Below are 114,347 nucleotides of genomic sequence, written 5' to 3'. Positions count from 1 at the left end.
GTGATCAGCGTGCCGGCCTCGTGCCACGCCTCGCGGCTGAGGCTGCGCACCGTGCCCCGCACCGCCCCCTCCGCGGGGATCGTGTTGGCGGCCGCGCCCGCATTGACCGCGCCCCAGATGAGCGAGACCGGCCGACGCGGATCCATCCGGTGGGCGAGCAGCCCCGGAAGACCCACGATGATCCGTCCCAGGAGGTCGACGACGTGCGTGGTGAGGTGCGGACGAGCGGTGTGCCCGCCGCCGCCGCGCACGCGGATATCGAGGGCGGCCGAGGCAGCGGTCAGCGGACCCGACCGGACCGCCACCGTGCCCACCGGGAACTGCGGCGCGCAGTGCAGCGCGAAGATCGAGGAGACGCCGTCAAGCGCGCCGGCGGCGATGACCTCGGGCGCGCCGGAGGGCACGGTCTCCTCCGCGGGCTGGAAGATCAGGCGGACCCGGCCCGGCAACGCGCCGCGCTCGGCGAGTTGGACGAGCACCGGAGCGAGGCCGAGCAGCACTGTGGTGTGCACGTCGTGGCCGCAGGCGTGGCAGACCCCGGGCACGGTGGACCGGTAGTCCACCGCCTTGCTGTCGGGCAGCGGAAGCGCGTCGAGGTCCGCCCGGAAGGCCACAAGCGGCCCGTCGGCCGCACCGACGATGTCGCAGAACAGGCCGTTCCCCTTCGGCAGCAGCCGTGGGACCAGACCGAGCCCGGTCAGGCGCTCGGCCACAAGCGCGGTGGTCTGGAACTCCTGGCCCGACAGCTCGGGGTGCGCGTGGAGGTGTCGACGGACGGCGACCAGGCCGGGCATGTTCCGGGTCAGCACCTCGTCCGCGCCATGCGGCAGCGGCGTCCTCCCGGGCCGCGCGTCCGGCCGGGACGCCGTCGGGAGGCCGTCCGAAGGCAGCGTCAGCGCACTCGTCACGTCGAATTCTCGATCACTGGAGAGGGTTGGATCATCGGGTAGAACAGCAGACAGCCTAGACCCCCGACGGTAACGCTGCGCAACCTCTTTCCCGTAGCGGTCGGACCGCACAGCGTCACGAATGCCCTGGTGGGAGCGTTCGAATATCTGCGGGACAGCAGGTAGATCGCGGTCAGACGCCGTCATCTGGCCCCCACCTCCTACAACGCGTAACCGACTCGTCGAACATCAAATAGCTGGCCGCCGTTCCGAATTGTCGCATTAGTCGCGGCAGTCAACCATCGCTCGGACAGGTCCCCGACAGCGGTCGGTCACCCACCGACGCCCGACGGTGACATGATCGCCGGCCAGCCGCCCACACAGGCTGTCCGTTCCGCTCACCCGATCGGGTTACCCGCGTTGACAAATCGCACACCCGGCCGCAGACGCGACGGCGGCCCACGCCGGGGCACCCGGAGGGCCGCCGGCGTGGGCCGATGTCGTACGTGTCAGAACCGGTCGCTCGGGCGATGCACGCCCCACACCTCGCGCAGCGTGCCGCACACCTCACCGACGGTGGCCCGGGCCCGCAACGCCTCCTTCATCGGATAGAGCACGTTGGCGTCGCCCTCGGCCGCGGCGCGCAGCTCGGCCAGCGCCCGCTCGACCGCGCCCGCGTCGCGATCGGCGCGCAGCTTGGCCAGCCGCTCCGCCTGGGCCGCCTCGATCGTCGGGTCCACCCGCAGCGGCTCGTACGGCTCCTCCTCGTCGATCCGGAACCGGTTCAGCCCGACCACCACCCGCTCGCCCACGTCGATCTCCTGGGCGATCCGGTACGCGGACTGCTCGATCTCGCGCTTCTGGAAACCGGCCTCGATCGCGTCCACCGCCGAGCCGTGATCGAAGACCCGGTCCATCAGCCCGGTGATCGCCGCCTCCAACTCGTCGGTCATCGCCTCCACCACGTACGAGCCGGCGAACGGGTCGACGGTGGCGGTGAGATCCGTCTCGTACGCAAGCACCTGCTGGGTACGCAACGCCAGCCGGGCCGCCTTCTCGGTGGGCAGCGCGATCGCCTCGTCGAAGCTGTTGGTGTGCAGCGACTGGGTGCCGCCGAGCACCGCGCCCAGCCCCTGCACCGCCACCCGGACCAGGTTGACCTCCGGCTGCTGCGCGGTGAGCTGCACGCCCGCGGTCTGGGTGTGGAACCGCAGCATCATCGACTTCGGGTTCTTCGCGCCGAACTCGTCGCGCATCAGGCGGGCCCAGATGCGGCGGGCGGCGCGGAACTTGGCGACCTCCTCCAGCAGCGTGGTGCGGGCCACGAAGAAGAACGACAACCGGGGCGCGAAGTCGTCCACGGCCAGCCCGGCCGCGAGCGCCGCGCGGACGTACTCCACGCCGTTGGCCAGGGTGAACGCGATCTCCTGCGCGGGCGTGGCACCGGCCTCGGCCATGTGGTAGCCGGAGATCGAGATGGTGTTCCACTTCGGCACCTCGGCCCGGCAGTAGGCGAAGGTGTCGGCGACCAGCCGCAGCGAGGGCTTCGGCGGGAAGATGTACGTCCCCCGGGCGATGTACTCCTTGAGGATGTCGTTCTGGATGGTCCCGTTGAGCGCCTCCCCCGGCACCCCGGTCTCCTCCGCCACGAGCTGGTAGAGCAGCAGCAGCACCGAGCCCGGCGCGTTGATGGTCATCGAGGTGGAGACCTTGTCCAGCGGAATGTCGCCGAACAGCGTGCGCATGTCCTCGATGGAGTCGATCGCGACGCCGACCTTGCCCACCTCGCCGTGCGCGATCGGGTCGTCCGAGTCGTACCCCATCTGGGTGGGCAGGTCGAAGGCGACGGACAGGCCCATGGTGCCGGCGCGGAGCAACTGGTGGTAGCGCGCGTTGCTCTCGGCGGCAGTGCCGAAGCCGGCGTACTGCCGCATGGTCCACGGGCGGGACGTGTACATCGTCGGATAGACCCCGCGGGTGTACGGATAGTCGCCCGGCTCGCCCAGCCGGGGCTCCAGATCCGCCGGAAGGTCGGCCGCCGTGTAGACGCCCCTGATCGGAAAACCCGACTCGCTTGACCGCGCATCGCTCATTACCGGATGGTAGGACGCGGTTGCCGCCGCAGGGGTGAGTGATACCGCACACCGGGAAGCGGCGACCCACCGGAGGTGAGTAGCTGCCCACATACCGTCGAGTAGATAAACGCCCGCCGCGTCGGGTTTCGCATCGGGCGTCGGAACCAGCAAGATAGAGGGGTTGTGTCCCAGCCCCCTCGATATCCCCCGGTGGCTTTTCTGTGACTCAGATTCCGACGTGGAGCGGTGGACCGGCCAGTCCCCCCACTGGACGCGCGGCGCCCGGCACCACCATCGGTGGTCGCTACTCGTTGCGCTCGCCTGTGGGCAACGGCGGCATGGGTACGGTATGGCGGGCCACAGACACCCTGCTGCGCCGTGACGTGGCGGTCAAGGAAGTCGTCCTCCCGCCCGGGCTCGCCCCCAGCGACCGGGACGCGCTCTACGAACGGACGCTCCGCGAGGCCCGCGCCGCCGCCGCCATCCAGCACCCGGCCGTGGTGCAGGTCTACGACGTGGTGACCGAGGGCGGCCGGCCGTGGATCGTGATGGAGCTGCTTGACGCCCGCAGCCTGGCCGACATGGTGATCGAGGACGGGCCGGTCGCGCCCCGCGCGGTCGCCAAGATCGGCATTGCCCTGCTCGGCGCGCTGGAGGTGGCCCACGCGCTCAGCGTGCTGCACCGCGACGTCAAGCCGGCCAACGTGCTGATCTGCGCCGACGGCCGCTGCGTGCTCACCGACTTCGGCGTCGCCCGGATGCCCACCGACGTGCAGCTCACCACGCCCGGGATGGTGCTCGGCTCGCCGCACTTCATCTCCCCCGAGCGGGCCATGGGCCAGGAGTTTGGGCCACCCAGCGACCTGTTCTCACTCGGCGTGACGCTCTACACGGCGGTCGAGGGCCGGCCGCCGTTCGACAAGGGCGACCCGATCGAGACCATGCACGCCGTGGTCGAGGACCCGCCCGCCACGCCGCAGCGCAGCGGCGCCCTCACCGGCGTCCTGATGGGCCTGCTGGAGAAGGACCCGGCCCGCCGCCTCGACGTGCACCGCGCCCGGGCCATGCTGCGTGAGCTGCTCGCCGGGCCGCTGACAAGCACCGCCACCGCGGTCAACTCGGTCACCGACCCGTACGCGGTGGTGCCGGTGCCGCGCCCGACCACCCCGCCGGCGATCGTGGCGGAGCCGAAGCCGGGCGGCCAGATCGGCGGCCGGGCGATGATCGAACCGGGCGAGTCGCTCACCGACCGGCTCGCCGCCCTGCGCCGCGGCGAGCGTCCCGCCGCGAAGCCGGCCACGGGCGCCGCGGCGCTCGACGAGACAAGCGCCGACGCGCTGGCCGGGCCGCTGCACACGCCCACCGGCGCGATGTCCGGGCCGGACGCGGCCGAGGCGACCCAACGCATCTCGCCGGATTCCACAGTCCGGTTCAACCAGGGCGGCGGCGCGGACGCCACGCAGCACGTCCCCACCACCAAACCGGCCACCTACGGCGGTGGCGTCGACGCCACCCAACCGGTGTACGGCGGCGGCAACCAGTGGTCGGTGCCGGGCACCGGCCAGCCGTGGACCACGCCGGCCACCGCGCCGGCCAACGGCGGGGGTGCCCGCGGCCTGCTCGGCAAGGTCAGGGCATTGCCCCGCAAGGTGCAGCTCGCCGCCGCCGGCGGCCTGGCCGTGGTGCTGCTGGTGAGCGTGATCGCACTGACGAGCGGCGGCGACGACGCTCCCCCACCGATCGTCGGCGCGCTGCCGTCGAACTCGGCCGCCGCCCCGCCGGTGGACATGCAGGAGCAGACCACCAAGGGCATCACGGTCCAGGTGCCGAAGGGGTGGGACCGCAAGACCGGTGGCGTCTTCGTCGACTTCGTCGACCCGCAGGACAGCGGCCGTAAGGTGCGCCTGCTCGCCGAGGACTGGGGCGGCACGTCGGTCAGCTGGGCCGAGTTCGCCTCGCGCAACCTGCGCGACAAGAGCAAGTCGTGCGCCAAGCCCTACCAGCAGCTCGCGATGACGGAGACGACGCTTGCCGGCAAGCCGGCGGCCGAGTTCGAATACACCTGCGGCGACGGTGACACCAAGCGGCACGGGGTGTGGCGCGGCGTGGTGCAGGGCGACAAGGTCTACTCGTTCTACCTCACCTCAAGCGAGGCGACCTTCGCCGAGAGCAAGCCGATCTTCGACGCGATGGCCGGTTCGTTCCAGCTCACGGCGGCCAACTGAGTCGAGGCCGACCGGCGGTGATCCGCCGCCGTGCTATCAAGAGGCCATGGCGGCGGACACCACTGACCTTGACGACCTTCGCGCGCGAGCCGAGCGCTGGCTCGCCGACGACCCCGACCCGGCCGACCGGGACGAGCTTCGCGCCGTCCTCGACGGGCTGCCCGGCACGGCCGCCGAGCTGGCCGACCGCTTCGCCGGCCCGCTGACCTTCGGCACCGCCGGGCTGCGCGGCCCGCTGCGCGCCGGGCCCAACGGGATGAACCTCGCCGTGGTCACCCAGGCCGCCGCCGGGCTGGTCGGCTGGCTCGCCGCCCAGGGCGGCGAGGGACCGCTGGTGATCGGGTACGACGCCCGGCGCGGCTCGCAGGCGTTCGCCGCGCGCACCGCGCAGGTGGCCACCGGCGCCGGCCGGCCCGCGCTGCTGCTGCCCCGCCCGCTGCCCACACCGGTGCTGGCGTTCGCGGTGCGGCAACTCGGCGGCGTCGCCGGGGTGATGGTCACCGCCAGCCACAACCCGCCGCAGGACAACGGCTACAAGGTCTACCTGGGCGCGCGGCTCGGCGGTGAGCTGGGCGCGGGCGCACAGATCGTGCCACCTGCCGACGCCGGCATCGAGGCGGCCATCCGGGCGGTCGGCCCGCTGGCGCAGGTGCCGCTCGGCCCGCCCGGCCAGGTGCTCGGCGACGACGTGGTAGCCGCGTACGTGGACCGGGCCGCCGCGGTGGTCGACCCGGCCGGACCGCGGGACCTGCGGGTGGCGTACACCCCGCTGCACGGGGTGGGCGCGGCGGTGCTGACCGCCGCGTTCGCCCGGGCCGGCTTCGGCGTGCCCGGCGTGGTGCCCGAGCAGGCCGAGCCGGACCCGGCGTTCCCGACCGTCGCCTTCCCCAACCCGGAGGAGCCGGGCGCGGTGGACCTGCTTGTCGCGTTGGCCGACCGCACCGGCGCGGACCTGGCGATCGCCAACGACCCGGACGCGGACCGCTGCGCCGTCGTCGTACGCGACGGCGGGTCCTGGCGGATGCTGCGCGGCGACGAGGTGGGCGCGCTGCTCGCCGACCACCTGATGCGGCGCGGGGTGACCGGCCTCTACGCCACCACCATCGTCTCCTCCTCGCTGCTGCGGGCCATGGCCACGGCACGAGGGTTGCCCTACGACGAGACGCTTACCGGGTTCAAGTGGATCGTCCGGGCCGGCGGTGGGCACGAGCCGCTTGTCTACGGCTACGAGGAGGCGCTCGGTTACTGCGTGGCGCCGGAGCACGTCCGGGACAAGGACGGCATCACCGCCGCGCTCACCGTCGCCGAGCTGGCCGCCGGGCTCAAGGCCGAGGGTCGTACGCTCACCGACCGCCTCGACGATCTGGACGCCGAGTTCGGCGTGCACCACACCGACCAGCTCTCGGTGCGGGTGGAGGACCTGCGGGTGATCACGGAAGCGATGGCGCGGATCCGGGCGGTCACGCCGACCACGCTGCTCGGGCATCAGGTCACCGAGGCGTCCGACAGGCTCCCCGACGCCGACGTGGTGACCCTGCGCACCGACGCCGCCCGGGTGGTCATCCGGCCCTCCGGCACCGAGCCGAAGCTCAAGGCGTATCTGGAGGTGGTGGAGCCGGTGACCGGCGGCGACGTCCACGCGGCCCGGCAGCGGGCCCGGGCCGCCGTCACCGAGCTGCGCACCGAGATCGCCGCCGCCCTGGCCCTCTGAGGTGTAAGGCGGGGGCCCTTCTTAACACTCGAGTGTTAAGAAGGGCCCCCGCCTCTACCGAATGCGTTAATAAGGGGCCCCTCCTTACACCTGGCGCTTGCCGAGGGCGGCGTCCACCGCCTGGGCCAGGGCGGCTATCACCAGGCTGACCGAGGGGCGTACCACGCTGTCGTCCAGGCTCACCGTGCCGGAGAAGCCGGCGCCCGTCGCGATCTCCGCCAGGCGCTTGCCGGCGTCGTCCGCGTCGGCCCCGGTGAGCCCGAGCGCCGGCTCCATCCGCAGCACCGCGACAAGCGTGGCGAGCGCGGCGGTCCGCTCGTCCGGGAGCTGCCCGCTCGTGAGCGCCTCGGCCAGCCGCCGCCGGATGTCCGCCTCGACCGAGGCGTCCGTCACCGGGTAGCGGTGCACGTGGATGAAGCCCAGCTCGGTCTCGTCCACGTCCCGGACCACGCCCCGTTCGCAGAGGTCGCCGAGGATCCGGTCGCGCAGGCCGTGCCGCAGCCGCTGCACCCACGACGACGGCGTGTGCGGGGTGTCCGCGGCGATCTTGGCGAGCACCGCGTCCGCGATCGGCTCGCCGGTCGGCGCCGGGTCGACCGCCGTCAGGTTCCCGTCGGCGTACGCGACCCGGCCGGCCAGGGCCAGCTCGACCAGCACCGCGGCGGCCATGCCCAGGTCCAGGCTGATCCGCGGCATGGCGGCCTTGCCGGTTTCGTCGTCATACGCGAGGAGCAGCAGCTCCTCGGCCAGCGCAACACCAGTCATGGCCCGGAACGCTAGCGCCTTCCCGCATCCCGCGCACCGACTTGCCGTGGTCAGAAGCGGGGCATGCCGCCGAACTGGCGGTCGCCGGCGTCGCCCAGGCCGGGGACGATGAACATCTTGTCGTTCAGGCCCTCGTCGATGGACGCGGTGACCAGGCGCAGCGGCAGCCCGCTGCGCTCCAGCCGGGCGATGCCGACCGGGGCGGCCAGCACGCAGAGCACGGTGATGTCGGTGCATCCGCGGTCGGCGAGCAGCCGGCAGCAGTGCTCAAGCGAGCCGCCGGTGGCAAGCATCGGGTCGAGCACCAGCACCGGCAGGCCGGTCAGGTCCCGGGGCAGCGACTCCATGTACGCCCGCGGCTCGTACGTCTCCTCGTCGCGGGCCAGGCCCACGAAGCCCATCGACGACTCGGGCACCAGGCCGAGCGCGGCGTCGGCCATGCCGAGCCCGGCCCGCAGCACCGGCACCAGCAGCGGCGGGTTGGCGAGCCGGGTGCCCTCGGAGGCGGTGACCGGGGTCTGGATCGGGTAGTTCTCGACCGGGAAGGAGCGCGCGGCCTCGTACACCAGCATGGTGGTGAGTTCGCGCAGTGCGGCCCGGAACGACGCGGAGTCGGTCCGGGCGTCCCGCATGGCGGTCAGCCGCGTCTGGGCGAGCGGATGGTCAATGACGTGTACGTCCACGATCGCTCAACCTACCGGTCCCCGGCCCGACGCACGGGGGGTGCGGCCCGGCCAGCGACGCCGCTCACCACAGGTCCGGCGTGACTAAGATCACTCGACTCGCGGGTGCGTACTATTCGGGGCATGACGGCGACAACGACGTCGGCCCGGTCGGACCTCTCCGAGCTGGGACGATCCGAGACCGCTCTGCGGACCTTCCTGCACGGCCTACCGGGCGTGGACCAGGTCGGCGCGGAGCAGCGGGCGGCCCAACTCGGCACCCGTTCCATCAAGACCACGGCCAAGGCCGAGGCGATCGACCTGGCGATCCGGATGGTCGACCTGACCACGCTCGAAGGGGCCGACACCCCGGGCAAGGTGCGGGCCCTCGCCGCGAAGGCACTGCGTCCCGACCCGGCCGACCCGAGCTGCCCGCACGTCGGCGCGGTCTGCGTCTATCCCGCCATGGTCCCGTACGTGGCCGAGGTGCTGGCCGGCTCGGGCGTGCACCTGGCGAGCGTGGCGACCGCCTTCCCGTCCGGCCAGGCGCCGCTGGAGGTCAAGCTCGCCGACACCCGGGCCGCCGTCGCCGCGGGCGCCGACGAGATCGACATGGTGATCAACCGGGGCGCGTTCCTGGCCGGGCGCTACTCGGAGGTGTACGACGAGATCGTGGCCACCAAGGAGGCGTGCGGGGACGCCCACCTCAAGGTCATCCTGGAAACCGGTGAGTTGGCCACCTACGACAACGTGCGGCGTGCCTCCTGGCTCGCCATGCTTGCCGGCGGCGACTTCATCAAGACCTCCACCGGCAAGGTCCCGGTCGCGGCCACGCTCCCGGTGACCCTGGTGATGCTGGAGGCGGTCCGCGACTTCCGCGCCGCCACCGGGCGGCAGGTCGGCGTGAAACCGGCCGGCGGCATCAAGAACACCAAGGACGCGATCAAGTACCTGGTCATGGTCAACGAGACAGTCGGCGCCGACTGGCTCGACCCGGACTGGTTCCGGTTCGGCGCGTCGAGCCTCCTCAACGACCTGCTGATGCAGCGCACCAAGCTGACGACCGGCGTCTACGCCGGCCCCGACTACTTCACCCTGGACTGAACGCGATGTTCGAATACGCACCCGCCCCCGAGTCGCGCTCGGTGGTCGACCTCAAGCCCTCGTACGGGCTCTTCGTCGACGGAGCGTTCGTCGACCCGTCCGACGGCGGCAGCTTCAAGTCGGTCAACCCGGCGTCCGAGGAGGTCCTGGCCGAGATCGCCGAGGCCGGAAGCGAGGACGTGGACCGCGCGGTCCGGGCCGCCCGGACGGCGTACGAGAAGGTCTGGGGTCCGATGCCGGGCCGGGACCGGGCCAAGTACCTGTTCCGGATCGCCCGGATCGTCCAGGAGCGCTCGCGCGAGCTGGCGGTGCTGGAGTCGCTCGACAACGGCAAGCCGATCCGGGAGTCCCGCGACGTCGACCTGCCGCTCGTGGCCGCACACTTCTTCTACTACGCCGGCTGGGCCGACAAGCTGGAGCACGCCGGGTTCGGTGCGAACCCGCGCCCGCTCGGCGTCGCGGCGCAGGTCATCCCGTGGAACTTCCCGCTGCTCATGCTGGCCTGGAAGATCGCCCCAGCGCTCGCCGCCGGCAACACCGTGGTGCTGAAGCCGGCCGAGACCACCCCGCTCACCGCGCTGCTCTTCGCCGAGATCTGCCAGCAGGCCGACCTGCCGCCCGGCGTGGTCAACATCGTCACCGGCGCCGGCGACACCGGCCGGGCGCTCGTCGAGCATCCGGGCGTGGACAAGGTCGCGTTCACCGGCTCCACCGAGGTCGGCAAGGCCATCGCGCGTGCCGTCGCCGGCACCCGCAAGAAGCTCACCCTGGAGTTGGGTGGCAAGGCCGCCAACATCGTCTTCGACGACGCCCCGGTCGACCAGGCGGTCGAGGGGATCGTCAACGGCATCTTCTTCAACCAGGGGCACGTCTGCTGCGCCGGCTCCCGCCTGCTGGTCCAGGAGTCGGTCGCGGACCAGGTGCTGGAGTCGCTCAAGCGGCGGATGGCCCGGCTGCGGCTCGGCGACCCGCTCGACAAGAACACCGACATCGGCGCGATCAACTCGGCCGAGCAACTGAGCCGGATCCGCGAGCTGTCCGAGGCCGGCGCCGCCGAGGGCGCGCAGCGCTGGTCGCCGCCGTGCGAGCTGCCCGACCGCGGTTTCTGGTTCGCGCCGACCATCTTCACCGGCGTCACCCAGGCGCACCGGATCGCCCGCGAGGAGATCTTCGGCCCGGTGCTGTCCGTGCTCACCTTCCGCACCCCGGCGGAGGCGGTGGAGAAGGCCAACAACACGCCGTACGGCCTGTCGGCCGGGATCTGGACCGACAAGGGCTCCCGGATCCTGTGGGTGGCCGACCGGCTGCGCGCCGGCGTGGTCTGGGCCAACACGTTCAACAAGTTCGACCCGACCTCGCCGTTCGGTGGCTACAAGGAGTCGGGCTACGGTCGCGAGGGCGGCCGGCACGGGCTGGAGGCGTACCTCAATGTCTGAGCGGGTCGCGGTACGCAAGACGTACAAGCTCTTCATCGGCGGGAAGTTCCCGCGCAGCGAGTCGGGACGGTCGTATCTGGTGCAATCCGCGAACGTGTCGTTGGCCTCCCGCAAGGACGCGCGGGACGCGGTGGTCGCCGCCCGGGCCGCGGTGAAGGGCTGGGCCGGGGCGACCGCCTACAACCGGGGCCAGATCCTCTACCGGATCGCCGAGATGCTTGAGGGCCGGCGCGAGCAGTTCGTGGCGCTCGGCGTACCGGCCGACGAGGTGGACGCGGCGATCGACCGCTGGGTCTGGTACGCCGGTTGGGCGGACAAGCTGCCGCAGGTCTACGGCGGGGCGAACCCGGTGGCCGGCCCGTACTTCAACCTGTCCGCGCCGGAGCCGACAGGCGTGGTGGCGGTGGTGGCCCCCGAGGCGCCGGCGCTGCTCGGCCTGGTGAGCGTGGTCGCCCCGGCGATCGTCACCGGCAACACCGTCGTGGTGGCCGCCTCCCCGGCGGCGCCGCTGGCGGCGGTGACCCTGGCCGAGGTGCTTGCCACCTCCGACCTGCCCGGCGGCGTGGTCAACATCCTCACCGGCCGGCTGTCCGAGACGGTGCCGACGCTTGCCGCGCACATGGACGTCAACGCGATCGACCTGACCGGCGTCGCCGACGCCGATCTGGCGGCGGAGCTGGAGGTCAAGGCCGCGGAGAACCTCAAGCGGGTCCTCCGGCCGGCCCCGACCGACCACGACTGGCACGCCGACCCGGGCGTCACCCGGATGACCACCCTCCTGGAGACGAAGACCGTATGGCACCCCAAGGGCACCTGACCCCTCTCTACTACGGGGGGTAGGATTGGGGGGTGACTCGGCTGGGGGACCTTGAGCGTGCGGTGATGGACGTGCTGTGGGATTCGGCGCCCGCCACGCCGGACGGCGTGACCGTGCGCGAGGTCGCCGACGCCCTCGACGGGCGGGAGTTGGCGTACACGACCGTGATGACAGTGCTCGACCGGCTCGCCGGCAAGGGCATGGTGCAGCGCGAGCGGGAGGGGCGGGCCTGGCGTTACCGGCCCGCCGCCACCCGGGAGGCGCACATCGCCCAACTCATGCTCGACGCCCTCGACCTGGGCGGCAGCCGGGACGCCGCGCTCGTGCGCTTCGCCCGCTCGGTGACCGGCACGGAGGCGGACGTGCTCCGCGCCGCGCTCGCCGCCGAGGCCGGGGGGACCGGACGGGTCGAGGGTCCGCGGCCCGCCGGGCCGGCGCTCGACGAGGCGACGGACCGGTAGGGCCGCCGCCGTGGCGTACGCCGTGCACTTCGCCGCGACCATCCTGGCCTGCTGGCTGACCGCGCAGGTCCTCGCCGCCGCGCGGTGGACGTGGCGCGCGCCGCGGGTGGCGATCGTCTGTTGGCAGGCGGTCGGGTTGGCGCTCGGGCTCTCCGCCATGGGGCTGCCGATGGCGGTCGGGCTCACCGCCTACGACCGGCCGACCGGGAGCGCGCTTGTGGCGCTCACCGGCGACCTGACCCATGGCACGCTGCCGGCCGGCGTGGGCGTGGCGCACCTCGGCCTGGTCGGGGTCGGCTTCGGCATCGGCGCGGTGCTGCTCACCACCACCGTGCGCGCGGTGCAGGGGGCGGTACGCGCCCAGCGCCGGCACCGGGAGCTGCTCAGTCTGGTGGCCCGGCGCGACCCGACGGTGCCCGGCGCGCTGGTGCTCGACCATCCGAGCGCGGCGGCCTACTGCCTGCCCGGGGTGCGGCCCCGGGTGGTGGTCAGCGCCGGCACTGTCGACCTGCTCGACCCGGCCGAGCTGGCGGCGGTGCTCACCCACGAGCGGGCGCACGCGCAGGAGCGGCACGACCTGGTGCTGCTGCCGTTCACCGCGTTGTGCCGGGCGCTGCCGTGGTTCCGCTGGGTGCGCGACGCGCACGCCCGGGTGGCGCTGCTCGTCGAGATGCGCGCCGACGACAAGGCCCGGGAGCTGCACGCGGAGGAGCCGCTTGCCGGCGCGCTGCGCCGGTTCGCCGCCGCCGGGCACCGGGTCACGCCGGCCGGCACGCTCGGCATCGGCGATCGCGACCTTGACGTACGGGTGCAGCGGCTGCTTGTCGCGGACCGCCCGCCCCGGGTGCTCGGCGCCGCCGCGTTGGCCGTGGCCGCCACCCTGGTCGCGCTGCCGATCTCCCTGTTCCTGAGCTAAGAGCCCGCCCGCCGCGGGTTCGCCCCGCCACCGGCCCGCATAGGTAGTTATTCTACGTGTAGGGTGGCTACGACAAGGGAGCCAACCTGTGGGAGGACGGCCATGGACCCCCTGCTCCTCGCCCGACTTCAGTTCGCCACCACCACCTCGATCCACTTCCTCTTCGTGGTGGTCACACTCGGGTTGGTCACCCTGCTGGTCGGGCTCCAGACCGCCGGCTATCTCACCGGCAAGCCGGTGTACGAGCGGCTGACCAGGTTCTGGGGCCAGCTCTACGTGATCAACTATGTGCTCGGCATCGCCAGCGGGATCGTGATGGAGTTCCAGTTCGGGCTGAACTGGAGCGGCCTGTCGCGCTACGTGGGCAACGTGTTCGGCGCGCCCCTGGCCATCGAGACGCTCGTCGCGTTCTTCCTGGAGTCCACGTTCCTCGGCATGTGGATCTTCGGGTGGCACCGGCTCCGGCGCGGCGTGCACCTGGCGCTGCTCTGGGGCGTCGCGCTCACCGCGTACGCCTCGGCGTTCTGGATCATGGTGGCGAACGCCTGGCTCCAGCACCCGGTCGGCTACGAGGTACGCGACGGCGTCGCCCACCTGACCGACTTCGGCGCGCTCGTCACCAACCCCACGTTCGGCTTCGCGTTCGGTCACGTGCTGTCGGCGAGCCTGGTCACCGGCGGGCTGCTGATGGCCGCCGTCAGCGCCTGGCACCTGCTCCGGCGTACCCCCGATTTCCTGCTCTTCCGCACCTCGCTGCGGCTCGGCCTGGTCACCGCGGCGGTCGCGGTGACCGCGTTGCAGGGCTTCGGCTTCGCCCAGTTCGGCCCGGTCGGGCAGCTCCAGCCGACCAAGTTCGGCGGCGGCCCGGACCGGGACGCGACGGTCGCCGACTGGACCACGCGGTTCGGCCCCGGCGACTGGACCCCGCCGGCGCTGTCCGGCGTCGGTCTCGGCCTCATGATCCTGATCGGCTTCACCCTGGGCTGCCTCTGGCTCCTGCTGCCGCTGCTGTGGCGCGACTGGATCATCCGGCTGAGGTTCCCGCTCCGGCTGGTCCTGGTCGGCCTGCCGCTGCCGTTCGCGGCGGTGCTGCTCGGCTGGATCGCCCGGGAGGTGGGCCGCCAGCCCTGGGCGGCGTACGGGCTGCTGCCCACCTCGCAGGCCGTGTCGCAGGTCTCGCCCGGGCTGATGCTCACCTCGCTCGTCGGGTTCGGCCTGCTGCTCGGCGCGCTCGCGGTCGCCAACTGGGTGCTGCTGGCCCGGCACGCCGCCCGGGGCGCGCTCGACCCCGCCCTGGGCCGCCCGCCCGCGCCCGACACCGACACCGACCGCCAGCCCGTGTTCGCCTGAGGGAGCCCGCCGTGGAACTCGCCTGGTACGCCCTGCTCGGCCTCTTCTTCGCCGCCTACCTGGTGCTCGGCGGCTACGACTACGGCGTCGCCCTGCTGCTGGCCCGACGCGCCACCACCACTCCCGGCGGCGCCACCGCCGCGGGCGGGACGACGGGCCGGCGTGCCGCGCTCACCGCCGTCGGCCCGTTCTTCCTCGGCAACGAGGTGTGGCTGGTGGCCTCGGTCGGCATCCTGTTCGGCGCCTTCCCCGCCCTGGAGGGCGAGCTGCTCTCCGGCTTCTACCCGGTGGTGCTCGGCGCGCTGGCGGGGGTGGTGCTGGTGACCGCCGGCGTGCAACTGCGCGGCCGGGCGGGCGGCGAGGCGCCCCGGGCCGGCTGGGACCGGATCGTCGTGGTCGGCGGCGTGCTTGCCGCGCTGGGTTGGGGCGCGCTGCTCGGCGGGCTGCTCCAGGGGGTGCCGCGCACCGCCGACGGGCACGTGGCAGGCGTCGGCCACGTGGTCACCCCGTTCTCGGCCGCCGCCGGGCTGACGCTGCTCGCGCTTGTCGCGGTGCACGGTGCGACGTTCCTCACGCTCCGGCTGCCGGCCGCCGACGCGCCCGCGTACGCCCGCCTGGCCCGCGGCCTGGTGCCCGCCGCGCTCACCGCGGTCGCCGCGGCCACCGTCCTCGGCCTGCTCTCCGACCGGGTACGCGCTGCCGTGGCGCGGCCGGCCATCGCCGTACTCCTGCCGTTGGCGCTTGTGGCGGCGCTGCTGGTGGCCCGCGCGGCGCTGCGCCGGGGTCGGGCCGGGGTGGCCTTCGTCGCCACCGCGGCGGCGCTGGCGCTGCCCGCGCCGCTTGTCGGCGCCGCGCTCTGGCCCCGGGTCCTGGTCTCCACCACCGACCCGGCGGCCTCACTCACCGTCGCCGGGGCGGCGGCGAGCCGCCCGACGCTGGCGCTGCTGGGCTGGCTCGTGCTGCCGCTCGTGCCGGCCCTACTAGGCTTTCAGGCGATGTGCTGGTGGGTGTTCCGGGGACGGATCGACGGCAGGGCACCGGTGTACTGGTGAACCGCCGTCCGTTCGACCCGCGTCTGCTGCGCCGGGTCCCCGCGGCCCGGCGCGACCTCGCCGTGCTCGCGCTGCTGGGCGGCGCGACCGCGCTGCTCGTGGTCGCCCAGGCCACCGCGCTTGCCACGCTGCTCGCCACCGCGATCGACGGGCGGCTGCACCGGCCGGCGCTCGCCGGTCTCCTGGCGGCGGTCGCGGCCCGGGCGCTCGTCGGCTGGGCGCAGGGCACGGTGGCGGCGCGGGCCGCCGCGACGGTCAAGGCGGCGCTGCGGGCGGATCTGCTCCGCGCGGTCGGCCGGCACGGTCCCACCTGGGTCGTCGGCCAGCGGGCCGGGCAGCTCGCCACGCTTGCCGGTCGCGGGCTGGACGCGCTCGACCCCTACTTCACCGGCTACCTGCCGCAGCTCGTGCTGAGCGTGACCGTGCCGGTGGCGGTGCTGGCCCGGATCGTGTTCGCCGACTGGAGCTCGGCGCTGACCATCGCGTTCACCATCCCGCTCATCCCGATCTTCGGGGCGCTGCTCGGCTGGCAGGCGCAGGCCGCCACGGAACGGCAGTGGCGGCGACTGTCGCTGCTCGGCGGGCACTTCCTCGACATGGTCGCCGGGTTGCCCACGCTGCGCGCGTTCGGCCGGGCCCGGGCCCAGGTCGACGTGGTGCGCCGGATGGCCGACGGGCACCGCGAGGCCACCATGCGGACGCTCCGGATCGCGTTCCTGTCCGCGCTGGTCCTGGAACTGGTCGCCACGCTCTCCGTGGCGCTTGTGGCGGTGCCGGTCGGGCTCCGCCTGCTGGGCGGCGGCATCACGCTCTCCACCGCGCTGTTGGTACTGCTGCTCACCCCGGAGGCGTACCTGCCGCTGCGGGCCGCCGGCAGCCGGTTCCACGCCAGCATGGAGGGGCTCGCCGCGCTTGACGAGGCGCTCACCCTGTCCGCGACCGACCCCGCCGCCGGGCCCCGCGGCGATCGCCGTCCGGCCCCGGACGGCCGCGGCGAGATCCGCTTCGAGGGCGTGACGGTCGCGTACGACCGGACGACCGCGCTGCGCGACGTCACGCTCACCATCCGGCCCGGCGACCGGGTGGCGATCATCGGGCCGAGCGGCGCGGGCAAGAGCACGCTGCTCAACCTGCTTCTCGGCTTCGTCACCCCGACCGCCGGCCGGATCACCGTGGACGGCGTCGACCTGACCGGGGTGGATCACGACGCCTGGCGTCGCGAGCTGGCCTGGGTGCCGCAGCGGGCGCACCTGTTCGCCGGGTCGCTCGCCGACAACATCCGCCTCGGCGCCCCGGACACGGCCGACGACGCGCTTGCCGCCGCCGTCGCCGACGCGGCGCTCGACGAGGTGGTCGCCGCGCTGCCCGACGGGCTCGACACCCGGCTCGGCGAGCGCGGTCACGGCCTGTCCAGCGGGCAGCGGCAGCGCGTCGCGCTGGCCCGGGCGTTTCTCCGGAACGCCCCGGTGGTGCTCCTGGACGAGCCGACCGCCCGCCTGGACAGCGCCAGCGAGGCGGTGGTCCTGGACGCCACCCGGCGGCTGGTCGCCGGGCGGACCGCGCTGCTTGTCGCGCACCGGCCCGCGCTGCTTGCCGACGCCGACCGGATCCTGCGCGTCTCCGACGGCCGGGTCACCGAGCTGCACCCGACGGCCACAGGTGCGGCGGTGACCCGATGACGCCCGAGCGGGCCGTGCTGCGCCTGGCCCGGCCGTACCTGGGCCGGCTGCTGGGCGCCGGCCTGCTCGCCGCGGCGACCGAGTTCGCCGGGCTGGCGCTGATGGCCACCGCCACCTGGCTGTTGATGAGCGCCGCCGGCCGGCCACCGCTGGACCGGCTGACCGTGGCGATCGTCGCGGTACGGGCGCTCGCGGTCGGCCGGGGCGTGTTCCGCTACACCGAACGGCTCGCCGGGCACGACGCCGTGCTCCGCATGATCACCGACGTCCGGGCCCGGGTCTTCGCCACGCTCGCCGCCCGGCGCGACGCCGCCGACCGGCGCACCGGGGACGCGCTGAGCCGGCTGGTCTCCGACGTGGAGGCGGCTCAGGACCTGCTGCTGCGGGTGCTCGTGCCCGGGGCCGCGGCGGCCCTGGTCAGCCTGCTCGCCGTCGGTGGCGCCGCGCTGATCTCGCCGCCGGCCGCCGGCGTGCTCGCGATCGGCCTGCTGGTGGCCGGGGTGGCGCTGCCGGCGTTTGCCACCCGGTTCACCCGCCGGGCCGCCGACGAGGTGGCGCCGTTGCGCGGCGCGCTCGCCGTGGACGCGGTCGACCTCACCCACGGCGCCGCCGACCTGGCCGCCTTCGGCGCGACAGGCGCCGCGCTTGCCGCCGTGCAGGGGCGGGCCGGCCGGCTGGCCCGGCTGGAGCGCCGGCTCGCCGCCACCGGCTTCGCGGTGGACGCGGCAGGCGTGCTTGTGGGCGGCCTCACCGCCGCCGCGGTGGTGGTCGTGGCGCTGCGCGCCGGGGTGGGCGGGGTGCTCGTGGGCGTGCTCGCGGTGGGCACGCTCGCCACCGTCGAGGTGGCCCTCGCCCTGGTCGCGGCGGCCCGGCAGCGCACCCAGCTCCGGGCCGGGCTGGCCCGGGTGGCCGACCTGCTCGCCGAACCCGCCGCACCGTCACCGGCCGCCGGTGCGGAACCGGTGCCGGCCGCCGACGCGGAACCGGGGCCGGGCGGCCACGACGTGCGGTTCGACGGCGTGACCGTCCGCTACCGGGCCGGTGCCGCGCCCGCCCTGGCCGGTGTCGACCTCGACCTGCCGGCCGGCCGCCGGGTCGCCGTGGTGGGGCCGAGCGGCGCGGGCAAGAGCACGCTTGCCGCGGCGCTCACCGGCGCGGTACGCCCGGACGCCGGCCGGGTCACCGTCGGCGGCCGGCCGGTGTCCGACCACCCGGCGGACCATCTGCCCCGGGTGGTCGGCGGCCTGCTCGCCGAAGCGTACGTCTTCCACGCCACGGTGCGGGAGAATCTGCTGCTCGGCCGCCCGGACGCCGGTGCGGCGGAACTGGCCGCCGCCACCCGGGCGGCGGGGCTGCTGGACTGGGTGCTCGACCAGCCCGACGGTTGGGAGACGGTGGTCGGCGAGCAGGGCGGGCAGTTGTCCGGCGGGCAACGGCAGCGGCTGGCGCTGGCCCGGGCGTTGCTTGCCGCACCGCCGGTGCTGGTGCTCGACGAGCCGACCGAAGGGCTCGACCCGGCGGCGGCCGACGCGGTGCTCGCCTCCGCCCTGGCCGCCGTCCCGGCCGGGCACTCGGTGCTGCTGATCAGCCACCGGCTCAGCGGCCTGGCCGGGCTGGACGAGATCGTGGTGCTGGAGGAGGGCCGGGTGGCGCAGCGCGGCCGGCATGACGAGCTGGTGGCGCGCACCGGCTGGTACCGGGAGCAGTGGCTGCGCCAGGAGACCGCCGAGCGCGGCTACCTCGCGCTGTCCCCCTGAGTCCTCCGGGGATTTCCCCGAAGCGGGCACTCGGCCGCGGTGGCAGGCTGGTGCCATGCGGGTGGATCAGGGGGCACGGGTCGAGGACCGGCTGCGGGAGCTGTCCGGGGGACTGCACGGGCCGTCCCGGCTCAAGGCCGATCTGCTGACCGAGGCGCGGCACGCGCTCGAGGACGCCGCCGAGGCGTACCGGGAGGGCGGTCTGCCGCGGGCGGAGGCCGAGCGGCGGGCGGTGGCCGAGTTCGGCAGCGTCGCCCAGCTCGCGCCGGGCTTCCAGGCCGAGCTGGCCGCCGGCGCGCTGCGCGGGTTGGCGCTGCGCACGCTCGCGGTGGCGGTGGTGCTGATGGCCGCCGGGGACCTGACCTGGCACGGGTCGAGCTGGAGCGCCGGGCCACGACCGCCGGCGGCCTACCTGCTGCTCTCCACGTCGATGCACGGCATCTGGGGGGTGATCGCCGGGCTGGCGCTGGCCGGGCTGCTGCTCGGCGCGCTCGCCGCCCGGCGGGATTCGCCCCGACTCGTCCGGTCGGCCCGGGCGGTCGGGTTCGGGTTGACAGGTGGGCTGCTTGTCGGCGCGCTCGCTGGCGGCGCCCTGTTCGGCTGGTCGGTCCGGCTGTGGGACGCTGCGCTGACCTGGCCACCGATGATCATCGGTGCGGTGGTGGCGTCGGCGGCCTGGTTCTCCCTGGCCCGCTCGGCCCGCTGGTGGTTGCTCAGCGCACGTCGGCCACGGGTGGCCGGATAGCTCGTGGCCCGCGAGCCGGTTGGATCAGGCCGGCGCGACAGGCGGTTCGTCCGCGCCGAGGAAGCGGCCGACCGTGGCGCTGAACTCCCGCCAGCCGGCCCGTTCCCCGGCGAGCGCCCGGCTGCCCGCGTCGGTGAGCTGATAGGTGCGGCGTTCCCGGCCGTTGACCGTGCTCCACGTGCTTGCGACCAGGCCGGCCCGTTCCAGCCGGCGCAGCGCCGGATAGATGGTGCCGGTCGGCAGGTCGAGCGTGCCGCCGCTGCGCGCCCGCAGCGCCTCGATGATCGCGTAGCCGTGCTGCGCGCCCTGCTCCAGCACGGCCAGCAGCAGCGCGTCGAGATGTCCGTGCAGCGCCTGCGCCTTCATGCGTAGAAAGCCTACTTGTCAGGGCTTCGGGACGCCACCAGGGTGGGGGTTCCCCTCCACGCCCGGTCGACCACTAGGGTATGTGCGCAGAGTCACTCGGCGGCGCGACGCCGCCGGGTGGGCACCCGAACGCACCCGGAGGTCAGCGTGGCCCGCCAGTCGCCCCAACGGCCCGACGCCGACGAGCCCGAGCTCGACGACACCGCGCCGGTCGCAGCAGACGAGGTCGAGGCCGACCGCCCGGCCGCGGATCGCGCCCTCTGGGACGAGGTGCGGATCGACCCGGTGGAGATCGCCCTGCCCGCCGGCACCGGCTTCACGCTGCGGGCCTACCGGTCGGCGCGCGAACTGACCCCGACCGACGTCGCCGAGCGCGACCTGGACGATCCCTTCCTGGCCCGTCGCCAGGTCGCCGAGACCGAGGACGACGAAGAGGTGGTGATCCTCGACGAGGAGTTCGCCGCCCTCTCCGCCGAGGAGGACGACGAGGACGGGAAGACGGACGGGGAGCGCCGCCGCGGAAAGGCCGCCGCCGCCGACACCGCCGCCTCCGACGCCGACGCCGACCCGGCCGAGGATGACGGCGACGAGAAGGACGAGGCGGACGAGGACGAGGACGCCGCGGGCGACGAGGAGGTGCCGGTCTTCCTCACCCACAAGGGCCGGCTGCTGCTGTTCAAGACCCCCGAGTCACTTGTGACTTTCATCCGTTCCGGTGCGCCCAACGACCTGTCCCAACTGGACAGCTGGAATGAACTGTCCGAACGGCTGGAACCGGCCGACGTCGCCCCGCTGGACGAGGACACCTACGAGCTCGACCTGGTCGTGGAGAACCTGCGCGGCGGCCACGACGCGTGGGATCCCGCGCTGCTGATCGAGGCCGGCGAGATCGCCCGTGACCTGGCGTACGCCCTGCGGTTACCAGCCGTGCTCGACATGCTCTCCGCCGGCTCCAGCCTGGACGATCTGGACGAGGCGCTGCGCGCTTCCGTCAACGGCGGAGTCGGTGGTTTCCTGGGCCGTAGGCGGCTGAAGAAAATCGGGGCACAAACCGCAAGTTTGGGTTGGCGCACCATTGTCGGCAAGATCTCTGCTGTTGTGGACTGGCGCGACTGACCCGGAGCGGGGAGCATCAGTCTCTGGCAGAACAAGACCTGTGTCCCGGGAGGAGGACGACGCCGTGGCGCTCGTGCGCGTGTACTGCGGTTTGGCCTCGGCAGATCCGGCCGACCGAACGGCTTCGGCCGAAACGACGCTGACGTCCGCTGTGGTCGACGACGCAGGCCGTCTGCTGCACGTCTGTGAGATCGGCGACGAGCCCGCCGGCTATGCCCGGCTGGTCGCGCTGCTGGTGGAGCGTTCCGGTGGGCCGAGCGGCGCGGCCATCGCCGCGGACAGCGACGACCACACCGTCACCTCGCTGCTCAGCGCCGCCGGCCGGCCCCTGGCGATCGCGGACGACGACTCGGTCGACGACTTCGCCGAGCGCTTCGCCGACGACGACTCGCTTGAGGAGATGCAGTCCTCGCCGGCCGAGCGCCGGGCGGTCGGGCTGGCCCGCGCCCTCCAGGCCGGCGCGCTGTCCGCGGTGACCCTCCCGGCGCCGCGCGACCTCGCCGGCTACAAGCAGGTCCTGTCCGCGCACGCGGCACTCGCCAGCGGGCGGCACTCGGCCGCGGTGACGCTGCGCGAGGTGCTCCGCGAGCTCTACCCGGCCGCGCTGCGCGCGTACCTCGATCCCGCCGAGCCGGTCGCCCTGGCCGTGCTCGACGCGCTGCCCGAGCCGAGCATGCTTACCGGCGCCGCCGGTCGCGGCCGTGACCTGGGCGCGGCCGTCGACGCGGTGGCCGCGCAACTCTCCGCCGAGGGCCTGGCGGACACCGACACCGTGACCGAGGCGGTGACCGCGCTGCGGGTCGCCGTCTCCGAGACGCCCCGACGGGCCACCGTCAACCGGGTGCTCACCGCCGCCGTCGCCGAGACCGTGCGGCAGGCCGTCGCCTCCGTCCGGGCCTGCGACGCCGGCTGCGACGCGCTTGTGGGTGCGCTTGCCGAACGCGCCACCCCGGCGCCGGCCGCCGGCCGTCGGGCCGCCGCCCGCCGTGGTGAGCAGGTCGACGAGCTGACTCCCACGGCGCCCGCCGGGCTGCGCCCGGTGCGGGCGTCCGAGCCCGCCCCGGCCGCCGAGCTGGCCGGCCGGCGCAGCCGCCCCGAGCCGGACCTCGACGCCACCGATCCGGGCCGCCGGCGCAGCCGCCCCCAACCGAACCTCGACGCCACCGATCCGGGCGGCCGACGCAGCCGCCCCGAGCCGGTCCCCGGTGGCCGACGCAGCCGCCCGGAGCCGGTCTCCGGCCCGGCCGCCTCGACCACCCCCCGTCCACTCGGCCCCCCGCCGGTCGCGCCCGCACCTGTCGCGCCACCGCCGGTCGCCCCGGCCCCGGTCACCCCCGTCGCCCCGGCGGCGGCGCTGGGCCGGCCCCCCGCCGCATCCCCGAGCCGACCCGAGCCGACCGGCGCGCCGCTGCCGTCGCGGGTGGACGGGCCGACCAACCGGCCGGTCTCCGCGCCTCCCCCGCCGCCGCCCGGGATCACCCCGATCCCACCGTCCCAGCGCGGCCTCGTGCCGCCGGCCGAGGCAGGCGAGCCGTTCCGTCCGACGCTCACCACCGCGGCGATCAACAAGGCCCGGGCCGAGCGGCAGCGCACGGTCATCCCGCCGCGCCCGAAGACCACGCCGGAGCCGCCGACCGGTGGGTTCAGCGCCACCGATCTGAGCATCCCGGTGCCGACCACGCGCCCCCCGGCGCCGGAATCCGCCCCGCCGGGATCCCGCGCCAACTGGCCGCTCGTCAACACCGGCGACGACCAGGCCGACCGGGAGCGCGAGGCACCCGCCTACCCCTACGGGCGGAGCGTGGACGCGCCGAGCGACCCGGGACGGGTCACCCCGCCGTGGCTCGCCGACGACCTGCCGCAGGAGCCGCCGATGCTGCGGCTTGTGGAACCGCCGCCGCTCGCCGACCGGGCCCTGCGCAGCGAGCTCGACCGGCCGACCGAGCCGGGCCTGGACACGCCGCCACTGCGGCTGGTCGACCGCGGCAACGCCGGCCGGCAGGTCGCCCGCGCCGAGCTGCCCCCGCCGCTGGAACGGCGTCCCGCGCCGAAGGAGCACCGGCCCCCGCCGGTTTCCGACGAGGGCGACGGCGACCTGTTGATCTTCGCGCAGGCCAGGTCCGCCTGGTTCGTCGGGCACGGCGACGAGGCCGACCTGGAGTGGAAGTCCACCGCGGACACCGGCTGGCAGGCCGCCGAGCAGGCAGCCCGCCCGGCGGTCGGCTCGGAGACCAAGGCCGGCCTGCCCAAGCGGGTTCCACAGGCCAACCTGGTGCCGGGCTCGCCGCTGCGCGAGGAGCGCCCACTGCGGATCGTCCGCAACGCGGCCAGCCTCGCCGAGAACACCACCGGTTACTTCCGGGGGTGGCGGCGCGGGCAGGAGATCGGCGGTTTCGCCGTCGGCGGTCGCCCGGGCCGGGAGGCAGCCGGCGGCTGGGACTTCAGCCGGGACACCGGCGACCGCGATGACGAGCGGGAATTCGAATACCGCTCCGCGGGCTACCGGTCCTGACCCGAGCCGCCTCTCGGGGTGTTCCTGCCCACACCCGGACAATTTGACGCCGAGTCCGGTCGGCCGGGAGCATACCCGGCGGACCAGCGGCGGCACGTGTTCGCCGTGGTGGAAAGGCGACTCCATTGGCGACACCGGCATTCGACTCCACCGTGCTCACCCGTCGGGGCGCCCTCGCGGCGGCGGTCGGCAGCCTGCTGCTCGCGGGTTGCGGCCCGCAGGGGCAGCGGCCGGACGAGGGCGCGACCAGCAGCGCACCCGGCGACCAGGACATGGTCGTCGGTGCCAGCCTTGAGCTGAGCGGTCGCGGCGCGGCGCTCGGTCTGGTGCAGCAGCGGGCCCTGGAGATCACCGCGGAGTCACTGAACCGGTCCGGGATCCCGGTCGGCAACCTGCGCCGGTCGATCCGGCTGGAGATCCGGGACAACGGCAGCGACCCTCGGGTGGCCGCCCGGCACGCCGCCGATCTGACCCACGCCGGGTCACACGCCCTGGTCGGTGGCGTCCTCGGGGAGACCGCCGCCGCCCTCGCGTCGGCCGCCCAGCGGCTCAAGACGCCGTTCCTGGCGCTTGGCTACTCCGACCGCATCGTGCTGCCCCTGGAAGACCGCACGTTCAGCTTCAAGCTCACCCCCGACGGCGGCGACGTGGCCCGCCGGATAGTGGACCTGCTCGAGTCACAGCGGGTCCGGCGGGTGGTCCTGGTGGCCGCGGACGGTCCGCACGGCGACTCGGGCGTACGGGCGGTGCGGGAGGCCCTCGGCACCAGCACCATCGGCCTGGTGCGCACGCTCCGCCTGCCGGAGACCGGTCGGAGCTTCCGTGCCGCCGCCGAGCGGGCGATCGCCGGCAACCCGGACGGCGTCATCGTCTGGAGCACCGCGCCCGACTCCGGCGAGGCGGCCCGGGAACTGCGGCGGGCCGGTCACCGTGGCCCGATCTTCTTCGACCCCGGCGCGGTCGTGGACGACACACTGAGCCGCGCCAACGCGAAGGCGGTCGAGGGGGCGTACGCCGTGCACCCGGCCTGCCTGGGTGGTTCCGCGCTGACCGCCACAAGCGGCGCGCAGGTGGCCCGTCGGGACTTCGACTACCGCTACACCCAGCGCCACGGCACCTCGGTCGGCTTCGCCCCGTACGCCGCGGACGCCCTCCACCTCCTCGCCGCGTCGGCGCGCAAGGCGACGAGCCTCGACCGGGGCCGGTTGCGGGCGTTCCTGCAGACACAGATGGTCGAGGGCATCGCCGGCGGGTACGCGTTCACCGCCGACCACCACGGGGGCATGGAGGCCGACTCGCTCGGTGTCTACCGGGTGTCCCAGGGCAGTTGGACCCGGTACGCCTGACGGACAGCCGGAAACGCCCGGTGGCCCAGGGCCATCGGGCGCTTTCCGCGCGTCGGTCAGGCGGGCGCGACGGCCCGCGAGCGCCGCATGGTGAGCACGTACTCGACAAGCGAGATCAGCACGTGCTTCGTCGACTCCCGGTTACGGGCGTCGCAGGGCACCACCGGCACGTCACGGGAGATCGCCAGCGCGTCCCGGACGTCCTGCGGGTCGTGGTACTGCATGCCGTCGAAGCAGTTGATGGCCACCAGGTACGGCAGCCGCCGGTGCTCGAAGAAGTCGATGGCGGCGAAGCAGTCGGCGAGCCGGCGGGTGTCGACCATCACCACCGCGCCGATGGCTCCCCGGACCAGTTCGTCCCACATGAACCAGAACCGCGTCTGACCCGGCGTACCGAAGAGGTACAGGATCAGGTCACGGTCGATCGAGATACGACCGAAGTCCATCGCCACCGTGGTCGTCGTCTTGCCCGGCACCTGCCGGGTGTCGTCGACGCCGACGCCCGCGGAGGTCATGATCGCCTCCGTGGTCAGCGGCGTGATCTCGGACACCGAGCCGACCAGCGTCGTCTTGCCGACGCCGAACCCACCGGCGATAACAATCTTCGCTGACGTCACGCGCCCGCTCGGCACCGGCGGCCGGTGCGACATGTCAGAGCCTGCGAAGTCCACTCAGCACCCTCTCCAGCAATTCAGTGCCCACCGCGTCGTCGGAGTCGTCCAAAATGGTCGGCTCGTGCACCGCGACCAGGCCATCCGTCGCCATGTCGGCGATGAGCACCCGGGCCACGCCGAGCGGAAGCTGCATCCGCGCCGCGATCTCGGCGAGCGACTGCACACGTCCGTCACACAACGCGGCGATGTACTGGTGTTCACGACCTTGACCCCCGTTGCCGGTGGCCACTGCTCGGCCGCGCACCGTCGTCTCGACGAGCGCCTCCAGGGCGATATCGAGCCGGGGACGGGTACGACCACGGGTCACGGCGTATGGCCGGACCAACGCTCCCGTTGGTTCGTCACGATCCGCCATGTAGCCGCTCACCTCCCTCGTACCCGGCACCGGCTCGCCCCGGTGGCATCCGTCGCTGTCCTCGTTGTTCCCGCTCCTGACCCACCGGCCAGCGCGTCATTCAGCCCATCATCCCCACAGCCGCGCGCGGCTGTGGCGTCAGGGCGTCACCCACCCGGTCGACGAGCAGGGCCATCTCGTACCCGACCTGACCCACGTCGCAGCTCCGCGCCGCGAGCACCGCGAACGACGAGCCGTCGGAGATGGACATCAGGAACAGGAAACCGTTGTCCATCTCGACGACTGTCTGCAGCACCGCCCCGCCCTCGAAGCACCGCGCCGCGCCCTGGGTCAGGCTGACCAGACCCGAGGAGATGGCCGCGAGCTGGTCGGCACGGTCCCGCGGAAGGTCACGGGACGAGGCCAGAAGCAGGCCGTCGGCCGAGACCGCGACCGCGTGCGCCACCCCGGGCACCCGGTCGGCGAAGTTGGCGAGCAGCCATCCGAGATCCTGAGTAGTAGTCATCCTTGTTGCTCCTTCTGCCCGCTCCCGGCCACCGGGCCTGAGTCAGACTGCGAGGACTGCTGCCCGCCCGGAGTGCCCTCCGGGCCGGTCGTGTTGCTGTCGGTGGGGTGGTTGCGGCCCCGCTGGACACCTCGATGGTAGGCCGAGAGCAGACCCCGTACGGCCTCCGGCGTCCGCCGCTGCGCCGCCGGTGCCGGCTTGTCGATGCTGCCCGGCACGAGCTGCGCCATCGGCGTCCGCTTCGGCAGGCCCTTCTGGGTGGTCTCCGCGACCGGGACCTCGGTGGCCGCCGAGGCCGCCCGCCAGCCGTCGTCGGCCGCGGTCTGCCATGGCGAGGACTGCTGCGGTGAGGGCTGCTGCGGCGACGTCGGCTGCCGGGTGGGCAGCCCTCCGGCGTACGCGGGACGGCCGGTCCCGTTCGCCGCCCGGTTGTCACGCGGCGCTCCGCCGGCTGTCGGAGTCTGCGCCATCGGTGTGTTACCTGTCGTCGCGGATGCCTGTGGCACGGGCCGGCCGGCGGTGTCCACCTTGGCGAACTGCTGGGTGGGGGCGCCGTTCGACGGCGTGGCAGGGGCCGGCGCCGCCGCTTCCTCGCTCGGCCCCGGTCGGCGGGTGCGGAACCAGGCGGACTCGAGCTCCCGGAAGATCGGCAGCTCCATCGTCTCGTCCGCGTACCGCTGACGGTTGCCGGCCGGCTGCGGCGCGGCGGGCCGCGCCGCGGGGGCCGGCGTCGACGGCGCGGCGGCCGGCTGGGCGGTCGGCTGCGGGGCCGCCGGCTGGGTCTCGGTGCGCGGGACCCGGGGCAGCTCGGTGGTCATGTCCAGGCTGGCGGACTGCCGTTCCGGCGCCGCGGGAGCCGGGGCCGGCTCGGCCGGGGCGACCGGCGGCCATACCGGCGGGGCGCCCACGTGCGGCGCGGGAGCCGGACGCGACGGCAACTGGCCGGCGGGCGGCGCGGACACCGGGTAGCCACCGGCGGACTGGCCGGAGGTCGGCGCGGCCGACACCGGTCGGGTCGGAAGCGGGTTGCCCGAGACCGGCGCGGCCGAGACGGGGCGGCCCGAGTACGGGTCGCCGGAGACCGGGCGGCCCGAGTAGGGGTCGCCGGAGACCGGGTGGCCGGAGACCGGCGCGGCGGAGACCGGACGGCCGGAGAAGCCCGGGAACGGAGTGCCGGAGACCGGCGGCAGCGGCGGGGCCGACACCGGCGGGACCGGCGGCGCGGACACCGGCGGCGGATTGTACGGCCGGGCCTCGGGGCTACTTGGTAGCTGCCGTGGGATCACCGGCTGCTGGCCACTGGTGCCCGGATCGCCGTCGGCCGGGTGACGCCGCTGGGGCAGCGGGTCGATCGGCTGGCCGTTCGCCGACCGCGGCGGGTAGCCGTCACCGGCGCTCGCGGTAGCGCCGGTCAGGTCGGACCAGGCTGGCATGGCGCGACCGGCGTTGGCCGGGGTGCCGGCGCCGTTGCGGTGGCCCGGGTCGAAGGACCGGCCGCCGAGCGTGACCTGGTTGCCGGAGCCGCCGGGGTGCGACGGCGGCGGGGTGTGCGGCCCGTTGCCGAGCGCGGCCAGGGCACCGAAGGCAGGTGCCGGTCCGGCGCCGAAGGCAGGCGCCGGGCCACCCTGCTGCGGGCCGGCGGCCGGGAGGGCCGGCGCCGGCATCCCGCGACCGGCCAGGGCACGGGGCACCAGGACCGTGGTGGGCAGCGTGACGTCGGCGACGGTGCCCCGGTCGGCGGCCGGCCGCAGCTCGACCTTGACGGCGTGCCGGGCCGCCAGCCGGGCGACCACGACGAGGCCCATCATCCGGGAGACCGCCACGTCCACCTGCGGCGGCGTGGCCAGTCGCTCGTTCAGGTCGTGCAGTTGGTCGGCGCTGATGCCGATGCCCCGGTCCTCGACGTAGAGCGAGGCGCGGTCGCCGACCCGGCGGGCCTCGACCATGACGTGCGAGTCCGGCGGCGAGAAGGCGGTGGCGTTGTCGAACAGCTCGGCGACCAGGTGCACCAGGTCGTTGACCGCGTGCGCGGCGACCTCGATGTCGCGGTCGATCACGCCGAACTCGATCCGGGTGTAGTGCTCGACCTCGGACTGGGCGGCCCGGAGCACGTCGATAAGTGCGGCCGGCTCACGCTGCACGCGGGTGGAGTCCGCGCCGGCGAGGACCAGCAGGTTCTCGTCGTTGCGGCGCATCCGGGTGGCCAGGTGGTCGAGTTGGAACAGCTCGGCCAGCCGGTCCGGGTCCTCCTCGCCGCGCTCCAGCCGGTCGAGGTGGCCGATCAGCCGGTCGACCAGGATCTGCGAGCGGCGGGCCAGGTTGACGAACATGGTCGCGACGGACGCACGCAGGGCGGCCTGCTCGGCCGCGGTCCGGACCGCCTCCAGGTGGACGGCGTTGAACGCCTCGGTCACCTGGCCGAACTCGTCCTTGCTGCGCACCGGCAGCGGCTCGGCGATCTGGTTCGCGAGCTGCACCGGGGAGAGCTGACCGGTCACCTGCGGGTCACGCAGCCGGGCCACCGCCTGCGGCAGGCCGTACTGGGCCACCGAGAGGGCGCCCTGGCGCAGGTCGCGCAGCGAGCGGGCCATCGAGCGGGCGACCAGGTAGGCGAAGAGGATGGCGAGCAGCAGCATGGTGAGCAGCAGGCCGGTCTCGAGGAACACCTGGCGCTGCGTGTCCGAGCGGAGCGTGTCGGCCTGCCGGACCACGTTGCTGTCGAGTCGGGACTCGACCGCGCGGATCAGCTTGGCGTTGCCGACCATGGCCTGGTCCCACTGGTCCGGCCCGAACGGCGCGTTCGCCATCGAACCGCTGTTGTTCGCCGACATGAACCCGGTGAGGTTGTCCGCCTTGCGCAGGTCGGGGCCCTCGACGGTCTGGTCGAAGAACTCGGAGTCGGCCGGGGTGGCGACGGACCGGAAGGTCGCGAGCGCCTGGGCCTGGGCGGTGCCGCTGGCGATGAACTGCTCGCGCAGCGCCGGACTGTACTGGTTCTGGGTGAGCGCCTGGTGCACGACCACCCGGCGCTGGGCCAGGTATTCCTTCTGCCGGGCCACCGCGGCGGCGGCGCGCATCCGGTCGCTGAGGTCGTTGTCGCCGGCGAGCTGGGTGGCCGAGTCACGGATCGACAGCAGGTCGTTGATCAGGCGCTCGTACGCCTTCTCCGCCTCGTCGATCTTGAGCTTGCCGTTCAGCACCTGGCTGCGGGTCGCCGGCAGGTCCTTGAGCTGGTCGTCGATCTCGTCCAGCCGGACCGCGAAGTTGCGCGGCAGGTCGCTGAGCTCGCCACGCTGCCGCGAGTAGGGGCCCTTCGCCTGGTCCACCCGCTGGTTGGCCCGGTTGTAGGCCTCCTGGTACTGCGCCCGGGTCTGGTTCTCCCTCGCACCGAGGAAGAGCACCGAGCCGACCCGCTCGTCCTGCATCGTGTCGGCCAGGTCGCCCGAGTATCCGATCAGGCTGGCCAGGTCACCGGCACGGTTGGCGCTGTTGAGCGTCTCCAGGTGGTCGACCAGACCGCTTGTGCCCACCACGACCGTGGCGATGGTCGGCACGATCATGATCAGACCGAGCTTGGACCAGATCGGCATGTCGCGCAGCCGGCTCGCCGGCCGGTTCAGCCGCGACAGGAAAGAGCCCGCCGTCGTTGGCCGTTTGCTCACGTCACCGCCCTCGCAAAACCGCGTCCGACGTCACCTGAGGGCAACGCCGAGCGTCCGACCCGGCGGGTCGGACCTCCGAGATTCCATCACGCCGCCCGGTAAAGAGAAAGCCCAGGTTGTCCCTCGCCGGAGGTGTGATGAGATGTTGATGCAATTTGATAGCAATCTGTCCGGCCGGAGTCACTGAAGGTTATGGATCATCCGCACCGCGTCGTTCTCCTCGCCGGGCCGTCCGGCTCCGGAAAGTCGTACATAGCGCACCGAACCGGACTTCCGGTCCTGTGCCTGGACGACTTCTACAAGGACGGCGACGACCCTACGTGCCCGCGCCGAAACGGACAGGTCGACTGGGAGTCTCCCTTGTCCTGGGACGCGGACACGGCGGTGGAAACCATTGCCCGATTGGCCCGGGAGGGCAAGGCCGAAGTGCCGGTTTATGCGATCGGCGCGGACCGGAGGGTAGCCACCCGGCCATTCGACGTCGACGGATCGCCAATCTTCGTCGCCGAAGGGATCTTCGCGGCCGAGATCGTCGCCGAGTGCCGGCGGCGGGGACTGCTCGCCGGGGCGTACGCGCTGCGCCGCCCACGCGGCGCGACGTTCCTGCGCCGGCTCGCCCGGGACCTCGCCGAGCAGCGCAAGGCGCCCCGGGTGCTGGTCCGGCGCGGGATCACCCTGCTGCGGGCCGAACCGGCCGTGCTGCGCCGACAGACCGGGCTCGGCGCGGAGGCGGCCCGGTCCCGGGAGGTGCTGCGCGGAGTGGCCGCCCTGCTCGCCGGCCACCCGCACCGGTCGTGATCAGCCGATCAGCTCGGCGTACGCCGGTTTGATCACCTCATCGATGATCCGCAGGCGCTCGTCGAACGGGATGAAGGCGCTCTTCATCGCGTTGATGGTGAACCACTGGAGTTCCTTCCAGCCATAGCCGAAGGCGTCCACGAGTAGCGCCATCTCGCGGGACATCGAGGTGCCGCTCATCAGCCGGTTGTCGGTGTTCACCGTCGCCCGGAAGCGCAGATCGCGCAGCAGCCCGATCGGGTGGTCGGCGATCGACGCCGCCGCGCCGGTCTGCACGTTCGACGACGGGCACAGCTCCAGCGGGATGCGCTTGTCCCGCACGTACGCGGCCAGCCGGCCCAGCGCGGGCGGGTTGCCCGGGGTGATGTCGTCGACGATGCGGACGCCGTGGCCGAGCCGGTCCGCGCCGCACCACTGGATCGCCTGCCAGATCGAGGGCAGCCCGAACGCCTCGCCGGCGTGGATGGTGAAGTGGAAGTTCTCCCGCTGGAGGTATTCGAACGCGTCCAGGTGCCGGGTGGGCGGGAAGCCGGCCTCGGCGCCGGCGATGTCGAAGCCGACCACACCGGTGTCCCGGTGCCGCACGGACAGCTCGGCGATCTCCTGCGAGCGGGCCGCGTGCCGCATCGCGGTGAGCAGGGTGCCGATCCGGATGGGCGTGCCCGCCTCGCCGGCCAACGCGCTGCCCTCCCGGAACCCGGTGACCACCGCCTCGACCACCTCGTCCAGGTTCAGGTTCCGCTCCAGGTGCTGCTCGGGCGCGAACCGGACCTCGGCGTAGACGACACCGTCGGCGGCCAGGTCCAGCGCGCACTCCCGGGCCACCCGGCGCAACGCGGGCGCGGTCTGCATCACGGCCACGGTGTGCGCGAACGTCTCCAGGTAGCGCTCCAGCGAGCCGGAGTTCGCCGCCTCGGCGAACCAGCGACCGAGGGCTTCCGCGTCGGTCGTGGGCAGTTCGTGGTCGGCCTCGGCGGCCAGCTCGACGATCGTCGCGGGCCGCAGGCCGCCGTCGAGATGATCGTGCAGCAGCGCCTTCGGGACCTTGACGATGTCCTCGTACGAGATTGCGACCATGCCCAGACCCTAGTCACCGGCGGTCGCCGGACGGATCAGGGTCGCCAGCCGTACACCCGCTCGACCGCCAAACGCAGCACCAGTCGGCCGTCGGCGACCATGACGGCCCGGTAGTCCGCCCAGTCCGGATGCTCGCCGCGGATCCGGCGGTAGACCTCGACCAGCTCCTCGACCGTCGCGTCGTCGGTCGCGGCGGCGGGCGGGGTGAGCGTCACCGTGCCCTCGGCTACCGCGTACGCCCCGCCGTCTGCGGTGGTCACGTGGAAGCTGGCCCGGGGGTCGCGGCGCAGGTTGCGTACCTTCGCCCGGTCGGCGGTGGTCGAGCAGCGGATGAGCCCCGGCTCGGCCAGGTAGTCGACGTTGGAGAGCTGGGGACGGCCGTCGCGGCGCAGGGTGACAAGCACCCCCCGCCCGTGCTCCCCGAACAGCTCCCACAGGCGCTCACTTGTTGACATGCCATCAATCTAGATCCGTCGTCGGGCCGCAGGAATAGGATCCCCCGGTGGTTGATCCCGCTCCCGCCGCGCTCGCCCCGGTGCTGGCCCGACTGCGCTGCCCGGTCTGCGGCGAGCCACTGGCCGGGACCACCGCCGGCACCACCCGCGCGCTGCGCTGCCCACGCCGGCACAGCTTCGACACCGCCCGGCAGGGGTACGTCAACCTGCTCGCCGGCCGCGCCCCGCACAGCGGGGACAGCGCGGAGATGGTCGCCGCGCGGGCCGACTTCCTCGCCGCCGGCCACTACGACACCGTGGCCGCCGCGCTGGCCGCCACCGCGACGGCGGTCGCGCCCGACGACCCGTATCCCCTGGTGGTGGAGCCCGGCGCCGGGACCGGGCACTACCTCGCCGCGGTGCTTGCGGCGCTGCCGGACGCCGCCGGCCTGGCCCTGGACGTCTCCAAGCCGGCGCTGCGTCGCGCGGCCCGGGCGCACCCGCGAGCCGCCGCCGCGCTCGCCGACACCTGGCAGCGGCTGCCCCTGGCCGACCGGTCCACCGCCGTGCTGCTGAACGTCTTCGCGCCGCGCAACGGCCCGGAGTTCCACCGGGTGCTCGACCCGGACGGCGCGCTGCTTGTGGTCACCCCGACCCCCGACCATCTCGGCGAACTGGTCGAGGCGCTCGACCTGCTGCGGGTGGACCCGGCCAAGGCCGACCGGGTCGCCGGCAGTCTGGGCGGGCACTTCGTCGAGGAGTCCGCCACCGAGCACCGGGCCCGGCTGGCGCTGACCCGCACCGAGGTCACCACGCTTGTCGGAATGGGTCCCAGCGCCTGGCACGCCGACCCGGAACGGCTCGCCGCGCGGATCGCCGCGCTGCCCGAGCCGACGCCTGTCACGCTCGCCGTCCGGCTCGGCACGCACCGCCCCGTCAGCTAGGTGGAGAGGTCGACCTCTTCCCAGCCCGGCGGCTCGTCGTGGTACGGCCCACGCAGCACCACCGCCCACTCCAGCGCCCACCGGCGCTGCCCGATCGCGTTCGCGTCCACGAGCCCGGGCAGCGCCTGGCCGGCCCGCTCGGTCTCCAGGTAGGCCCAGTCCAGGCAGTAGTGCAGGTCGAGCAGGGCGGCGGCGTCGGCGGGATGCTGCGGAGCGGCCAGGATGCGGGCCCGCCACTGCGGGAACGTCTCGCCCGTGACCAGGTTCGGCATCCGCTCGACCAGGCGCTCGTCCACCGGCACGGTCGGGTCCAGTTGCTTCGCCAGGCCGAGCACCCAGGCAAGCGAGAAGAGCGCGTCGTGGTGCAGCACGAACGAGCGGTGATCGCCCCGGCCGCCCATCACGAACTGCCACTCCGGCGGCGTCACCATCTCCACCAGGTGCGACTCCAGCAGCCAGCCCATCGCCGCCCGCGCGGGCATCCCGAAGCAGCGGGCCAGGATCACGTGCAGCACCGCGATCCGGGCCTCGATATCCGGCGTCGGGCGTAGCTCGATCTCGTCGCCCGGCTCCCAGACCAGCGGGAACTGCGGCGGCGGCAGCGGAAGACCCAGCCGGGACAGCTCGTCGAGGCTCGCCTCACGGACGGCCCGGGGGTCGGGAGCGGATACGCGCAAGGTCAGTCCTTGTCTGCTCGCCTCGGCTCGTTGCCGGTCGGTCCCCCTGGCCTGCGAGGATAGCGGCTCCGACCGGGCCGGCACCATGGCCGGCCGGTCACCCGATCCGTTCGATGACAAGCGGCGTGCCGGCCGGGGCCGTCGGCGCCACCCGGACCGCCAGGCGTGCCTCGTCGAGCGCGGCCGGAATCCGCTCGGCGTGCTCGGCGCGCAGCTCGAACAGCGGGTCACCCACGCGCACCTGGTCGCCGGGGCGTTTGTGCAGCACCACGCCGGCCGGGATGCTCACCGGGTCCTCCTTGCGGGCGCGCCCGGCGCCGAGCCGCCAGGCGGCCACCCCGATCGCGTACGCGTCGACCTCGGTCACCCAGCCGTCCTCCGCCGCGGTGACCAGCTCGATCTCGTTCGCGGTCGGCATCGGGGCGTCCGGGTCGCCGCCCTGCGCCCGGATCATCGCGCGCCACGCGTCCATGGCTCGGCCGTCGCGCAGCGCGGCGGCCGGATCGGCGTCCGGCAGGCCGGCGGCGTCGAGCATCTCCCGAGCCAGGGCCAGCGTCAGCTCCACCACGTCGGCCGGGCCGCCACCGGCAAGCACCTCCACCGACTCGGTCACCTCGACCGCGTTGCCGACGGCCCGGCCCAGCGGGGTGGACATCTCGGTGAGCAGGGCGACCGTGCGCACCCCGTGCGCGCCGCCCAGCTCGACCATGGTGCGGGCCAGTTCGCGGGCGTCGTCGGCGTTCTTCATGAAGGCGCCGGAGCCGACCTTCACGTCCAGCACCAGCGCGCCGGTCCCCTCGGCGATCTTCTTGCTCATGATCGAGCTGGCGATCAGCGGGATCGCCTCGACGGTGCCTGTGACGTCGCGCAGCGCGTACAGCTTGCGGTCGGCCGGGGCGAGCCCGTCACCTGCCGCGCAGATCACCGCGCCGACGTCGCCGAGCTGGGCGATGAACTCGTCGTTGCTCAGCGCCGCCCGCCAGCCCGGGATCGACTCCAGCTTGTCGAGCGTGCCGCCGGTGTGGCCCAGTCCCCGGCCGGAGAGCTGCGGTACCGCCGCGCCGCACGCCGCGACGAGCGGGGTCAGCGGCAGGGTGATCTTGTCGCCGACGCCACCTGTGGAGTGCTTGTCCACGGTCGGCCGGGCCACCGACGACAGGTCCAGCCGCTCGCCGCTGGCGATCATGGCGGCGGTCCACCTGGCGATCTCCGGAACAGTCATGCCGCGCAGCAGGATCGCCATCGCCAGCGCCGACATCTGCTCGTCGGCCACCAGCCCCCGGGTGTACGCGTCCACCACCCAGTCGATCTGCCCGTCGCTCAGCTCACCCCCGTCCCGCTTCGTCCGAATGACATCAACCGCCGTAAAAGCACTCACCACAAGATCCAATCAGTAACTCGCGCGTGGTCGCACCGACCCCGCGAACGGCGACCAACGTCAGGCCTGGGCCCCCACCTCAGCCACCCCACCGCACCGGAATCTCCGACGGCGGCTCACCCTCACCCGCCCAGAAGATCGCGCCCGAGGCGTCCACCACGACCACGCGCGGCGTCCGCGCCAGCCCCCACTCGATCGCCCCGGTCGGATCGTCCCAGGTCGGGGCCTCCTCCAGCACGCCGGTCTCGGCGTCCTCCGAGTCCCCCGCCGACCGCTCCCAGTACGCCGTCCAGACCTGCTGGCCGTCCGACAGGTCGGGGTGCACGAACACGGTGCCCCGACCCCGCCAGGCGGCCAACCGGTCCGGCACCACGGGCACCGGGTGCTCGCCTGTCACCGCCTCGATGTCTGTCACGTCGAAGGCGTGCGGCAGCAGCTCGGCCATCCGCAGCGGGCCGCCCTTCGCCTCGACCAGGCACTCCGGGCCGCCCTGCTCCCAGAGCAACTGCCGGCACCTGCCGCACGGCATCAGCGGCTCGCCTGTCGCATCCACGCAGGACAACGCCACGATCCGGCCGCCGCCGGTGGCGTGCAGCGAGGAGACCACGCCGCACTCGGCGCAGAGCACCACGCCGTACGCGGCGTTCTCCACGTTGCAGCCGACCACCACCCGGCCGTCGTCGACCAGGGCGGCGGCCCCGACCGGGAACTTCGAGTACGGCACGTACGCGTGCCGCATCACCTCGGTGGCGGCGGCCCGCAGCCGCTCCCAGTCGATCTCCATCACGACTCCCATTCTGCCCAATTCACGCCGATCGGTCGCGAGCCCGGCCGGAGACGACGGTGCCCGGCGGGTCTCCCCCGCCGGGCACTGTGCGTCGCGGGCGGTCAGCCCTTGACGTACGGCTTGCCGTCGGCGGCCGGCGCCCGGACCTTGCCGACCAACCCGGCCACCGCCAGGATCGTCGCCAGGTAGGGCAGCATCGCCAGGAACTGGCTCGGGATGCTGCTGCCGATCGCGCCCAGGTAGGTCGCGAGCTGGTCGGCGAAGCCGAAGAAGAGCGCCGCGAGGAGCGCGCCGGTCGGGCTCCACCGACCGAAGATCAGCGCGGCCAGGGCGATGAAGCCCTTACCGCCGATCATGTTCTTGGTGAACGAGTAGAGCGCAAGCGTGTAAGACGCCCCACCGATGCCGGCCACCAGACCGGCCATGATGACGTTGCGGTAGCGCAGCCCCAGCACCTTCACGCCGAGCGTGTCGGCGGCGGTGGGGTGCTCGCCGACCGAGCGGGTCCGCAGGCCCCACCGGGTCCGGAACAGCGCCAGGTGGATGACCAGCACCAGCAGCAGGCCGAGGTAGAGGAAGATGTTGCCCCGGAACAGCGCCGGGCCGAGCAGCGGGATGTCCTTCAGCAGCGGGATCTCCCAGTTGCCGAACCGGGGCGCGCTGTTGTATTTCGCCGTGTCGGTCTGCATCAGCCGCTCGTAGAGGAAGCCGGTGACGCCGACCGCCAGCAGGTTGAGCACGATGCCCATGACCACCTGGTCGACCAGGTAACGGATGGCGAACACGGCAAGCAGCAGCGAGATGAACGCGCCGCCGATCGCGGCGGCCACCAAGCCCACCCAGACGCTGCCGGAGATGCTGCCGAACAGCGCGCCGGAGAACGCGCCCATCAGCAGTTGGCCCTCGATCGCCACGTTGACCACGCCGGAGCGCTCACAGAGCACCCCGGCAAGCGCGCCGAAGATCAACGGCAGCGCGAGGATGAACGTCCCCCGCACCACGTTGACAAGCGGCATGAAGTTGCGCCCCTCGGGCGCGGCGGAGACCTGCCAGCACAGGAAGCTCAGCACGAAGGCGACCAGCCCGGCGCCGAGCAGCAGCGTGAACCAGCGCTTGGGCACGCCCGCGAGCAGGGCGGCCCCGGCCGCAGTGGCGATGACCCCGAACAGGATCGCGCCGACCGTGCCGTTGATCTCCAGGGCGGCGCCGCCCTCGGTCTCGCTGAGCGTGAAGCGGGCCTGCTGGTCGGTGGCGAGCGCGCCGAACAGCACCGCCGCGAGCACACCCAGCGCCAGCAGGACGGCGCCGGCCTTGCGGGCGCGCGTCCAGAAACCCTCGTCGACCGCGGTGACCGCGACGTCGGGGACAGCGGTGGTGGACATGCTCACCAGCCCTTCGCGAGGCTCGTCTGCAGCCGGGCGGCGCGGGCCGCCCGGAGCTGGAAGATCGCCTTCACCAGGGCGGGCGCGGCGATGAAGATGACGATGACGGCCTGGAGCACGGTGACCAGCTCCAGCGAGATCCCGGAGTACGACTGCATCCGGTTGCCGCCGGCCTGGAGCGCGCCGAACAGCAACGCCGCCAGCAGCACGCCCCACGGCTTCACCCGGCCCAGCAACGCGACCAGGATGCCGTCGAAGCCGATCTGCGCGATCACCAGCGGGGTCAGCGCGGTGGCGGTGGAGCCGAGCACCATGTTCGAGCCGCCGAGGCCGGCCAGCAGACCGGCGACGACCATCACCAGCACGTACGTCTTCGTCACGCTGATGCCCGCGGTCCGGGCCGCGTCCGGGTTCGCGCCCACCGCGCGCAGCTCGAAGCCGAGCGTGGAGCGGTTGAGCAGCCAGGCGATGAACCAGGTGGCAAGCACCGCGAGCAGGATGCCGGCGTGCACCCGCAGGTTGTCGCCGAGCAGCCGGGGAAGCTGCGCGGAGGACTCGACCGGCTTGCTGATCGCGTCCGACCGGTTCGGGTTCTGCACCCCGTTCTGGACGATGATCCAGGACAGGAAGTAGACCGCCACGTAGTTGAGCATGATCGTGTTGATCACCTCGTGGGCGCCGGTGCGCGCCTTGAGGATGCCCGGGATGAAGCCCCAGAGCGCGCCGCCGAGCGCGCCGGCGATCAGCGCCACGAGCAGGTGCACGCCGGGCGGCAGCGGCAGCGCGAAGCCGGCCACGGCGGCCAGGATGACGCCGATGGTCGCCTGGCCCTGGGCGCCGATGTTGAACAGGCCGCCGCGGAACGCGAGCGCCACCGACAGGCCGGTGAAGACCAGCGGCGCGGTGTAGGTGAGCGTCTCCGAGATCGGACCCATCGCGGCGGTGAAGCCGACCGCGTCCGGGTCGAAGATCGCGCCCTTGAACAGGTTCGCGTACGCCTCGCTGACCACGGTCCAGCTCGCGTTCAGCGCGTCCGCCGGACGCGCGGTGATGTAGCCGTAGGTGGCAAGCACGTCCGGGTCGGAGACGACGATCAGCACGGCGCCGACAAGCATGGCGAGCACCACCGCGAGCACGGTCACGGTGACCGTGTTGGCGGCCCAGAGGTTGTCCAGGAAGAGCCGGCCCAGGGTGGGGCGGGGCTCGCCGGCCGGGGCCGGCTTCGTCGCGGTGGTGGTGGTCGCCGCTCGCGCGGTGTCGCCGGACGGCGCGGTTGGCGTCGCCCGGGCCTCGGCGCGCGCCTCCTGCGCCTCGGCCGCCGGCTCCTTGTCCGGGGAGCCCGGCACGTCCGGGGAGTCCGGCGCCGGGTTTGGTTCAGTCATGACTCGTCCTCGTCGACGGTGCCGTCAGCGGTCGTGGCCGCGGTGTCGGTGTCCGGGGTGATGCCGGCCATCAGCAGGCCGATCTCCTCGCGCGGGGTGTCCGGGCCGACGATGCCGATGACCCGGCCGCGGTACATCACCGCGATCCGGTCGGCCAGGCCGATCACCTCGTCCAGTTCGCTGGAGACCACCATGACCGCGGTGCCGACGTCCCGTTCCCGGATCACCTGGCTGTGGATGAACTCGATCGAGCCGACGTCCACGCCCCGGGTGGGTTGGGCGGCGATGAGGAGCTTCAGCGGCCGGGACAGCTCCCGGGCCACGATCACCTTCTGCTGGTTGCCGCCGGAGAGCGTGCCTACCGACGCCTCCGCCGACGAGGTACGGACGTCGAACTGCTCGATCCGCTCCTTCGCCGACTTCGCGATCGCGTCCGGCTTCAGCGACAGGCCCCGGCCGAACGGCGGCCGATCATAGATGTCGAGCACCAGGTTCTCCGCGACGGAGAACTCCTTGACCAGACCGTCGACGCTGCGGTCCTCGGGAACGTAGCCGACGCCGGCACGGAGCACCTTCTTGGTGGACCAGCCCTTCGTCGACTCGCCGTCGAGACGGACCGTGCCGCCGAGCGCCGGGCGCAGGCCCATGATCGCTTCGATCAGCTCGGTCTGTCCGTTGCCCTGCACGCCCGCGACGCCGAGCACCTCACCGGCGTGCACGGTCAGGTCGACGCCGTCGACGGCGCGTACCTGCCGGTCGTCGTCGACGACCAGGCCGGCCACCTCCAGGACCGGCTCGCCCGGCTGGGCGGGCTGCTTGTCCACGGTCAGCCGGACGTTGCGGCCGACCATCAGCGCGGCCAGCTCGTCCCGGCTGGCGCTCGGTTCGGCGGTGCCGACCGTCCGCCCGCGCCGGATCACGGTGATCCGGTCCGCGATCGCCTTCACCTCGCCCAGTTTGTGGGTGATGAACACGATCGACTTGCCGGCGGCCTTCAGCGACCGCATGACGGTGAGCAGCTCGTCCGTCTCCTGCGGGGTGAGCACGGCCGTCGGCTCGTCGAGGATGAGCAGGTCGACGTCGCGGGTGAGGGCCTTGACGATCTCCACCCGCTGCTGGATGCCGACCGGCAGGTCCTCGATCACCGCGTCCGGGTCGACCCGGAGGTTGTACCGCTCGGAGACCTCGGCGACCTCGCGCCGGGCCCGCCTGCGGTCCAGGAGGCCGGCGAAGGGCACCGTGACCTGCTCGGCGCCGAGCATCACGTTCTCGGCCACGGTGAAGACCGGCACCAGCATGAAGTGCTGGTGCACCATGCCGATCCCGGCGGCGATGGCGTCCGACGGGCCCCTCAGCTTCAGCGGCTTCCCGTCGACCAGGATCTCGCCCTCGTCCGGCTGGTAGAGCCCGTAGAGCACGTTCATCAGGGTCGACTTGCCGGCGCCGTTCTCGCCGAGCAGGGCGTGGATCTCTCCAGGCTCCACCGTGAGGTCGATGTGGTCGTTGGCGACCAGATCACCGAACCGTTTGGTGATGCCGCGCAGTTCGAGTCTCAGCGCAACCTCCTGGAGTGCGAGCGATGGTGCAGCGTAGCGACTGCCGCGCGGCCACCACGCCGGGTGGGGGATCAAGGTGACCGGCCGCCCCGGGGCGCGGGGTGCGGACCCCGTACGCCCGGGACGGCCGGATCGTGCTACCTGGTGCCCGCCGGCCCCGCTGCCGATGATCTCACCGCGGCGGCCGGCGGAGCGGTCACTTGGTCGGCTGGGCCTTCGAGGTGACCGTGATGGTGCCGGCGGCGATGTCCGCCTTGATCTTGTCGACCTCGGCCTTCAGGTCCGCCGGGACCTTGCTGTCGAAGTCGTGGTACGGCGCGATGGAGACACCGCTGTTGGCCAGGGTGCCCACGAAGCCCGGCGTGGACTGGAGCTTCTCGCCACCGGCGGCCTTGACGACGGCCTCCTTGACGGCCTCCGGGATGTTCTTGACGACCGTGGTCACGATCGCGGAGCAGTCCGGGGTGCTCTCGCAGCCGTCGACGTCCACCCAGACGACCGAGTACTTGCCGCCGGACGCCTTGGCGGCGGCGGTGGTGCCGAGGCCGGAGCCGCCAGCGACCGGCATGATGATGTCCGCGCCCTGGGCGACAAGCGCGTCCGAGACCTTCTTGCCCTCGTCCTGCTTGACGAAGTCGTTGGTGAAGGAGCCCTTCTGGGTGGCCTTGTCCCAGCCCAGCACCTGGACGTTCTTGTCCTTGGCCTTGTTGTAGTAGGCCACGCCGTCGGCGAAACCGTCCATGAAGATGGTGACCGGCGGGATCGGCATGCCACCGTAGGTGCCCACCTTGCCGCTCTTGCTCATCCCGGCGGCCAGGTAGCCGGCCTGGAACGCGGCCTGCGCGGTGTCGAACTGCATCGGGTAGACGTTCGCCACGCCCGGGTTGGCGTCCACGATCCCGAACTGCTGGTTCGGGTTCGCGGCGGCGGCCTTCTTGGTGGCGTCCTGCATCAGGCCACCGACGGCCAGGATGAAGTCGCACTTCTGGTTGACGAACCCGGTCAGGTTGACCTCGTAGTCCGCCTCAGCCTTCGACTGGACGTTCTTGATCTCAATGTTGTCGTTCTCCTTCTGCGCCTCCTGAAGGCCCTTCCAGGCGGAGGTGTTGAAGGACTTGTCGTCGATGCCGCCGACGTCGGTCACCATGCAGGCGCTGTACTTCTTGCCGCCGGTGTCACCGGCGTCGTTGTTGTCGTCGGGGGCCTCACCACAAGCGGCGGCGCCCAGCACGAGGCCACCCGCTACGAAAGCGGAGGCGATCCGCATCCCACGCACAGAGCGCAAGACGTCTCCTTCCCATTGCCGACCGCGTCGTGCGCGGTGGCAGCCCTTGCGCCGGCCTGCGGTGTGCCGCCGGCGTCCCACGTTACGGACGGGAGCGTACGCCCGCGCCCACCCACCGGCCGACAATCGTGCACGACTGTTGAGCGTCCGTTACCCCGGTGTAACCCTTGCGTGGGGCAGATCACTTATCGGGCCCGTAGGCGTGCGCGCACGTGTCCCGAACGTCCGCTTTTCGGGTGCTCGGCGGCCTATCGCCAGAACACCGCGACCGCGGCGTTGAGCAGCGTCAACCCGATGATCGCGAGGAAATGGCCACGGTTCACGGACTCCCGCTTACGGGAGAAGAAAACCATGACGAAGATGAGCAGCGCGAGCACCAACTTGGTAACAAGCTTCGCCGGGGCCGGCTCGTCGCCGTCGCGCAACGGAGCGGACAGTCCGAGACCGGTCAGGATCTGGATCACCGCCCCCCACAGCATGGCCGCGTTGATCCGCAGGCGACCCGTGACGTACTGGGCGATCCCGCCGCCGAGCAGCAGCGCGAAGCCGATCAGATGGACGTAGAGAAGGATCAGTCGAAGAGCTTCCACGCCGCCCATCCTCCCTCATCAACGACGCCGCGTAGTAGTCGGCCCGCGGAGGTGCCGTCATACCGTGACCTCGGCCCGCGCCGGCCTGGCCGCCGGGTCCGCGCCGACTCCGGCCCGCCGGCCGGCCAGCACCAGGACCAGCCCGACCAGCGCGTACCCGGTCAGCACGGCAAGGGGCCGGCCGGCGCCCGCGCCGTCGAAGAAGGCCGCCGAGCGCAGCAGCGTGCCGCCGGCGCCGACCGGCAGGAACTGCCCCACCGTCCCCCACGGCTGCGGCAGCAGTTCGGGCGCGGCGGCGACCGCCGAGAGCGGGTTGCCGACCAGGAAGACAAGCAGCGCGCCGAGCCCGAGACCGGCCCGGCCGAGCAGCGCGCCCAGGCCGGCGACGGTGCCGGCGGCGGCGAGCGAGAACAGGCCGATCACGGCCGCCTCCCGCCACGGGTCGCCGCCGAGCAGGCCGAGCCAGCCGTGCAGCATCGCGACGCCGGCCGGGCCGGCGAGCACCGCGTACCCGATCAGGCCGGCCAGTCGCGCGCGGCGGCCGGCGACAAGCAGGGTGAGCAGCGCGCCGGCCAGCATGCCGGTGAGCGCGAGCGGCAGGAAGCCGGCGGCGAACCCGGCTCCGCGCGGGTCGTCCGGGTCGGCCGGCACGACAGGCGTCACCGGCACCGGGCGGCCGTTCGCGAGTTGACCGGCGGCCTCGGTGAGCAGGGCCGCCACGGTCGGGCTGGCGGCCGGCGCGGTGTGCAGGGCGACGCCGTCCGGACCGGCCACGAACGCGGCGTAGACCTCCCGGTCGCGCAGCGCCCGGTCGGCCGCCGCCGCGTCCGGCAGCGTGGTGATCGCGAAGCCGCCGGGTCGGGCGGCGGCGAGCCGGGCGGTCAGTTCGGCGACGGCGGGCGGCGGGCCGGCCACGGCCACCGGCAGGTCGCGCGGCGCGAGGTGCGCGGCGGGCGCCGCGAACAGGGGTACGAGCAGAGCCTGCGCCACCACCGCCACGCCGACGAGCAGCGCGGCGAGGGTCCAGGACGAGCGGGAGCGGAGCATCGCGTCTCCTTAAAACGAATGTTCGTTCTCTTGGATTGAGAGTGCGCCGCCTCGTCGCGTTCGTCAAGAACGAACGTTCGCTTTAGAATGTGGGGCGTGCCACGTGTCTCCGAGCAGCACCTCGCCGCCCGCCGCCAGCAGATCCTCGACGCGGCCCGGCGCTGCTTCGTGCGCGACGGGTTCCACCACACCTCGATGCAGGACGTGATCAAGGAGGCGGGGCTCTCGGTCGGCGCGGTCTACCGCTATTTCCCGAGCAAGAACGACCTGATCACGGCCATCGCCCAGGCGGTGATCGGCACCGCCGACGCGACCTTCGCCGACCTGTCCACCGCCGAGCCGCCGCTGCCGCTGACCGGGGTGCTGGAACGCGCCCTGACCTTCGTCGACACTCAGCTCGGCCCGGACGGCGTGCTGCCGCTGGCGCTCCAGGTGTGGAGCGAGGCGCAGCGAGACCCGGTGCTTGCCGAGTTCGTCGCCGCCACGTACACCCGGTTGCGCGGCCATTTCGTGGCGGCGGCCGAGCGGGCGCGGGATGCCGGGGAGCTGCCCACGGACGCCGACCCGGCCGCCGTGGGCGCGGCGCTGTTCGGCCTGGTCCCCGGCTACTTCACCCAGCGCATCCTCACCGGTTCCCCGGACCGCGCCACCTACCTCGCGGGCGCTCGCGCGCTCCTGCGCTGAGGTGTTAGGCGGGGCCCCCTCCTATACAGAATGCGTTAAGAAGGGGCCCCTCCTTTCAGCCCTTCACCGCTCCGGAGGTCAGGCCGGAGACGATGTAGCGCTGGAGCAACTGGAACACCAGCACCGTGGGGATCGCGGTGAGCAGCGTGCCCGCCGCGAAGATGCCGAAGTTCGTGTTCCGCTCGGCGCCCTGCAGCATGGTGCGCATGCCGACCGCGAGGGTCTTGGCGTCGGTGTCGGTGAGGAAGACGCTCGCCATCAGGAACTCGTTGATGGTGTTGATGAAGGCGAGCAGTCCGGTGACCGCGAGGATCGGCGCCACAAGCGGCAGCATGATCTTGAAGAAGATCTGGGCGTGCGAGGCGCCGTCCATGGTGGCAGACTCGTCCAGTTCCCTGGGCAGCGTGTCGAAGAAGCCCTTCATCAGCCAGGTGTTCACGCCCAGCGCGCCGCCCATGTAGAGCAGCAGGAGGCCCCACGGTGTGTTGAACCCGATGGCCGGCCACAGGTCGGTGATCGTGCCGAAGATGAGGAAGATCGCCACGATCGCCAGGAACTGCGGGAACATCTGGATCAGCAGCAGCGAGAGCAACCCCACCCGCCGCCCCCGGAACCGCATCCGGGAGAAGGCGTACGCCGCGAGCGCGGAGAGGAAGACGGAGGCGAACGAGGCCCCGCCGGCGACGAGCAGCGAGTTCAGGAACCAGTGGGCGAACCCGGTGCGGGCGAACAGCTCGGAGAAGTTGCCGAACGACACCCCGCCGGTCGGCACCAGCGCGGTGGAGGAGAGGGTGCCGAGCGGATTGAGCGCCGCCGAGACGACGAAGACCAGCGGGAAGAGACTGAACAGCACGCCGAGCAGGCCGACCAGGTGCCGCCAGCCGACCTGGGCGAACCAGCGGTTCCTCCGCCGGCCCGTGTGGTGGCCGACAGCCGCCGGACCGCTCGCGCCCCCCGTGACTGTGCCGCCGGTGAGCGTGGTCATGAGTAGACCTCCTCCTGCTGGCGGGTCCGCCGGAAGCTGAGCGCCGACACGACCGCGACGATGGCGAAGATGAAGAGCGAGATCGCCGCCGCGAAGCCGAACTGCGCTGCCTGTCCGCCGAACGCCAGTCGGTAGGTGTAGGTGATCAGCAGGTCGGTGGCGCCGTTGCTGGGGTTGTCCGCCGGGAACGGCGCCCCCTCGGTGGTCAGGTAGATGGCGTTGAAGTTGTTGAAGTTGAACGCGAACGACGAGATCAGCAGGGGCGAGAGCGCGACAAGCAGCAGCGGCAGGGTGACCGCCCGGAACGACTGCCAGGGCGATGCCCCGTCGACCGAGGTGGCCTCGGTCAACTCACGCGGGATGGCCTGCAGGGCGCCGGTGGCCACCAGGAACATGTACGGGTAGCCGAGCCAGAGCTGCACCAGGATGACCGCGGCACGGGCCGACCACGCCTGACCGAACCAGTCGACGCCCAGGCCGAACATGTTGTTGATCAGACCGAAGTCGGTGTTGAACATGTCCCGCCACACCAGCAGCATCGCGAACGACGGCATGGCGTAGGGCAGGATCAGCAGCACCCGGTAGATGTTTGTGCCACGGACCCGGGGCGAGTGCAGGGCGAGCGCGATCAGCATGCCGAGGATGAACGTGCCGCCTGTGGAACCGATCGCGAAGGCGAAGTTCCAGATCAGCGTGCTGAGGAACGGCCCGGAGATCCGCTCGTCGGTGAGCACCCGGGTGAAGTTGGACAGGCCGACGTTCACCTTCCAGCCCTGGGCCAGCCGGTCGCCGTCGGCGGCGACGAACGCGCCGGCCTCCGCGTCGGCCGTCCAGGTCCGGCCGCTGTCGCTGTCCCGGACACAGTCACAAGCCGCGTCGTACGCCCGGACGGCCTTGCCCTCGTACGCCCGGGACAGGCCGGACGATCGCAGCGCGCCACCGGCGGTCGGCACCACCAGGTCGGTGATGTCCTTACTGCGGGCGCCGGCCTGGCCGAACCTCAGCACGGTGTAGCCGTCGGCCGCGGTGACCTTCCCACCGGGGGCGACAGTGGCCGCGCCGGGGTCGAGCGACCGCAGGCCCTCGGCGTCACCGACGGAGACCGTCCCGGTCTTCGGATCGGTGATCAGGAAGACAAGCGGGCCGGTGGCCGGGTCGCCCTTGGTGGCGACCGACAGCGGATACTGGGTGGAGCCGGGGACCTGCTTCACCGAGGAGCTCTGAATGGCGACGACCGCGTCGTCCTTGCTGCCGCGGTGACCGTCGCCGAAGTTGGTGAAGGCCGTGCTCGCGGTGTAGAGCACCGGGACGATCTGGAACGCGATCAGGAAGAGCGTGCCCGGGACGAGGTACTTCGCCGGGACGTGCCGGCGGCCCAGGTAGAGATAGAACAGCGCGGCGGTGCTCGCCACGAGCACGGCGAGGCCGACCCACTGCTCGGCCGCCACGAGCGGGAAGGCCGCCCAGATCGCGATCCCGGCCACCAGGCCGAGCAGGATCACCTTCGCGGCGAGGCCGGCCGCGGTGATCGGCGCGTGGTTCCGCGCGGTACGGGACGAGCGGGGGGACCCGGTGTGTGCGGGCCCCCGGCCCGGGGTCTGCCGGACAGGCCCCGGGCCGGAAAGCGGCGTGCTCATTACTTGATCGAACCGGCGATCGTCTTGCCGGCCGCGGTGACCGTGCCTGTCGGGTCGGCACCGCCGATGACGGCCGCCTCGGCCTTGCCGAACGGGTCCCAGATCGCGGCCATGGCCGGGATGGCCGGGAGCACCTGGCCGTTCCTGCCGGCCTCGACGAACTTGGCCAGATCCGGGTCGGTGGCCTTGACCTGGTCCAACGCGGCGGTCAGCGCCGGCGGACGCGGGTCGGCCTGGTACAGCGCCACGGCCAGCTCCGGCTTGGTGACGTAGTTGGCGACGAACTCCTGGGCGAGTGCCTTGTTCTTGCCCTTGGCGGCCACGTAGAAGGACTGGACGCCCACGAACGGCGCGGCCGGCTTGCCACCGGCGAAGCCCGGAACGGCGGAGACGTCGTACTTGATGCCGGCCTTCTTCACGTCGGCGGTGGCCCACGGCCCGGAGACCAGGAAGGCGCACTTCTTGCCGGTGAACGTGGCGGTCGAGTTGGTGTCGGCGATGGAACGCTTCAGCACGCCTTCGCCCTTCTCGCCGAGCGCGGCGATCTTCTTGAACGCGGCGATCGACTCCGGCTTGCCGACGCCCAGGTCCTTCGGGTCGTAGTCGCCGTTGGCGGTGGTGCCGAAGAGGTAGCCACCGGCCGAGGTGTACAGCGGGTAGATGTGGTAGGCGTCGCCCTTCTGGCCGACCTGGAGGCACAGCGTCTCGGTGACCTTCTTCTGCGCCTTGAGCCGCTTGCCGGTGGCGACCAGATCCTCGATCGTCTTGGGCGCCTCGGGGGCCAGGTCGGTGTTGCGGATCAGCGCCAGGTTCTCCTGCGCGTAGGGCACGCCGTAGAGCTGGCCGTTGAACGTGACCGCCTTGACGGCGGTCTCGTTGAAGGCGGCCTTCTGCTCGTCGGGGAGCTGCACCGGGTCGATGGCGCCGTTCTGGACCAGGTTGCCGATCCAGTCGTGCGCGCCGATCACCACGTCCGGCCCGCCGCCCTGGCTGGACACGGTCACGAAGTTGTTCTGGAGGTCCTCGTTCGGGACGGCCTGCACCTCGACGGTCACGCCGTTCTCCTGGCCGAACTTGTCCGTGAACGGCTTGAGGGCTGCGGTGCGCTTGTCGTCGGCCCAGATGACCAGCTTGCCGCCGGTCGCCTTGCCTGCGGACTGCTCGGCGGCCGGCTTGTCGCTGCCGCTGTCACCACAGCCGGACGCGGCGAGCGCCAGGCCGAGGACGGCGACCACACCCGCGGTACGGATGCGCATCGGTACTCCTGTCGTCATGGCGGCACGCCCGGGGGAAGGGCGACCGCCAGCGGGAACCTGAAATTTCTTGCTAACCGGTGCGGGGATGCCGCGCCGCCGGTCTCGCATGTTGCGGGGACGTTAGCAAGAGGTTGCAGGGAATGGAAGGGCTTGCAGGAGCGTACGCAAGACTTTGCCGTTGAGCTACAGTGCGGCCATGCGCGCTCGACTGTCCGACATCGCCCAACAGGCCGAAGTCAGCGAGGCCACGGTGTCGCGGGTGCTCAACGACCGCCCCGGAGTGGCCCCGGAGACCCGGCAGGCCGTCCTCACCGCCCTCGACGTGCTCGGCTACGAGCGCCCGGCCCGGCTGCGCAAGCGCAGCGCCGGACTTGTCGGCCTGGTCGTGCCCGAGTTGGACAACCCGATCTTCCCGGCGTTCGCCCAGATCATCGAGTCCGCCCTCGCCCCCACCGGCTACACGCCGGTGCTGTGCACGCAGACCCCCGGCGGCGTCCGCGAGGACGAGTACGTGGAGATGCTGCTGGACCGTCAGGTCTCCGGCATCGTCTTCGTCTCGGGACTGCACGCCGACACCGCCGCGGACCACGACCGGTACCGCACGCTGCTCGCCCGGCCGCTGCCGATCGTCATGATCAACGGATACGCGCCGGGCATCCCCGCGCCGTTCGTCTCCTGCGACGACCGCGAGTCCGCCGAGCTGGCCGTCGCCCACCTGGTCGCGCTCGGGCACCGGCGGATCGGCCTGATCACCGGGCCGGACCGGTTCGTTCCGGTGCAGCGCAAGGTCGCCGGCTACAAGGCCGCGATGCGGCGCCTCACCGACATCCCCGACGACGACCTGACCGAGCTGACCGAGCTGTCCCTGTTCGGTGTGGAGGGCGGCGAGGCCGCCGCCGGCCGGCTCCTCGAACGCGGCGTGACCGGCCTGGTCTGCGGCTCGGACCTGATGGCGCTCGGCGCGATCCGGGCGGCCCACCAGCGAGACCTCTCCGTCCCCGGCGACATCTCGGTGGTCGGGTACGACGACTCGCCGCTGATGGCCTTCACCGACCCGCCGCTGACCACCGTGCGCCAGCCGGTCGCGGCGATGGCGGTGGCGGCCGTGCGGGCCCTGGTCGACGAGATCAACGGCCACCCGGCCCCGAACTCGGAATACCTGTTCCGCCCGGAGCTGGTGGTTCGCGGCTCCACCGCGGTGGCCACGTCGACCACCCGCCAGCGCCCCACCCCCACCTCCCTGGCCGTCCCCGCCTGACCCGCCCCCGCCCCGGGGTTCTCGGGATGCGGGACGGGTTGGGTGTGGGTTCGACCCTGGTCGAGGCAAGGTCGATGGCCTTTCTTGCGCAAGGAATGCTTGACTCTTGCAGCCCCGACGCGGCATTCTGCTCAGACACGCTGCGCCGCCACAGAAACGGGAACCCGCCGCCGATGACCTCCGCCCCCGCCCCCACGCCGCCTGCCACCGACGACGACTGGTGGCGCACCGCGGTCGTCTACCAGGTCTACGTCCGCAGCTTCGCCGACGCGAACTCCGACGGCGTCGGTGACCTCCAGGGCATCCGGCGACGCCTGCCCTACCTGCGGGACCTGGGAGTGGACGCGCTCTGGCTCACCCCCTTCTACACCTCGCCGCAGGTCGACGCCGGCTACGACGTGGCCGACTACCGCGACGTGGACCCGCTCTTCGGCAACCTGACCGACTTCGACGAGATGATCGCCGACGCCCACGCCCTGGGCCTGCGGATCATCGCCGACCTGGTGCCCAACCACACCTCGAGCGCGCACCCGTGGTTCACCGCGGCGCTTGCCGCCGGCCCGGGCTCGCCGGAACGCGAGCGCTACCTGTTCGCCGACGGCAAGGGCGAGCGGGGTGAGCTTCCCCCCAACGACTGGGAGAGCATCTTCGGCGGCCCGGCCTGGACCCGGGTGGTCGACGGGCAGTGGTACCTGCACCTGTTCGACCCGGCCCAGCCCGACCTGAACTGGCGTCACCCCGAGGTGCGGGCCGAGTTCGAAGACATCCTGCGGTTCTGGCTGGACCGTGGGGTGGACGGTTTCCGGATCGACGTGGCACACGGGATGATCAAGGCCGAGGGCCTGCCGGACGTCGGCTTCAACTCGATGACCACCGGCCGGCGCCAGTCGGAGCTGCTCGGCAAGGGCCGGCTCCCCTACTTCGACCAGGACGAGGTGCACGACATCTACCGCGCCTGGCGGCCGATCCTGGACAGCTACCCGGGCGGCCGGATGGCCGTCGCCGAGGCGTGGGCCGAGACGCCGCAGCGGCTGGCCCGCTACATCGGCCCGGACGAGCTGCACCAGGCGTTCAGCTTCGACTTCCTCGACGCCACCTGGTCCGCCGACTCGTTCCGCAAGGTGATCGACACGGCGCTCGCCGAGTCGACGATCGTCGGCGCGCCGACCACCTGGGTGCTCTCCAACCACGACCGGCAGCGCCACGTCACCAGGTACGGCGACGGCGAGGTCGGCCTGCGCCGCGCCCGGGCCGCCGCGCTGCTGATGTTCGCGCTGCCCGGCTGCGCCTACGTCTACCAGGGCGAGGAACTGGGCCTGCCGGAGGTGCTTGACATCCCCGACGAGCTGCGTCAGGACCCGGCGTTCCGGCGCACCGGCGAGAGCCGGGACGGCTGCCGGGTGCCGATGCCGTGGAGCGGCGAGCTGGCCCCGTACGGCTTCGGGCCGGACGGCAGCGAGCTGAGCTGGCTGCCGGCGCCGGCGACGTGGCGGGCCCTCTCGGTGGCCGCACAGACCCACGTGGCCGGCTCGACGCTTGAGCTCTACCGGGCGGCGTTGCGGATCCGGGGTGAGCATCCGGCGCTCGCCGACCTGGGCGGCATCGCCTGGCTGGAGACGGAGCCCGGCGTGCTGGCGTTCCGCCGCTCGGCCGGCGGCACCGACCTGACCTGCGTGGTCAACCTCAGCGGCGCCGACGTGACGGTCGCCGGCCACGGCCGGCCGCTCGTCGCCAGCGCCGACCTCACCGAGCGGGGCGACGGGCTCGTCCTGCCGGTGGACGCGGCTGCGTGGTTCGAACGGCGTTGAGCCGGGTAACCCGCCAACGACCTGGCCGTCCGTTGTGCCCCGTGCCGACGGGCGGCTGGGCTGCCGACCCCTTGTGGTGGGGGGTGAGGTGACAGCGGCCCCCGGGAGGAAAACTCCCGGGGGCCGCTGTCCGCATCTCAGCCGCCCTTCGCGGTGAGCAGCGCGGCGATCCGGGCAAGCCCGGCGCGGATCTCGTCGGCGTCGGGCGGGTTCGCCGGCTGCGGCTCCGGCTCGCGCTCGGCGGCCAGCTCCAACTCATCGTCGATGACGTCCTCGAAGTCGCCGTAGAGATCCGCCTGGTCGATCTCGGCGGCCTCGTCCTCGGCGGCGATCTGGGCGGCGGCGATCTCGCCGCGGATCTCCTCCGGCGTCAGCGCCGGCAGCAGCGGCTCCACGACCGCCATCAGCTGTTCCTCGGCCACCACCGCCTCGGCCAGCGCCAGCGCGTGCGGCCGTTCGTACGGCCCGCAGACCACCGGCTCCCACTCGTCCTCGGCGCCGAGCGGGCCGAACGTGATGATCCACGGCAGGCCCAGCATCGGCGAGTCGTCCGGCAGGTCCAGTGTCACGAGTGCGCCCACGCGCCCATCATCGTCGTTCCACGTTCGGGCGGGGAGCGCAATCCCCCGACTCTCCCCGCTCAGGCGACCGCGCTCAGCCGCGGGTACCGGCGTCCAACGCCGCACGGACCAGGGCGACGGCCCGCTCCGGCGGTATGCCCAGGCGGCGCGCCTCGGCGGCGTAGTCGGCCGCGGCCCGGTGCAGCCGGTCGGTGGCGTCGTCGCGCCCCGGGGCCACCACGGTGCCGTGCCGGCCCCGGGTCTGCACAAGCCCGGCGGCCTCCAGCTCCCGGTACGCCCGGGCCACCGTGTTCACCGCCAGCCCCAGGTCGGCGGCGAGCTGCCGGACCGCGGGCAGCCGGGTGCCCACCGCCAGCCGACCGTCGGAGATCGCGCTCGCGAGCTGCGCCCGCACCTGCTCGTACGGGGGCGCCGCCGCCCCGGCGTCGACCCGTATCCGCGGGCTCATCCCCCGCCCCCGGGGGTACCCGGATCGGTCTCCTCGTCGAGCACGTCCGCCTCCACGTCCACCTCCCGCGCGCCGCCCTCGGCCAGGTCGACCACCCGGCCGTACCGGCTGGTGGCGGCGAGCGCGGCGCCGAAGAGCACCAGTTGGTTGAGCAGGTAGAGGTAGAGCAGCAGGCCCACGGCGGTCGCCACCACCGTGTAGGCCGGGTTCCGCTCGGTGCGCACCACGTAGTAACGGCCCACGGTGTTGAGCAGGGTGATCCCGACCGCGACCATCAGCACCGCCGGGCGTAACCGACGGCGGCTCATCCGCAGCCGGGGCACGGCCAGCAGCAGCGCGGCGGCGAGCACCGCGTTGACAAGCACGCTCAGCACCGCGCTGACCGTGGTCAGGCCGACCGAGCCGGTGCTGCGCAGCAGGAAACGCAGCAGCGACTCCAGCGCGTCGACGGCGGCGACCGAGACGAAGAGCAGCACGAAGACCGCGACCAGCACGCCCAGGTCGACCAGGCGGCGCACCACGATGTTGCCTGGCTGCTGGTTGAAGCCGTACATCAGCCGCTGCGAGGAGCGGATCGCCTCCACCCAGCCGATCCCGGTGAAGACCAGGATGACCAGGCCGACCACGCCGACGGTGTTGCTGCTCTCGGAGATCTGCGCCGGGTCGAGGAAGGGCAGGTTCTCCCGCAGGAAGTCGGCCGCCGCGCGGCTGACGTCCTCGTTGTCCCGCAACACCGCACCGAAGATCCAGTACGCGACGAGCGCGAGCGCGAACACGGCGAAGAAGCCGTAGTAGGCGATGGCGGCGGCGAGCCGCCCCGCGAGCAGGTCACCGTAGAGCGTCCCGGCCTGCCAGAGGTGGTCGAAGACCGGTGAGCGACCGCGGGCCGCGTCGATCCGGCGTCCCGCCGCCGCCTCGATCCGGCCGAAGACGTTCACCCCGTCATCCTCGCCGATCGCCGTCCCCGGCGGAGGAGGCCCGGCCGGTCGGGTGTTCAGCGCCCGCCGCCGAGCCGGAAGTCGCGGCGGGGCTGCCACCGGGCCGCCCCGCTGTGCGAGAAGAGCGTGAACGCCTCCACCTCGAACAGCGCGGAGAAGTCGGCCAGGTCCTCGTACGCCTTGTCGAGCACCTCGGGTGGCACGTCCTGGGCCACGGTGACGTGCGGGTGGTAGGGAAAGCGCGCCTCGCGACGCAGCTCGGGGGTCGAGTTGATGGCGGAGGCGAGCAGTTCGCACTCGCTGATCCCGGCGGCCACCGTCACGAAGACCACCTGGGTGACCGGGCGGAACGTGCCGGTGCCGCGCAGGTGCAGGGTGAACGGCAGGTGCGCGCCGGCCACCCGGGCCAGGTGCTGCTCGACCGCGGGCAACGCGCGCACCGGGATCTCGGTGGGCCCGAGCAGGGTGACGTGGGCCGGGACGGCCTGCGGGTCCCCGGCCTCCACCCGGCGGCGGGTGAGCAGCCCGCCCCACGGCTCGGGGATGTCGACCGCGATCCCGATCTGGATCGTGTCCTCGCTGTCGGGTGCCGCGTCACTGCCCGCCACGTCGCGTGCCATCCCTCCGGCCACCGCCTGCGTCACCGTCTCCGCTCCACCCGGGCCGCTACTCGAACCGCACCGGGGGGAAGAAGCCGACCCGCTCGTACACGGTGCGCAGCGTGTCGGCCGCCACCGCCCGGGCCTTCTCCGCGCCCTGCGCGAGCAGCTTGTCGAGCTGGGCCGGGTCGTCCAGATAAGCGTTGGTGCGCTCCTGGACCGGGGTGACGAACTCCCGCACCACCTCGGCGAGGTCCTTCTTGAGGTCGCCGTAGCCCTTGCCGTCGTACGCCGCGACCAGGTCGTCCATGCTCCGGCCGGAGAGCGCGGAGTAGATGGTGAGCAGGTTGGAGACGCCGGGCTTCCCCACCGCGTCGAAGACGATCTCGCGACCGGTGTCGGTGACCGCCGAGCGGATCTTCTTGGCCGAACGCGCCGGGTCCTCCAGCAGGTCGATGATGCCGGCCGGGGAGGAGGACGACTTCGACATCTTGGCCGTCGGGTCCTGCAGATCGGTGATCTTGGCAGTGTCCTTCACGATGTGCGGCGCCGGCACCGTGAACGTCTGACCGAACAGCGAGTTGAACCGCTGCGCCAGGTCACGGGAGAGCTCCAGGTGCTGCCGCTGGTCCTCGCCGACCGGCACCGCGTGCGCCTGGTAGAGCAGGATGTCGGCGGCCTGGAGGATCGGGTAGGTGAACAGGCCGACACTGGCCCGCTCGCTGCCCTGCTTCTGCGACTTGTCCTTGAACTGGGTCATCCGGCCGGCCTCGCCGAACCCGGTGATGCAACCGAGCACCCAGGTCAACTGCGGATGTTCGGGCACCTGCGACTGGACGAACAGCGTGCTGCGCTCCGGGTCGAGGCCCAGCGCGAAGAGCTGCGCGGCGGCCACCCGGCTGCGCCGCTTCAGCACCTGCGGGTCGTGCCCCGCGGTGATCGCGTGCAGGTCCACCACGCAGTAGAACGCGTCGTGACTGTCCTGCAGGGCCACCCAGTGCCGCAGCGCGCCCAGATAGTTGCCGAGATGGAACGAATCGGCGGTCGGCTGGATGCCGGAGAAGACGCGCGGGCGGACGGGTACGTCGGACATGGCGGCAATTCTGTCAGCAAGCCCCGGGATCCGTCATGACGGGCCGGCGGGTCGGACGGGTACGGGCGGGAGCGGGGCGCTGACCTCGCGCCGGGGCTCGGGCAGCCGCAGCACGGAGACCGCCAGGCGGGACACCCGCCGGCCGTCGAGCGTCAGCACCCGCAGCAGCCAGCCCTCCGGATCGGTGACGTCCGATCCGTCCCCGACCGCCACCGGCACCTCGTCGCCGGCCACCGGCAGCCGGCCCAGCGCGGCCATCACGTAACCGCCCACCGTCTCGTACGGGCCGGCGGGCAGCGGCACGCCGGTGCGCTCGGCGAAGTCGGCCAGGTTGAGCCGGCCGTCGACCACGGCGGGCAGACCGGCGGGCTCCGTCCCGGGCGGGGCATGGCCCTCGTCGTAGATCTCCCCGACCAGCTCCTCGACCAGGTCCTCGCAGGTGACGATGCCGGCGGTGCCGCCGTACTCGTCGACCACCACGGCCAGGTGGTGCCCCTCCCGGCGCATCTCGGTGAGCGCGGCGAGGACCCGCTTGCTGCCCGGCAGCCGTTTCACCTCGCGGGTCAGCTCACCGACGGCGACCGGGCCGGCCGGCTCCGGGCACAGCAGCACGTCCCGCAGGTGCACCAGACCGACCACGTCGTCGTGGGTGCCGTCCACCACCGGGTAGCGGGTGTGCGGGTCGTCCCGGACCAGCCGCTGCGCCTGCGCCACGGAGTGCCCGGCGGAGAGGAAGACGACCTCGGTGCGGGGCACCATCACCTCGCGTACCAGCCGCGCGCCGGCCGCCAGCACCTCGTCGATGATCCGCCGCTCGTCCGGGTCGAGCAGTGTGTTCGCCGCGACCAGGTCGCGCAGCTCGGCCTCGCTGATCCGCTCCCGCCCGGCGGTGGGACTCGCCCCGAGCAGGCCGGTCACCATCCGGGTGGCGCCGTCGGCGGCCCGCACCACCAGGCGGGCCACGGCCCGGGCGAGCGGGCCGGGTTCGCGTCGGGGCCGCCCCGGCGGTCGTCGCCGGGGCCCGGGACCACCCGCTTCCCGCATGACAAGCATGGTAGACATCGGCCGCTGCCGGTCCGGGTCCGATGTTCGGATCTGTTCAATCGTGAGCGATTGTGATGGAATGAAGTGACGCTCACTCGACCGCCGTGCCGGCGGCGCCGGCCGTAGGGTGATCACGGACGGCCGACACCGACGCGGCCAGGCAGGAGGACCCGACGTGAAACTGCTCGTCACCGGCGGCGCCGGCTACATCGGCAGCGTGGTGACCCGGATGCTGCTCGACCACGGCCACCAGGTGACGGTGCTGGACGACCTGCGCACCGGTCACCGCGAGGCGCTCGCCCCCGAGGCGACCCACGTCGACCTGCCCGTGCACGAGGCCGCCCGGGTGCTCACCCCCGACGCCGGTTTCGACGGCGTGCTGCACTTCGCCGCCCTGATCGCCGCCGGTGAGTCGATGATCCGCCCGGAGCTCTACTGGGACACCAACACCGTCGGCTCACTCGCCCTGCTCGACGCGGTCCGCGCCGCCCGGGTCCCGCGGATGGTCTTCTCCTCCACCGCCGCCGTCTACGGCAACCCCACCGAGCTGCCCATCTCGGAAACCGCCGTCAAGGCCCCCACCAACACCTACGGGGCGACGAAGCTGGCCGTCGACATGGCGCTCACCTCCGAGGCGATCGCGCACGAGCTGGGCGCCGTCTCGTTGCGCTACTTCAACGTCGCCGGGGCCTACCTGCGCGACGGGTCGGCCATCGGCGAGCGGCACGACCCGGAGACGCACCTCATCCCGATCGCGCTCGACGTCGCCGCCGGCCGGCGCGAGAAGCTCCAACTCTTCGGCGACGACTACCCCACCGTCGACGGCACCTGCGTCCGCGACTACATCCACGTCGAGGACCTGGCCCGCGCCCACCTGCTCGCGCTCGACGCGGCCACGCCGGGCCGACACCGGATCTACAACCTGGGCAACGGCAACGGCTTCACCAACCGGCAGGTCGTCGACGTGGTCCGCGAGATCACCGGGCACCCGCTGCCGGTCGAGGTGGCGCCGCGCCGCGAGGGCGACCCCGCCGAACTGGTCGCCTCCTCCGCGCTGGCCCGCGACGAGCTGGGCTGGACGCCGGCGAAGCCAACCCTCCAGGACATGGTCGGCGACGCCTGGGCGTTCTACCGCGAACACATCGCGGGCGCACGCCCGTGAGCGCGAGGAGTGAGCCGGGGTTGCGAGCCCCGCAGTCGCGAACGAAAGGCGGCACAGCATGAGCGGCGACGTCGCCGACCGCGCCACCGCCGGCTTCCGGCAGCGGTACGCCGCCGAGCCGGCCGGCCGCTGGGCGGCTCCCGGGCGGGTAAACCTGATCGGCGAGCACACCGACTACAACGACGGCTTCGTGCTGCCCTTCGCGCTTCCCCTGCGTACCGTCGTCGCCGCGGCGCCCGGCCCGGACGGGCACTGGACGGTCTGGTCGGAGCTTGACGACGAGCCGGTGGAGTTCGGGGCCACGGAGGCCGACCAGCCCGGCCGGGTCGGGGGCTGGGCCGCCTACGTGGCCGGCGTGGTCTGGGCCCTGCGCGCCGCCGGCCTCGACGTCCCGGGCGCGCGGCTCGCCGTCGCCTCCGACGTCCCGGTCGGCTCCGGGCTCTCCTCGTCGGCCGCCATCGAGTCGGCGGTGCTGGCCGCCCTGGTCGACCTCGGCGGGCTGGACCTGCCCGCCGAGCGGTGGCCCCGGCTCGCCCAGCGCGCCGAGAACGACTACGTCGGCGCGCCGACCGGGATCATGGACCAGTCCGCGGTCATCCGGGGCCGGGAGGGGCACGCCCTCTTCCTCGACTGCCGCACCGAGGAGATCGAGCAGATCCCGTTCGACCTGGACGCCGCCGGGCTGGCCGTGCTTGTCATCGACTCGCGCGCGCCGCACCGCCACGCCGACGGGGAGTACGCCGCCCGGCGGAAGAGCTGCGAACGGGCCGCCGCGACGCTCGGGGTGACCGCCCTGCGCGACGTGCCCACCGCCGACCTGGACGCGGCGCTGGCCCGCCTCGACGACGACGAGACCCGCCGCCGGGTCCGGCACGTGGTCACCGAGAACCAACGCGTGCTCGACACCGTCGCGCTGCTCCGCGCCGATCGGGTCCGCGAGGCGGGGCCGCTGCTGACCGCCTCACACGCCTCGATGCGCGACGACTTCGAGATCACCGTGCCGGAGGTCGACACCGCGGTCGAGGCGGCGCTCCACGCCGGGGCGTACGGCGCGCGGATGACCGGCGGTGGGTTCGGCGGCTGCGTGCTCGCCCTGGTCGACGCGGACGCCGCCGACACGGTGGCCACCGCCGTCAGGGCCGCGTACGCCGCCCGCGGCTTCCCCGCCCCCGACACCCGCACTGTCCGCCCGTCCGCGGGAGCCCACCGCCTCCCCTGACCGTCGCGCCCAGTTACACGGAAAGAGTGGCTATCCACGCTCGGATAGCCACTCTTTCCGTGAATCTGGCGCGCGTCGGGGACGGGGCTCAGAGGCCTTCGACGATCATGCCGGCGCCTACGGTGCGGTTGGTGGTTTCGTCGATGATGACGAAGCCGCCTGTGGTGCGGTTGCGTCGGTACTCGTCGGCGAGCAACGGAACGGTGGTCCGCAGCCGGATCCGGCCGATCTCGTTGAGCTTCAACTCGCCGGCCGCCTCGTCCCGGTGCAACGAGTTGATGTCCAGCCGGTAGTGCAGCTCGCGCACGATCGCCCGCGCCGAGCGGGTGGTGTGTTTGATCGCGTACCTGCCGCCGACCTGGAGCGGCCGGCTCTCGTCCATCCAGCAGACCATCGCCTCAATGTCCTGCGCGACCATCGGGGCGTTGTTCGGCCGGCAGATCAGGTCGCCGCGGGAGATGTCGATCTCGTCGGTCAGCCGGACCGTGACCGACATCGGGGGGAACGCCTCGTCCACCGGGCCGTCGGCCGTCTCCACCGCCGCGATGCGGCTGGTGAACCCGGACGGCAGCACCATCACCTCGTCACCCGGCTTGAGCACGCCCGAGGCCACCTGGCCCGCATAGCCCCGGTAGTCGGTGACGGTGGTGGACTGCGGCCGGATCACGTACTGCACCGGGAAGCGGACGTCGACCAGGTTACGGTCCGAGGCGATGTGCACCCGCTCCAGGTGGTGCAGCAGCGACGGGCCCTCGTACCAGGGCATGTTCTCCGAGCGGGAGACGATGTTGTCGCCCCGCAGCGCGGAGATCGGCACCACGGTCAGGTCCGGCGCGTCGAGCTTCGCGGCGAACGCGGTGAACTCGTCCGCGATCCGCTCGAAGACCTCCTGCGACCAGTCGACCAGGTCCATCTTGTTGACACACAACACCAGGTGCGGCACCCGCAGCAGCGAACACAGGAACGCGTGCCGCCGCGACTGCTCCACCAGACCCTTGCGCGCGTCCACCAGGATCAACGCCAGGTCGGCCGTGGAGGCGCCGGTGACCATGTTCCGGGTGTACTGAATGTGCCCCGGCGTGTCGGCGATGATGAACTTCCGCCGCGGCGTCGCGAAGTAGCGGTACGCCACGTCGATGGTGATGCCCTGCTCCCGTTCGGCGCGCAGGCCATCGGTGAGCAGCGCCAGGTTGGTGTATTCGTCGCCCCGCGCCGCGCTGACCGCCTCGACGGCGGCGAGCTGGTCGCTGAAGAGCGACTTCGTGTCGTACAACAACCGACCGATCAGGGTCGACTTGCCGTCGTCGACGCTGCCGGCGGTAGCGAACCGCAACAAATCCATCGGCCGCGCCTCAGACAGCACATCGGCCGGTGTCAGCATCTCGGTGCCCATCAGAAGTAGCCCTCCCGCTTGCGGTCCTCCATGGCGGCCTCGCTGACCCGGTCGTCGCCGCGGGTCGCGCCGCGCTCGGTGATCCGGGTGGCGGCCACCTCCTCGATCACCTTCTCCACCGTATCGGCGTCCGAGCGGACCGCCGCGGTGCAGGAGGCGTCACCCACGGTCCGGTACCGCACCTGGGCCTTGAACGGCTGCTCACCGGCGCGGGCCCGGAAGAACTCGTTGACCGCGTAGAACATGCCGTCGCGCTCGATCACCTCCCGCTCGTGCGCGTAGTAGATCGCCGGCAGCGGGATCCGCTCCCGCGCGATGTAGTGCCATACGTCCAGCTCGGTCCAGTTGGACAGCGGGAACACCCGGATCGACTCGCCGGGGTGGTGCCGGCCGTTGTAGAGCGACCACAGCTCCGGGCGCTGGTTCTTCGGGTCCCACTGGCCGAACTCGTCGCGGAAACTGAACACCCGCTCCTTGGCCCGGGCCTTCTCCTCGTCCCGCCGGGCGCCGCCGAAGAGCGCGTCGAAGCGGTGCTTCTCCACAGCGTCGAGCAGCACCGGCGTCTGGATCCGGTTGCGCATGCCGTCCGCCGACTCGCGGACCAGGCCCTTGTTCATGGCCTCCGGCACGCTGGCCACGATGAGTTGCAGGCCCAGCTCGGCCACCCGCTGGTCACGGTAGTCGAGCACCTCGGGGAAGTTGTGCCCCGTGTCCACGTGCATCACCGGGAACGGGATGTTGGCCGGCGCGAACGCCTTCTGCGCCAACCGGAGCATCACGATCGAGTCCTTGCCGCCGGAGAAGAGCAGCACCGGCCGCTCCATCTCGGCGACGACCTCGCGCATCACGAAGATGCTCTCCGCCTCGAGCGCGTCGAGGTGCGACACCTGGTACGCGGCGGGGGACGTCATGACACGAACTCGATTCGCTCGGAACCGTACATCGGGATTCCAGACCTTTCCGGTCGGAGTCGTGAAGAAGAACGCTCAGGTTACCCGGAATGCCGCTGCAACGCTGCAAGCAACCGACTCGCGAGATCCTTGCGGCAGACCAGCAGATCCGGTAGGCGCGGGTCGGCCTCGTTGTATTTCAGCGCAGAACCGTCGATCCGGGAAGCATGCAGTCCGGTGGCCATCGCCACAGCGACCGGAGCGGCGGAGTCCCACTCGTACTGGCCGCCGGCATGGATGTACGCGTCGACCTCACCGGTGACCACGGCGGCGATCTTCGCACCCGCCGAGCCCATCGGAACCAGATGAGCGCCGACGTCCGCTGCCAGATCGGTCAGGAAAACCGGCGGACGGCTACGACTGGCCGCCAACCGGACGGTCCGCGCGCCGGCCGCCGACCCCGACTCCACGGGCATCGGCGGGTACGCCGGCGGGTAGTCCGTGCCCAACACCCGGTGCTGCGCCGGCAGGCCCACCGCGCCCGCGACCAGACCGTGCGGCGTGGGCGCCCGCCGCGACCAGAGCGCCACGTGCACCGCCCAGTCCGCGCGCCCCTCCTCGGCGTACTCCCGGGTGCCGTCCAACGGATCGACGATCCACACCCGGTCCGCGGTCAGACGGGTCATCGCCTCGCCGCCCGCCCCGGCCGTCCGGGCCACCCGCGAGCCCGCGTCCTCCTCCGACAGCACCGCGTCCGCCGGGCGCCACTTCGCCAGCTCGGTCCGGATCAGGTCGTGCGAGACCTTGTCCCCGGCCGACCGCAACGCCTCCGCGTCCCCGAAGCCAATCTCCGCGCGCAGATCCACAAGCGCCTGCCCGGCCCGCGACGCCAGCCAGCGGGCGAACGCGCCGTCGATCACCGGAGGACTGCCCATGGTGTCACCGCTCCCGTCGCCGGCCTTCGCTCACCTCGCGCAGGCGCAGACTACCGGCCCGCTCCGGAGGCGCCGGTCAGGCCCCGTGGTACAGGTTCTGCGTCGGCTCCACACCCTTGGCGACCACCGACTCCACCACGTCCGCCGCGCGATCCACCAGGAACTCCAGCTCCTTGCGCTCGGCCGCGGAGAAATCCGAGAGTACGAAGTCCGCCGGGTCCTGCCGACCCGGCGGACGGCCGACGCCGAACCGCACCCGCACGTAGTCCTTCGTGCCGAGCGACTTCGACATCGACCGCAGGCCGTTGTGACCGCCCTCGCCCCCACCGCACTTCACCCGCACCTGCCCGTACGGAATGTCCAACTCGTCGTGCACCGCGATCACCCGCGCCGGCGGGATCTTGTGGAACTGGGCCAGGCCGGCCACCGGGCCACCGGAGAGGTTCATGTAGGTGAGCGGCTTCAGCAACACCAGCTTCGGGCCGCCGAACCCCAGCCGCCCCTCGGCCGCCTCGGCCACCGCCCGCCGGTGCCGGCCGAACTTCGCGCCCACCCGGGCGGCCAGCAGGTCGGCCACCATGAACCCGACGTTGTGCCGATTGTTCGCGTACTCCCGACCGGGGTTGCCCAGGCCGACCACCAGCCACGGCCCCGCCTCGTCCGTCACCCGACGCCCCTTCCCGCTCGCATCCCCGCCGACCCGCCCCGATACGCCGACAGGCGCCCCCGGGACCCCGGGGACGCCTGTCGCACAGCCTGCGGACCGGTCAGGCCTCGGTCTTCGCCTCGGCCGGAGTCTCTCCGCCCTCGGCGGCCGGAGCGCCCTCCGGAGCCTCGGCGGTCTCCTCGCCGGCGCCGGCCTCGGCCTCCTCGGTGGCCTCCTCGACCTCGGGGAGGGTGGCCTCGAGCTGCTCGGCGGTCGGAGCGGCGGTCACCGAGGCGACCGGCAGCTCCTCGTCCACGGCCAGCTCGACGCCGGACGGCAGCTCCACGTCGCCGGCGGTGACCACGGTGCCCGCCTCGGCGCCGTCGATCGACGCCTCCAGGTGGTCCGGCACCTTCGTCGCGTCGGCGGTCACCGACAGGGTGTCGTGGTCGTGCACGATCAGGGTGTCCTTCGCGGCCTCACCGGTCAGCTGGACCGGAACCTCGACGGTGACCTTCTCGCCCCGGCGGACCAGGAGCAGGTCCACGTGCTCGAAGGAATCCCGGATCGGGTCACGCTGGATCGCCTTCGGCAGCGCCAGCACCTGGGTGCCGTCGCTGACCTCGATCGCGAAGAGCTGGTTCGCGCCGCCCTTACGGATCGCCGCGGCGAACTCCCGCGCCGGCAACGCGATGTGCTTGGGCTTCTCGCCGTGGCCGTACAGCACGGCGGGCACCTTGCCGGCCCGGCGGGTACGACGGGCACCACCCTTGCCGAACTCGGTGCGGGGCTCGGCGCTGATCTTTACCTCGGACACGGGGAAACTCCTGATGCTTCGCTGCGGCGGCTTGTCGTCTTGCGGTGCTGGGCGAGGGGCTCGCTGGGGCTCAAGGTCATGAACGACCGCCCGGAGCACCGCGTCGATGACGGCGCCTCCGTGCGGTGCTATTCAGCAGCCCGCCGGGCACCCTCGCCGTGGCAACCGCACCAGTCTACCCGAGCGGAATCCGGGCTCTCCGGCAGTCCCCATATCACCGCCCCGGCCGGCGCGCAGGGCAACGGCCCGGCCGCCGGACGACACCGGCGGCCGGGCCCCACGATCAGCTCAGGCCACCGAAGAGGGTGGTCACCGAACCGTCGTCGAAGACTTCCCGGATCGCCCGGGCCAGCAGCGGCGCGATCGACAGCACGGTCAGCTTGTCGAGCTGCTTCTCCGGCGGCAACGGCAGCGTGTTCGTCACCACGACCTCGCTGATCGGGCTGTTCTTCAGCCGTTCGGTCGCCGGATCCGACAGCAGCGCGTGGGTCGACGCGACCACGATCTCCGCCGCCCCCGACTCCTTCAGGATGTCGGCCGCCTTGGAGATCGTGCCACCGGTGTCGATCATGTCGTCCACGATCAGGCACACCCGGCCCTCGACCTCACCCACCACGCGGTTCGCCACCACCTGGTTCGGCTTCATCGGGTCCCGCGTCTTGTGGATGAACGCCAGCGGGCAGCCACCCAGCCGGTCCGTCCAACGCTCGGCCACCCGCACCCGGCCCGAGTCCGGCGCCACCACCGTCATCGGGCGGCCCGCGTAGCGGTGCTCGACGTACTCGGCCAGGATGTCCATCGCGAACAGGTGGTCCACCGGCCCGTCGAAGAAGCCCTGGATCTGCGCGGTGTGCAGGTCGACGGTGAGGATCCGGTTCGCGCCCGCGGTCTTCAGCAGATCGGCCACCAGCCGCGCCGAGATCGGCTCCCGACCCCGGTGCTTCTTGTCCTGCCGGGAGTAGGGATAGAACGGAAGCACCACGGTGATCCGCTTGGCCGAACCGCGCTTCAGCGCGTCGACCATGATCAGGGTCTCCATGACCCAGGTGTTCACCCCGTGCGTCACGGACTGCACCACGAAGGCGTCCGACCCACGCACCGAGTCCTTGAACCGAACGAAGATCTCACCGTTGGCGAAGTCGTACGCGTCGGTAGGCGTCGGCGCGACGCCGAGCACCTCACCGATCTCCTTGGCCAGCTCCGGAAAACCCCTCCCGGAGAAGAGCATCAGGCTCTTGCGGTTCTCGGCGACGATGCTGCCCATGGGCCCGTCTGCTCCCGTGTGTCGGTGGTGCCCGGCGGCGGTGGGGCCGGGGACTGTTCGGTTGCAGTATCCCCCGGGTTCACCGGTCCACCCACGGCCCGGCCGTCCCCGTGGATTCAGTCACCTTCGCTTGCCGCGCCGCCCGGCTCCGACGCACCCTCACCGGACCGACGCGCCGCCTCCGCCGCCGCCGTTTCGGGCCGCTTGCGCAGCACCCAGCCCTCCACGTTGCGCTGCTGGCCCCGCGCCACCGCCATCGCGCCCGCCGGCACGTCCGCGACGATCACCGAGCCGGCCGCGGTGTACGCGCCGTCGCCCACCCGCACCGGCGCCACGAACATGTTGTCCGCCCCGGTGCGCGCGTGGCTGCCGATCGTGGTGTGGTGCTTGCGCACCCCGTCGTAGTTGACGAAGACCGTCGCGGCGCCGATGTTGCTGTGCGCACCGATCGTGGCGTCCCCCACGTACGACAGGTGGGGCACCTTCGAGCCCTCCCCGATCGACGCCTTCTTGGTCTCCACGAACGTGCCGACCTTCGCCTTGCGGGCCAGCCGCGACTCCGGCCGCAGGTACGCGTACGGCCCGACGCTCGCCTGCGGGCCGACCTCCGCGCCCACCGCGTGGCTGCGTACCACCCTCGCGTCCTCGCCCACCACGGTGTCGACGAGCGTGGTGTCCGGGCCCACGAGCGCGCCCGCCCCGACCACCGTGGCGCCCTGCAACTGGGTGTTCTGGTCGATCACGGCGTCCCGCTCCACGGTGACCGTCACGTCGATCCAGGTGGTGTGCGGGTCGAGGATGCTCACCCCGGTGCGCATCCAGCCCTCGTTGACCCGGTCGCGCAACAGCCGGCGCAGCCCGGCCAACTCCACCCGGTCGTTGCAACCGAGCGTCTCCACGTGGTCGGCCGCGCAGTGCACCACCACCGGCTCACCCGCGTCACGCAGCAGGGCGAACACGTCGGTCAGGTATTCCTCGCCCTGGTCGTTGTCGGTGGAGAGCTTGCCCAGCGCCTCCCGCAACCGGGCCACGTCGAACGCGTAGATGCCCGCGTTGATCTCCCGCAGCGTGCGCTGCGCGGGCGTGGCGTCGCGCTCCTCGACGATCTGCTCCAACCGCCCCTGCGCGTCCCGCACGATCCGGCCCAGACCGGTCGGGTCCGGCACCTCGGCGGCCAGCACGGTGGCCGCCGCGGCAGCCTCCTCGTGCGCCTCGACCAGGGCCGCGACCGTCTCCGGTCGCAACAGCGGCACGTCTCCGTTGATCACCACGACGGTGCCTGTCGCGTCCGGCGCCGCGTCCAACGCGATCCGGACCGCGTGCCCGGTGCCGAGCTGGCGCTCCTGGAGCACCGGGACGGCCGTCGGGGCGACCTCGGCGAGGTGCGCCCGCACCTGGTCGGCGCCGTGGCCGACCACCACCATCGTGTGATCCGCGCCCAACGGCCCGGCCGCGGCCAGGACGTGACCGAGCAGGGTGCGGCCGAGAAGAGGGTGCAGCACCTTGGGCACGGACGACTTCATCCGCTTGCCCTCACCGGCGGCGAGCACGACAACGGTGCGGAGGTGGGGCTGGGGCACGACGTGGCTCCCGTCGGGACGGCGACAGTCTCGCGGTCATGCTAACCACGCGACGGAAGGCAAAGAGCAGGAAGCTCCCGGGAGAGGATTCGAACCCCTATAATCAGGACCAAAACCTGACGTCCTGCCATTAGACGACCCGGGATGGTCGAAAACGGGCAAATGTCTCCTGCCCGGCGGCTGCCTACACCTTACCGGTCACACGGTGGATCTTCATTGCCCATTCCCTCCATGATCCCTTCGATCCGCCAATAGAGCCGGCTGCCGCCCACGACATGAACGGTCAGGCAACCGTGATAGTCGGCGCCGACGTTCTTGCGCGTGGTCGATGGGCGGTGCCTCTTGATCGTGGTGCGCTGGAAGCATTCCGCCGGCACGCCCACCCGCGCCGCCCACCACCGCACGGCGGCGACGTCGTCCGCCGTCTCGTGAATGCTGACCCGGAATCTTCGATCCCCGGGCGGCACCTCGACGGCGTCCAGGAAGCGCAGGAAGAGTGCGACAAGCATCGGATCGCTGTTGACGAACTTGATCCGACAGTCGTGGGGGCGCCACGGCTTGGCCTTGCCGCCCTCGCACCAGTAGATCGCCGCTCCGACCAACAGCAACTCGCGCCGCTCCAGACGCCGCACCCATCCGGCGGATGCCGCGACCTCCTCGGCTCGGGCCGCGTCGCGAGACGCGCGGTGCGCGCCCCACTGAGCGTCGGAACGCGCCCGCTGGGCGGCCTGACGTCGCACCCGCACCAGGTACGGATCGAGGGGCAGATGTCGGGTCCAGAGGTAGGCCGTCGATTTCGACACCCCGAGTCGCCCCGCGATCTCCCCCACCGGGCAACCCGACCGCCGCAACGCGAGCGCCCTGGCGTGCAATTCGGGCTTGCTAACGCGGTATCCGTGCGAGTTGGACGAACCATCACCGACAGCCACGGGAAGAAACTAGAACAGATGTACGACAACGAGAGGACAGGTCGGCCCGAGCGGTCCACGCCTGGCAGGATGGGGCGGGTGACCGACGTTCCCGGCAGCGACCGCAGTCGTCGGCGGGCTGTCCCGGCGACCAAGCCCTCCCGGGTACGCATGTCCGCGACGCAGCGCCGCGAGCAGTTGATCTCGATCGCCCGGCAGATCTTCGCCGAGCGCGGGTTCGACGCCACCTCGATCGAGGAGGTCGCGGCGCGGGCCAAGGTCTCCAAGCCGGTGGTCTACGAGCACTTCGGCGGCAAGGAGGGGCTCTACGCGGTGGTGGTGGACCGGGAGGTCCGCTCACTGTTGGAGCGGATCACCACGGCGTTGACCGCTGGCCATCCACGAGAGCTGCTGGAGCAGGCCGCGCTGACCCTGCTCACCTACATCGAGGAGGAGACCAGCGGGTTCCGGGTGCTGGTCCGCGAGTCGCCGCTGATGTCCGCGACGGGCAACTTCAGCAGCGTGATGAACGACGTCGCGCACCAGGTGGAGCACATCCTCGGCGCGGAGTTCAACAGCCGGGGGTACGACCCGAAGCTGGCGGAGCTCTATTCGCAGGCGCTCGTGGGCATGGTGGCGCTGGCCGGGCGCTGGTGGCTGGAGGTGCGCAAGCCGCGCAAGGAGACGGTGGCGGCGCACCTGGTGAACCTGGCCTGGAACGGCCTGTCGCACCTGGAGTCGAAGCCGGGCCCGATCAGGAGTTAGGGCCCTCGGCGACCGGGTGGTAGCGACGGCGACGCTCCTCCTCGGCGTGTTCGGGCGGCCCGACCTTGTCGTAGAGGCCGGTGGCGAGCAGGATCAGCCCGAACAGCATGGACACGACGACTGTGGACATCGAGAAGTTCAGGAAGTTCGCCGAGGTCTGCAGCACGGACATCATCAGGATGCCGGTGACCAGGAAGACCACGCCGGCGGTGAGGTTCATGTAGTGCCCGAGGTTGTCGCGGCGGGACGCGCCCACGATCAGGACCGCTCCGAAGGCCACCGAGACCAGCGAGAAGGCCAGGTTGGTACGCAGCCCGAGGGCGGTGCTGCCATCCCGCCCGAACAGCCCGTCGCCCCAGGTCTGGAACACACCCCAGACGCCGAAGACCAGGATGTAGAGGCCGACGAGCCCGGACAGCACCCGGTAGAGCGGTCGCGCGGGGTGGTTCACCGGGAAGTGCGCCATGGTGCCCTCCAGCCGTGGAGACCGATTCGGGGCAATTGTCACCCGAGCCACCCGTCTCCGTCCCGAAAAGACACCGACGGCCCGGCGCGCTGCGCCGGGCCGTCGGGTGGATCCGGGGATCAGAGCACCAGGCGGGCCTTCTGCCAGGCCTCGTGCTCGTCGTTGCTGCCGACCTTGCCGTACATGCCGACCACCAGGAGCACCAGGGACAGGGTCAGGAGCACGATCACGGTCATGATCGAGAAGTTGAGGATGTTGGCGTCGGTCTGAAGGAACGCCAGCTCGGCCAGGCCGATGACCATCAGGGTGTACGCCAGCCACTGGTTGACCGCCACGTCGAGGTTGCGCCCGATCGCCACGCCGACCAGGATCACCACGCCGAGCAGCACCGACAGCAGCGAGAAGCCCATGTTGGTGCCCTGGCCGAGCACCTTGGTGTCGTCCTGGGCGAGGAAGTCGTTGCCGGCGCTGGCGATGACGCCGAGGGCGCCGAAGACGACGAAGTAAAGACCAACGAGCCCGCCGATCGCCCGGAAGATCGGCCGCGCGGGGTGGTTGACGGGGGTGTGGGCCATCTCTGCGTCTCCAAAGACCGAACGGGTGAGGGTTCCTCCGCTGATTCTCCCGTACGGCGGTCAGTGACGCCGCACACCCCCCACTCCTCAGCCGCCGGGCAGTTCCTCGGCCAGCGCCAGCCAGGTCTCCTCGGTGCGCTCCCGCTCGGCCCGCACCTCCTTGAGCTGGGCGTCCAGCTCGGCGACCCGGGCGTAGTCGGTGGCGTTCGCGGCGAGTTGCTCGTGCAGGCCCGCCTCCTTCTGGTCGAGCTTGGCGATCTGCCGTTCCAGCCGGTTGAGCTCCTTCTTCGCGGTGCGTACCTCGGCGGCGGACAAGCCGTCGCGGGCCGGCGCGGCCGTGCCCGGGGTGAGGTCGGCGGGCGCCGGGCCACCGGCCGCGGCGGCGCGGGCGAGGTATTCGTCGACGCCGCCGGGCAGGTGCACGAGCCGCCCGTCGCCGAACATGCCGTACGCGACCTCGGTGACCCGCTCGATCAGGTACCTGTCGTGGCTGGCCACCACGATCGTGCCGGGCCAGGAGTCGAGCAGGTCCTCAAGCGCGGCGAGGGTGTCCGTGTCCAGGTCGTTCGTGGGCTCGTCGAGCAGCAGCACGTTGGGCTCGCCGGCGAGCAGCCGCAGCATCTGGAGCCGGCGACGCTCCCCGCCGGAGAGGTCGCTCACCGGGGTCCAGAGCCGCCGGTCGTCGAAACCGAAGATCTCCGCGAGCTGGGCGGCGCTGATCTCCCGGTCACCGAACTGCACCCGGCGGGCCACCTCCTCGACGGCCTCCAGCACGCGCAGGTGGCCGGGCAGCTCGGCGAGTTCCTGGGAGAGGAACGCCGCCCGCACGGTCTGCCCGGCGGCGAACCGCCCACCGTCGGCGCGTGTCACCCCGGCGAGCAGCCGCAGCAGGGTGGTCTTGCCGGCGCCGTTGCGGCCGAGGACGGCGATCCGGTCGCCGGGCCCGACCTGCCAGGTGGTGTCGTGCAGGATCTCCTTCGGGCCGGCGTGCAGGGTGACGTGTTCGAGGTCGTACACCTGCTTGCCGAGCCGGGCGGTGGCGAGCCGTTGCAGCGACATGGTGTCGCGCGGTTCCGGCACGTCCGCGATGAGCGCGTTCGCGGCGTCGATGCGGAACTTCGGCTTGGAGGTACGCGCCGGCGGGCCCCGCCGCAGCCAGGCGATCTCCTTGCGGAGCAGGTTCTGCCGGCGGGCCTCGGTGGCCGCGGCGATCCGTTGCCGCTCGACACGGGCCAGCGTCCACGCGGCGAAGCCGCCCTCGTACGCCCGGACGGTCTGGTCGGCCACCTCCCAGGTGGCGGTGCAGACGGCGTCGAGGAACCAGCGGTCGTGGGTGACCACGACGAGCGCGCCCTTGCGGGTGACCAGGTGCCGGGCCAGCCAGTCGACGCCGCCGACGTCGAGGTGGTTGGTGGGCTCGTCGAGGACGAGCAGGTCGGAGTCGCGGACCAGCAGGGCGGCGAGCGCCACCCGGCGGCGTTCCCCGCCGGACATCGGGCCGATCGGGGTGTCGAGGCCGAGGTGGGGCATGCCGAGGCCGTCGAGGATGGCCCGGACGCCGGCGTCGCCGGCCCACTCGTGCTCGGCGCCCATGCTCTCGCCGAGCCACGCGGTGCCGAGCACGACATCCCGCATGGTGAGTTCTCCGGCCAGGTCCAGGCGCTGCGGCAACCAGGACACGCGCAGGTCCCGGCGATGGGTCACCCGGCCGTCGTCGGGTTCCTCGACGCGGGTGAGCAGCCGCAGCAGCGTCGACTTGCCGGCGCCGTTGAGACCGACCACACCGACCCGGTCGGCGTCGTCGAGGCCGAGCGAGACGTCGGTGAGCAGCGGCCCGGCGGCGCCGTACCCCTTGGACACCCGGTCCAGGTTGACGATGTTGGCCACTGGTTCACCTTTCACACGACTCAGGCGCCCCGGGGTCCGGGACGCCTGAGTCAAGGGTACGGGGCCTCAGACGATGCGGGCGCCGTGCACGGGCCCGTGCGCGACCCGCGCCTCCCGGCACACCCCGGCGGCGGTCAGCTCGTCGGCGATGCGCCCGGCGTCGGCCGCGTCGGCGGCGAGGAACACGCAGGTGGGCCCGGAGCCGGAGACGATGCCGGCAAGCGCGCCGGCGGCCTCGCCGGCCTTGAGCGTGCCGGCAAGCGCCGGGCGCATGGTCAGCGCCGCGTCCTGGAGGTCGTTGCCGAGCGTGGCGGCGAGCACCCGCGGGTCCCGCTGCCGGAGCGCGCCGAGCAGCGCGTCGGTGCTGCCCAGCGGCGTTCCGGCGGCGCCGGTGTCGCGCAGCCGGTCGAGTTCGCGGTAGGCGGCCGGGGTGGAGAGGCCGCCGTCGGCGATGGCCACCACCCAGTGCCAGGAGGTGGGGCGGGCCAGCACCGGGCTGACCGCCTCGCCCCGGCCGGTGCCGAGCGCGGTGCCGCCGTGGATCAGGAACGGCACGTCGGAGCCGAGGTCGGCGGCGATGCCGGCCAGTTCGTCGCGGGACAGGCCGGTGCCCCAGAGCGCGTCGCAGGCCACGAGCGCGGCGGCGGCGTCGGCGCTGCCGCCGGCCAGCCCGCCGGAGAGCGGGATGTGCTTGCGCAGGTGCAGCCGGGCGTGCGGGGCGACACCGGCGTAGCCGGCGAGGGCGTGCGCGGCGCGCAGCGCCAGGTTCGTGTCGTCGAGGGCCAGTTCGCCGGCGCCCTCACCCTCCATGGTGAGGGTGAGCGTGTCGCCGCGGCGGGCGGTCAGCTCGTCGTAGATGGAGATCGCGTGGTAGACGGTGTTCAGCTCGTGGTAGCCGTCCCGGCGCAGCGGCCCCACCCCGAGGTGCAGGTTGACCTTGGCGGGCACCCGCACCTTGACCGGGCCGCTGGCTCCGCGCCGCTGCCCGTCCTCGTCCTCCGGTCGCCAGGCCTCGGTCACCGGGAGAACTCCCGCGGACGCAGGCGGATGTCGAACGGCTTCTGCACGGTCAGCTCCTCGGCGGGGTCGGGCAACGGCGCCAGCCTACTGGGCGCTGGCGGAGCCGTCCGGGGCCGACGCGGCGATGGCGGCGAACTGGTCGACGGTGAGTGACTCGCCGCGTGCGCCCGGGTCCACGCCCGCGGCGGTGAGCGCGGCGGCGGCCCGGTCCGCGCCGCCGGCCCAGCCGGCCAGGGCGGCGCGCAGCGTCTTGCGGCGCTGGGCGAACGCGGCGTCGACCACCGCGAAGACCGCCGTGCGGGGTACGTCCGGTCGGGGCGGCTCGCGGCGGGTGAACGCGACCAGGCCGGAGTCGACGTTGGGTACCGGCCAGAACACGTTCGGCGGGACCTTGCCGGCGGCCCGGGAGCGGGCATACCAGGCGAGCTTGACCGAGGGGATGCCGTACACCTTGGAGCCGGGACCGGCGACGAGCCGGTCGGCGACCTCCTTCTGCACCATCACCAGCCCGTGCCGCAGGGTGGGCAGCTCGGCGAGCAGGTGCAGCACCACCGGCACGGCCACGTTGTAGGGCAGGTTCGCCACAAGCGCGGTGGGGGCCGGGTCGGCCAGGTCGGCGGCGGTGATCCGCAGCGCGTCGGCGGGGTGCACGGTGAGCCGGGCGGCGTCCGGGCCGGCGAACCGGGCGGCGGTCTCCGGGAGCGCGGCGGCGAGCGCCGGGTCGAGTTCCACGGCGTGCACGTGCGCGGCGACCGGCAGCAGGGCCAGGGTGAGCGAGCCGAGGCCGGGGCCGACCTCAAGCGCCACGTCGTCGGGGGCGAGGCCGGCGGTGGTGACGATCCGGCGCACGGTGTTCGGGTCGTGCACGAAGTTCTGGCCGAGCTTCTTGGTCGGCGTGACGCCGAGCCGCGCGGCGAGTTCCCGGATCTCCGCCGGGCCGAGGAGTCCGGTCACGCCCCGTAGCGTAAGCGGCGGGGTGTCGCGGTTAGGCGGGGGCCCTTCTTATCGCCTGGCGTTGTGGCGGGGCCCCCGCCTAACACCACGGGCCGAACGCGCGCTCACCGTTGGTGGAGATGTGGGCGCACAGGGTGTCCAGGTCGACGCCTGTGGTGTCGGCGAGGAACCGGACGGTCAGCGGGATCAGGTACGACGCGTTCGGCCGTCCCCGGTGCGGCATCGGCGTCAGGTACGGCGCGTCGGTCTCCACGAGCATCTGGTCCGGCGGGGTGACGGCGGCGGCCTCCCGCAGCGCGACGGCGCTGCCGAAGGTGACCGTGCCGGCGAAGCTCAGCAGGTGCCCGCGGCGGACGCACTCGCGGGCGAAGTCGGCGTCGCCGGAGAAGCAGTGCATCACCACCGTGTCCGGCGCGCCCTCGTCGTCGAGGATCCGCAGCACGTCGGCGTGTGCGTCGCGGTCGTGGATGACAAGCGCCTTGCCGTACCGCTTGGCGATGGCGATGTGCGCCCGGAAGCTCGCCTCCTGCGCCGCCCGCCCCTCGGCGCCGGTGCGGAAGAAGTCCATGCCGGTCTCGCCGATGCCGCGCACCCGGTCCCGCCCGGCCAGCGCCTCGATCTCACGCAGCGCCTCGTCCAGGTTGGCCAGGCGGGGCGCCTCGTTGGGGTGCAACGCCACGGTGGCCAGCACCGGCGCGTACCGGTCGGCGACGTCGGCGCCCCACCGGGACGAGTCGACGTCCACGCCGACCTGGACCAGGCGGTCCACGCCGACCCCGGTGGCGACGGTGATCGCGGCGGCCACCGGGTCGCCGTCGTCGCCGCCCGGCGGCGTGCCGTACTCGCCGACGGTGATGTCGAGGTGGGTGTGGCTGTCCAGCACGGGCACGGGAAGCGGCTCGGGGGCGGGCGGGAACTCCCCGGCCCGGCGTGCGGCGCGCTGCTTGCGGGTCTCGGTCTGCTCGGTCATCGCGGCCAGCATCACACACCCGCCACCGTCCGTTCACACACTCCACATCTCGCCGGCTTAGCGTCCCCGGGTGACCGTCACTGACCAGGCCGGCGGGGCCGCCTCCGAGCGGACCGGGCTGCGCGTGACGTACGACGGCCAGGTGTACCCGGCCGAGGAGATCGCCCGGGGCGCGGCGTACGAGCTGTTCAGCGCCGACGAGACGCCGGGCTTCGAGTGGTGTCCCCGGCCGGGGGTCGGCCACCGGTGGCGGAAGTTCGTGCACGCGACCGAGGTGGACGCGGTGCGGGGCGCGGTGGAGCCGACCGAGGAGACCGACGCGCCGCTGCTGATGCCTGTGCACCGGGAGCGGGGCTGGGCGTACGTGCACCAGCTCAGCCAGCGCCCGGCGGCGGGCGACCCAACGTTGGCGGCGGTGCGGGCGTCGGCGGTGATCCGGCCGGGCACCCGGATGGTGAAGGTGCTCTCCGCCCGGCAGCTCGCCGGTTACGTGCGGGGCTGGTTGCCGCACGGCTTCTGCTACCGGGAGCACGACGTGGCGCACCTGCGCACGCCGACGGGGATGGCGGTGCTGCGCGGTGATCCGGAGGGCGGCGACGTGGCGTACGCGTTGCGGTGGCGGGCCGCCGACCCGGCCGACTACGACGTCCCGGTCGGCGCGGCGCACCGTGGGCTGACCGCCATGCCGCCCCGAGACCGGCTCGGTCCGCCGGTGCTGGGCACCGGTTTCGTGCCGAGCGACGCCCAGCTCGTCCCGGAGTTCGTCACCCGGGACTTCGCGGACCTGCCGATGCCGGCGAACGCCACCCTGCTCGCCTACCCGGCCGAGGGGATGGAGGTGGTGCTCTACACCTATCAGGCGGAGCAGCGCGGCTGGCTGCGCCTGGCCGGCCCGCAGTGGCGGCACCTGCTGGCGGCGGTGCCCGGCCTCGCCGCCGACCAGGAGTACGTGCCGACCGGTGACGCGCCGCGCTCCACCCGGCTCGTCGGCGCGTACGCCGGGGCGGAGTACGAGGCGGTGGCCGACCAGCCCGGCGGGTTCCGGGTGCTGGCGATGACCCGGGCGGCCCGCTATCCGGTGGAGGCGGCGGCCCGCCGGTTGCGGATCGCGGCCTGGCGCGGTGTGCCCTGCCTGGTGCTGCGGGAGGAGGGCGGCTGGTTGCGGTTGCGGCTGCGCCGCCCGGATCCGGACGCGGTGGCGGTGACCGGGGCACAGTGTCACGAACGGGGTGTGTACGAGGTCTGGGCGCCCGGCGCCGAGTTGACCGACGACCGGGTGGTGGACCTGCCGTACCCGCGGCGGCACGAATAGACGGCGGCCGGGAGGGAAGGCGTGGGCGTCCGAGACCAACGCGCGCGTAGGGGGAATCCCGAGATGCCTTTCGTCACCGTCGGTACGGAAAATTCCGCGCCCATCGACCTCTACTACGAGGACCACGGTTCCGGCCAGCCGATCGTGCTGATCCACGGTTTCCCGTTCAACGGGGCCACCTGGGAGAAGATGAGCGGTCCGCTGCTCGCCGCCGGATATCGGGTGATCACGTACGACCGGCGGGGATTCGGCAGTTCCGCCCAGCCGGCGTTCGGCTACGACTACGACACGTTCGCCGCCGACCTCGACGTGTTGATGACCGAGCTGGACCTGCGCAACGCGATCCTGGTCGGGCACTCGATGGGCACCGGTGAGGTCACCCGCTACCTGGGGGCGTACGGGTCGGGTCGGGTGGAGCGGGCGGTCATGATGGCCCCGTTGGCGCCGTACCTGCTGAAGGCCCCGGACGATCCGGAAGGCGTCGACAAGAGCATGTTCGACGGGTTCCAGCAGGCGATCATCCAGGATCGGTTCGCCTACCTGACCCAGTTCTGCGACGTCTTCTTCAACGCCAGCGAGAACAAGGGGAAGCTGGTAAGCGACGAGGCGTACCACGCGCACTGGCAGATCGGCGCGCAGGCGTCGGCGAAGGGCACCCACGACTCGGTGGACGCCTGGCAGACCGACTTCCGCGGCGACCTGCCGAACATCGACGTGCCGGTGCTGATCATCCAGGGCGACAAGGACAACGTGCTGCCGTACCCGGTCACGGGTCAGCGGCTGGTGAACATGCTGCCCAACGCCAAGCTGGTCACGCTCAAGGGCGCGCCGCACGGCACCCCGTGGACGCACCCGACCGAGGTCAACAAGGCGATCATGGAGTTCATCGGCAAGCCGAGCATGGCCCGGGCCTGACCCGGAGGAACGACGCGGCGGCCCCGGAACGAACCCGGGGCCGCCGTCGTCGGGTGGTCACCCGCCGAGGCGGGCCAGCTCCTCGTCGACGATGGACGGGTCGAGCTTGCGGAACACCGGCTTGGGCGCCGCGAGCGGCCGACCCACCTCCAGGGGTACGGACTCCCAGCGCGCGCCGACCGTGTAGTCACCGGTCAGCACCGGGTACGCCGGCCCGCCGTCGAGGTCGTCGACCTCCTCGATCACCGGCATCGGCGCGTGCGTGCCGATGCCGCCGAGCAGCTCGTGGATCTTCTGGGCGGAGTGCGGAAGGTACGGGGTGAGCAGCGTGTTGGCGTCGCTCACCACCTGGAGGGCGACGTGCAGGATGGTGCCCATCCGCGGCTTCTCGTCGTCGCCCTTGAGCTTCCAGGGCGCCTGCTCGGAGAGGTACTTGTTGGCCTCGGCGACCACCTTCATGGCCTCGCCGATGGCCTGCTTCTGCCGGTGCCTGGCGATCAGGTCGCCGACGACCGTGAAGCCGGCCCGCGCGACGTCAAGCAGCGCCCGGTCGGCCTCGGTGAGCCCGGCCGGGTCGACCGGCGGGATCGCGCCGAAGTTCTTCGCCGCCATGGACACGGACCGGTTGACCAGGTTGCCCCAGCCGGCGACCAGCTCGTCGTTGTTGCGGCGGAGGAACTCCGCCCAGGTGAAGTCGGTGTCGTTGCTCTCCGGGCCGGCGACCGCGATGAAGTAGCGCAGCGCGTCGGCGTCGTAGCGCTCCAGGAAGTCCCGGACGTAGATGACCACCTTGCGGGAGGAGGAGAACTTCCGCCCCTCCATGGTCAGGTATTCGCTTGAGACGACCTCGGTGGGCAGGTTGAGCCGGCCCAGGTCGCCGGGCTCGCCGTCGTGCGCGCCCGCGCCGGAGTAGCCGCCGAGCAGCGCCGGCCAGATCACCGAGTGGAAGACGATGTTGTCCTTGCCCATGAAGTAGTAGCCGCGGGCGTCCTTCCCCTCGCCGTCCGCCGACCACCACTTGCGCCACGCCTCCGGGTCGCCGGAGCGGCGGGCCCACTCGATCGACGCGGACAGGTAGCCGATCACCGCGTCGAACCAGACGTAGATCCGCTTGTCGGACCGGTCCTGCCAGCCTTCCAGGGGGATCGGCACGCCCCATTCCAGGTCGCGGGTGATGGCCCGGGGCTGGAGGTCGTCGAGCAAATTGCGGGAGAACCGCAGCACGTTTGGACGCCAGCCCTCCCGGGTGTCCAGCCACTGGCGCAGCGCGTCGGCCAGGGCCGGCAGGTCGAGGAAGAAGTGCTCGGTCTCCACGAACTCCGGCGTCTCGCCGTTGATCTTCGACTTGGGGTCGATCAGGTCGATCGGGTCGAGCTGGTTGCCGCAGTTGTCGCACTGGTCGCCGCGCGCGCTGTCGTAGCCGCAGATCGGGCACGTGCCCTCGATGTAGCGGTCGGGCAGGGTGCGGCCGGTGGACGGGGAGATCGCCCCGGTGGTCACCTTCGGGACGATGTAGCCGTTGCGGTGCAGCCCGGTGAACAGCTCCTGCACCACCGCGTAGTGGTTGCGGGTGGTGGTGCGGGTGAACAGGTCGTACGACAGGCCCAGCGCCCGCAGGTCCTCGGCGATCACCCGGTTGTACCTGTCGGCCAGCTCGCGCGGGGTGACCCCCTCGGCGTCGGCCTGCACCTGGATCGGGGTGCCGTGCTCGTCGGTGCCGGACACCATGAGCACGTCGTGACCGGCCATCCGCATGTACCGGGCGAAGACGTCGGAGGGAACGCCGAATCCGGAAACGTGGCCGATGTGGCGCGGGCCGTTGGCGTAGGGCCAGGCGACCGCGGCGAGAACGTGACTCATGAGCGTCAAGCCTAGTGAGTGCCGGGGGCGACCCGCGAACCTATAGGGTCCGCGCCGCCGGCGTACGCCCGATTTGTCGCCGACACGCGCTCTGAGCTGCCCGGCGAGCCGGCGGCGCAGGTGTGGAATGAACGTCGTGACCAGCAGACCAGCGGCACCCGAACCGTCGGCCGCCGCTCAGGCCGCACGGGCCGCGCGGGCCGCGGCCGGCGTTCCGGTCGCCCCGCAGCCCCGGGTCGACCCGGCCGACCCGACGGTGGAGGTGGAACCGACCACCGGGGCGCCGGTGGACGCCGTGCCGCGCCGGGTGCCGGTACGGCAGCCGCGCTGGCAGCGGCGCCTGGCCCCGGCGGGCGACGACGCGGCCGGCTGGGCGCCGATCGAGGAGGTGCACTGGGACGGCACGCCGCTGCGTGACGAGCCGCGCCGCCGGACCGGCCGCGCCCGGCCCCCGCGGCAGCCGGCCCGCCCGGTCCACCCGCCGGACCCGCCCGCCGGCCTCACCGTGCTTGTGTCGTTGAGCCTGCTCGCGGCGTTCTTCGCCTGGGTGAGCGCCGGCCCGCTCTGGCTTGCGGTGGGACACTCGACGAGCGGCACCGTGATGATCACCGAGTGTGTGGGCGCCGGGCTCACCCAGCGTTGCCGGGGCATCTTCCTGGCCGACCGCGACCGCTTCGAGGCCCAGGGCGTACGGGTAAGCGGCGTGCCGGCCGGGCACACCGCCACCGGCAGCACGCTGCCGGCGCGGATGACCGGACCGGACGGCGCCACCGCGTACGCGGACCGGGGCGTCGGCGGGCACCTGCGCTGGCTGCTCGGGCTGGCCCTGGTGGCGGGCTGCGCGGCCGGGATCGCCAGGTGGACCGGCGCGACCCGGCTGGCGGACCCGCGGCAGCGGCGCTGGGCGGTGGGGCTGGCGCTTGGCGGCCCGCTGCTGATCACCGTCGGCTTCCTGCTCACCGCCTGGTAAGGAGGGGCCCCCGCTTAACACGTCGTTGTTAAGCGGGGGCCCCGCCTCTACCGAAAGCGTTAAGCGGGGCCCCCGCCTTACCCCCTCAGCGGTGCACCACCGCGTAGACCTCGCGGCGGCGCAGCCCGTACGCGGTGGCGACCTCGGTGATCGCGTCCCGCCGGGACGACCCGGCCGCCTCCCGTTCGGCCACCGCGGCGCGCAGCGCGTCGTCGTCGGGGCGGATCGCCGGTGCCGCCGGCGCGCCGGCGACGACAAGCGTGATCTCGCCGCGCACGTCGCCGACGGCGGCCCACTCGGCCAGTTCGCCGAGCGGCCGGCGGACCACTTCCTCGTAGGTCTTGGTCAGCTCACGGCAGAGCGCGGCGGGCCGGTCCGGGCCGAACGCCTCGGCCAGGTCGGCGAGCGCGGCGGTGATCCGGTGGGTCGCCTCGAAGAGCACCAGGGTGCGTTCCTCGGCGGCGAGGGCGCGCAGGCGGGAGCGGCGGGCGCCGGGGGTGCGGGGCAGGAAGCCCTCGAAGCAGAACCTGTCGCAGGGCAGCCCGGACAACGCCAGCGCGGTGGTGACCGCGCTGGGTCCGGGGGCGGCGGTGACCGGGACGCCGGCTTCCAGTGCGGCCCGGACCAGGCGGTAGCCGGGGTCGGAGACGCTCGGCATGCCGCCGTCGGTGACCAGGGCGACGGTGTAGCCGGCGGTGAGCACCTCGGCCAGTTCCGGGGTGCGCCGTTCCTCGTTGCCCTCGAAGTAGGAGACGATCCGGCCGGGCACTGTGACGTCGAGGTCGCGGGCCAGCCGGGTGAGCCGGCGGGTGTCCTCGGCGGCGACCACGTCGGCGGTGGCGAGCACCTCGCGGAACCGGGCGGACGCGTCGGCCGGGTTTCCCAACGGCGCGCCGAGCAGCACCAACCGCCCTACGTCGGACATTTCCCCCACGACGTGCGCTCCTTCATCGACGGTCGTACCAATTTCGGGGACGACTGACGCCACCGGGCACTCCGGCAGCCTACGATCGCCGGGTGACGAGTGCGTCGACAGCACAGGAGCCCTCCCCCACCACCGACCGGGCCGTCGGCTCGCCGGGCGACGACGACGGCGGGGGTGGCGGAGGCGGGATCCCGGCCGCGGTCCGACGCCGGCTCGCCACCGTCGACGACCATCTCGGCCGGGGGCAGGCGTGGCTGGCCACCGCCGTGGTGGTGGCGATCGCCGCGATCCTGCGCTTCGTCGGGCTCAGCCAGCCGCCCGGCAAGATCTTCGACGAGACCTACTACGCGAAGGACGCGTACGGGCTGATCGACCGCGGCGTCGAGTGGAACTACAAGGACAACGGCCCGTCGTACGTGGTCCACCCGCCGCTGGGCAAGTGGCTGATCGGGATCGGCGAGTGGGCCTTCGGCTACCAGGACGCCGACAGCAACGTCTCGGTGCCGGGGCACCTCACGACCACCGCGCCGGAGTTCGGTTGGCGGTTCGCCGCGGCGGTCTGCGGCACGCTCTCGGTGCTGCTGCTGGTGCGCATCGGCCGACGGATGTTCCGGTCCACCACGCTCGGCTGCGCGGCGGGCCTGCTGCTCGCGCTTGACGGCTTCCACCTGGTGCTGTCCCGCACGTCGATCCTCGACATCTTCGTGCTGCTGTTCGTGCTTGCCGCGTTCGGCGCGCTGGTGCTCGACCGGGACGCCCGGCGGCGGCGCTGGGCCCGGGCGCTGGCGGACGGGCTCGACCCGACGGTGCCCGGGCGGGCCGGGCGACCGCCGTCGGGCTGGCGGAACTGGCCGTGGTGGCGGCTGGCCGGCGGGGTGCTGCTCGGGTGCGCCTGCGCGGTGAAGTGGAACGGGCTCTACTTCGTGCCGGCGTTCGCGCTGCTTGTGCTGTTCTGGGAGGTCGGGGTCCGCCGCTCGGCCGGGGTCCGCCGGCCCTGGCGCGACGCCGTGCTCGACGAGCTGCCCTGGCTGCTCGTGGCCGGCGTGCTGATGGTGGTCACCTACGTGGCCACCTGGTCGGGCTGGCTGCTCAGCGACGAGGGCTACTACCGGGTGGCGAGCCGGTACCCGAACGTGCCCGGGATGAGCGACACGCCGTTCATCGGCCCGCTCATCAACCTGTGGGAATACCACAAGGCCGCGTACGGCTTCCACGCCCAGCTCGACGACCCGCACAAATACCAGTCCTGGCCGTGGCAGTGGCTGCTGCTGGGCCGGCCGGTGGCGTTCCACTGGTCCGGCACCGGCAACTGCGGCGCGCCGACCTGCGCCTCGGAGGTGCTGCTGCTGGGCACCCCGCTGCTCTGGTGGTCGTTCCTGCCGGCGCTGGCCGCGACCGCCTGGCTGGGCCTGGCCCGGCGGGACTGGCGGGCCGGGGCGATCCTGCTGACCGTGGCCGCCGGTCTGCTGCCCTGGTTCTGGCTCGCCTTCGACGGCCGGACGATGTTCTCCTTCTACGCCGCGCCGGCGGTGCCGTTCATGGTGCTCGCGGTGGTCTACGTGCTCGGCGCGATCGTCACACCCGCGCCGGTCACCGGGACGGCGGCGCCGCCGACCGTCGAGCAGGTGAACGACCGCAGGCTGGTCGGCGGCATCATCGCGGGCGCGTACGTGCTGCTTGTGGCGCTCTGTTTCGCGTACTTCTATCCGATCTTCGTGGGCTCGGTCATGCCGTACGCGGACTGGTCGGCCCGGATGTGGCTGGACGGCCGCTGGATCTGAGCGCGGGCGAGCGTACGACGGCCCGGTGGGACATCCCACCGGGCCGTCGTCTTGGGTCGCGTTCACCTTGCGGGCCGCCGGAGCGGACCGGGGTACGAAAAAACGCGCGCCCCGATCGCCTGCCACGGGGGAAGCGGGCGATTGGGGCGCGCAAGACAGAGCTTAACCACAGTGCGCCGGGCGCACAACGGGTGCAGCAAAGTCAGATTTCCGACCGATACCACCCCCGTGGGGTTTACGTCGAGTAGTTAACGGTCGGGCCCCACCCGGATGATCTTCCAAAGTGGATCTCACTACACTTCGCCCGGTGATCAACAAGAGACGATCGACGGCCGTCCTGTTCGGACTGCTGGCGGCGACCGCGCTGATCGGTCCGAGCCCCGCCGGGGCCGATGACGAGACCACCGAACCCGCCGCCGAACCCCCCAAGGTCGAGCTGGTCCTGGACGTCAGCGGCTCGATGCGGGCCCGCGACATCGACGGACGCAGCCGAATCTCCGTGGCGCAGCAGGCGTTCAACGAGGTGGTCGACGGCCTGCCGGACGAGACACAGCTCGGCATCCGGGTGCTCGGCGCCACCTACCGGGGCAAGGACAAGAAGCAGGGCTGCCGGGACACCCAGCAGATCGTGCCGGTCGGCCCGGTGGACCGCACACAGGCCAAGGCCGCCGTCGCCGGGCTCCGCCCGACCGGCTTCACCCCGGTCGGGCTGGCGCTGCGCTCCGCCGCGCAGGACCTGGGCACCGGCAGCACCACCCGCCGGATCGTGCTGATCACCGACGGCGAGGACACGTGCGCCCCACCCGACCCGTGCGAGGTGGCCCGCGAGCTGGCCGCCCAGGGCACCCGGCTGGTGGTCGACACGCTCGGCCTCGCCCCGGACGAGAAGGTACGCCGGCAGTTGCTCTGCATCGCCGGCGCCACGGGTGGCACCTACACCGCGGCGGAGAGCGCCGAGGAGTTGACCGGCCGGATCAAGCAGCTCGTCGACCGCGCCCGGGACACGTACACGGCCGCGCCGACGGTGGTCGGCGGCGCGGCGGCCTGCGCGGGCGCGCCGCTGCTCGCCGCCGGCGTCTACACCGACCGGGAGGCGTTCTCCGAGCACCGCTGGTACCGGGTGCCGGTACGCCCCGGGCAGGAGCTGCGCGCCTCGGTAAGCGTCGCGCTCGACCGGCCGGTCAACCCGGACTACGGCGTGCTGCTGCGCGCGACCGCGCCGGACGGGCGGGAACTGGTCCGCGGCGTCGACGCCGGCAGCGGGCGTACCGACGTGGTCTCGGCCGGCCTGCGCTGGTCGGCCGCCGAGGAGGAGGACGCGGCGAGCCCGGAGCCGACCCCGAGCGGGACGCGGGCCGCCCGGACCGTCTGCCTGGTGGTCAGCAACTCGTTCGCGGCCCGCTCCGGCACCCGGGCCGAACCGGGCATGCCGGTGGAGCTGACCGTGGACGTGGTCGCCGCCTCCCCCGCCCCGGACGGGCCGGACCTCGGCCGCGGCTGGGCGCTGCTGCTCCTGCTCACCCTGGCCGGCCTCGTCACCGGGCTGGTCGCCGGGCTGCTCACCCGCTGGTGGGTCGCCACCTGGAGGGAGAACTGAGGATGCGTACCCTGATCGGCGCCGCGACGGCCGCCCTGACCCTCGCCCTCGCCCCGGCCGCGGCCCTCGCCGCGCCGAGCCCGTCCCCGGGCGCGACCACCGTGACCAAGGCCGGCACCTCGTTCCTCACCGCCACGACCATCACCGCCGGCCAGCCGGTACGGGTGGGCGCCTCGACCGGCGACCACCTGTACTGGTCGTTTCGCGCCGACGCCGGCCAGGTGCACCAACTCGACGTCACGGTCACCTTCCCGAAGCCGCGCACCGGCGCGTCCACCTGGACGGTGGACGTCTTCGACGGGTTGCGCCGCCGGCAGGCGTGCACGGCCGGCGCGCAGACCCCCACCGTGGACGCCGCGGCCACCGGCGTGACGCTCGGATGCACGCTGCGCCGGGTGCGGCCGTGGGCCGAGCCGTGGTCGGGCGACCCGCTGCCGGGCACCTACTACGTCCGGCTCTCCGTCACCGAGCTGCCCGAACCCGACCTGGGCCTGCCGATCGAGGTGGACCTGCTGGTCGGCGCCGCCGACTCCGGCGGCGCCTCCGGCGACGACGGTGAGCTGGCGGCGCCGCTGGCGCCGAACACCCGGGCCGGCACCGTGCTTGCGGCCGAGCCGACGCCCGAACCGGTCGCCGACGAGGAGACCGATCTGACCGGCTGGCTCCCCGAGGCCGGCTCGCGCTGGGTGTGGACGAGCGTGGGCGGGGTGCTGGCCGCCGTGGCCGGCGTGTTCGGCTTCGCCCTCACCCGGCGGCCCCGCCGCCGCTGAGCCCGCTTCCGGTGGCCGCCGGGAACCTGACGCGGCGGCCACCGGAAGCGCTCAGACGGTACGCGGGCGGCGCGGCACCCAGCCGATGAACCGGTCCTGCAACGCGGTGACCGGCGCGCTCCGCAGGTCCTGCGCGGCAGCCGCCAGGCAGGAACCGAGATAGACACTCAGCGATGCCCGGTCCACCTGGTACTCGATCAGCAGGTTCTCGCGTTTCGTGGCACAGGGCCAGTCGTCGCCGCACGAGCCGCAGGTCCAGCCGGGCGTCACCGGGACGTGCTCGGCGGACCTTGGTTCCGACGCCTCCACACCGGGGGTCATCGGCCACTCCTTCCATCGATGTCGACGCTGCCACCCCCCGCAACGTTCTTACAGCGCCCCATCGCGCTCCGGCGTTACGGTACGGTCACCGCGTGTTTCCGTCACCCACCGACGCTCGTGCGTGATCTGTTGCCGCCCGCCGTCGCCGTGGCGGTGGCCGGCCCGGCCGACTGGTCCGGCGCGCTGCTGCCGGTCGAGCGGGCCGCGCTCGGCGACCGGGCGGTGCCCAGCCGCCGCCGCGACTTCACCGCCGGCCGGGTGTGCGCGCGCCGGGCGCTCGCCGCGCTCGGCCTGCCGGCGACGCCGGTGCCCGCCGGTGCCGACCGGGCCCCGATCTGGCCGGCCGGCGTCGTCGGGACGATCACCCACACCGAGGGCTACTGCGCGGCAGCCGCCGCGCACGCCACCGACCTCCGCGCGGTCGGCATCGACGCCGAGCGACGCCGCCCGCTCTCCCCCGGGGTACGCCGGAAGGTGTGCCGCCCCGACGAGGAGGCGGACCTGGCCCGGCTGCCGTCCGGGCCGCCCTGGCCGACGGTGCTGTTCAGCGTCAAGGAGACCGTCTACAAGGTCTGGTACCCGCTCGTCGGCACCTGGCTGGGCTTCCCCGACGCCCGGGTCACGCTCGACCCCGACGCGGGCACGTTCCACGCCGAGATCGCGCCGGCCCGACTCGCCGACGCGCCGGTGTCCGATCCTCCGTCATCGATGTCCGGACGGTTCGCGGTAGACGACGATCTGGTTCGTACCGCCGCCGTTCTGACACGCCGGTGAGGGGCCGGACGGCTTTGTCGCCGCCTGCTTGTACCGTCGTTCCGACTGAAAATCCCGAAGGTGCCCAAGGAGTACGGTGAGCCACCCTCAGCCTCCGTCCGGGTCACAGGACCCGAACCAGCCGCAGGAACCGCCGACAGAGGCGTTCCCCACCGCGCCGATGCCGCCGGTGTCCGGCAGCCCCTGGGCGCCCCCCGCCCCCGACGCGCCGCAGGCGCCCACCTCCGGCGCGCCGCAGGCGCCCACCTCGGGCGCGCCGCAGGCGCCCACCTCGGGCGCTCCGCAGCCGCCGACCTCCGGCGCGCCCTACCCGTCGCAGCCCGAGCCGGTCCCGCCGGCGCCGCCGACGGAGGCGTTCCCGCCCGCACCGCCGACCGAGGCGTTCCCGCCCGCACCGCCGACGCAGGCGTTCCCGCCGGCACCGCCGACCGAGGCGTTCCCGTCAGCGCCGTCGACCGAGGCGTTCCCGTCTGCGCCGTCGACGCAGGCGTTCCCGCCGGCACCGCCGACTTCCGGCGCGCCGTATCCACCCCCGGGTGGCGGCGGATACCCGCAGGCAGCCGGCGGATACCCGCCGCCGGGTGGCGCCTACCCTCCGCCGGGTGGCGCGTACCCGCCGCCGGGTGGCGGATATCCGCCGCCGGGTGGGGCGTACCCGCCGCCGGGTGGGGCGCAGCCGCCCTATCCGCCCGCCTCGGGCGCGCCGTATCCGCCGCCGCCCGGGCAGGGGCAGTACGCGCCGGGTGAGGCGTACCCGAGCGGGCCGTACCCGCCCCCGCCGGGGCAACCGTTCGGGCCGCCGGCCAAGAAGTCCAACAAGAACGTCTGGATCACGATCGGCATCGTGGCGGTCGTCCTGCTGCTGCTCTGCTGCGGCGGGGGCATCTTCGCCATCTACAGCGGGGCGAAGAAGACGCAGGAGGCGATCGACGACCTGCCCACCCCGGGCATCACCTACAGCAACCCGATCGACGACCCGCCGACCGGCGACCCGACCGCCACGCCGGAGCCGGGCAAGACCGACGACAAGACGTTCAACATGCCGGCCGGCGACAAGCTGATCATCAACGACGACTACGGCACCCTCGAAATCACGGTCGGCAACTTCCGGACCAAGGACGCCGCCTGCCGGGAGTTCATGCCCGGCCCGAAGAACGGCACGTTCCTGATCGCCGACGTGACCGCCGAGGTCACCAAGGGCACCGGAGCGATCAACCCGTTCTTCTTCACCTGGCGGGCCGCGGACGGCACCGAGGAGAACGGCATCGGCGGCGCCTTCTCCGGCTGCGGCAAGCTGATGACCTCGGGCAACAACCTGCCGGTCGGCTCAAAGCGCAGCGGCCAGCTCATCTTCGACGTGAAGGACAAGAACGGCGTCGTCGAGTACGAGCACCACCTGCGTACCGCCGGCTCCTGGAAGCCCTGACGCCCGCGCGACCCCGCACCGGGGGCCGGTCCCGCCCGGGACCGGCCCCCGCGGCCGTTCCGGCGGTCCCACCCAGCCGTTCGGCCATTTCCATGTGCGCGTGCCGGCCGCCGGCCGCCAGGCTCGAACGATGACGAACGAGACCACCATCCCGCTGCTGCCCTGCCGGTCCCTGGACGATGTGGCGCCGTTCTACCAGGCTCTCGGCTTCCAGGTGACCTACCGGCAGATCCGCCCCAACCCCTACCTGGCCCTGCTGCGGGAGGACCTGAACCTGCACTTCTTCGGCATGCCGGAGTTCGACCCGGCCACCTCGTACGGCACCTGCCTGGTCGTGGTGGACGACCTGGTCGGCCTGCACCGCGCCTTCACGGCCGGCCTGCGCGCCGCGTACGGCAAGGTGCTCGTCGCCGGCGTGCCCCGGATGACCCGGCCCCGGGTCCGCCGCAACCAGGACGGACACACCGGTTTCAGCATCGTCGACCCCGGCGGCAACTGGATCCGGTTCGTGGCCCGGGCCGCCACGCCGGACGTCGACGACAGCTCGGCCGGTCTGTCCCGGGCGCTGGGGAACGCGGTGGTGCAGGCCGACTCCCGCGGTAACCCCCGGCAGGCCGCGAAGATCCTCGATGGCGCGCTGACCCGACCGGACGCCGCCGACGATCCCGCCGCCCTCGTGGAGGCGCTCGTCTACCGGGCGGAGCTGGCACTGCTGCTTGACGAGCCGGAAGCCGCGCGGGAACTGCTGCGTCGGGCCGGGGCGGTGCCGCTCGACGAGGAGCCGCGCGCCCGGCTGACCGACACCCTCCAGCACGCCGCCGACCTGACCGCCACCCTGCCGCCCGGCTGAACCCGGCGACTGCCCGAGATGGCCGGACGCCAGCTCGGCGAATTGGCGGTATCCAGCCGGCGGTGATGCCACCACGTCACCGAGCTGGTGTCGATCATTGAGCGAACTCGCCACCCGAACTGCCGCGCCGACCGATCGGCCTGTCCAGCGCCGGACGGCCGGTCGGACCGGTGTCGGCGACCAGTCTTCCCTGGCCGGCCTGGGGCCGGCCGAACTCGCCGCTCGGTCCGTTTCCCGCGACCTTCGGCATGACCGATCGTCAGAGCGTCGATACGGACCGCACCGGTTGACCGCTGGAAAACGTTGCGGACGCAAGCAGACTGAGCTGCGTGACGCACCCATCACCGCAGAACCCGTCAACCGTCCCCTTCGGCGCCGGCCGGGCGCACTCCGTTGCCGAGCGGTCCCGCTGGCGTCGGTTCTCCGGCGGCGCCCAGATCGCGGCCGTCTCGGCAGTACTGCTGCTGCTCGGCGGCTGCGGCGGAGTGGCGACCGGCGCGAGCGCCGACGCTCCGACGCAACCGGATAGGACAGACACCGCACCGGCCACGCCCTTGACGACGGGTGTCGAGGCTACGGCACCGGCGATCGTGGACCTGGCGACCTCCGCCCCGTCGCCGACCGAGGCGAGCCCGAGCGCGTCCGCATCGCCCCTGGTCCGGATCACGACCGTCACCTCGACCGCGAAGATCGCCTACGCCACCCGGACGGTCAAGGACTCCTCCCTGTCGCGGGGGACGAAGAAGGTTCGCACTCGCGGCGTCGCCGGCGTCCGCACCCTCACCTACCAGGTGACGGTCACCGACGGGGTGCAGACCGCCAAGAAGCTGGTCCGCTCGGTGGTCACCAGGAAGCCGGTCACGCAGGTGGTCGCCGTGGGCACCAAGCAGGCGCGTAGCTGCGACCCGAACTACAGCGGCGCCTGCGTGCCGATCGCGAGCGACGTCGACTGCGCCGGCGGCAGCGGCAACGGTCCCGCGTACGTCACCGGCCCGGTCCGTGTCATCGGCAGCGACATCTACGACCTGGACCGGGACGGCGACGGTGTCGGCTGCGACTGATGTCGCCTGAGGACGGTCGGGTCCCTATGCTGGGCCGGTGATTCTCGCTGACGCCACCGGTTCCTGGGCCGGCACCAACGGCTTCCGGATGCTGCCCGCCGACCCGTTCGCCGAGTCGCCGGCCACGATGACCGTCGCGACCGCCGCCGGCGGTCACCTGACCACCGTGGCGTACTCCTGGGCACACCCGGACGACGGCCCGCAGGACGGCCTGCTGGTGATCGGGGTCGGGGAGCAGCCGGGCTCGGTTGTCGCCTGGTGGGGTGACTCGTGGCACCAGCAGCCGGGGCCGATGACGCTGACCGGCGACGCGGGCCCGGGCGACACGGTCGCGCTCGCCGCCGAGTACGGCGGCGGGTGGGGGTGGCGGATCACCCTCGACGGCACCGACCCGGCAACGCTGCGGCTGCGGATGGAGAACGTGGTCCCGGCGGACCAGGCCGGCCCGAAGGCGCCGGCCGGCCCGTACCCGGTCATGGTCACCGACGTGCGGCGCGCCTGAGCGGTCAGACGGCGTCGAGGATCTCCCGCAGCCGGCGGGCGAACGCCTCCGGCTGCCCGGCGTAGCCGCCCTCATCCCCGAGGAAGCCACCGTGATGGCTCGGGAAGACCGCCGGCCGTCCGCCGAGCAGTTCGGCCGTCGCCACCGAGGTACGTCCGGTGAGGGTGTCCGCCGACTCCTCGCCCACCCCGATGACGACCCGGGTACGCGTCACGTGGAGCGCGTCGACGTCCGGCCGGTAGCTGGTGACCGCCGCGGACCGGCCGGAGAACAGCGGGTCGTCCCGTGAGCCGTCGTCGGAGACAGGCATGCCGAACGCCGCCGGGTCGGGCGCGGGCTGGGCGAAGTAGTCGTCGGTGAACTCGCCCTGCCAGGACGTCATGGCGATGAACGCCGCCATGCCGGCACCCCAGCCGTGCTTCTGGTACGCCTCCTGGCAGGCGGCGTTCGCACGCGCGGCGGCCTCGGCGTCGGGGAGCAGCGGCAGCAGCGGCGGCTCGTGCGCCACGAGCGTGGCCACCGTGTCCGGGTACGCCGCCACAAGCGCGAGCGCGGTCACCGCCCCGCCGCTGCTGGCGAACATGTCGACCGGACCCGCGCCGAGGGCGTCGACGACGGCGCGTACGTCGGCGGCCTGCACCTCGGGCACGGCGTCCGTGCGGCCGTCCCGGCGCACGCTGCGTCCGAGCCCGCGCGGGTCGTACGTGATGACGGTCCGCTCCGGGAAGTACGAGGCGAGCGTGGTGAAGCCGTCGGCGCACATCGGCTGGCCGATCATGAACAGGGGCCGGTGTGCGCCGGCCGCCGCGCTCGGGGCGTGAACGTCGTAGACGAGGTCCACCTCGGGCAGCTGGAGCGTCTGGGTTGTGGTCATGCTCCTGTCGACAGTCGCCGGGCCGGAAAGTCATCGGTCCGGGTGCGGCCCGCGTCAGCTCACCGTGCCGGTGACGCTGCTGCCAGGCGTCGTCGATGGTGTAGTTCGGCGCGCCGCCGTGGTGGTTGCTCCAGGTGATCGGGATCCGGACGCTGTTGAAGCCCTGCGCCCGCACGTTGTCCAGCAGCGCCTGGGTGACCCGCGGGTTGCCCCACGCGGTCTCGTCCGCGCCGACCGCGTCGAACGAGTTGCCGAGGTTCCAGCCGGGCTGCATGGCGGCGACCGCCGCCATGGCGTTGCCGGCCGGCGGCGGCGTGGTGGGTGGCGGAGTGTGACGGGGCGACCTCGGCGGTCAGTCCGCTCGTGGGCCGGCAACCTGCCACAGGGCACTGACCGGCAATGCGCGGAGCCTGTCGCCGAACGGCAGTGTCGAGGTCCCGGTGTAGAGGACGATGCCGGCGATGAAGTCGTCACCGAGGCGGTCGGCGAGTCGACGCAATCCGCGGAAATCCTCGGATCTGACGGTTGTGGCTGCCTTGACCTCAATCCCGACCACGTGGCCGGATCTGTTTTCGAGCACCGCGTCGACCTCGTACCTACTCTGGTCGCGGTAGTGGGAGAGGTCGGCAGACCGCGGCCCGGTCCTGCGCCCGGTCGAGATCGCGGCGCTCGGCGAGCCGGTCGCCCGCGACGATGCGAACCAGGGTGCTCTTACCTGCTTGGCGCGCTCCGCTGATCAGCACGACGCGGGTGTCAAGGAGTGCTGCGTCGACCTGCGCGGCGGCGTGGCGGGGGATCAAGTGCGGTGTGGGCACGAGCCATGATAACCGGCGGGGTTACGATCTGCGGGTAGGTGAGCTTTCGATATGCGGCACGGATGATGTTCGGTACGCGGGTCCCGGGGGAACGCTCTCTCATGCGATGAGCGGCTGTTCGCGGGATCCCTCGCGTCGGGCTCCGGATTACCTATTCTCCTACCCATGACCGTCATCTCCGTCATGCTCGCGGTCCCGGACGCCGCAGCAGCCTCTGCCTGGTACCAGAAAGCCCTTGGTGCCACTGAGCTGTGGAACCTGGGATCAGTTGTTGGACTCCAGCTCGACGGGGCGCCGTTCTTCGTCGCCGAGCCCGCGAACAACGGCTGGGAGAGCCCGACGGCGCTCGGCAGCACTTCGGCGCGGATCGAGGTCTTCGTTGACGATCCCGACGCCGTCGTCGGTGGTGCGGCCGAGGCAGGAGCCGACTACCACGATCCGGTGCGCGACCACGCCGCGCCCTGGGGCACGCACCGCCAGGGCGGCTTCTTCGATCCGTGGGGCCATCTCTGGCTCGTGGGAGACAAGTCGCCGCTACAACGTCATCGATAGTCGATGTGGCGTGAAGGGCGCCCCCCGAAGACCCCGGAGCAACGCTGATGTGTACCGGAAATGTATTTTGCTGGCAGCGCTTCCGCTGCTCAACGGCATTTATGGTGGAGCTGAGGGGATTTGAACCCCTGACCCCCTCGATGCGAACGAGGTGCGCTACCAGTCTGCGCCACAGCCCCTCCGCCGGCGAACCAGCGTCGGTCCCACCCGGCTTTCACCGGGCGGGCCGGCACCAAGGCTAACAGGCCCCACCCCCACCACGCGAACCGCCCCGCCCACACCGCCCAGCCCGTCGATCTTGGAGTTGTGGCACCTCCGATAAGCCACCCAAGGGGCAAATCCTGGCACCACAACTCCAAGATCGACGAAGGTGGTCGGCGCGAACCACGCCGGGGGCAGCGCGGGTCAGGCGCCTCGGCCGGACTGGTAGGGGCGTCCGCGCAGGCCACCGGCCCGACGGTAGGACACCGAGCCGCCGCTCGCGGCCGGTGGCAGGTCCGCCGGGCGGTCCAGGCCCATCGCCGTACGCCGGACCGCCTCCCGCTGGGCGGCCAGCCGGCGCTGCGCCTCCCGCCGGGCCGCGGCGCGCCGGGCCTGCTCGCGGCGCACCTCGGCCTGGCGGGCGGCCAGCCAGGCCGACTCGCGGGCGTCCGCGCGCCGCCGCCGGCGCTCGGCCAGGGCCCGCTGCCGCAGGTGTACGACGTACGCGACGAGCAGCGTGCCGGTGACCGAGACGCTGATCCAGAACCCGGGTCCGACAAGCACCACGCCGACCAGTTCGACGAAGTTGAGCAGCAGCAGCGCGGCGAGCACCCGGCGTCGGCGGTAGACCGCGGGAGTGTGCCGTCGGCGGGGCGGGTGCCGTCGGCGGGACTGTGCGGGGATCGCGGAAACGGGCCGGAGCCGGCCGGAGCGCCGCCGCGCGGGCGGGGCGGAGACCGGCCGGGCAAGACCACCCGTGTCCGAATCTTCACTCAAGGTGACAACAAGGGAGCGCGGGGGGTGCAGCGGTCGCCGTCCGGGCACGGTGCGCCGACGACGCTGGCGCTGGAGCACCCGCGCCGTCGACTGCGCCCGCTCCGCCACCAGCCGCTCGGTGGCGTCGTACCGGCGGACCAGCGCCGGAGCGAGGGCGAGCAGACCGGCGGCGGCGAGGACGGCGAGGAGCACCGACGTCGGCACCCTCACCCCTCCCGTCACCAAGTTCGGGGCGAGCGCCGCATGGCCGCAACTTCTTCCGTCGCCGCTCGTTAACGGCGCAGATCATGCGGGTGGGCAGCGCTTGCCACAGCTTGCAGTTACTTGAGGTTACGGGCCACAGACCTGGTTCACCGTGCGCCGCGCCGGGCGGTCACGCCCCGAACGGCTCAGCGCCGGGTGTCACGTACGCGGTGCCATCGGGCCAGCAGCCCGCCCTCGGCGGCCACTTCCTCGCCGGTCATCGCGTATCCGATGTGGTCCCGCCAGGCGCCGTCGATGTGCATGTACCGCACGTGGTAAGCCTCCTCGCGGAAGCCCAGCTTCTCCACCACCCGCCGGGACGGGACGTTCTCCGGCCGGATGTTCACCTCGATCCGGTGCAGCCCACCGGGGCCGAACGCGTGGTCCACGGCGAGCGCGACAGCGGTCGGGATCACACCCTGACCGGCCACCCGCGAGTCCACCCAGTACCCGACGTACCCGGAGCAGAACGCCCGCCGCACGATGCTGCCCACGTTGACGTGGCCGACCAGCCGCTCCTGCCCGTCGACGCGCAGGCACACCGCGAACGGCATGCCGTCGCCGGTCCGCGCGGACTTCCGCTGGTCGGCGTGGACCAGGCGGAACGCGGCAGGCGAGTTCGTCGCGTCCCAACCGCCCGGCACGTGCGACTCCCACGGGGCGAGCCAGTCCCGGTTCGCGCGCCGGATCGCCGACCACGCCGGCGCGTCGGAACGCCGGTAGGGACGCAACACCACCGAACCGTCCACAAGCACCGCCGGCCACCCGGGCGCCCGCCGAAACCTCACCGGCGCCGGTCCAACAACAGCACATCCACTGTGGAGCCCGCCGCGGCGGTGGTGACCCGCTCGCCGAGCACCAGCAGGCCGTTCGCCTCGGCCAGGCCGGAGAGCGTGTACGGGCCGCCGGCCAGCGGCTGCACGGTGTAGCCGCCGCCGCGCCGCTCGGCCACGTGCGCGGGGCGGAACTCGCGCAGCCCGACCGGCGACGACACGGTCTCCAGCAGGTGCGCGCGCACGCTGGGCCGGAACACCGGCTCGGCGCCGGCCAGCAGTTGGACGGCCGGGCGGGCAAGCACCTCGAAGCCGATCAGCGCCGCGCCGGGCTCACCGGGAAGACACACCACCGGCACCTCCTCGGCGCCGACCGTACCGAACCCGAGCGCGGTTCCGGGATAGAGGGCCACCTCGGTGAAGGTGACCGGCCCGGCCCGGCCACCGTCGCGTCGGGACAGGATCCGGCGGACCATGTCGCCCGGCCCGGTGCCGGTGCCGCCGGTGGTGATGATCAGGTCGGCCCGCAGCGTCTGGTCCTCAAGCAGGCCGCGGAGCGCCTCCGGGTCGTCGTCGCAGATCCCGACCCGGTACGCGAGCGCGCCCGCCTCGGCCGCCGCCGCGGTCAACGCGTGCGAGTTGGTGTCCACCACCTGACCGGGCTGGCTGCCCCGGCCCACGTCGACAAGCTCGTCGCCGGTGGCCACGATCACCACCCGGGGGCTGGGCCGCACCACCACGTGCCCGATGCCGGTGGCGGCGAACACCGCGACCAGGGCCGGTGAGACGTACGCCCCGGCGCGCGCGAGCAGCGTGCCGGCGACCAGTTCATCCCCGGCGCGGCGCAGGCCGTACCCGCGTCGGGGGGCGCGGAAGATCTCCACGGCGGCCATACCCTGGTCGGTCCACTCCACCGGGACCACCACGTCCGCGCCGAGCGGCAGTGGCGCGCCCGCCGCCACCGAGAAGCAGGCGCCGGGGGTGAGCCGGACCGGTCGCCAGCTCGCCGCGCCCAGGTCACCGACGACGTTGAGCCGGATGCTGCGCCCGCCCGGCATACCGGAGGGGGCCGGGACGTATCCCGGCCCCCGGCTCCCTCCGGAGATGTCCTCCCAGCGCGCGGCGTACCCGTCCACCGCCGCCTGGTCGAAGGCGGGGAACGAGTGCGGGGCGACCACGTCCTCGGCGAGCACGTTGCCGTACGCCTGGGTCAGGTCGAGGTCGAGCGGAGGCAGCGCCCGTAACCTGCGCAGCACGCTGCCCAGGTAGTCGGCGAGCGGCGTCAACTCGTTCGCGGCCGCCTCGGCGTCGGCCGTCGCGGTCATGTATCGGCACCGCCGGACGCGTCGCGCAGGCCGTTCAGGACCGCGTCGGTGACTGTCTCGTCGCCCTTGTTGACGAACTCGGCCAGCCACTTGCGGAACTCGGCGCCCAGGTCCTCCCGCTCGGACGCGATCTGGACCACGGTCTGGAGGTAACCGAGCGGCATGCCGGTGTCGTAGCGGGTGCCCCGGTAGACGATCGCGTGCACCGGCACCCCCTCGGTACGCAGCAGCTCCATCGCGTCGGTGAGCTGGATCTCGCCGCCGCTGCCCGGCTCGGTGCGCCGGATCGCGTCGAAGATCCGCCCCGGGAGCACGTACCGGCCGAGGACGGCCAGGTTACTCGGAGCCTCGTCCGGGCTGGGCTTCTCCACCATGCCGGTGACCTTGACGACCTCGGCGAAGTCGGCGTACTCCGACTCGGCCGGCTCCACCGAGGCGATGCCGTAGCGGCTGGTCTCGGCCGGGTCGACCTCGAAGAACGCGAGCACCACACCGCCGGTGCGGGCCTGCAACTCCAGCATGGCCGGCAGCAGCGGCTCGGACGGCTTGACGAACTCGTCGCCGAGCAGCACCGCGAACGGCGCGTCGCCGACGTGCGACTCGGCGAACCCGACGGCGTGGCCGAGGCCGAGCTGCTCCGGCTGGCGGCAGGTGTAGATCGCGGCCAGTTCCTCGGTGCGCTTGACCGCGGCCAGCAGCTCGGGCTTCTTGGCGAGCCGTTCCTCCAGGTCGGGCCGCCGGTCGAAGTGGTCCACCATCGAGGTCTTGCCCCGCCCGGTGATCAGCAGCACGTCGGTGATGCCGGCCTGGGTGGCCTCCTCGACGATGTACTGGAGGACCGGCCGGTCGACGACCGGCAGCAGCTCCTTGGGGACCGCCTTGGTGGCCGGCAGGAACCGGGTGGCCAGGCCGGCGGCCGGGATGACGGCCTTGACCGCGCGGGAGCGACCAGAGGCCGCTGAGGGGTTCGCTGAGTGCTCCGACATGCCGCGAGACTATCGGCCACGGCTCTGCCGCGGCGGGTGAGGACCGGAAGACGCGCCGCCCGGCGCGGTGCCCGCCTGCTCCGCCGTGCCGGCCCGGGGCAGCCCGTCGGGCGGACTGACCGTGGTGGCGGACACCGGAATCTCCTGCGTGGGCACCGGATCTCCGACGGGCGCCAGCCGGTAGCCGTCCCGCCCGGCGGCCTTGGCGGCGTAGAGCGCGTCGTCGGCCGCGTCGAGCACCTGCTGCCCGCCGCCGGCGTGGTCCGGATAGACGGCGATACCGATGGACACCGTCACCGGCACCCGCAACGGCTCGCCGCCGTGCCCGTCGACGGGCACCGGCTGGTCCCGCACCACCGCGCCGATCCGCTCGGCGACGACCGTCGCGCCCCGCGCGTCGGTCTCCGGCAACAGCACCACGAACTCCTCGCCGCCGTGCCGGAACGCCAGGTCCACCTCGCGGATCACGCCGCGGATCCGGCGGGCGAACTCGACGAGCACGGCGTCCCCGGCGGCGTGCCCCCAGGTGTCGTTGACGTCCTTGAACCGGTCCAGGTCGAGGGCGAGCACGCTGAGCATCCGGCCGAACCGGTTCGCCCGCTCCACCTCACGCCGGATCGACTCGCGCAGGTAGCGGTAGTTCCACAGCCCGGTGAGCGGGTCGGTGAGCGAGAGCCGCTGCGCCTCCTCGTGCACCCGGACGTTCTCCACCGCCACCGCCGCGTGGCCGGCGAAGGTCCTCAGCGTGACCAGGTCGTCGTCGTCGAACTCGTGCCCGCCGAGCCGGTCGTAGAGGGCCAGCACGCCGAGCGCCGCGCTGGACGGGCCGGCCGCGGGGTCGCTGTCGGCAGGCGGGTGGCCGGGACGGTCCGCGCCACGCGGGTCGGCCGCGCCGGGCGCGGCGAACGGCACCGCCACGTACGTCTCGCAGGACGGCTCCCCGGTCGGCGCGTCCGGCGGCGCCCAGCGGCCACGCAGTGGCTCCCCGGTGGCGGCCACCGCGCCTACCACCCCGGCGCCGACCGGCACCCGCAGCGTCGCCGGGTCGGCCGGGTCCTCGGTCGGCCAGCGCCCGGTCAGCCCCTCCACGCACTGGCCGACAAGCACCCCGTGGCCGTCGAGCAGCAGCACCGCGCCGGCCCGGGCGCCGGTACCGGCGATCGCGCTGTCCAGGATCACCCGCAGGATGCGTTGCAGGTCGTGCGTACTCGCGAGCGTGTCGCCGAGCACCACCAGATGGTTGCGGAGCTGGTCCCGGCTGCTTGTCAACGCCGCCACGTAACTGCCGGTCTCCCGGGTCATCCGGTTGAACGCGCCGGCCAGCCGGCCGATCTCGTCGCGGCTGCGCACCGGCACCCGCGCGGTCAGGTCACCGTGCGCCACCCGGTCCACCGCGCCGGCCAGCTCGACAAGCGGCCGGGTGGTCACCCGGGCCAGCCGCCACGCCGCCAGCACGGCCAGCAATGCGGCCAACGCGACGGCGGCCACCAGCGCGCCGTACAGGCCGGGCGGGCGGTCGCCGCGCACCGAGAGCACAAGCGGCAGCGGCTGCCCCGTGGACGGCCCGACCCGGCGCACGTACCGCCCGTCGTCGGTCCCGGCCACCCGATCCCCGGCGACCTCGCGGGCGGCGGCCAGCACCGCTCCGCGTACCCCCTGGTTTTCGGTCGTGGCTCGCCCGGGGTCGTCGAGGAGGGTGACCTCGACGCCTGTCACGGCCGCGAGCCGCGCCACGAAGGCCGGGTCGACGGGCTGCGCAGCGGCGACCGCGCCGAGGTCGGCGCCGGCCGGGTCGCGGAGCCGGACCTGGACGGCGAGCGCGCCCACCGGGCCGGCCGGGACGCCGGCGCAGTCCTGCCAGGGGCCGGCCGGGCCGCCGGCGGTGGCATAGCTGGTCCGGCCGGCCGCGTCGGCGACCCGGACGGCGGCGGCCAGGCCGCGGCCGACCACCTGGTCGGCGGCGCGCGACCGGGCGGCCGGGTCCGCGACGAGCGCCACCGCGTCCGCCGCCGCGCGCAGTTGCTGGCAGAGCGCGTCGACCGAGGTACGCACGCCGGCCGCGGCCAGCCCCAGCCGCTCGGTGGCGCGGCTGCGTTCGACCGCGCTCAGCGTGGTGCCGACGAAGAACGCGCCGAGCAGGACAGGGCCGAGGACCACCACGAGGAAGGCCATCGTCAACCGCCCGCGTAGCGTCAAGCTTCCCCCCGGAAGTTCCGCGCCCCTTGGTGCGATGCTGACACAGAGCGACCGGTAGGCAAGCGTTGCGTCAGGAGTGTTGCGTGCCGGATTTTTCGGATGAGGTGCACGAGGCGAAACGGGACCTGCGCGTCGCGCTGCTCGCCGCCCGCCGGTCGCTGTCCGCGACGCGCCGGGCCGAAGCCGCGGCGTCCGTGCAGGCCGAGCTGATTTCCCTGGTACGCCGGATGCGCCCGACCCGGATGACCGCGTACGTGCCGGTCGCCTCCGAGCCCGGCGGACACGACCTGCCCGAGATGCTGCGGGCGGCGCTGCCGGCCGAAGCCGAGCTGCTGCTGCCGGTGCTCCGGGACGACCTCGACCTGGACTGGGCCGCCTACACCGACCGGGAGTCGCTGCGCGCCGCCGGCCGGGGGCTGCGCGAGCCGACCGGCCCGCCACGGGGCCGGGCCGCCGTGGCCGGGGCGGACCTGGTGGTGGTGCCGGCGCTTGCGGTGGACCACCGGGGCGTCCGGCTGGGCCGGGGCGGCGGCTCCTACGACCGGGCGCTGGCCCGGGTGCCCGCCACCGTGCCGACGGTGGCGCTCCTGCACGACGGCGAGCTGGTCCCGACGGTTCCGGCCGGCCCGCACGACCGGCCGGTGCACTGCGTGATCACGCCCCGGGGCGGGCTGGTGGCGGTGCCGGGTGTGGGACCGGGCGCTTCCGCTGGACGAATCCGGGTGCCATGACGCACCATTGGCACTCGAAGACCACGAGTGCCAGTACGGCTGTGCCAAGATCCGGAGGAGAACGTGCCCACGTACCAGTACGCCTGCACCGCGTGCGGCCACCAGCTCGAGGCGGTGCAGTCCTTCTCGGACGCGCCGCTGACCGAGTGCCCGGCGTGTGAGGGGCGGCTGCGCAAGCTCTTCAACTCGGTAGGCATCGTGTTCAAGGGCTCCGGCTTCTACCGTACGGACTCCCGTTCGTCCGGTTCCGAGAACGCCGCCAGCGCCGGCGGCAAGCCGGGGAAGTCCGAGTCGTCCTCGTCCGACTCCTCGTCGTCCTCTGGGTCGTCGGGCTCTGGGTCCTCCGGCTCTGGGTCCTCCGGCTCTGGGTCCTCCGGGGCCGCGTCGTCGGGCCCGGGTTCGGGTTCGGGGTCCTCGGGGTCGGGCTCGGGCTCGGGTTCTGGCTCGGCGAGCAAGTCGCCGGCGGCGTCCAGCTCCTCCTGACCGCACGCTTTACGAAAGTGGCCGTCCCGCTCCGGGGCGGCCACTTTCTCATGCCGCACCCCTCCCCCCGGACCACACGCGCCACTCCGGCGAGGTCGCGGCATCAGCTCCCCGCTCCGGGCTCCCGGCTCCCGGCTCCGGGCTCCCGGCTCCCGGCTCCGGGCTCCGGGCTCCCGGCTCCCGGCTCCGGGCTCCGGGCTCCGGGCTCCGGGCTCCGGGCTCCGGGCTCCGGTGATCATGAAGTTGGCGGCCCGACCGGTCCGTTTTGTCCCAGCCAACTTCATGGTCATCCCCATCCGTGCCCTCGGGCGGTCGCAGGAGCGCCCTCCCGGGCTGATCAAGGAGGTTGCGTCGGATTCCCTCCGCGACTACCCAAACTCCTTGATCACCCGCTCAACCCGCGCCCAGAGCGCCACCGATTTCGTGAGCCCTTGGACAACCGCCTCTCGCAGACCGCCGGCTGGCGACCTTGGAGTGGAACGGCATGGGTGGGCGGTGCGCATGAGCACGCCGATCAGCACCGGCACGCCCCGCCGGGCCGCAGCACGGCGTCGTCGTCCAGCCGTCGCTGTGGCATTCCACCCGAGCGATTGGCCGGAAGCGCCGCCCGGAGCGCCTTGGACCAGGCAGTTATCCACAGGACGGCGGGTTATCCACAGGGGCGAGCGATGGGCGACGCGGAGGGGCGGTATGCGCCTAACCTCCTGACGGAACGACGGTCTGCTGACGGCCGTCAGCGACGGCGGACGGCGGACGGCGGCGAAGACGGCGGACGGCGGCGACGGCGGACGGGGAGGCAGTGGTGGAGGGTGGAGAGGCGACGTTGCGGCCGGTGCGCCGGCGTGGGCTGCCCCGGCGCCGCACGCTGCTGCGGCTGACGCTTGTTGCGGTGCTGCTGGGGCTCGCCGTTGCGGTGCTGCACACGCCGGCCGGCTGCCCGCCCGGGCCGCCCTCGGTCGCCGACCCCACGCCGACTGCCGACCGCGCGACGACCGCCGAGCCACGGTCGGGTGGTGCTCCGGCGCTGCCCGCCGGGGCGGTCGGCGTGCCGATCCGGTTGGCGGAGCCGGCCGCCCTCGCGGTGCTACGCCCGGGGGCCCGGGTCGACCTGCTGGTCGTGCCGGCCGGTGGATCGCGCGATCCCACCCTGCTCGCACCGCGCGCGTTGGTGCTCGATGTGGTGGGGGCCACCGGGGCGGTCGACGGCTCCTCGGCGCTCTATCTGGCGCTCCCACCGGAGCAGGCCCGGCGCGCGGTCGGCCTGCCTGAGGGCAGTCGCTTCGCCGTGGTGGTTCGCGGCTGACCCCGCCCCCGGCCGTTCGTCCTCAGTCCCAGTGCGGCGGGCGCTCGCCGAGCAGCCAGTCGTCGTTGCCGCCCGGGCGCTCACCCCAGCCGCGGTCGGTGTCGTCGGTGGTCTGCTCGGGCAACACGACGAAGTCTTCGCTGAGGTCGACCACGCGGTCGTCGTCGTCGCGCGGGACCTGGATGCCGGGGTCGGTCACGAGGAGCAACGATACCGCTGCCGACCGACCGCCTCGACCCGCTGCGGTGCACGATCCGGGACGCCGGCTGGCGCATTACCTGGTCCGGCAGCAGCGGCGGTCCACCCCAGGACCGGCACCGGGCGGCCGGCGTCGGAGAACGTGCCATGGGCGAATCGCCGCTCGCCGCGTCGGGCAGCCGACCGGGCGAGCCGTTGGTAGCGTCGGTCGGCGTGACGACGCCGAGCGGTGGCAACCCCGACGACGAGACCTGGCGACGCCCCGAGCAGCCGGACGGGGCATCGGCCGTGGACCGGCCCGGTGACAACCGGCCCGCCGCACCGAGCCAGCCCGAGGACGACGCGCCCACGCCGGGGACGCCCCTCACCGCCGACGCGTCGCCGGCCGAAGGTGACCACCGCGAGCAGAACGCCCCGGACGGCACCCCCGACCGGCCCGCGCTCCGGCAACCTGACACAGACACGCCCGGATCTCCCTCAACCGGCACGCCCAAACCGTCCACCCTCAGCCCCGGCAGACCCAAACCCCACATCACCGACACCGACGCGAGCGGCCACGGCGAGCCCGAACCCCACCAACTCGGCACGGGCACGGGCACCGGAGAGCAGGGCGCGGCCGGCCATCAGGTTCCCGACCCCGGCACACCCGACCCCCACACGGTTGAGGCAGGCGCGAGCGGGGCCGCCAGCCCGTGGTCGCGCGAGGGATCCATGGAGAGCCCCTGGGCCAGGCCGGACGCGGCGACCCCTGCCGGCGGCTGGACCGCCACCGGCGGCCAGTGGCCCGGTCCAGCCGGACACACCGGCCCACCCTGGCCGCCAACACCCGCAGGCCCGCCCGGACACCCCGGCCCACCCTGGCCGCCGGGACACACAGGCCCGCCCGGGCCTCCCGCACACAACGTCCCGCCCGGACACACCGGCGGGTACACCGGGCCGCCGCCGAGCACGCCGCCGCCACCCGGCTGGCGACCGCCGGTGCACGTGCGGGTGCCACCGCCCCGGCGGCTCCCGGCGCAGGACATGGCCGCCATGGACCGCTCGGAGCAGCGCGCCCAGCAGCTCACCTACGGCATCGGCGCGGTCGTCGGCGTGGTGCTGGTGCTGCTTACGTGCCTGTTGTGCTCGCGGTTGCTGTTCTAGAGCCCACCCGGCCGAAAGCTGGGAGGCAGAAGGATCAGACGATGCCGTCCCACACCATCTTGGCCCCGCTGTCGCCGGTCAGGTAGACGTAGACCACCGCGAACACGGCGAGCACGGCCGCCACGACGGTGAGCGCCAGGGGCACCCAGCGGGGCAGGCTCTGGAGGCGGGCGAAGCCCTTGGTGCTCAGCACCAGCAGCAGCGCCACGACCGCGAGCCCGAGCGTGAACCAGAGCAGGGTCTCTCCGTACTCGGAATGCTCGTGGATCTTCGCCAGGCCCTCCGGCGGGTAGCCCCGCGATTCGAGCGCCTCCTCCAGCTCCTCGCCGGACTCGGTCGCCACCCAGGCGAGGATCGGCGTGACCACGGCGAGCGCCACCACCGCCCAGTCCAGCCGGGGTCGCCAGCGGGGCAACGCACCGTACGCGACGGTGAGCAGCGCCAACAGCGGCACCAGCACCACCACCGCGTGAATGACCAGGACGTGGCCCGGGAGACCGTTGACTTCCCTGAACACCGACACCTCCGGCGAGTGGACGGATTCGCGCGGCCAGCGTACGACGTGGCGTGGTCGCACATCGAGACACACGCACGGATCGGCACACCGGTTCATCCCGGCGGCCCCGGGCCACCCGGGCGGGTACGCCCGGCGTGGCACTCTTGACCTGTGGACACCGACGACCTCGGCCTGTTCGGACCGGGATCGGTCACGTGGAAGGTGCACGAGGAACCGATCCTGATCGTTGCCGGCCTGCGCTCGCTCTACCTGCAGGCGTTGCACCCACGCGCGATGGCGGGGGTGGCGCAGAACAGCAACTACCGGGCCGACGCCTGGGGCCGGCTCGTGCGGACGTCGACCTACGTGGCGACGACGATCTACGGCACCACCGCCGAGGCGGAGGCGGCCGGCCGGCGGCTGCGTACGCTGCACGCCCGGTTGCGCGCCACCGACCCGAACACCGGCGAGGTGTTCCGGGTCGACGAGCCGGACCTGCTGCGCTGGGTGCACGTCACCGAGGTCGAGTCGTTCGTGAGCACCGCGCGGCGGGCCGGGCTGGCGTTGACCGACGACGAGGTGGACGGCTACTACACCGAGCAGCGCCGGGCCGCTGCCCTGGTCGGGTTGGACCCGGGCGACGTGCCGGGCACCGCCGCCGAGGTCGAGGCGTACTACCGGGGCGTGCGTCCGGAGCTACGGATGACCCGCGAGGCGGCCGAGACCGCGGTGTTCCTGACCGCGCCGCCGATCCCGTGGAGGCTCAGCCGGCCGGTGAAGCTCGGCCTGAGTCTCGGCCCGCCGCGCTGGGCGTACCTGGGGATCGCCGGCACCGCGTTGGGGTTGCTGCCCTCTTGGGCGTTGCGGCTCTACGGCGGGCTCGGGCTGCCCACCACGGCGTTGTCGGCAGAGGTGGGTGTGCGGGCGTTGCGGCTGGCCCTGGCGGCGGTGCCGCGGCGCTACCTCGGGGCGCCGGTGCAGCAGGTCGCGAAGGACCGGGCGGCCCGGCTCGCGGCTGCCTGAGGAATCCTCAGTCGGCCGGCTCGGCGAGGCGCTCGACGGCCGACCAGGGGTCCTTTCCGGGGGCCTGCGCGCCGGTCGGGCAGGTGCGCCGGTAGTCGCACCAGCCGCAGCGCGGCCCCGGCTCGGTGGGGAACGCCTCGTCGGGATCGGCGCCGCCGGACACCGCCCGCTCGGCGGCCATGATGTCGCGGGCGGTGTCCTCCGCGCGAGTGAGCTGCCGGTGCAGCGACTCCGGGGTGTGCTCGTGCGCGGCGACCGTGCCGGTGGGCAGGTGGTGCAGTTCGACCCGGCGGCACGGCCGCCGGAACACCCGCTCCGCCGCGTACGCGTAGAGCGCGAGCGCCTGCGAGCCGCGGGCGTCGTCGGCGTCGAGCCCGGTGCGGCCGGTCTTGTAGTCGACGATGACCAGCTCGGGCCGGCCGTCCGGGCCGGGTCGGGAGTCGATCCGGTCGGTGCGGCCGTTGAAGGCCAGCACTGCGGTCTTCACGGCGACCACCCGCTCCACGCCGATCGGCTCGTCGGCCGGGTCGAGCCCCGCCACGTAGGACTCCAGCCAGGCCAGCGCCCGCCGGAAGGCGATGCGCTCCTGCTCGTCGTCGCGGTAGCCCTCGCGGACCCAGGTGCCCTTGAGCAGGGCGGGGAGCGCCTCGGGGCGGCGACGGTCGGGGGCGAGCGCATACCAGTTCTTGAGCGCCGTGTGGACACTGGCGCCGAGGGAGTTGTGCGCCCACGGCGGCCCCTTCGGCGGGGCGGGGCGGTCCACGTAGGCGTAGCGGTAGCGCCGGGGGCAGTCGGCGTAGGCGCCGAGCTTGCTGGGCGTGCAGACGAAGAGCCGTTCCGGCATGCCCTCGAAGCCGAGCTGCTCGGCCTGCTCGGCGCGGGGCCGGGGCGCGCGGCCACCGGTGGGTCGTCCGGTCGGTGAGGATCGTCGCACCCGTGTGATCCTGCCACCCGGATACGACACCTGGCGCGAGGGACTCAGGCGTTGAGGTATTCGGTCACGAACGCGGCGATCGCGTCCGCGATGAGCTGCACCGCGATGGCGGCCAGCAGCAGGCCGGCGATCCGGGTCAGCACCTCGATGCCGCCCGGCCGGAGCACCTTGACGATTCCGCCGGAGAAGCGCAGCACCACCCAGACGGCGACCATCACCGCGACGATGGCGAGCGCGATGGCCACGTAGTCGGTGATGCCGCCGGCCCGCTGCACGAACAGCATGGTGGCCACGATGGCGCCCGGTCCGGCCAGCAGCGGGGTGCCGAGCGGCACCAGCGCGATGTTGGAGGTGACCTGCTGGCTCGGGTCGTCCGCCTTGCCGGTCAGCAGTTCCAGCGCGACGAGCACCAGCAGCAGGCCGCCGGCGGCCTGTAGGGCGGGCAGGTCGACGTGCAGGTAGGCCAGGATCGTCTGCCCCGCCACCGCGAAGATCACGATGACCCCGAGCGCCAGCGCCACGGCCTGCCAGGCGGCCCGGTTCCGGTCGCGGGCGGGCAGCGGCCCGGTGAGCGCGAGGAAGATGGGCATCATTCCGGGCGGGTCGACGATCACCAGCAGGGTCACGAAGACCTCGCCGAAGAGCTTGAGATCCACGCGGACACGGTAGCCGCGCCGCCGGCACGCTTCAGCTTGAAGCGACGGGGGTCACCCCGCGGCCCAGCCCGACGATCCGCTCGTACGCCTCCGGGGCCGTGGTGTGCGCGCCCAGACGGACGGTCTTGTGCGTGCCGTGGAAGTCCGACGAGCCGGTGACCAGCAGACCCAGCTCGGCGGCGAGCCGGCGGACGTGTTCCCGCTCGGCCGGGCTGTGGTCCTCGTGGTCGGCCTCCAGGCCGGCCAGGCCGGCCGACGCCAGGTCCACGATCAACTCGTCGGGCACGATCCGGCCGCGCCGGCTGGCCCTCGGATGGGCGAAGACCGGCACGCCACCGGCCGCCCGCACCAGCGCGACCGCGCGGAACACGTCGATGTCGTCCTTGGGCAGCCGGTACCGCTCACCCAGCCAGTCCGGTCCGAATGCCTCGGTGGTGGTGGCGACCAGGCCGGCCCGGATCAGCGCCTGCGCGATGTGCGGGCGGCCGACCGTCCCGCCTGCGGCCCCGGCCAGGATCTCCGACCAGCTCACCGGAACGCCGTCGGCCTGGAGCAGCCGGACGATCCGCTCGCCGCGTACCTCGCGGGCCCGCCGGACCCGGGCCAGCTCCGCGACCAGCTCCGGGTCGTCCGGGTCGAAGAGGTACGCCAGCAGGTGCAGCGGGATCGCCGGGTCGACGCCGAACCAGCGGCAGGACAGCTCGGCGCCGCGGATCAGGGTGAGCCCGGGTGGCCGGGCGGCGACGGCGTCCGCCCAGCCCGCCGTCGTGTCGTGGTCGGTGAGCGCCACCACGTCGAGCCCGGCGTCGGCGGCGGCCCGGACCAGTTCGGCCGGACCGAGCGTACCGTCGCTCGCGGTGGAGTGGGTGTGCAGGTCGATGCGGGCGGGAACGCTCACCTGAGCGACGCTACGCCCCGTCCGGCGTGGCGGGGGTGTCGGCCACCACCACCGGACGCTGCCCGGGCGGCACCCCTTCGAGCGCCGACGCGGTCGGTCGCTGTCCGGCGAGCACCCGACCGGGCTCGACCCGGACCAGCCCGCCGGCGGCGTCCACGTGCAGCGCGGCGCCGGCGCGGGTCCAGGCGACCGCGCCGGCAAGCACCGGGCCGGCCGGGTGGGCCGCCGAGGTGGCTGCCAGGTCGACGAGCAGGGCGGTGCGAGCGGCGCTGTTGGCAAGCAGCCACCGCCCGTCCGGCGAGACCGCGCCGAGCCCGTCGGCGGCCAGCTTCGGACCGCAGTCGGTGCGGGTCGGGGCGAGGTCGCGGGCCGGGTCGAGCAACGCCAGGCAGGTCTGCCCCGCCGACCCGTCGGTGACCAGGCCGACCACCCGCCCGTCCGGTCGCATGCCGTAGACGGCGCGTACGTCCGGGTTCGCGGCGCCGGGCACGCCGCCCATCGCCCGCTGCCACACGCTCGTGCCGCCCCGGCCGGGCCGGGCGATAAGCACGTCGTCGCCGGTGAAGCCGACCGGCACGACGCCTGGCGACGCGGCCACCCGGCTGGGCGCGATGAGCTGGCCGGCGACCACCCCGGCGGCGACCAGGTCCGGGCCGTCCCGCCAGGCGACCTGCCGGCCGTCCGGGGAGACCGCGACGGCGTCCGCGGCGGCGAGCATGACCTGCGGCGCGCCGTCGCCCGCCGGCACCCACCAGAGGGTACGGCCGGCAGCGGTGGCCGCCGAGGTGAGCAGCCAGCCCTCCCCGTCGTGGATCCGCTGCGCCCGTTCGACGTTGCCCACGCCGGTCAGCTCGCGCCGTTCGCCGCCGCTGGTGTCCAGCACGTCGCCGACGAGCAGGTCGAGCTCGGCGCGGACCGGCGCCGGCCGGGACATCGGGGAGGGCGCGGTGGGCAGCGGGGAGGCGGAGAACCCGTGCGGGTCGCCGAGCACCACTGTCGATGTGCCGCCCCGCCCGCCCGACCCGCTGAACTGCGCCATCCCGGTGGTGACGAGCACCGTGGCCACGCTTGCCAGGGCCAGCCCGGTGAGCGCCCGGCGGCGCCCCGCACGGCGGGCGCGGCGCAGCACGTCCCCCGCCGGATCGGCGCGGAGCGGTCGGGATGTGACGACGCGACGGGACAGCGTCTCTCGCAGCGCCCGCTCCAGTTCGTCCTCGCCCACGGAGAGTGGACGCTCGGGGCTGCCCGTTCGGTTGTCACCTGCGGGTCGGGTGCCACTCATCGGGTCTCCGCCGGGATCGGCACGGCGGCGCGGACCGGCGCCGTGGCCGGGGCCGGGGTGGTCGCCGGTGACGAGGCCGGGCGTGGCGTCGGTGCGGCGGGCTGCCGCGCGGTCCCGGCCGGGAGGCCGGGTGCGGTCGGCTCGGCGGGCTGCCGCGTCGCCGTGGGTCGGGGCCGTGGACCGGCCGCGACCCGAGGAACCGCCGAGGTGCCGGCCTTCGCCGGGGAAGCCGCCCCCGCCTCGGCGGGTGTCTCGGTCGGCAGGCCCAGGGCGGCCTCGGAGCCGAGCCGCCGACGCAGGGTGTTCAGTGCCCGGGAGGTCTGACTCTTGACCGTGCCCGGGGAGATCTCCAGCAGGGCGGCGGTCTGCGCCTCCGACATGTCCTCGTAGAAGCGGAGCACCAGCACGGCCCGCTGCCGGGCGGGCAGCGCCTGGAGGTGCCGCCAGAGCGCGTCCCGGTCGAGCTGGTGCTCGATCTCGTCGACGCCGGCACGCTCCGGCAGCACCTCGGTCGGCCGTTCGCCGTGCCAGCGGCGACGCCACCAGCTGGTCGAGGTGTTGACCAGGACCCGGCGGGCGTACGGCTCGATGGCGTCGATCCCGCCGAGCCGTTTCCAGGCCAGGTAGGTCTTGGTCAGCGCGGTCTGGAGCAGGTCCTCGGCGGTGGCCCAGTCGCCGGCCAGCAGGTACGCGGTGCGCAGCAGGGCGCCGGACCGGGCCGCGACGAACTCGCGGAACTCCTCCTCCAGCGGATCCCTGCTCGCCACGCTCACCTCCGCGCCCCCGTCCTGCCTGGCAGGCTCCCACGACCGGGTGGGTCGGGTCGACGGCGAAAGGTGTGCAGTCCTTCCGATGTTCGGCCGAAAAGTTTCAGGCGCCGTCGTCGGCCTTGGCCTCGTCGGCCTCCTTGCCCAACCGCGCCTCGACGGCCTGCGGCTCGTACATCTCCTCCACCACGCGCAGGTAGAGCTCGTTCGGGTTGGGCAGGTTCTTGACCTCGCGCAGCGCCTGCTCCTGGCCGGCCGACTCCAGCACGAACGTGCCGTAGTTGAGGGCGCGACCGGTCGGGGTCTGCTCGTACTTCATGTCGGTGACCCGGACCAGCGGCATCATCGCGACCCGGCGGGTGATGATCCCGTTGACCACCATCACCCGTTTGTTGGTCAGGATGAACCTGTCGTAATACCAGTCGGCGACGCGCCAGGCGACCCAGCCCATGACGGCAAACCAGAGCAGGACCGCGACAGTGGTCAGCGCGCCGACGTCGCGCCCGGCGAGGAAACCGGCGAGGTAGCCGAGCACGAACGTGGCCGCGATGCCGACGATGATCGGTGTGGTGAGGTGGATCCAGTGCCGCTTCCACTCGCCCCGGTAGCGCTCGGTGGGGAAGAGGTAGCGCGCGACGAGTGAGCTGGGCTCGTCCTCCAGGGGCAGCACGCGGCGCGGGGCCATGCCGGAGGCGTCGACCCGGAGACCGGCCAGCTCCTCCTCGGAGATCGGCTGCTCCGGATAGCCCTCCGGGTCGCGCGCCCAGGCGCGACCGGAGCGGCCCTCGCCGGCATAGCCGGGACCGTCGCCGAAGGCGGCGCCGCCCGACAGGGAGGGGCCGGCCCCGTAGGCAGGGCCGGCGCCGTAGCCGGGACCGTCGTCCGGGTCGATCCGTGGGATCGGCTCGGTGTCGCGCTCCCGGCGTGCCCGGTCGGGATCGTCCGGGTCGAAGGGGGGACCGGAAGGGCTTCCCATGGGCGGCTAGGCGACGAGGTTGGTGAAGAAGTCGCCGAAGCCCTGCGCGATGTCCATGATGCCGCCACCGAGAGACTTGAACACGTCGGCGGCCGAGTTCGGCCGGTAGGCGACGAAGAAGATCAAGAATGCGATGCCGGCCCAGGTGAGGACCTTCTTGACCATAGCGGGCCATCCTCTCGCGGAGCCGGGTCCGTTTACCGCAGCGGCACCCAGAGTATCAGCATGGTGTCTTACCGTGAATATCTGCGTCCGCTCCCCGACTGTCGGTGCCGGCCGGTCAGGCCTGCCCGTGCAGGTACGGGGACGGTGCGCCGTACACGAGCTCGGGCGGTGTCCACTCGGTGAGGTCGTGCAGCACGACTTCTTCCGCGAGGAGGTGACCCGCGCTCGCCGGCCAGGCTATCGCATGGAGCCACATTCCCCGAGCCTCACCGGCGTACGCGCTTCGATCCGTTTCGGACCGCACGAGCCATAGTGGAGTGGGATGACCGCCCACACGGATCTTCGCGTGCGGCAGACGCTCGGGATGACCAGGGCCGGGATCGGTCAGCGCCTCCTCGACCTGGGGGCCGGGATCGGGTCCGGGCAGTCCCGCGAAGCGGGAACCGAGGCCGACACCGGGTTCCTCGGCGACGAAGATCAGGTCGGCCGGTCCACCGTCGAGCGGGGCCGGGCCGGCGCAGGCGACCACCGTGGCGCGGACCCCGGCCCGGTCGTCGCCGGCCCACGCCACGCCGGTGAGCGTCCAACCCGGTGGGAGCGGCCACGGGCACCACAGCGGCACGCCGGCCCGGTCGGCCGGTTCGCCGTCGGCGGCCACCCGCTCGACCACGCTCGCCATGATCTCGGCGCCGATGTGCTCCGGCACGTGCAGGGGCGGGACGGGGCCGCACCGCAGGCACCGGTACTCGCCGTGCATCAGGTCCGGCTCACGCACCGGACCCGCGCATCTCGGACAACTCACCGCGACAGTCACACGTTCACCGTCGCCCCGGGCCGGCGGGGCGTCAAGCGGGGCGGGCCGACGAACGTGGGATTTCCGTCCGGAGGCACAACCGCGGAGCGTCAGTCCGGGGGCGGGCCGGCGTACGACCGGACCCAGGCGTGCATGGCGATGCCGCTGGCCACGCCCGCGTTGATGGACCGGGTCGAGCCGTACTGGGCGATCGAGAAGAGCGCGTCGCAGGCCGCCCGGGCCACCGCGGAGAGCCCCGGCCCCTCCTGGCCGAAAAGGAGCACGCAGCGGCGCGGCAGCACGCCCGTCTCCAGCGGCCGGGAGCCGGGCAGGTTGTCGATCCCGACCACCGGCAGCCGCTCCCCGGCCGCCCAGGCGACGAACTCCTCGATCGTCGGATGGTGCCGCACGTGCTGGTAGCGGTCGGTCACCATGGCGCCCCGGCGGTTCCACCGCCGCCGGCCGACGATGTGGACCTCGGCGGCGAGGAACGCGTTCGCGTTGCGCACCACCGTGCCGATGTTGAAGTCGTGCTGCCAGTTCTCGATCGCCACGTGGAAGTCGTGCCGGCGCCGGTCGAGGTCGGCCACCACGGCCTCGCGCCGCCAGTAGCGGTAGCGGTCCACCACGTTGCGCCGGTCCCCGGCGGCGAGCAACTCCGGGTCGAGGCGCGGGTCGTCCGGCGGGTCACCCGGCCACGGCCCCACACCCACGTCGAACTGGTCGTCGGTCACGGTCTGAAGAGGGTACGGGCCGGCGGCGGGCACTCCTCAGCGCAGGTCGAGCGCGCCACCCAGCCGGTCCAGGAAGCGCCGGTCGGCGGGGCTCGGCGGGGTTTCGCCGGCCCGGCAGACCCGGGCGGCCACCGATTCCACCCACTGCCGGTACGCGGCGGAGTCGGCCGGATCGGCGCGGCGGCGCAGCACCCGCACCGCGGCCCGGGCGGCGGCGAGCAGGTCCACCAGGTCGGTGAGGCGCTCGCCCCGGTCGACGGCGCCGTCGTGGCGGGCGTAGATGACGGTGACCACGGCACGGACCAGGTCGCTGTCGAAGGCCCGACCGGCGGCCACCGCGTCCAGGCCGGCCAGCCCGGCGGCGACCCCCCGCCGCGGGCGCCCCGGCCCGGGTGAGGCCGCCGCGACGAGCACCCGGCCCGGCAGGTCGGTCAGCAGGTCCCACTCCGCCGCGGAGTAGGCGGCGGAGGTGAGCGGTGCGGCGCGGCGACCGGCAGAGGACGGCTCTCCGGCGACGGAGTGGCTCATGGGGACCTCCAGCCAGAGCATAAGCCCCGGGAGGGGTTCGGCGGCCCCGTCCCCGCGGAACAGGCACGGGGCCGTCACGCGGCCCGGGTCAGCGCGGCTCGGGGAAGCTCGGGCGCTCCGGGTCGACGCCGTCGGGGACGGCCGCGGCGGCGTACTCCCGCTTGGGGACCATGACCTTGCGGCGGAAGACGCAGACAAGCGTGCCGTCCTGGTTGTAGCCGCGGGTCTCGACCGCGACCACGCCGCGGTCCGGCTTGGAGGACGACTCCCGCTTGTCGAGCACCGTGGTCTCGCCGTAGATCGTGTCGCCGTGGAAGGTCGGGGCGACGTGTCGCAGCGACTCGACCTCCAGGTTGGCGATCGCCTTGCCGCTGACGTCGGGCACCGACATGCCCAGCAGCAGCGAGTAGATGTAGTTGCCGACCACCACGTTGCGCTTGAACTGGGAGGCGGACTCCGCGTAGTGGGCGTCCAGGTGGAGCGGGTGGTGGTTCATCGTGAGCAGGCAGAAGAGGTGGTCGTCGTACTCGGTGACGGTCTTGCCCGGCCAGTGCCGGTAGACCGCGCCGACCTCGAACTCCTCGTAGTAGCGGCCGAACTGCATCCTGGTCCCTTCGACGGGCGGCGATGAGTTCGGCACAGCATGCCTTACCGCTGGTTAAGGCGGGGGCCGGGGCGCTCGCGCGGCGGATATCTCACACCGGGCGCCACCTGGGGGGAGACGCAATGAGCGGCGGGGCCCTCCCCGGCACCCGCCGCCCACGCTCTGATGTGAAAGATTCTGCCGTACGGGGCGCGATGCGAACAGAGACCGGCGTCACATTTATCTTTTCGTAACAACACTCACCGTTACCGTCGACCCCCGGGTAAGCGATCTCCGCAGGCCCGATCCCCCCTCGTCAAGGCCCAAGTTACCGACTCGTAGCAAGAACTGAGCGTGATCTCCCTGGAAACGCTCCCATCACGTCCCGTCACGCAAGTGCGTCCTGCACTTGCGTTCCGCACGGCCGGTGTGAACAGATGAAGTTCGATGTGTTTGGGATCACCCCGGCCCACCTGGCGTTTCGCCGCGCAGGCCACGGGAATTCCCGTGGATCGAGCTTGGTTCCACCCGACGTACGGCAATCCGCGGTGATCGGAGAGACGCAATGGCAACGGTTGAGCTGACCACGGCCAACTTCGACGAGGTGACCGGGCGCGACGGCATCGTCCTGCTCGACTTCTGGGCGGACTGGTGCGGTCCGTGCAAGCGCTTCGCCCCCGTGTACGAGCGCTCCTCGGAGAAGCACCCGGAGATCGTCTTCGGCAAGGTCGACACCGAGGCTCAGCAGGACCTGGGGGCCAAGTTCAACATCAGCTCCATCCCGACCGTGATGGCGATCCGCGACGGCGTGATCGTGTACGCCCAGCCGGGCGCCCTGCCCGAGTCGGCGCTGGAGAACCTCATCGAGCAGGTCGAGCAGCTGGACATGGACGACGTCCGCAAGAAGCTGGCCGAGCACAAGCACTGAGCGCGTTTTCCGCCGCCGGCCGGTCCCACCACGGGGCCGGCCGGCGGCGTTCCCGTCCCCGTCCACCGGCGGACGGACAGTCAGAAATGACTGACTGATGGACAGTTCCGGACTCTTCACTCCCGTATCGTCACCTGCTGATGGAGACCTTGACCCCGCGCGGACGCACCGTCCGGCTGGCCGCCACCCTGGTCGGGCTGGCACTGCTTCTCCTCGGCACCGTGCGCGGCACCGACGACGACTTCCCGTTCGGGCCGTTCCGGATGTACTCCACCTCCGACCCGCCGAACGCGCCCGCGCCCGACACCCGGGTCGAGGGCGTCGACCGGACCGGCGCGGTGGTGCCCCTCGGCCAGGACGCCACAGGCATCCGCCGCGCCGAGATCGAGGGCCAGCAGGACCGGTACGCCGCCGACCCGAGCCTGCTGCGCACGGTCGCCGAGGCGTACGCGGAACGCCACCCCGCCGCCCCGGCGCTCGTGGAGGTGCGCATCGTGGTCCGCTGGCACGACATCCAGGGCGGACGCCCGACCGGCGAGTGGACCGACCGGACGGCGGTGCGGTGGGAGACCACCGGATGACCGGCTGGTTCACCGAGGCGGTGCCGCGCGGCCGGGTCGCCGCCTTCCGCACCCTGATCTACCTCTTCGTCGCCGCCGACCTGGTCGTCTTCACCCCCTGGGTACGCACCCGGGTGGACGTGCCCGGCGATCTCTACCAGCCGCTGCTCATCGGCCGGCTGCTCCCGCTGCCCACGCCCGACCCCGCCCTGGTCGGCGTGGTCTTCTGGGTGCTGCTGGTGGCCGCGCTGCTCGCCGCGACCGGCCGGGCGCCCCGGCTGCTCGGCTGGACGGTCTTCGCGCTCTACCTCGAGTGGATGATCGTGGCGATGAGCTACGGCAAGGTCGACCACGACCGGTTCGGGCTGCTCGTGGCGTTGGCCGCGCTGCCCACCGCCGGCCGGGCCCGGCACGGCGACCCGACCCGCACCGAGGCGGGCGGCTGGGCGCTGCGGGTCACCCAGATCGCGGTCATCTGCACCTACTTCCTCGCCGCCTGGGCCAAGTTCCGCTTCGGCGGCCTGGACTGGGCGACCGGCTCGGTGCTGGCCCGGGCGATCATCCGGCGTGGCACCGACCTCGCCGACCTGATCGCGCAGGTGCCCCACCTGCTGATCGTGGCCCAGTTCGGCATCCTGGCGTTCGAGCTGCTCAGCCCCCTGGTGTTCGTGGCGCCCGCCCGGTGGCGGCCGGCGGTTGTGGGCTTCTTCTACTCGTTCCACCTGGCGACCGTCGCGACCATCACGATCTCGTTCGCTCCGCACCTGGTGGCGATGACGGCCTTCCTCCCGCTGGAGAAGCTCCGCCCGGTGCTGCTCGCCCGCCGGCTGCTCACCCGCCGCGCCGGCCCGCCCGCCGCCGTCGCCGACCACCCCCGGTCCGCGTCGCCGGCCGATCCACCCGCGCCGGCCGCGCCCGGCGCGGCGCCCCTGACGGCCGTACCGGACCCGGTCACCGGTACCGCTCCCCTGGGCTGACGGACGCCGGGGGTCGACCGGTCAGGACGTCGGGTCGGGGCGACCCGCCGGACCGTACAACCGCTCCCTGGCCTCCTGCGGCAGCGCGCACGCGGCGGTGCCGCCGGGCAGGCGGTGGCGGTTGCGGGCCACCCAGCGGTACGCGGGCCAGGCCACGGCGCGCACCGGCGGGAGGCGCAGCCCGCCCCCCGCGACGCGCCACACTGGCCCACTGTCGCCGAGCAGCCGGGCGATGGCGTCCGGCCCGGAGGCACGGGATCCGTCGGCGCCCACCCACTGGACCGCCTCCTCGCACTCGGCCTCGCTCAGGCTCAGCGCCGCCAGATCGGCGAACTGCCACGGGATCACCCGGGCACCGGTGGGAATACGACGCTCGATGAACTGCGCGCAGCGGGTGCAGAAGGCGCAGTCGCCGTCGTAGACGAAGGTCGACGTCTCCATGCCTCCATCCTGCACCCGCGGTGGGAGCGGCGGCGGCCGGTGTCCGGCGCGTCACTTGCGCTTCGTTCGTACACATGTTCGAATGTGGGTCATGCGCTGGGACAACCTCTCCGCTCCCCCGGACGAGGGGACTCCCGACGAGGCAGCGCCGGCGGCTCCACCCCTGCCGCTGGCGCTGCCCGGCGCGGTGGCGCGGACGTTCGACACCCCCGAGTTCGCCGGCATGACCTTCTACGAGGTGCAGGCCAAGTCGATCATCAACCGCGTTCCCGGCCAGTCGCGCGTGCCGTTCGAGTGGACCATCAATCCCTACCGCGGGTGTTCCCACGCGTGCACCTACTGCCTTGCCGGTGACACGCCGATCCTGATGGCGGACGGACGGACGAGACCGATAAGCGAGCTGACGGTCGGCGATCGCATCTACGGCACCGAACGGCGCGGCGCCTACCGCCACTACGTCGTCACCACAGTGCTCGACACGTGGTCGACAGTGAAGCGGGCCTACCGGATCACGCTCGCCGACGGCACCACGCTCGTGGCCAGCGGCGACCACCGTTTCCTCACCGAGCGCGGCTGGAAGCACGTCACCGGCGGCATGCGGGGTGGCGCGCGACGCCCCCATCTGACCACGCGCAACCGCCTCCT

Annotated in this window: 107 protein-coding genes, 2 tRNA genes and 5 pseudogenes (2 of these 114 only partly in view); 43 read left to right on the top strand and 71 right to left on the bottom strand. The window is 73.0% G+C overall.

Going from position 1 to position 114,347, the window contains the following annotated elements:
• Both SM450_RS01120 and SM450_RS01115 read right to left on the bottom strand, forming a co-directional pair.
• Window positions 1-908, bottom strand: partial view of an amidohydrolase gene (locus tag SM450_RS01120; protein ID WP_474617751.1) — the 5' portion only. It extends 385 nt beyond the left edge of the window; 908 of the gene's 1,293 nt are visible here — the first part of the coding sequence; the start codon lies at window positions 906-908; its stop codon lies off the left edge, out of view.
• Window positions 909-1,396: 488 nt separating this feature from the next.
• Window positions 1,397-2,980 (bottom strand): acyl-CoA mutase large subunit family protein, encoded by a 1,584-nt coding sequence (locus SM450_RS01115; RefSeq protein ID WP_474617750.1) that lies wholly within the window; start codon window positions 2,978-2,980, stop codon window positions 1,397-1,399.
• 203 nt (window positions 2,981-3,183) lie between these two features.
• Between SM450_RS01115 and SM450_RS01110 the strand changes: the two genes are divergently transcribed.
• Together SM450_RS01110 and SM450_RS01105 are read left to right on the top strand one after the other, a co-directional pair.
• Complete coding sequence (locus tag SM450_RS01110; protein ID WP_474617749.1) at window positions 3,184-5,187, top strand: serine/threonine-protein kinase; 2,004 nt, start codon at window positions 3,184-3,186, stop codon at window positions 5,185-5,187.
• A 46-nt stretch (window positions 5,188-5,233) separates the two neighbouring features.
• Window positions 5,234-6,898: a phospho-sugar mutase gene (locus SM450_RS01105; RefSeq protein WP_474617748.1), complete on the top strand. Its 1,665-nt coding sequence runs from the start codon at window positions 5,234-5,236 to the stop codon at window positions 6,896-6,898.
• Between the two features lie 84 nt (window positions 6,899-6,982).
• Here the strand turns inward: SM450_RS01105 and SM450_RS01100 are convergent, their stop codons facing one another.
• The gene (locus tag SM450_RS01100; protein WP_474617747.1) at window positions 6,983-7,663 is read right to left on the bottom strand and encodes a GOLPH3/VPS74 family protein; all 681 of its coding nucleotides are present in this window, start codon (window positions 7,661-7,663) and stop codon (window positions 6,983-6,985) included.
• Between the two features lie 50 nt (window positions 7,664-7,713).
• Window positions 7,714-8,346, bottom strand: coding sequence for a uracil phosphoribosyltransferase (gene upp / locus SM450_RS01095; RefSeq protein ID WP_474617746.1), 633 nt, complete (start codon window positions 8,344-8,346; stop codon window positions 7,714-7,716).
• A 123-nt stretch (window positions 8,347-8,469) separates the two neighbouring features.
• Here upp and deoC point away from each other — a divergent pair, with 123 nt between their 5' ends.
• The 10 genes and pseudogenes from deoC to SM450_RS01045 all read left to right on the top strand — a co-directional run bounded on the left by deoC (window position 8,470) and on the right by SM450_RS01045 (window position 19,642).
• Window positions 8,470-9,429, top strand: coding sequence for a deoxyribose-phosphate aldolase (gene deoC / locus SM450_RS01090; protein WP_474617745.1), 960 nt, complete (start codon window positions 8,470-8,472; stop codon window positions 9,427-9,429).
• A gap of 5 nt (window positions 9,430-9,434) precedes the next feature.
• Window positions 9,435-10,865: an aldehyde dehydrogenase family protein gene (locus SM450_RS01085; RefSeq protein WP_474617744.1), complete on the top strand. Its 1,431-nt coding sequence runs from the start codon at window positions 9,435-9,437 to the stop codon at window positions 10,863-10,865.
• Entirely contained in the window at window positions 10,858-11,682 is an 825-nt protein-coding gene (locus SM450_RS01080; protein WP_474617743.1) for an aldehyde dehydrogenase family protein, read from the top strand. Before SM450_RS01085 ends, SM450_RS01080 begins: the two co-directional genes overlap by 8 nt.
• Before the next feature lie 32 nt (window positions 11,683-11,714).
• Complete coding sequence (locus SM450_RS01075; protein WP_474617742.1) at window positions 11,715-12,143, top strand: BlaI/MecI/CopY family transcriptional regulator; 429 nt, start codon at window positions 11,715-11,717, stop codon at window positions 12,141-12,143.
• 10 nt (window positions 12,144-12,153) lie between these two features.
• Window positions 12,154-13,059, top strand: coding sequence for a M56 family metallopeptidase (locus SM450_RS01070; RefSeq protein WP_474617741.1), 906 nt, complete (start codon window positions 12,154-12,156; stop codon window positions 13,057-13,059).
• Window positions 13,060-13,161: 102 nt separating this feature from the next.
• Window positions 13,162-14,409 carry a cytochrome ubiquinol oxidase subunit I gene (locus tag SM450_RS01065; protein ID WP_474617740.1) on the top strand — a complete coding sequence of 416 codons (1,248 nt, stop codon included), beginning with the start codon at window positions 13,162-13,164 and terminating at the stop codon, window positions 14,407-14,409.
• A gap of 11 nt (window positions 14,410-14,420) precedes the next feature.
• The gene (locus SM450_RS01060; RefSeq protein WP_474617739.1) at window positions 14,421-15,461 is read left to right on the top strand and encodes a cytochrome d ubiquinol oxidase subunit II; all 1,041 of its coding nucleotides are present in this window, start codon (window positions 14,421-14,423) and stop codon (window positions 15,459-15,461) included.
• Entirely contained in the window at window positions 15,458-17,140 is a 1,683-nt protein-coding gene (cydD, locus tag SM450_RS01055; RefSeq protein ID WP_474617738.1) for a thiol reductant ABC exporter subunit CydD, read from the top strand. Before SM450_RS01060 ends, cydD begins: the two co-directional genes overlap by 4 nt.
• Window positions 17,062-18,897 (top strand): annotated as a pseudogene (cydC, locus tag SM450_RS01050) (thiol reductant ABC exporter subunit CydC); the annotation flags it as partial. The gene cydD and the pseudogene cydC, both read left to right, overlap by 79 nt.
• Window positions 18,898-18,952: 55 nt before the next feature.
• On the top strand, window positions 18,953-19,642 hold the full coding sequence (locus SM450_RS01045) for a permease prefix domain 1-containing protein (RefSeq protein ID WP_474617737.1): 690 nt from the start codon (window positions 18,953-18,955) through the stop codon (window positions 19,640-19,642).
• Window positions 19,643-19,666: 24 nt separating this feature from the next.
• Here the strand turns inward: SM450_RS01045 and SM450_RS01040 are convergent, their stop codons facing one another.
• The gene (locus SM450_RS01040; protein WP_282286695.1) at window positions 19,667-20,008 is read right to left on the bottom strand and encodes a PadR family transcriptional regulator; all 342 of its coding nucleotides are present in this window, start codon (window positions 20,006-20,008) and stop codon (window positions 19,667-19,669) included.
• A gap of 117 nt (window positions 20,009-20,125) precedes the next feature.
• Here SM450_RS01040 and SM450_RS01035 point away from each other — a divergent pair, with 117 nt between their 5' ends.
• The 3 genes from SM450_RS01035 (at window position 20,126) to SM450_RS01025 (ending at window position 24,982) form a co-directional block, all read left to right on the top strand.
• Window positions 20,126-21,124: a DNA primase gene (locus tag SM450_RS01035; protein ID WP_474617736.1), complete on the top strand. Its 999-nt coding sequence runs from the start codon at window positions 20,126-20,128 to the stop codon at window positions 21,122-21,124.
• A gap of 40 nt (window positions 21,125-21,164) precedes the next feature.
• On the top strand, window positions 21,165-23,636 hold the full coding sequence (locus SM450_RS01030; RefSeq protein WP_474617735.1) for a serine/threonine-protein kinase: 2,472 nt from the start codon (window positions 21,165-21,167) through the stop codon (window positions 23,634-23,636).
• Window positions 23,637-23,761: 125 nt separating this feature from the next.
• Window positions 23,762-24,982, top strand: a complete 1,221-nt coding sequence (locus SM450_RS01025; protein WP_474617734.1) for an ABC transporter substrate-binding protein — start codon at window positions 23,762-23,764, stop codon at window positions 24,980-24,982.
• 56 nt (window positions 24,983-25,038) lie between these two features.
• On the opposite strand, the gene SM450_RS01020 is transcribed toward SM450_RS01025, so the two are convergent.
• The 4 genes from SM450_RS01020 to SM450_RS01005 form a co-directional block, all read right to left on the bottom strand.
• On the bottom strand, window positions 25,039-25,632 hold the full coding sequence (locus SM450_RS01020) for a GTP-binding protein (RefSeq protein ID WP_091061022.1): 594 nt from the start codon (window positions 25,630-25,632) through the stop codon (window positions 25,039-25,041).
• Window position 25,633: 1 nt separating this feature from the next.
• Window positions 25,634-26,011 carry a DUF742 domain-containing protein gene (locus SM450_RS01015; RefSeq protein WP_091416218.1) on the bottom strand — a complete coding sequence of 126 codons (378 nt, stop codon included), beginning with the start codon at window positions 26,009-26,011 and terminating at the stop codon, window positions 25,634-25,636.
• 100 nt (window positions 26,012-26,111) lie between these two features.
• Window positions 26,112-26,516: a roadblock/LC7 domain-containing protein gene (locus SM450_RS01010; RefSeq protein ID WP_281585020.1), complete on the bottom strand. Its 405-nt coding sequence runs from the start codon at window positions 26,514-26,516 to the stop codon at window positions 26,112-26,114.
• Window positions 26,513-30,178, bottom strand: a complete 3,666-nt coding sequence (locus SM450_RS01005; protein ID WP_474617733.1) for a sensor histidine kinase — start codon at window positions 30,176-30,178, stop codon at window positions 26,513-26,515. The genes SM450_RS01010 and SM450_RS01005 overlap by 4 nt, the downstream gene beginning before the upstream one ends.
• Window positions 30,179-30,538: 360 nt before the next feature.
• Here SM450_RS01005 and SM450_RS01000 point away from each other — a divergent pair, with 360 nt between their 5' ends.
• Window positions 30,539-30,976 (top strand): ATP-binding protein, encoded by a 438-nt coding sequence (locus SM450_RS01000; RefSeq protein ID WP_474617732.1) that lies wholly within the window; start codon window positions 30,539-30,541, stop codon window positions 30,974-30,976.
• On the opposite strand, the gene SM450_RS00995 is transcribed toward SM450_RS01000, so the two are convergent.
• Window positions 30,977-32,053, bottom strand: a complete 1,077-nt coding sequence (locus SM450_RS00995; RefSeq protein WP_474617731.1) for an adenosine deaminase — start codon at window positions 32,051-32,053, stop codon at window positions 30,977-30,979.
• Between the two features lie 35 nt (window positions 32,054-32,088).
• Entirely contained in the window at window positions 32,089-32,508 is a 420-nt protein-coding gene (locus SM450_RS00990) for a PPOX class F420-dependent oxidoreductase (protein ID WP_474617730.1), read from the bottom strand.
• An 80-nt stretch (window positions 32,509-32,588) separates the two neighbouring features.
• Between SM450_RS00990 and SM450_RS00985 the strand changes: the two genes are divergently transcribed.
• Window positions 32,589-33,431 (top strand): putative RNA methyltransferase, encoded by an 843-nt coding sequence (locus SM450_RS00985; RefSeq protein WP_474618336.1) that lies wholly within the window; start codon window positions 32,589-32,591, stop codon window positions 33,429-33,431.
• Here SM450_RS00985 and SM450_RS00980 read toward each other — a convergent pair.
• The 9 genes from SM450_RS00980 to SM450_RS00940 all read right to left on the bottom strand — a co-directional run bounded on the left by SM450_RS00980 (window position 33,428) and on the right by SM450_RS00940 (window position 43,515).
• Window positions 33,428-34,108, bottom strand: coding sequence for a DUF4272 domain-containing protein (locus SM450_RS00980; protein ID WP_474617729.1), 681 nt, complete (start codon window positions 34,106-34,108; stop codon window positions 33,428-33,430). The genes SM450_RS00985 and SM450_RS00980 overlap by 4 nt on opposite strands.
• Window positions 34,109-34,205: 97 nt before the next feature.
• Window positions 34,206-35,486, bottom strand: coding sequence for a thymidine phosphorylase (locus tag SM450_RS00975; RefSeq protein WP_474617728.1), 1,281 nt, complete (start codon window positions 35,484-35,486; stop codon window positions 34,206-34,208).
• Window positions 35,487-35,565: 79 nt separating this feature from the next.
• Entirely contained in the window at window positions 35,566-36,282 is a 717-nt protein-coding gene (locus tag SM450_RS00970; protein WP_474617727.1) for a cytidine deaminase, read from the bottom strand.
• Window positions 36,283-36,374: 92 nt separating this feature from the next.
• Complete coding sequence (locus SM450_RS00965) at window positions 36,375-37,655, bottom strand: ABC transporter permease (protein WP_474617726.1); 1,281 nt, start codon at window positions 37,653-37,655, stop codon at window positions 36,375-36,377.
• A gap of 2 nt (window positions 37,656-37,657) precedes the next feature.
• Window positions 37,658-39,037 carry an ABC transporter permease gene (locus tag SM450_RS00960; protein WP_474617725.1) on the bottom strand — a complete coding sequence of 460 codons (1,380 nt, stop codon included), beginning with the start codon at window positions 39,035-39,037 and terminating at the stop codon, window positions 37,658-37,660.
• Window positions 39,034-40,533 (bottom strand): ABC transporter ATP-binding protein, encoded by a 1,500-nt coding sequence (locus tag SM450_RS00955; protein WP_474618335.1) that lies wholly within the window; start codon window positions 40,531-40,533, stop codon window positions 39,034-39,036. The genes SM450_RS00960 and SM450_RS00955 overlap by 4 nt, the downstream gene beginning before the upstream one ends.
• Before the next feature lie 256 nt (window positions 40,534-40,789).
• Complete coding sequence (locus SM450_RS00950; protein WP_474618334.1) at window positions 40,790-41,860, bottom strand: BMP family lipoprotein; 1,071 nt, start codon at window positions 41,858-41,860, stop codon at window positions 40,790-40,792.
• Between the two features lie 266 nt (window positions 41,861-42,126).
• A complete protein-coding gene (locus SM450_RS00945) occupies window positions 42,127-42,468 on the bottom strand; it encodes a hypothetical protein (protein ID WP_098746061.1) in 342 nt (113 codons plus the stop codon).
• A gap of 57 nt (window positions 42,469-42,525) precedes the next feature.
• Window positions 42,526-43,515, bottom strand: a complete 990-nt coding sequence (locus SM450_RS00940) for a hypothetical protein (protein ID WP_474617724.1) — start codon at window positions 43,513-43,515, stop codon at window positions 42,526-42,528.
• A 96-nt stretch (window positions 43,516-43,611) separates the two neighbouring features.
• Between SM450_RS00940 and SM450_RS00935 the strand changes: the two genes are divergently transcribed.
• The gene (locus tag SM450_RS00935) at window positions 43,612-44,199 is read left to right on the top strand and encodes a TetR/AcrR family transcriptional regulator (RefSeq protein WP_474617723.1); all 588 of its coding nucleotides are present in this window, start codon (window positions 43,612-43,614) and stop codon (window positions 44,197-44,199) included.
• 55 nt (window positions 44,200-44,254) lie between these two features.
• Here the strand turns inward: SM450_RS00935 and SM450_RS00930 are convergent, their stop codons facing one another.
• From SM450_RS00930 to SM450_RS00920, 3 genes are read right to left on the bottom strand one after another with little or no spacing between them, the layout of a single operon-like run.
• Complete coding sequence (locus tag SM450_RS00930; protein WP_474617722.1) at window positions 44,255-45,184, bottom strand: sugar ABC transporter permease; 930 nt, start codon at window positions 45,182-45,184, stop codon at window positions 44,255-44,257.
• Window positions 45,181-46,821 (bottom strand): ABC transporter permease subunit, encoded by a 1,641-nt coding sequence (locus SM450_RS00925; RefSeq protein WP_474617721.1) that lies wholly within the window; start codon window positions 46,819-46,821, stop codon window positions 45,181-45,183. Before SM450_RS00925 ends, SM450_RS00930 begins: the two co-directional genes overlap by 4 nt.
• Window positions 46,821-48,077, bottom strand: coding sequence for a sugar ABC transporter substrate-binding protein (locus SM450_RS00920; protein ID WP_474617720.1), 1,257 nt, complete (start codon window positions 48,075-48,077; stop codon window positions 46,821-46,823). Before SM450_RS00920 ends, SM450_RS00925 begins: the two co-directional genes overlap by 1 nt.
• A gap of 196 nt (window positions 48,078-48,273) precedes the next feature.
• Between SM450_RS00920 and SM450_RS00915 the strand changes: the two genes are divergently transcribed.
• Entirely contained in the window at window positions 48,274-49,335 is a 1,062-nt protein-coding gene (locus tag SM450_RS00915; RefSeq protein WP_474617719.1) for a LacI family DNA-binding transcriptional regulator, read from the top strand.
• A gap of 173 nt (window positions 49,336-49,508) precedes the next feature.
• On the top strand, window positions 49,509-51,143 hold the full coding sequence (locus tag SM450_RS00910; protein ID WP_474617718.1) for a glycoside hydrolase family 13 protein: 1,635 nt from the start codon (window positions 49,509-49,511) through the stop codon (window positions 51,141-51,143).
• A 137-nt stretch (window positions 51,144-51,280) separates the two neighbouring features.
• Here the strand turns inward: SM450_RS00910 and SM450_RS00905 are convergent, their stop codons facing one another.
• From SM450_RS00905 to SM450_RS00880, 6 genes are all read right to left on the bottom strand, one after another.
• Window positions 51,281-51,724: a hypothetical protein gene (locus SM450_RS00905; protein WP_474617717.1), complete on the bottom strand. Its 444-nt coding sequence runs from the start codon at window positions 51,722-51,724 to the stop codon at window positions 51,281-51,283.
• Window positions 51,725-51,797: 73 nt separating this feature from the next.
• Complete coding sequence (locus SM450_RS00900) at window positions 51,798-52,172, bottom strand: GntR family transcriptional regulator (protein ID WP_474617716.1); 375 nt, start codon at window positions 52,170-52,172, stop codon at window positions 51,798-51,800.
• The gene (locus SM450_RS00895) at window positions 52,169-53,110 is read right to left on the bottom strand and encodes a YhjD/YihY/BrkB family envelope integrity protein (RefSeq protein ID WP_474617715.1); all 942 of its coding nucleotides are present in this window, start codon (window positions 53,108-53,110) and stop codon (window positions 52,169-52,171) included. Before SM450_RS00895 ends, SM450_RS00900 begins: the two co-directional genes overlap by 4 nt.
• A gap of 56 nt (window positions 53,111-53,166) precedes the next feature.
• Window positions 53,167-53,730 (bottom strand): 2'-5' RNA ligase family protein, encoded by a 564-nt coding sequence (locus tag SM450_RS00890; RefSeq protein ID WP_474618333.1) that lies wholly within the window; start codon window positions 53,728-53,730, stop codon window positions 53,167-53,169.
• 46 nt (window positions 53,731-53,776) lie between these two features.
• Complete coding sequence (gene trpS, locus SM450_RS00885) at window positions 53,777-54,802, bottom strand: tryptophan--tRNA ligase (RefSeq protein ID WP_474617714.1); 1,026 nt, start codon at window positions 54,800-54,802, stop codon at window positions 53,777-53,779.
• 33 nt (window positions 54,803-54,835) lie between these two features.
• Entirely contained in the window at window positions 54,836-55,846 is a 1,011-nt protein-coding gene (locus SM450_RS00880; RefSeq protein ID WP_474617713.1) for a hemolysin family protein, read from the bottom strand.
• 175 nt (window positions 55,847-56,021) lie between these two features.
• Between SM450_RS00880 and galE the strand changes: the two genes are divergently transcribed.
• Both galE and galK read left to right on the top strand, forming a co-directional pair.
• The gene (galE, locus tag SM450_RS00875) at window positions 56,022-57,008 is read left to right on the top strand and encodes a UDP-glucose 4-epimerase GalE (RefSeq protein WP_474617712.1); all 987 of its coding nucleotides are present in this window, start codon (window positions 56,022-56,024) and stop codon (window positions 57,006-57,008) included.
• A gap of 58 nt (window positions 57,009-57,066) precedes the next feature.
• Window positions 57,067-58,227: a galactokinase gene (galK, locus tag SM450_RS00870; RefSeq protein WP_474617711.1), complete on the top strand. Its 1,161-nt coding sequence runs from the start codon at window positions 57,067-57,069 to the stop codon at window positions 58,225-58,227.
• Window positions 58,228-58,315: 88 nt separating this feature from the next.
• Here galK and cysN read toward each other — a convergent pair whose 3' ends face one another.
• The 9 genes and pseudogenes from cysN to SM450_RS00825 form a co-directional block, all read right to left on the bottom strand.
• Window positions 58,316-59,620: a sulfate adenylyltransferase subunit CysN gene (gene cysN / locus SM450_RS00865; protein WP_474617710.1), complete on the bottom strand. Its 1,305-nt coding sequence runs from the start codon at window positions 59,618-59,620 to the stop codon at window positions 58,316-58,318.
• Entirely contained in the window at window positions 59,620-60,531 is a 912-nt protein-coding gene (gene cysD / locus SM450_RS00860) for a sulfate adenylyltransferase subunit CysD (protein WP_474617709.1), read from the bottom strand. The genes cysN and cysD overlap by 1 nt, the downstream gene beginning before the upstream one ends.
• An 80-nt stretch (window positions 60,532-60,611) precedes the next feature.
• Window positions 60,612-61,445 carry a 3'(2'),5'-bisphosphate nucleotidase CysQ gene (locus tag SM450_RS00855; RefSeq protein WP_474617708.1) on the bottom strand — a complete coding sequence of 278 codons (834 nt, stop codon included), beginning with the start codon at window positions 61,443-61,445 and terminating at the stop codon, window positions 60,612-60,614.
• Between the two features lie 76 nt (window positions 61,446-61,521).
• The gene (gene pth, locus SM450_RS00850; protein WP_474617707.1) at window positions 61,522-62,112 is read right to left on the bottom strand and encodes an aminoacyl-tRNA hydrolase; all 591 of its coding nucleotides are present in this window, start codon (window positions 62,110-62,112) and stop codon (window positions 61,522-61,524) included.
• A gap of 100 nt (window positions 62,113-62,212) precedes the next feature.
• The gene (locus SM450_RS00845; protein ID WP_474617706.1) at window positions 62,213-62,908 is read right to left on the bottom strand and encodes a 50S ribosomal protein L25/general stress protein Ctc; all 696 of its coding nucleotides are present in this window, start codon (window positions 62,906-62,908) and stop codon (window positions 62,213-62,215) included.
• 283 nt (window positions 62,909-63,191) lie between these two features.
• Window positions 63,192-64,172 carry a ribose-phosphate diphosphokinase gene (locus tag SM450_RS00840; protein ID WP_474617705.1) on the bottom strand — a complete coding sequence of 327 codons (981 nt, stop codon included), beginning with the start codon at window positions 64,170-64,172 and terminating at the stop codon, window positions 63,192-63,194.
• A 56-nt stretch (window positions 64,173-64,228) separates the two neighbouring features.
• Window positions 64,229-65,752 (bottom strand): annotated as a pseudogene (glmU, locus tag SM450_RS00835) (bifunctional UDP-N-acetylglucosamine diphosphorylase/glucosamine-1-phosphate N-acetyltransferase GlmU); the annotation flags it as partial.
• Between the two features lie 74 nt (window positions 65,753-65,826).
• Window positions 65,827-65,897 (bottom strand) — tRNA-Gln (locus SM450_RS00830).
• 46 nt (window positions 65,898-65,943) lie between these two features.
• Window positions 65,944-66,582 carry a resolvase gene (locus tag SM450_RS00825; protein ID WP_474617704.1) on the bottom strand — a complete coding sequence of 213 codons (639 nt, stop codon included), beginning with the start codon at window positions 66,580-66,582 and terminating at the stop codon, window positions 65,944-65,946.
• A 177-nt stretch (window positions 66,583-66,759) separates the two neighbouring features.
• On the opposite strand from SM450_RS00825, the gene SM450_RS00820 reads away from it, so the two are divergent.
• On the top strand, window positions 66,760-67,425 hold the full coding sequence (locus SM450_RS00820; protein ID WP_474617703.1) for a TetR family transcriptional regulator: 666 nt from the start codon (window positions 66,760-66,762) through the stop codon (window positions 67,423-67,425).
• On the opposite strand, the gene SM450_RS00815 is transcribed toward SM450_RS00820, so the two are convergent.
• From SM450_RS00815 to SM450_RS00790, 6 genes are all read right to left on the bottom strand, one after another.
• A complete protein-coding gene (locus SM450_RS00815; RefSeq protein ID WP_474617702.1) occupies window positions 67,415-67,891 on the bottom strand; it encodes a DUF4383 domain-containing protein in 477 nt (158 codons plus the stop codon). The two genes, SM450_RS00820 and SM450_RS00815, sit on opposite strands and share 11 nt — an antisense overlap.
• Window positions 67,892-68,010: 119 nt before the next feature.
• Entirely contained in the window at window positions 68,011-68,466 is a 456-nt protein-coding gene (locus SM450_RS00810) for a DUF4383 domain-containing protein (RefSeq protein WP_474617701.1), read from the bottom strand.
• An 87-nt stretch (window positions 68,467-68,553) separates the two neighbouring features.
• Complete coding sequence (locus tag SM450_RS00805; protein WP_474617700.1) at window positions 68,554-70,353, bottom strand: ABC-F family ATP-binding cassette domain-containing protein; 1,800 nt, start codon at window positions 70,351-70,353, stop codon at window positions 68,554-68,556.
• A 66-nt stretch (window positions 70,354-70,419) separates the two neighbouring features.
• A complete protein-coding gene (locus tag SM450_RS00800; protein WP_474617699.1) occupies window positions 70,420-71,373 on the bottom strand; it encodes a 4-(cytidine 5'-diphospho)-2-C-methyl-D-erythritol kinase in 954 nt (317 codons plus the stop codon).
• An 84-nt stretch (window positions 71,374-71,457) separates the two neighbouring features.
• Entirely contained in the window at window positions 71,458-72,327 is an 870-nt protein-coding gene (rsmA, locus tag SM450_RS00795) for a 16S rRNA (adenine(1518)-N(6)/adenine(1519)-N(6))-dimethyltransferase RsmA (protein WP_474617698.1), read from the bottom strand.
• Between the two features lie 79 nt (window positions 72,328-72,406).
• A complete protein-coding gene (locus tag SM450_RS00790; RefSeq protein ID WP_474617697.1) occupies window positions 72,407-73,309 on the bottom strand; it encodes a TatD family hydrolase in 903 nt (300 codons plus the stop codon).
• Window positions 73,310-73,367: 58 nt separating this feature from the next.
• On the opposite strand from SM450_RS00790, the gene SM450_RS00785 reads away from it, so the two are divergent.
• On the top strand, window positions 73,368-74,609 hold the full coding sequence (locus SM450_RS00785; RefSeq protein WP_474617696.1) for a hypothetical protein: 1,242 nt from the start codon (window positions 73,368-73,370) through the stop codon (window positions 74,607-74,609).
• A gap of 63 nt (window positions 74,610-74,672) precedes the next feature.
• Entirely contained in the window at window positions 74,673-75,524 is an 852-nt protein-coding gene (locus tag SM450_RS00780; RefSeq protein WP_474617695.1) for an alpha/beta fold hydrolase, read from the top strand.
• Window positions 75,525-75,581: 57 nt separating this feature from the next.
• Here SM450_RS00780 and metG read toward each other — a convergent pair whose 3' ends face one another.
• Window positions 75,582-77,384 (bottom strand): methionine--tRNA ligase, encoded by a 1,803-nt coding sequence (gene metG, locus SM450_RS00775; RefSeq protein WP_474617694.1) that lies wholly within the window; start codon window positions 77,382-77,384, stop codon window positions 75,582-75,584.
• A gap of 127 nt (window positions 77,385-77,511) precedes the next feature.
• On the opposite strand from metG, the gene SM450_RS00770 reads away from it, so the two are divergent.
• The gene (locus SM450_RS00770) at window positions 77,512-78,354 is read left to right on the top strand and encodes a hypothetical protein (RefSeq protein WP_474617693.1); all 843 of its coding nucleotides are present in this window, start codon (window positions 77,512-77,514) and stop codon (window positions 78,352-78,354) included.
• An 85-nt stretch (window positions 78,355-78,439) separates the two neighbouring features.
• On the opposite strand, the gene rsmI is transcribed toward SM450_RS00770, so the two are convergent.
• Entirely contained in the window at window positions 78,440-79,288 is an 849-nt protein-coding gene (gene rsmI, locus SM450_RS00765) for a 16S rRNA (cytidine(1402)-2'-O)-methyltransferase (protein WP_474617692.1), read from the bottom strand.
• A gap of 83 nt (window positions 79,289-79,371) precedes the next feature.
• Between rsmI and SM450_RS00760 the strand changes: the two genes are divergently transcribed.
• From SM450_RS00760 to SM450_RS00750, 3 genes are all read left to right on the top strand, one after another.
• Window positions 79,372-81,060 (top strand): dolichyl-phosphate-mannose--protein mannosyltransferase, encoded by a 1,689-nt coding sequence (locus SM450_RS00760; protein WP_474617691.1) that lies wholly within the window; start codon window positions 79,372-79,374, stop codon window positions 81,058-81,060.
• 307 nt (window positions 81,061-81,367) lie between these two features.
• Window positions 81,368-82,657: a VWA domain-containing protein gene (locus SM450_RS00755; RefSeq protein WP_474617690.1), complete on the top strand. Its 1,290-nt coding sequence runs from the start codon at window positions 81,368-81,370 to the stop codon at window positions 82,655-82,657.
• 2 nt (window positions 82,658-82,659) lie between these two features.
• Window positions 82,660-83,427 carry a peptidase gene (locus SM450_RS00750; protein ID WP_474617689.1) on the top strand — a complete coding sequence of 256 codons (768 nt, stop codon included), beginning with the start codon at window positions 82,660-82,662 and terminating at the stop codon, window positions 83,425-83,427.
• A gap of 51 nt (window positions 83,428-83,478) precedes the next feature.
• Here the strand turns inward: SM450_RS00750 and SM450_RS00745 are convergent, their stop codons facing one another.
• Window positions 83,479-83,748, bottom strand: a complete 270-nt coding sequence (locus tag SM450_RS00745; RefSeq protein WP_474617688.1) for a hypothetical protein — start codon at window positions 83,746-83,748, stop codon at window positions 83,479-83,481.
• Window positions 83,749-83,865: 117 nt separating this feature from the next.
• Here SM450_RS00745 and SM450_RS00740 point away from each other — a divergent pair, with 117 nt between their 5' ends.
• From SM450_RS00740 to SM450_RS00720, 5 genes are all read left to right on the top strand, one after another.
• On the top strand, window positions 83,866-84,522 hold the full coding sequence (locus SM450_RS00740) for a 4'-phosphopantetheinyl transferase family protein (protein ID WP_474617687.1): 657 nt from the start codon (window positions 83,866-83,868) through the stop codon (window positions 84,520-84,522).
• 76 nt (window positions 84,523-84,598) lie between these two features.
• Entirely contained in the window at window positions 84,599-85,948 is a 1,350-nt protein-coding gene (locus tag SM450_RS00735) for a hypothetical protein (RefSeq protein WP_474617686.1), read from the top strand.
• A gap of 130 nt (window positions 85,949-86,078) precedes the next feature.
• A complete protein-coding gene (locus tag SM450_RS00730; RefSeq protein WP_474617685.1) occupies window positions 86,079-86,798 on the top strand; it encodes a VOC family protein in 720 nt (239 codons plus the stop codon).
• Between the two features lie 329 nt (window positions 86,799-87,127).
• Window positions 87,128-87,859: a G5 domain-containing protein gene (locus tag SM450_RS00725; RefSeq protein WP_474617684.1), complete on the top strand. Its 732-nt coding sequence runs from the start codon at window positions 87,128-87,130 to the stop codon at window positions 87,857-87,859.
• A 37-nt stretch (window positions 87,860-87,896) separates the two neighbouring features.
• A complete protein-coding gene (locus tag SM450_RS00720; RefSeq protein WP_474617683.1) occupies window positions 87,897-88,361 on the top strand; it encodes a hypothetical protein in 465 nt (154 codons plus the stop codon).
• A 4-nt stretch (window positions 88,362-88,365) separates the two neighbouring features.
• Here the strand turns inward: SM450_RS00720 and SM450_RS00715 are convergent, their stop codons facing one another.
• The 3 genes and pseudogenes from SM450_RS00715 to SM450_RS00705 form a co-directional block, all read right to left on the bottom strand.
• Entirely contained in the window at window positions 88,366-89,235 is an 870-nt protein-coding gene (locus SM450_RS00715; RefSeq protein WP_474617682.1) for an alpha/beta fold hydrolase, read from the bottom strand.
• A 133-nt stretch (window positions 89,236-89,368) separates the two neighbouring features.
• Window positions 89,369-89,509, bottom strand: a pseudogene (locus SM450_RS00710) (hypothetical protein); the annotation flags it as partial.
• A gap of 78 nt (window positions 89,510-89,587) precedes the next feature.
• Window positions 89,588-89,860 (bottom strand): annotated as a pseudogene (locus SM450_RS00705) (DUF4143 domain-containing protein); the annotation flags it as partial.
• 355 nt (window positions 89,861-90,215) lie between these two features.
• Here SM450_RS00705 and SM450_RS00700 point away from each other — a divergent pair.
• On the top strand, window positions 90,216-90,602 hold the full coding sequence (locus SM450_RS00700) for a VOC family protein (RefSeq protein ID WP_474617681.1): 387 nt from the start codon (window positions 90,216-90,218) through the stop codon (window positions 90,600-90,602).
• 102 nt (window positions 90,603-90,704) lie between these two features.
• Here SM450_RS00700 and SM450_RS00695 read toward each other — a convergent pair.
• The 6 genes from SM450_RS00695 to SM450_RS00670 form a co-directional block, all read right to left on the bottom strand.
• Window positions 90,705-90,781, bottom strand: a tRNA-Ala gene (locus tag SM450_RS00695).
• Window positions 90,782-91,007: 226 nt separating this feature from the next.
• Complete coding sequence (sepX, locus tag SM450_RS00690) at window positions 91,008-91,790, bottom strand: divisome protein SepX/GlpR (RefSeq protein WP_474617680.1); 783 nt, start codon at window positions 91,788-91,790, stop codon at window positions 91,008-91,010.
• A 179-nt stretch (window positions 91,791-91,969) separates the two neighbouring features.
• Entirely contained in the window at window positions 91,970-92,611 is a 642-nt protein-coding gene (locus SM450_RS00685) for a GNAT family N-acetyltransferase (RefSeq protein WP_474617679.1), read from the bottom strand.
• Window positions 92,608-93,921 carry a molybdopterin molybdotransferase MoeA gene (locus SM450_RS00680; RefSeq protein ID WP_474617678.1) on the bottom strand — a complete coding sequence of 438 codons (1,314 nt, stop codon included), beginning with the start codon at window positions 93,919-93,921 and terminating at the stop codon, window positions 92,608-92,610. Before SM450_RS00680 ends, SM450_RS00685 begins: the two co-directional genes overlap by 4 nt.
• Window positions 93,918-94,907, bottom strand: a complete 990-nt coding sequence (locus tag SM450_RS00675) for a UTP--glucose-1-phosphate uridylyltransferase (RefSeq protein ID WP_474617677.1) — start codon at window positions 94,905-94,907, stop codon at window positions 93,918-93,920. Before SM450_RS00675 ends, SM450_RS00680 begins: the two co-directional genes overlap by 4 nt.
• 9 nt (window positions 94,908-94,916) lie before the next feature.
• The gene (locus SM450_RS00670) at window positions 94,917-97,103 is read right to left on the bottom strand and encodes a diguanylate cyclase (protein ID WP_474617676.1); all 2,187 of its coding nucleotides are present in this window, start codon (window positions 97,101-97,103) and stop codon (window positions 94,917-94,919) included.
• 83 nt (window positions 97,104-97,186) lie between these two features.
• On the opposite strand from SM450_RS00670, the gene SM450_RS00665 reads away from it, so the two are divergent.
• Window positions 97,187-97,834 (top strand): 5-formyltetrahydrofolate cyclo-ligase, encoded by a 648-nt coding sequence (locus SM450_RS00665; RefSeq protein ID WP_474617675.1) that lies wholly within the window; start codon window positions 97,187-97,189, stop codon window positions 97,832-97,834.
• A gap of 27 nt (window positions 97,835-97,861) precedes the next feature.
• Window positions 97,862-97,990: pseudogene (locus SM450_RS00660) on the top strand (FmdB family zinc ribbon protein); the annotation flags it as partial.
• A gap of 62 nt (window positions 97,991-98,052) precedes the next feature.
• Here SM450_RS00660 and SM450_RS00655 read toward each other — a convergent pair.
• Complete coding sequence (locus SM450_RS00655) at window positions 98,053-98,376, bottom strand: hypothetical protein (protein WP_474618373.1); 324 nt, start codon at window positions 98,374-98,376, stop codon at window positions 98,053-98,055.
• A gap of 743 nt (window positions 98,377-99,119) precedes the next feature.
• Here SM450_RS00655 and SM450_RS00650 point away from each other — a divergent pair.
• Window positions 99,120-99,620, top strand: coding sequence for a flagellar biosynthesis protein FlgA (locus SM450_RS00650; protein WP_474617674.1), 501 nt, complete (start codon window positions 99,120-99,122; stop codon window positions 99,618-99,620).
• Window positions 99,621-99,642: 22 nt separating this feature from the next.
• Here SM450_RS00650 and SM450_RS00645 read toward each other — a convergent pair whose 3' ends face one another.
• Window positions 99,643-99,819 carry a hypothetical protein gene (locus SM450_RS00645; RefSeq protein ID WP_282286609.1) on the bottom strand — a complete coding sequence of 59 codons (177 nt, stop codon included), beginning with the start codon at window positions 99,817-99,819 and terminating at the stop codon, window positions 99,643-99,645.
• Window positions 99,820-100,995: 1,176 nt separating this feature from the next.
• Window positions 100,996-101,478, bottom strand: a complete 483-nt coding sequence (locus tag SM450_RS00640; RefSeq protein ID WP_474617673.1) for a DUF2231 domain-containing protein — start codon at window positions 101,476-101,478, stop codon at window positions 100,996-100,998.
• Window positions 101,479-101,628: 150 nt separating this feature from the next.
• On the opposite strand from SM450_RS00640, the gene SM450_RS00635 reads away from it, so the two are divergent.
• Window positions 101,629-102,480, top strand: coding sequence for an oxygenase MpaB family protein (locus SM450_RS00635; protein ID WP_474617672.1), 852 nt, complete (start codon window positions 101,629-101,631; stop codon window positions 102,478-102,480).
• Between the two features lie 7 nt (window positions 102,481-102,487).
• On the opposite strand, the gene SM450_RS00630 is transcribed toward SM450_RS00635, so the two are convergent.
• The 11 genes from SM450_RS00630 to SM450_RS00580 all read right to left on the bottom strand — a co-directional run bounded on the left by SM450_RS00630 (window position 102,488) and on the right by SM450_RS00580 (window position 110,817).
• A complete protein-coding gene (locus tag SM450_RS00630) occupies window positions 102,488-103,324 on the bottom strand; it encodes a RecB family exonuclease (RefSeq protein WP_474618332.1) in 837 nt (278 codons plus the stop codon).
• A gap of 134 nt (window positions 103,325-103,458) precedes the next feature.
• The gene (locus SM450_RS00625; RefSeq protein ID WP_474617671.1) at window positions 103,459-104,070 is read right to left on the bottom strand and encodes a MarC family protein; all 612 of its coding nucleotides are present in this window, start codon (window positions 104,068-104,070) and stop codon (window positions 103,459-103,461) included.
• 31 nt (window positions 104,071-104,101) lie between these two features.
• Entirely contained in the window at window positions 104,102-104,968 is an 867-nt protein-coding gene (locus SM450_RS00620; RefSeq protein WP_474617670.1) for a PHP domain-containing protein, read from the bottom strand.
• 10 nt (window positions 104,969-104,978) lie between these two features.
• Window positions 104,979-106,250, bottom strand: a complete 1,272-nt coding sequence (locus SM450_RS00615; RefSeq protein ID WP_474617669.1) for a WD40 repeat domain-containing protein — start codon at window positions 106,248-106,250, stop codon at window positions 104,979-104,981.
• Window positions 106,247-107,017: a SigE family RNA polymerase sigma factor gene (locus SM450_RS00610; RefSeq protein WP_474617668.1), complete on the bottom strand. Its 771-nt coding sequence runs from the start codon at window positions 107,015-107,017 to the stop codon at window positions 106,247-106,249. The genes SM450_RS00615 and SM450_RS00610 overlap by 4 nt, the downstream gene beginning before the upstream one ends.
• A gap of 103 nt (window positions 107,018-107,120) precedes the next feature.
• Window positions 107,121-107,993 (bottom strand): PH domain-containing protein, encoded by an 873-nt coding sequence (locus tag SM450_RS00605; protein WP_474617667.1) that lies wholly within the window; start codon window positions 107,991-107,993, stop codon window positions 107,121-107,123.
• Window positions 107,994-107,999: 6 nt separating this feature from the next.
• Window positions 108,000-108,158, bottom strand: a complete 159-nt coding sequence (locus tag SM450_RS00600) for a hypothetical protein (protein WP_013283898.1) — start codon at window positions 108,156-108,158, stop codon at window positions 108,000-108,002.
• Window positions 108,159-108,273: 115 nt separating this feature from the next.
• Complete coding sequence (locus SM450_RS00595; protein WP_474617666.1) at window positions 108,274-108,960, bottom strand: DUF6758 family protein; 687 nt, start codon at window positions 108,958-108,960, stop codon at window positions 108,274-108,276.
• Window positions 108,961-109,061: 101 nt separating this feature from the next.
• Window positions 109,062-109,685, bottom strand: a complete 624-nt coding sequence (locus tag SM450_RS00590) for a TrmH family RNA methyltransferase (RefSeq protein WP_474617665.1) — start codon at window positions 109,683-109,685, stop codon at window positions 109,062-109,064.
• A gap of 36 nt (window positions 109,686-109,721) precedes the next feature.
• Complete coding sequence (locus tag SM450_RS00585) at window positions 109,722-110,213, bottom strand: hypothetical protein (RefSeq protein WP_474617664.1); 492 nt, start codon at window positions 110,211-110,213, stop codon at window positions 109,722-109,724.
• 88 nt (window positions 110,214-110,301) lie between these two features.
• Window positions 110,302-110,817 (bottom strand): MaoC family dehydratase, encoded by a 516-nt coding sequence (locus SM450_RS00580; protein WP_474617663.1) that lies wholly within the window; start codon window positions 110,815-110,817, stop codon window positions 110,302-110,304.
• 544 nt (window positions 110,818-111,361) lie between these two features.
• On the opposite strand from SM450_RS00580, the gene trxA reads away from it, so the two are divergent.
• From trxA to SM450_RS00565, 3 genes are all read left to right on the top strand, one after another.
• On the top strand, window positions 111,362-111,724 hold the full coding sequence (gene trxA, locus SM450_RS00575) for a thioredoxin (protein ID WP_474617662.1): 363 nt from the start codon (window positions 111,362-111,364) through the stop codon (window positions 111,722-111,724).
• 140 nt (window positions 111,725-111,864) lie between these two features.
• Window positions 111,865-112,305 carry a hypothetical protein gene (locus SM450_RS00570; RefSeq protein WP_474617661.1) on the top strand — a complete coding sequence of 147 codons (441 nt, stop codon included), beginning with the start codon at window positions 111,865-111,867 and terminating at the stop codon, window positions 112,303-112,305.
• Window positions 112,302-113,261, top strand: a complete 960-nt coding sequence (locus tag SM450_RS00565; RefSeq protein WP_474617660.1) for an MFS transporter permease — start codon at window positions 112,302-112,304, stop codon at window positions 113,259-113,261. Before SM450_RS00570 ends, SM450_RS00565 begins: the two co-directional genes overlap by 4 nt.
• A 21-nt stretch (window positions 113,262-113,282) precedes the next feature.
• On the opposite strand, the gene SM450_RS00560 is transcribed toward SM450_RS00565, so the two are convergent.
• Window positions 113,283-113,702 carry a thiol-disulfide oxidoreductase DCC family protein gene (locus SM450_RS00560; protein ID WP_474617659.1) on the bottom strand — a complete coding sequence of 140 codons (420 nt, stop codon included), beginning with the start codon at window positions 113,700-113,702 and terminating at the stop codon, window positions 113,283-113,285.
• On the opposite strand from SM450_RS00560, the gene SM450_RS00555 reads away from it, so the two are divergent.
• On the top strand, window positions 113,701-114,347 hold the 5' end (the start) of the coding sequence (locus tag SM450_RS00555) for an intein-containing Rv2578c family radical SAM protein (RefSeq protein WP_474617658.1). It continues 1,522 nt past the right edge of the window; 647 of the gene's 2,169 nt are visible here — the first part of the coding sequence; the start codon lies at window positions 113,701-113,703; its stop codon lies beyond the right edge, outside the window. The two genes, SM450_RS00560 and SM450_RS00555, sit on opposite strands and share 2 nt — an antisense overlap.

Source organism: Micromonospora marincola, from assembly GCF_056150385.1.
This window is presented reverse-complemented; position numbering and strand designations above follow the sequence as displayed.

Excerpts from the sequence above, each read along its gene's own strand:
- SM450_RS01040 (WP_282286695.1), bottom strand. The coding sequence starts at position 20,008 with ATGAAGGCGCAGGCGCTGCACGGACATCTCGACGCGCTGCTGCTGGCC.
- SM450_RS00750 (WP_474617689.1), top strand. The coding sequence starts at position 82,660 with ATGCGTACCCTGATCGGCGCCGCGACGGCCGCCCTGACCCTCGCCCTC.
- SM450_RS01010 (WP_281585020.1), bottom strand. The coding sequence starts at position 26,516 with ATGACTACTACTCAGGATCTCGGATGGCTGCTCGCCAACTTCGCCGAC.
- SM450_RS01045 (WP_474617737.1), top strand. The coding sequence starts at position 18,953 with ATGCGGGTGGATCAGGGGGCACGGGTCGAGGACCGGCTGCGGGAGCTG.
- SM450_RS00715 (WP_474617682.1), bottom strand. The coding sequence starts at position 89,235 with ATGACCACAACCCAGACGCTCCAGCTGCCCGAGGTGGACCTCGTCTAC.
- SM450_RS00910 (WP_474617718.1), top strand. The coding sequence starts at position 49,509 with ATGACCTCCGCCCCCGCCCCCACGCCGCCTGCCACCGACGACGACTGG.
- SM450_RS00940 (WP_474617724.1), bottom strand. The coding sequence starts at position 43,515 with ATGCTCCGCTCCCGCTCGTCCTGGACCCTCGCCGCGCTGCTCGTCGGC.
- SM450_RS00950 (WP_474618334.1), bottom strand. The coding sequence starts at position 41,860 with ATGCGGATCGCCTCCGCTTTCGTAGCGGGTGGCCTCGTGCTGGGCGCC.
- deoC (WP_474617745.1), top strand. The coding sequence starts at position 8,470 with ATGACGGCGACAACGACGTCGGCCCGGTCGGACCTCTCCGAGCTGGGA.
- SM450_RS01085 (WP_474617744.1), top strand. The coding sequence starts at position 9,435 with ATGTTCGAATACGCACCCGCCCCCGAGTCGCGCTCGGTGGTCGACCTC.
- SM450_RS00745 (WP_474617688.1), bottom strand. The coding sequence starts at position 83,748 with ATGACCCCCGGTGTGGAGGCGTCGGAACCAAGGTCCGCCGAGCACGTC.
- SM450_RS00580 (WP_474617663.1), bottom strand. The coding sequence starts at position 110,817 with ATGCAGTTCGGCCGCTACTACGAGGAGTTCGAGGTCGGCGCGGTCTAC.
- SM450_RS01015 (WP_091416218.1), bottom strand. The coding sequence starts at position 26,011 with ATGGCGGATCGTGACGAACCAACGGGAGCGTTGGTCCGGCCATACGCC.
- metG (WP_474617694.1), bottom strand. The coding sequence starts at position 77,384 with ATGAGTCACGTTCTCGCCGCGGTCGCCTGGCCCTACGCCAACGGCCCG.
- SM450_RS00585 (WP_474617664.1), bottom strand. The coding sequence starts at position 110,213 with ATGAGCCACTCCGTCGCCGGAGAGCCGTCCTCTGCCGGTCGCCGCGCC.
- SM450_RS01065 (WP_474617740.1), top strand. The coding sequence starts at position 13,162 with ATGGACCCCCTGCTCCTCGCCCGACTTCAGTTCGCCACCACCACCTCG.
- SM450_RS00880 (WP_474617713.1), bottom strand. The coding sequence starts at position 55,846 with ATGCGGGAAGCGGGTGGTCCCGGGCCCCGGCGACGACCGCCGGGGCGG.
- SM450_RS00925 (WP_474617721.1), bottom strand. The coding sequence starts at position 46,821 with ATGAGCACGCCGCTTTCCGGCCCGGGGCCTGTCCGGCAGACCCCGGGC.
- SM450_RS00930 (WP_474617722.1), bottom strand. The coding sequence starts at position 45,184 with ATGACCACGCTCACCGGCGGCACAGTCACGGGGGGCGCGAGCGGTCCG.
- trxA (WP_474617662.1), top strand. The coding sequence starts at position 111,362 with ATGGCAACGGTTGAGCTGACCACGGCCAACTTCGACGAGGTGACCGGG.
- cysN (WP_474617710.1), bottom strand. The coding sequence starts at position 59,620 with ATGGGCACCGAGATGCTGACACCGGCCGATGTGCTGTCTGAGGCGCGG.
- SM450_RS01100 (WP_474617747.1), bottom strand. The coding sequence starts at position 7,663 with ATGACTGGTGTTGCGCTGGCCGAGGAGCTGCTGCTCCTCGCGTATGAC.
- SM450_RS01080 (WP_474617743.1), top strand. The coding sequence starts at position 10,858 with ATGTCTGAGCGGGTCGCGGTACGCAAGACGTACAAGCTCTTCATCGGC.
- cysD (WP_474617709.1), bottom strand. The coding sequence starts at position 60,531 with ATGACGTCCCCCGCCGCGTACCAGGTGTCGCACCTCGACGCGCTCGAG.
- SM450_RS00730 (WP_474617685.1), top strand. The coding sequence starts at position 86,079 with ATGACGAACGAGACCACCATCCCGCTGCTGCCCTGCCGGTCCCTGGAC.
- SM450_RS00900 (WP_474617716.1), bottom strand. The coding sequence starts at position 52,172 with ATGAGCCCGCGGATACGGGTCGACGCCGGGGCGGCGGCGCCCCCGTAC.
- SM450_RS00890 (WP_474618333.1), bottom strand. The coding sequence starts at position 53,730 with ATGGCACGCGACGTGGCGGGCAGTGACGCGGCACCCGACAGCGAGGAC.
- SM450_RS00570 (WP_474617661.1), top strand. The coding sequence starts at position 111,865 with ATGGAGACCTTGACCCCGCGCGGACGCACCGTCCGGCTGGCCGCCACC.
- SM450_RS00995 (WP_474617731.1), bottom strand. The coding sequence starts at position 32,053 with ATGGTCGCAATCTCGTACGAGGACATCGTCAAGGTCCCGAAGGCGCTG.
- SM450_RS00960 (WP_474617725.1), bottom strand. The coding sequence starts at position 39,037 with ATGACTGAACCAAACCCGGCGCCGGACTCCCCGGACGTGCCGGGCTCC.
- SM450_RS00915 (WP_474617719.1), top strand. The coding sequence starts at position 48,274 with ATGCGCGCTCGACTGTCCGACATCGCCCAACAGGCCGAAGTCAGCGAG.
- SM450_RS00560 (WP_474617659.1), bottom strand. The coding sequence starts at position 113,702 with ATGGAGACGTCGACCTTCGTCTACGACGGCGACTGCGCCTTCTGCACC.
- SM450_RS00565 (WP_474617660.1), top strand. The coding sequence starts at position 112,302 with ATGACCGGCTGGTTCACCGAGGCGGTGCCGCGCGGCCGGGTCGCCGCC.
- SM450_RS00630 (WP_474618332.1), bottom strand. The coding sequence starts at position 103,324 with ATGCCGGAACGGCTCTTCGTCTGCACGCCCAGCAAGCTCGGCGCCTAC.
- SM450_RS00780 (WP_474617695.1), top strand. The coding sequence starts at position 74,673 with ATGCCTTTCGTCACCGTCGGTACGGAAAATTCCGCGCCCATCGACCTC.
- SM450_RS00965 (WP_474617726.1), bottom strand. The coding sequence starts at position 37,655 with ATGTCCACCACCGCTGTCCCCGACGTCGCGGTCACCGCGGTCGACGAG.
- SM450_RS00840 (WP_474617705.1), bottom strand. The coding sequence starts at position 64,172 with ATGGGCAGCATCGTCGCCGAGAACCGCAAGAGCCTGATGCTCTTCTCC.
- SM450_RS00700 (WP_474617681.1), top strand. The coding sequence starts at position 90,216 with ATGACCGTCATCTCCGTCATGCTCGCGGTCCCGGACGCCGCAGCAGCC.
- SM450_RS00815 (WP_474617702.1), bottom strand. The coding sequence starts at position 67,891 with ATGGCGCACTTCCCGGTGAACCACCCCGCGCGACCGCTCTACCGGGTG.
- SM450_RS01115 (WP_474617750.1), bottom strand. The coding sequence starts at position 2,980 with ATGAGCGATGCGCGGTCAAGCGAGTCGGGTTTTCCGATCAGGGGCGTC.
- SM450_RS00680 (WP_474617678.1), bottom strand. The coding sequence starts at position 93,921 with ATGACCGCGACGGCCGACGCCGAGGCGGCCGCGAACGAGTTGACGCCG.
- SM450_RS01020 (WP_091061022.1), bottom strand. The coding sequence starts at position 25,632 with ATGTCGCACCGGCCGCCGGTGCCGAGCGGGCGCGTGACGTCAGCGAAG.
- SM450_RS01105 (WP_474617748.1), top strand. The coding sequence starts at position 5,234 with ATGGCGGCGGACACCACTGACCTTGACGACCTTCGCGCGCGAGCCGAG.
- SM450_RS00920 (WP_474617720.1), bottom strand. The coding sequence starts at position 48,077 with ATGCGCATCCGTACCGCGGGTGTGGTCGCCGTCCTCGGCCTGGCGCTC.
- SM450_RS00855 (WP_474617708.1), bottom strand. The coding sequence starts at position 61,445 with ATGGGCAGTCCTCCGGTGATCGACGGCGCGTTCGCCCGCTGGCTGGCG.
- SM450_RS00605 (WP_474617667.1), bottom strand. The coding sequence starts at position 107,993 with ATGGGAAGCCCTTCCGGTCCCCCCTTCGACCCGGACGATCCCGACCGG.
- trpS (WP_474617714.1), bottom strand. The coding sequence starts at position 54,802 with ATGTCCGACGTACCCGTCCGCCCGCGCGTCTTCTCCGGCATCCAGCCG.
- galK (WP_474617711.1), top strand. The coding sequence starts at position 57,067 with ATGAGCGGCGACGTCGCCGACCGCGCCACCGCCGGCTTCCGGCAGCGG.
- SM450_RS00600 (WP_013283898.1), bottom strand. The coding sequence starts at position 108,158 with ATGGTCAAGAAGGTCCTCACCTGGGCCGGCATCGCATTCTTGATCTTC.
- SM450_RS00790 (WP_474617697.1), bottom strand. The coding sequence starts at position 73,309 with ATGCTGGCCGCGATGACCGAGCAGACCGAGACCCGCAAGCAGCGCGCC.
- SM450_RS00990 (WP_474617730.1), bottom strand. The coding sequence starts at position 32,508 with ATGTCAACAAGTGAGCGCCTGTGGGAGCTGTTCGGGGAGCACGGGCGG.
- SM450_RS00810 (WP_474617701.1), bottom strand. The coding sequence starts at position 68,466 with ATGGCCCACACCCCCGTCAACCACCCCGCGCGGCCGATCTTCCGGGCG.
- SM450_RS00675 (WP_474617677.1), bottom strand. The coding sequence starts at position 94,907 with ATGTCGGAGCACTCAGCGAACCCCTCAGCGGCCTCTGGTCGCTCCCGC.
- SM450_RS00615 (WP_474617669.1), bottom strand. The coding sequence starts at position 106,250 with ATGAGTGGCACCCGACCCGCAGGTGACAACCGAACGGGCAGCCCCGAG.
- SM450_RS00970 (WP_474617727.1), bottom strand. The coding sequence starts at position 36,282 with ATGGGAGTCGTGATGGAGATCGACTGGGAGCGGCTGCGGGCCGCCGCC.
- SM450_RS00770 (WP_474617693.1), top strand. The coding sequence starts at position 77,512 with ATGAACGTCGTGACCAGCAGACCAGCGGCACCCGAACCGTCGGCCGCC.